The 115343-nt window shown below is 63.8% G+C and carries 93 protein-coding genes and 1 pseudogene (1 of these 94 running past the window's edge); 62 read left to right on the forward strand and 32 right to left on the reverse strand.

The window, feature by feature from the left end:
* The first annotated feature begins 106 nt into the window (after positions 1-106).
* From pqqC to pqqE, 3 genes are read left to right on the forward strand one after another with little or no spacing between them, the layout of a single operon-like run.
* Complete coding sequence (gene pqqC, locus SB786_RS20350) at positions 107-826, forward strand: pyrroloquinoline-quinone synthase PqqC (protein WP_410729035.1); 720 nt, start codon at positions 107-109, stop codon at positions 824-826.
* A complete protein-coding gene (gene pqqD / locus SB786_RS20355) occupies positions 823-1104 on the forward strand; it encodes a pyrroloquinoline quinone biosynthesis peptide chaperone PqqD (RefSeq protein ID WP_012372245.1) in 282 nt (93 codons plus the stop codon). The genes pqqC and pqqD overlap by 4 nt, the downstream gene beginning before the upstream one ends.
* 1 nt (position 1105) lies before the next feature.
* The gene (pqqE, locus tag SB786_RS20360; protein WP_410729036.1) at positions 1106-2230 is read left to right on the forward strand and encodes a pyrroloquinoline quinone biosynthesis protein PqqE; all 1125 of its coding nucleotides are present in this window, start codon (positions 1106-1108) and stop codon (positions 2228-2230) included.
* Between the two features lie 28 nt (positions 2231-2258).
* On the opposite strand, the gene SB786_RS20365 is transcribed toward pqqE, so the two are convergent.
* Complete coding sequence (locus SB786_RS20365) at positions 2259-3335, reverse strand: DNA topoisomerase IB (protein WP_410729037.1); 1077 nt, start codon at positions 3333-3335, stop codon at positions 2259-2261.
* Between the two features lie 512 nt (positions 3336-3847).
* Between SB786_RS20365 and SB786_RS20370 the strand changes: the two genes are divergently transcribed.
* From SB786_RS20370 to yjfF, 4 genes are all read left to right on the forward strand, one after another.
* Positions 3848-4810 (forward strand): ABC transporter substrate-binding protein, encoded by a 963-nt coding sequence (locus SB786_RS20370; RefSeq protein ID WP_410729038.1) that lies wholly within the window; start codon positions 3848-3850, stop codon positions 4808-4810.
* A 176-nt stretch (positions 4811-4986) separates the two neighbouring features.
* Positions 4987-6501, forward strand: coding sequence for a sugar ABC transporter ATP-binding protein (locus SB786_RS20375; RefSeq protein ID WP_410729039.1), 1515 nt, complete (start codon positions 4987-4989; stop codon positions 6499-6501).
* A complete protein-coding gene (locus SB786_RS20380; protein WP_410729040.1) occupies positions 6498-7538 on the forward strand; it encodes an ABC transporter permease in 1041 nt (346 codons plus the stop codon). The genes SB786_RS20375 and SB786_RS20380 overlap by 4 nt, the downstream gene beginning before the upstream one ends.
* On the forward strand, positions 7535-8623 hold the full coding sequence (gene yjfF, locus SB786_RS20385) for a galactofuranose ABC transporter, permease protein YjfF (RefSeq protein ID WP_410729041.1): 1089 nt from the start codon (positions 7535-7537) through the stop codon (positions 8621-8623). The genes SB786_RS20380 and yjfF overlap by 4 nt, the downstream gene beginning before the upstream one ends.
* A gap of 96 nt (positions 8624-8719) precedes the next feature.
* On the opposite strand, the gene SB786_RS20390 is transcribed toward yjfF, so the two are convergent.
* From SB786_RS20390 to SB786_RS20400, 3 genes are read right to left on the reverse strand one after another with little or no spacing between them, the layout of a single operon-like run.
* The gene (locus tag SB786_RS20390) at positions 8720-11053 is read right to left on the reverse strand and encodes a sensor histidine kinase (protein WP_410729042.1); all 2334 of its coding nucleotides are present in this window, start codon (positions 11051-11053) and stop codon (positions 8720-8722) included.
* On the reverse strand, positions 11046-11879 hold the full coding sequence (locus SB786_RS20395) for a response regulator (RefSeq protein WP_410729043.1): 834 nt from the start codon (positions 11877-11879) through the stop codon (positions 11046-11048). Before SB786_RS20395 ends, SB786_RS20390 begins: the two co-directional genes overlap by 8 nt.
* Positions 11880-11926: 47 nt before the next feature.
* The gene (locus SB786_RS20400) at positions 11927-12199 is read right to left on the reverse strand and encodes a hypothetical protein (protein WP_410729044.1); all 273 of its coding nucleotides are present in this window, start codon (positions 12197-12199) and stop codon (positions 11927-11929) included.
* 1156 nt (positions 12200-13355) lie between these two features.
* On the opposite strand from SB786_RS20400, the gene SB786_RS20405 reads away from it, so the two are divergent.
* Both SB786_RS20405 and SB786_RS20410 read left to right on the forward strand, forming a co-directional pair.
* Positions 13356-17429: a YadA-like family protein gene (locus tag SB786_RS20405; protein WP_410729045.1), complete on the forward strand. Its 4074-nt coding sequence runs from the start codon at positions 13356-13358 to the stop codon at positions 17427-17429.
* A gap of 125 nt (positions 17430-17554) precedes the next feature.
* The gene (locus tag SB786_RS20410) at positions 17555-18217 is read left to right on the forward strand and encodes an OmpA family protein (protein ID WP_410729046.1); all 663 of its coding nucleotides are present in this window, start codon (positions 17555-17557) and stop codon (positions 18215-18217) included.
* 208 nt (positions 18218-18425) lie between these two features.
* Here SB786_RS20410 and SB786_RS20415 read toward each other — a convergent pair whose 3' ends face one another.
* Positions 18426-18614, reverse strand: coding sequence for a hypothetical protein (locus tag SB786_RS20415; protein ID WP_006756519.1), 189 nt, complete (start codon positions 18612-18614; stop codon positions 18426-18428).
* Positions 18615-18677: 63 nt separating this feature from the next.
* Here SB786_RS20415 and SB786_RS20420 point away from each other — a divergent pair, with 63 nt between their 5' ends.
* The 10 genes from SB786_RS20420 (at position 18678) to SB786_RS20465 (ending at position 28146) form a co-directional block, all read left to right on the forward strand.
* Entirely contained in the window at positions 18678-18920 is a 243-nt protein-coding gene (locus tag SB786_RS20420; protein WP_410729047.1) for a DUF3820 family protein, read from the forward strand.
* Positions 18921-18969: 49 nt separating this feature from the next.
* On the forward strand, positions 18970-19479 hold the full coding sequence (locus SB786_RS20425; RefSeq protein WP_410729048.1) for a DUF1269 domain-containing protein: 510 nt from the start codon (positions 18970-18972) through the stop codon (positions 19477-19479).
* Between the two features lie 266 nt (positions 19480-19745).
* Positions 19746-20261 carry a hypothetical protein gene (locus tag SB786_RS20430; protein ID WP_410729049.1) on the forward strand — a complete coding sequence of 172 codons (516 nt, stop codon included), beginning with the start codon at positions 19746-19748 and terminating at the stop codon, positions 20259-20261.
* Between the two features lie 332 nt (positions 20262-20593).
* Entirely contained in the window at positions 20594-21742 is a 1149-nt protein-coding gene (locus SB786_RS20435) for a c-type cytochrome (RefSeq protein ID WP_410729050.1), read from the forward strand.
* Positions 21743-21755: 13 nt separating this feature from the next.
* Entirely contained in the window at positions 21756-23516 is a 1761-nt protein-coding gene (gene ctaD / locus SB786_RS20440; RefSeq protein WP_410729051.1) for a cytochrome c oxidase subunit I, read from the forward strand.
* On the forward strand, positions 23513-24124 hold the full coding sequence (locus tag SB786_RS20445) for a cytochrome c oxidase subunit 3 (RefSeq protein ID WP_410729052.1): 612 nt from the start codon (positions 23513-23515) through the stop codon (positions 24122-24124). Before ctaD ends, SB786_RS20445 begins: the two co-directional genes overlap by 4 nt.
* The gene (locus tag SB786_RS20450; protein WP_410729053.1) at positions 24121-24843 is read left to right on the forward strand and encodes a heme-copper oxidase subunit III family protein; all 723 of its coding nucleotides are present in this window, start codon (positions 24121-24123) and stop codon (positions 24841-24843) included. Before SB786_RS20445 ends, SB786_RS20450 begins: the two co-directional genes overlap by 4 nt.
* 8 nt (positions 24844-24851) lie before the next feature.
* Complete coding sequence (locus SB786_RS20455; protein WP_006756511.1) at positions 24852-25193, forward strand: cytochrome C oxidase subunit IV family protein; 342 nt, start codon at positions 24852-24854, stop codon at positions 25191-25193.
* 41 nt (positions 25194-25234) lie between these two features.
* Positions 25235-25549 carry a high-potential iron-sulfur protein gene (locus SB786_RS20460; protein ID WP_410729054.1) on the forward strand — a complete coding sequence of 105 codons (315 nt, stop codon included), beginning with the start codon at positions 25235-25237 and terminating at the stop codon, positions 25547-25549.
* Between the two features lie 1586 nt (positions 25550-27135).
* Complete coding sequence (locus tag SB786_RS20465; RefSeq protein ID WP_410729055.1) at positions 27136-28146, forward strand: GlxA family transcriptional regulator; 1011 nt, start codon at positions 27136-27138, stop codon at positions 28144-28146.
* A 70-nt stretch (positions 28147-28216) separates the two neighbouring features.
* On the opposite strand, the gene SB786_RS20470 is transcribed toward SB786_RS20465, so the two are convergent.
* A complete protein-coding gene (locus SB786_RS20470) occupies positions 28217-28678 on the reverse strand; it encodes a GDP-mannose mannosyl hydrolase (RefSeq protein ID WP_410729056.1) in 462 nt (153 codons plus the stop codon).
* An 818-nt stretch (positions 28679-29496) separates the two neighbouring features.
* Between SB786_RS20470 and SB786_RS20475 the strand changes: the two genes are divergently transcribed.
* The 16 genes from SB786_RS20475 to SB786_RS20550 all read left to right on the forward strand — a co-directional run bounded on the left by SB786_RS20475 (position 29497) and on the right by SB786_RS20550 (position 49138).
* Positions 29497-29754, forward strand: coding sequence for a hypothetical protein (locus tag SB786_RS20475; protein ID WP_410729057.1), 258 nt, complete (start codon positions 29497-29499; stop codon positions 29752-29754).
* 171 nt (positions 29755-29925) lie between these two features.
* On the forward strand, positions 29926-30108 hold the full coding sequence (locus SB786_RS20480) for a hypothetical protein (protein ID WP_410729058.1): 183 nt from the start codon (positions 29926-29928) through the stop codon (positions 30106-30108).
* Between the two features lie 182 nt (positions 30109-30290).
* On the forward strand, positions 30291-31256 hold the full coding sequence (locus SB786_RS20485; protein WP_410729059.1) for a GlxA family transcriptional regulator: 966 nt from the start codon (positions 30291-30293) through the stop codon (positions 31254-31256).
* Between the two features lie 90 nt (positions 31257-31346).
* Positions 31347-32864, forward strand: a complete 1518-nt coding sequence (locus SB786_RS20490) for a mannose-1-phosphate guanylyltransferase/mannose-6-phosphate isomerase (protein ID WP_410729060.1) — start codon at positions 31347-31349, stop codon at positions 32862-32864.
* 45 nt (positions 32865-32909) lie between these two features.
* A complete protein-coding gene (locus tag SB786_RS20495) occupies positions 32910-34289 on the forward strand; it encodes an undecaprenyl-phosphate glucose phosphotransferase (RefSeq protein ID WP_410729061.1) in 1380 nt (459 codons plus the stop codon).
* Between the two features lie 111 nt (positions 34290-34400).
* Positions 34401-35570, forward strand: a complete 1170-nt coding sequence (locus SB786_RS20500; protein ID WP_410729159.1) for a polysaccharide biosynthesis/export family protein — start codon at positions 34401-34403, stop codon at positions 35568-35570.
* A 120-nt stretch (positions 35571-35690) separates the two neighbouring features.
* Positions 35691-36809 (forward strand): GDP-mannose 4,6-dehydratase, encoded by a 1119-nt coding sequence (gene gmd, locus SB786_RS20505; RefSeq protein ID WP_410729062.1) that lies wholly within the window; start codon positions 35691-35693, stop codon positions 36807-36809.
* Between the two features lie 5 nt (positions 36810-36814).
* On the forward strand, positions 36815-37786 hold the full coding sequence (locus SB786_RS20510) for a GDP-L-fucose synthase family protein (protein WP_410729063.1): 972 nt from the start codon (positions 36815-36817) through the stop codon (positions 37784-37786).
* Between the two features lie 135 nt (positions 37787-37921).
* On the forward strand, positions 37922-38404 hold the full coding sequence (locus SB786_RS20515) for a low molecular weight protein-tyrosine-phosphatase (RefSeq protein ID WP_410729064.1): 483 nt from the start codon (positions 37922-37924) through the stop codon (positions 38402-38404).
* An 80-nt stretch (positions 38405-38484) separates the two neighbouring features.
* The gene (locus SB786_RS20520) at positions 38485-40719 is read left to right on the forward strand and encodes a polysaccharide biosynthesis tyrosine autokinase (protein WP_410729065.1); all 2235 of its coding nucleotides are present in this window, start codon (positions 38485-38487) and stop codon (positions 40717-40719) included.
* 28 nt (positions 40720-40747) lie between these two features.
* Positions 40748-42085: a lipopolysaccharide biosynthesis protein gene (locus SB786_RS20525; protein WP_410729066.1), complete on the forward strand. Its 1338-nt coding sequence runs from the start codon at positions 40748-40750 to the stop codon at positions 42083-42085.
* Positions 42060-43208, forward strand: coding sequence for a glycosyltransferase (locus SB786_RS20530; protein ID WP_410729067.1), 1149 nt, complete (start codon positions 42060-42062; stop codon positions 43206-43208). The genes SB786_RS20525 and SB786_RS20530 overlap by 26 nt, the downstream gene beginning before the upstream one ends.
* The gene (locus tag SB786_RS20535; RefSeq protein WP_410729068.1) at positions 43199-44434 is read left to right on the forward strand and encodes a polysaccharide pyruvyl transferase family protein; all 1236 of its coding nucleotides are present in this window, start codon (positions 43199-43201) and stop codon (positions 44432-44434) included. Before SB786_RS20530 ends, SB786_RS20535 begins: the two co-directional genes overlap by 10 nt.
* Complete coding sequence (locus SB786_RS20540) at positions 44431-45642, forward strand: glycosyltransferase (protein ID WP_410729069.1); 1212 nt, start codon at positions 44431-44433, stop codon at positions 45640-45642. The genes SB786_RS20535 and SB786_RS20540 overlap by 4 nt, the downstream gene beginning before the upstream one ends.
* 24 nt (positions 45643-45666) lie before the next feature.
* The gene (locus tag SB786_RS20545) at positions 45667-47028 is read left to right on the forward strand and encodes an O-antigen polymerase (protein ID WP_410729070.1); all 1362 of its coding nucleotides are present in this window, start codon (positions 45667-45669) and stop codon (positions 47026-47028) included.
* A gap of 88 nt (positions 47029-47116) precedes the next feature.
* The gene (locus SB786_RS20550) at positions 47117-49138 is read left to right on the forward strand and encodes a hypothetical protein (RefSeq protein ID WP_410729071.1); all 2022 of its coding nucleotides are present in this window, start codon (positions 47117-47119) and stop codon (positions 49136-49138) included.
* A 533-nt stretch (positions 49139-49671) separates the two neighbouring features.
* Here the strand turns inward: SB786_RS20550 and SB786_RS20555 are convergent.
* Entirely contained in the window at positions 49672-50820 is a 1149-nt protein-coding gene (locus SB786_RS20555) for a glycosyltransferase family 4 protein (protein WP_410729072.1), read from the reverse strand.
* 473 nt (positions 50821-51293) lie between these two features.
* Here SB786_RS20555 and SB786_RS20560 point away from each other — a divergent pair, with 473 nt between their 5' ends.
* On the forward strand, positions 51294-51641 hold the full coding sequence (locus SB786_RS20560; protein WP_410729073.1) for a putative colanic acid biosynthesis acetyltransferase: 348 nt from the start codon (positions 51294-51296) through the stop codon (positions 51639-51641).
* Between the two features lie 14 nt (positions 51642-51655).
* On the forward strand, positions 51656-52468 hold the full coding sequence (locus SB786_RS20565) for a glycosyltransferase family 2 protein (protein ID WP_410729074.1): 813 nt from the start codon (positions 51656-51658) through the stop codon (positions 52466-52468).
* 101 nt (positions 52469-52569) lie between these two features.
* On the opposite strand, the gene SB786_RS20570 is transcribed toward SB786_RS20565, so the two are convergent.
* The 3 genes from SB786_RS20570 to galU form a co-directional block, all read right to left on the reverse strand.
* Entirely contained in the window at positions 52570-53805 is a 1236-nt protein-coding gene (locus SB786_RS20570; protein WP_410729075.1) for a glycosyltransferase WbuB, read from the reverse strand.
* A 195-nt stretch (positions 53806-54000) separates the two neighbouring features.
* The gene (locus SB786_RS20575) at positions 54001-54579 is read right to left on the reverse strand and encodes a phosphatase PAP2 family protein (RefSeq protein ID WP_410729076.1); all 579 of its coding nucleotides are present in this window, start codon (positions 54577-54579) and stop codon (positions 54001-54003) included.
* A 101-nt stretch (positions 54580-54680) separates the two neighbouring features.
* On the reverse strand, positions 54681-55565 hold the full coding sequence (gene galU / locus SB786_RS20580; RefSeq protein WP_410729077.1) for a UTP--glucose-1-phosphate uridylyltransferase GalU: 885 nt from the start codon (positions 55563-55565) through the stop codon (positions 54681-54683).
* Positions 55566-55997: 432 nt separating this feature from the next.
* Here galU and SB786_RS20585 point away from each other — a divergent pair, with 432 nt between their 5' ends.
* The 4 genes from SB786_RS20585 (at position 55998) to SB786_RS20600 (ending at position 60396) form a co-directional block, all read left to right on the forward strand.
* A complete protein-coding gene (locus SB786_RS20585; RefSeq protein ID WP_410729078.1) occupies positions 55998-56231 on the forward strand; it encodes a flagellar transcriptional regulator FlhD in 234 nt (77 codons plus the stop codon).
* Positions 56232-56527: 296 nt separating this feature from the next.
* Positions 56528-57442: a LysR substrate-binding domain-containing protein gene (locus tag SB786_RS20590; protein WP_410729079.1), complete on the forward strand. Its 915-nt coding sequence runs from the start codon at positions 56528-56530 to the stop codon at positions 57440-57442.
* Between the two features lie 183 nt (positions 57443-57625).
* Complete coding sequence (locus tag SB786_RS20595; protein WP_410729080.1) at positions 57626-58897, forward strand: dicarboxylate/amino acid:cation symporter; 1272 nt, start codon at positions 57626-57628, stop codon at positions 58895-58897.
* Complete coding sequence (locus SB786_RS20600) at positions 58897-60396, forward strand: amino acid racemase (RefSeq protein WP_410729160.1); 1500 nt, start codon at positions 58897-58899, stop codon at positions 60394-60396. Before SB786_RS20595 ends, SB786_RS20600 begins: the two co-directional genes overlap by 1 nt.
* Here SB786_RS20600 and SB786_RS20605 read toward each other — a convergent pair.
* Both SB786_RS20605 and SB786_RS20610 read right to left on the reverse strand, forming a co-directional pair.
* Positions 60384-60854 (reverse strand): MaoC family dehydratase, encoded by a 471-nt coding sequence (locus tag SB786_RS20605; protein WP_410729081.1) that lies wholly within the window; start codon positions 60852-60854, stop codon positions 60384-60386. The two genes, SB786_RS20600 and SB786_RS20605, sit on opposite strands and share 13 nt — an antisense overlap.
* A 60-nt stretch (positions 60855-60914) precedes the next feature.
* Positions 60915-61979: a carboxymuconolactone decarboxylase family protein gene (locus tag SB786_RS20610; RefSeq protein WP_410729082.1), complete on the reverse strand. Its 1065-nt coding sequence runs from the start codon at positions 61977-61979 to the stop codon at positions 60915-60917.
* A gap of 253 nt (positions 61980-62232) precedes the next feature.
* Here SB786_RS20610 and SB786_RS20615 point away from each other — a divergent pair, with 253 nt between their 5' ends.
* From SB786_RS20615 to SB786_RS20635, 5 genes are all read left to right on the forward strand, one after another.
* A complete protein-coding gene (locus SB786_RS20615) occupies positions 62233-62991 on the forward strand; it encodes an SDR family NAD(P)-dependent oxidoreductase (protein ID WP_410729083.1) in 759 nt (252 codons plus the stop codon).
* A 74-nt stretch (positions 62992-63065) separates the two neighbouring features.
* Complete coding sequence (gene ccrA / locus SB786_RS20620) at positions 63066-64343, forward strand: crotonyl-CoA carboxylase/reductase (RefSeq protein ID WP_410729084.1); 1278 nt, start codon at positions 63066-63068, stop codon at positions 64341-64343.
* A gap of 32 nt (positions 64344-64375) precedes the next feature.
* Positions 64376-68272, forward strand: a complete 3897-nt coding sequence (locus tag SB786_RS20625) for a type I polyketide synthase (RefSeq protein ID WP_410729161.1) — start codon at positions 64376-64378, stop codon at positions 68270-68272.
* A gap of 86 nt (positions 68273-68358) precedes the next feature.
* The gene (locus SB786_RS20630) at positions 68359-68688 is read left to right on the forward strand and encodes an acyl carrier protein (RefSeq protein ID WP_410729085.1); all 330 of its coding nucleotides are present in this window, start codon (positions 68359-68361) and stop codon (positions 68686-68688) included.
* A gap of 69 nt (positions 68689-68757) precedes the next feature.
* Complete coding sequence (locus tag SB786_RS20635) at positions 68758-69750, forward strand: beta-ketoacyl-ACP synthase III (RefSeq protein WP_410729086.1); 993 nt, start codon at positions 68758-68760, stop codon at positions 69748-69750.
* 253 nt (positions 69751-70003) lie between these two features.
* Here the strand turns inward: SB786_RS20635 and SB786_RS20640 are convergent, their stop codons facing one another.
* Positions 70004-70804, reverse strand: a complete 801-nt coding sequence (locus tag SB786_RS20640) for an EAL domain-containing protein (protein WP_410729087.1) — start codon at positions 70802-70804, stop codon at positions 70004-70006.
* Positions 70805-71412: 608 nt separating this feature from the next.
* Here SB786_RS20640 and SB786_RS20645 point away from each other — a divergent pair.
* Positions 71413-73614 (forward strand): ATP-binding protein, encoded by a 2202-nt coding sequence (locus SB786_RS20645; RefSeq protein ID WP_410729088.1) that lies wholly within the window; start codon positions 71413-71415, stop codon positions 73612-73614.
* Positions 73615-73684: 70 nt separating this feature from the next.
* Here the strand turns inward: SB786_RS20645 and SB786_RS20650 are convergent, their stop codons facing one another.
* From SB786_RS20650 to SB786_RS20665, 4 genes are all read right to left on the reverse strand, one after another.
* Positions 73685-74503, reverse strand: coding sequence for an NYN domain-containing protein (locus SB786_RS20650; RefSeq protein WP_410729089.1), 819 nt, complete (start codon positions 74501-74503; stop codon positions 73685-73687).
* A gap of 97 nt (positions 74504-74600) precedes the next feature.
* A complete protein-coding gene (locus SB786_RS20655; protein ID WP_410729090.1) occupies positions 74601-75395 on the reverse strand; it encodes an OmpA family protein in 795 nt (264 codons plus the stop codon).
* 110 nt (positions 75396-75505) lie between these two features.
* Entirely contained in the window at positions 75506-79276 is a 3771-nt protein-coding gene (locus tag SB786_RS20660; RefSeq protein ID WP_410729091.1) for a YadA-like family protein, read from the reverse strand.
* A gap of 846 nt (positions 79277-80122) precedes the next feature.
* Positions 80123-80860, reverse strand: a complete 738-nt coding sequence (locus SB786_RS20665; RefSeq protein ID WP_410729092.1) for a response regulator transcription factor — start codon at positions 80858-80860, stop codon at positions 80123-80125.
* A gap of 471 nt (positions 80861-81331) precedes the next feature.
* On the opposite strand from SB786_RS20665, the gene uvrA reads away from it, so the two are divergent.
* A complete protein-coding gene (gene uvrA, locus SB786_RS20670) occupies positions 81332-87235 on the forward strand; it encodes an excinuclease ABC subunit UvrA (RefSeq protein ID WP_410729093.1) in 5904 nt (1967 codons plus the stop codon).
* Between the two features lie 80 nt (positions 87236-87315).
* Here uvrA and SB786_RS20675 read toward each other — a convergent pair whose 3' ends face one another.
* From SB786_RS20675 to SB786_RS20685, 3 genes are all read right to left on the reverse strand, one after another.
* On the reverse strand, positions 87316-88257 hold the full coding sequence (locus SB786_RS20675; protein ID WP_410729094.1) for an amino acid ABC transporter substrate-binding protein: 942 nt from the start codon (positions 88255-88257) through the stop codon (positions 87316-87318).
* A gap of 13 nt (positions 88258-88270) precedes the next feature.
* Positions 88271-89578, reverse strand: a complete 1308-nt coding sequence (locus SB786_RS20680) for a dicarboxylate/amino acid:cation symporter (protein WP_105832175.1) — start codon at positions 89576-89578, stop codon at positions 88271-88273.
* A 319-nt stretch (positions 89579-89897) separates the two neighbouring features.
* Positions 89898-90815: a LysR family transcriptional regulator gene (locus SB786_RS20685; RefSeq protein WP_410729095.1), complete on the reverse strand. Its 918-nt coding sequence runs from the start codon at positions 90813-90815 to the stop codon at positions 89898-89900.
* A gap of 175 nt (positions 90816-90990) precedes the next feature.
* Here SB786_RS20685 and gltP point away from each other — a divergent pair, with 175 nt between their 5' ends.
* The 5 genes from gltP (at position 90991) to SB786_RS20710 (ending at position 96389) form a co-directional block, all read left to right on the forward strand.
* Positions 90991-92319, forward strand: a complete 1329-nt coding sequence (gene gltP, locus SB786_RS20690; protein ID WP_410729096.1) for a glutamate/aspartate:proton symporter GltP — start codon at positions 90991-90993, stop codon at positions 92317-92319.
* 53 nt (positions 92320-92372) lie between these two features.
* Positions 92373-93650, forward strand: coding sequence for an aminotransferase class V-fold PLP-dependent enzyme (locus SB786_RS20695; RefSeq protein ID WP_410729097.1), 1278 nt, complete (start codon positions 92373-92375; stop codon positions 93648-93650).
* Positions 93651-93825: 175 nt separating this feature from the next.
* On the forward strand, positions 93826-94575 hold the full coding sequence (locus tag SB786_RS20700; RefSeq protein WP_410729098.1) for an electron transfer flavoprotein subunit beta/FixA family protein: 750 nt from the start codon (positions 93826-93828) through the stop codon (positions 94573-94575).
* A gap of 16 nt (positions 94576-94591) precedes the next feature.
* Complete coding sequence (locus SB786_RS20705; RefSeq protein ID WP_410729099.1) at positions 94592-95524, forward strand: electron transfer flavoprotein subunit alpha/FixB family protein; 933 nt, start codon at positions 94592-94594, stop codon at positions 95522-95524.
* Complete coding sequence (locus SB786_RS20710) at positions 95514-96389, forward strand: HpcH/HpaI aldolase/citrate lyase family protein (RefSeq protein WP_410729100.1); 876 nt, start codon at positions 95514-95516, stop codon at positions 96387-96389. The genes SB786_RS20705 and SB786_RS20710 overlap by 11 nt, the downstream gene beginning before the upstream one ends.
* Before the next feature lie 67 nt (positions 96390-96456).
* Here the strand turns inward: SB786_RS20710 and SB786_RS20715 are convergent, their stop codons facing one another.
* Complete coding sequence (locus tag SB786_RS20715; RefSeq protein WP_410729102.1) at positions 96457-97371, reverse strand: LysR family transcriptional regulator; 915 nt, start codon at positions 97369-97371, stop codon at positions 96457-96459.
* Positions 97372-97497: 126 nt separating this feature from the next.
* On the opposite strand from SB786_RS20715, the gene SB786_RS20720 reads away from it, so the two are divergent.
* Positions 97498-97896, forward strand: coding sequence for a RidA family protein (locus SB786_RS20720; protein WP_410729103.1), 399 nt, complete (start codon positions 97498-97500; stop codon positions 97894-97896).
* A gap of 78 nt (positions 97897-97974) precedes the next feature.
* Positions 97975-98922 carry a GlxA family transcriptional regulator gene (locus SB786_RS20725; protein ID WP_410729104.1) on the forward strand — a complete coding sequence of 316 codons (948 nt, stop codon included), beginning with the start codon at positions 97975-97977 and terminating at the stop codon, positions 98920-98922.
* Positions 98923-98988: 66 nt separating this feature from the next.
* On the opposite strand, the gene SB786_RS20730 is transcribed toward SB786_RS20725, so the two are convergent.
* The 3 genes from SB786_RS20730 to SB786_RS20740 form a co-directional block, all read right to left on the reverse strand.
* On the reverse strand, positions 98989-99471 hold the full coding sequence (locus SB786_RS20730; protein WP_410729106.1) for a YybH family protein: 483 nt from the start codon (positions 99469-99471) through the stop codon (positions 98989-98991).
* A gap of 98 nt (positions 99472-99569) precedes the next feature.
* Positions 99570-100424 carry a DJ-1/PfpI family protein gene (locus SB786_RS20735; RefSeq protein WP_410729108.1) on the reverse strand — a complete coding sequence of 285 codons (855 nt, stop codon included), beginning with the start codon at positions 100422-100424 and terminating at the stop codon, positions 99570-99572.
* A gap of 102 nt (positions 100425-100526) precedes the next feature.
* Positions 100527-101273: an SDR family oxidoreductase gene (locus SB786_RS20740; RefSeq protein WP_410729162.1), complete on the reverse strand. Its 747-nt coding sequence runs from the start codon at positions 101271-101273 to the stop codon at positions 100527-100529.
* Between the two features lie 407 nt (positions 101274-101680).
* On the opposite strand from SB786_RS20740, the gene SB786_RS20745 reads away from it, so the two are divergent.
* The 4 genes and pseudogenes from SB786_RS20745 to SB786_RS20760 all read left to right on the forward strand — a co-directional run.
* A complete protein-coding gene (locus SB786_RS20745) occupies positions 101681-102721 on the forward strand; it encodes a lipase family protein (protein ID WP_410729109.1) in 1041 nt (346 codons plus the stop codon).
* A 203-nt stretch (positions 102722-102924) separates the two neighbouring features.
* Positions 102925-103152 carry a CopG family transcriptional regulator gene (locus SB786_RS20750; protein ID WP_410729110.1) on the forward strand — a complete coding sequence of 76 codons (228 nt, stop codon included), beginning with the start codon at positions 102925-102927 and terminating at the stop codon, positions 103150-103152.
* The gene (locus SB786_RS20755) at positions 103152-103583 is read left to right on the forward strand and encodes a TA system VapC family ribonuclease toxin (RefSeq protein WP_410729111.1); all 432 of its coding nucleotides are present in this window, start codon (positions 103152-103154) and stop codon (positions 103581-103583) included. Before SB786_RS20750 ends, SB786_RS20755 begins: the two co-directional genes overlap by 1 nt.
* Positions 103574-103693, forward strand: a pseudogene (locus SB786_RS20760) (IS630 family transposase); the annotation flags it as partial. The gene SB786_RS20755 and the pseudogene SB786_RS20760, both read left to right, overlap by 10 nt.
* 232 nt (positions 103694-103925) lie before the next feature.
* On the opposite strand, the gene SB786_RS20765 reads toward SB786_RS20760, so the two are convergent.
* Complete coding sequence (locus tag SB786_RS20765; RefSeq protein ID WP_410729112.1) at positions 103926-104054, reverse strand: hypothetical protein; 129 nt, start codon at positions 104052-104054, stop codon at positions 103926-103928.
* On the opposite strand from SB786_RS20765, the gene SB786_RS20770 reads away from it, so the two are divergent.
* Positions 104053-105498 carry a DEAD/DEAH box helicase gene (locus tag SB786_RS20770; protein ID WP_410729113.1) on the forward strand — a complete coding sequence of 482 codons (1446 nt, stop codon included), beginning with the start codon at positions 104053-104055 and terminating at the stop codon, positions 105496-105498. The genes SB786_RS20765 and SB786_RS20770 overlap by 2 nt on opposite strands.
* A gap of 262 nt (positions 105499-105760) precedes the next feature.
* Here the strand turns inward: SB786_RS20770 and SB786_RS20775 are convergent, their stop codons facing one another.
* The 5 genes from SB786_RS20775 to SB786_RS20795 all read right to left on the reverse strand — a co-directional run bounded on the left by SB786_RS20775 (position 105761) and on the right by SB786_RS20795 (position 111577).
* A complete protein-coding gene (locus SB786_RS20775; protein WP_410729114.1) occupies positions 105761-106693 on the reverse strand; it encodes a hypothetical protein in 933 nt (310 codons plus the stop codon).
* 157 nt (positions 106694-106850) lie between these two features.
* Positions 106851-108236: an MFS transporter gene (locus SB786_RS20780; RefSeq protein ID WP_410729115.1), complete on the reverse strand. Its 1386-nt coding sequence runs from the start codon at positions 108234-108236 to the stop codon at positions 106851-106853.
* A 102-nt stretch (positions 108237-108338) separates the two neighbouring features.
* A complete protein-coding gene (locus SB786_RS20785) occupies positions 108339-109517 on the reverse strand; it encodes a CaiB/BaiF CoA transferase family protein (RefSeq protein WP_410729116.1) in 1179 nt (392 codons plus the stop codon).
* A 14-nt stretch (positions 109518-109531) separates the two neighbouring features.
* Positions 109532-110689 (reverse strand): acyl-CoA dehydrogenase family protein, encoded by a 1158-nt coding sequence (locus SB786_RS20790; RefSeq protein WP_410729117.1) that lies wholly within the window; start codon positions 110687-110689, stop codon positions 109532-109534.
* A 30-nt stretch (positions 110690-110719) separates the two neighbouring features.
* A complete protein-coding gene (locus SB786_RS20795) occupies positions 110720-111577 on the reverse strand; it encodes a MaoC family dehydratase N-terminal domain-containing protein (protein ID WP_410729118.1) in 858 nt (285 codons plus the stop codon).
* 127 nt (positions 111578-111704) lie between these two features.
* Here SB786_RS20795 and SB786_RS20800 point away from each other — a divergent pair, with 127 nt between their 5' ends.
* Positions 111705-112655 carry a LysR substrate-binding domain-containing protein gene (locus SB786_RS20800; protein WP_410729119.1) on the forward strand — a complete coding sequence of 317 codons (951 nt, stop codon included), beginning with the start codon at positions 111705-111707 and terminating at the stop codon, positions 112653-112655.
* A gap of 342 nt (positions 112656-112997) precedes the next feature.
* Here the strand turns inward: SB786_RS20800 and SB786_RS20805 are convergent, their stop codons facing one another.
* Both SB786_RS20805 and SB786_RS20810 read right to left on the reverse strand, forming a co-directional pair.
* Positions 112998-113732 (reverse strand): ABC transporter substrate-binding protein, encoded by a 735-nt coding sequence (locus tag SB786_RS20805; RefSeq protein ID WP_410729120.1) that lies wholly within the window; start codon positions 113730-113732, stop codon positions 112998-113000.
* Positions 113733-113835: 103 nt separating this feature from the next.
* The gene (locus SB786_RS20810; RefSeq protein ID WP_410729121.1) at positions 113836-114129 is read right to left on the reverse strand and encodes an antibiotic biosynthesis monooxygenase family protein; all 294 of its coding nucleotides are present in this window, start codon (positions 114127-114129) and stop codon (positions 113836-113838) included.
* Positions 114130-114367: 238 nt separating this feature from the next.
* On the opposite strand from SB786_RS20810, the gene SB786_RS20815 reads away from it, so the two are divergent.
* On the forward strand, positions 114368-115343 hold the 5' portion of the coding sequence (locus SB786_RS20815) for an HD domain-containing phosphohydrolase (RefSeq protein WP_410729122.1). 434 nt of this gene lie beyond the right edge of the window; only the first 976 of its 1410 coding nucleotides appear in the window; its start codon is at positions 114368-114370; the stop codon falls past the right edge of the window.

The raw sequence follows: 115343 nt of genomic DNA on the forward strand, positions 1-115343 counted from the left end.
TAGACAAGAATCATGCCGGTGATCCTAACCCGTGGAAGAAGCTGCCTGTCAACAGCACTCCTTTCCTTCCCGCCATCGATGGCGGGGTTTCTCGGAGCAAATTCTGATGAACGCACCGATTCCCGCCGCGGCGCTGCACGCGACGCCCTGGAGTGCGCAGGAGTTCGAGGCGCGCCTGCGCGCGCTCGAATCGCGCTACCACATCCATCATCCGTTCAACCGGCGCCTGAATGCCGGCGCATGCTCGCCGGCGCAGATCCGCGGCTGGGTCGCGAACCGCTTCTACTACCAGATCAGCATTCCGCTGAAGGATGCGGCGATCCTGTCCAATTGCCCGGACCGCGATACGCGCCGGCTGTGGGTCGAGCGGATTCTCGATCACGATGGTCACGGCGGCCAGGAAGGCGGGATCGAGGCATGGGCGCGGCTCGGCGAAGCGGTCGGCATCGAGCGCGCGGAACTGTGGTCGCTCGCGCACGTGCTGCCCGGCGTGCGGTTCGCGGTCGACGCGTACGTCAATTTCGCGCGGCATGCGCCGTGGCAGGAAGCCGTGTGCTCATCGCTGACCGAGATGTTCGCGCCGCAGATCCATCTCGACCGGCTCGCGGGCTGGCCGTCACACTATCCATGGATCGAGGCGGACGGGCTGCAGTATTTCCGCAGTCGCGTGCCGCTCGCGCAGCGCGACGTCGAGCACGGGCTCGCGGTGACGCTGAACCATTTCACGACACCGGACGCGCAACGGCGCGCGCTCGACATCCTGTCGTTCAAGCTGGATGTGCTGTGGTCGATGCTCGACGCGATTGAAAAGGCGTACCCCGCATGAACTCCAACGACGTCGTCAGCGGCGTGCCGCTGCGCCCCTCGCTGAGGGGCATGTACCGCCTGCAGTGGGAGGCGGCCCAGGATGCGTATGTGCTCCTGTATCCGGAAGGCATGGTCCGGCTCAATCCGAGCGCGGGCGAGATCCTCGCGCGCTGCGACGGCACGCGCGAGCTCGACGACATCATCGACGAACTCGAGCGGCTGTTCAGCACGTCGGACCTCGCGTCGGACGTCTATCGCTTCCTCGATCATGCGCGACTGCGCGGCTGGCTCGACTGACATGGACACGACACTCGCTCCGACCCGGCCGTCCACGCCGCTGTGGCTGCTGGCCGAACTCACGTACCGCTGTCCGCTGCACTGCGCGTTCTGCTATAACCCGGTCGATTTCGCGACGCACGGCGCCGAACTCGATACCGACGCATGGCGCACGGTGATCAGCGACGCGCGCGCGCTCGGCGCCGCGCAGATCGGCTTTTCCGGCGGAGAGCCGCTGCAGCGCGACGACCTGGAGGTGCTGGTCCAGCATGCGCGGTCGCTGGGTTTCTATACCAACCTGATCACGTCGGGCGTGGGCCTGAACGCCACGCGCATCGACCGGCTCAAGGCGGCCGGGCTCGATCATATCCAGCTGTCGCTGCAGGATTCGACGCGCGAGCTGAACGATTTCCTGACCAGCACGCGCACCTTCGACCTCAAGCGCGACGTCGGACGGCTGATCAAGGCGCACGGCTATCCGATGGTGCTGAACTGCGTGCTGCACCGGTACAACCTGCCGCACGTCGGCCAGATCATCGAGATGGCGCTCGACCTCGGCGCGGATTTTCTCGAGCTCGCGAATACGCAGTACTACGGCTGGGCGATGCTGAATCGCGACCAGCTGATGCCGACCGCCGAACAGCTGCGCGAAGCCGAGGAAACGGTCAACCGCTACCGCAAGCTCGTCGGCGAGCGATGCAAGATCCTGTTCGTCGTGCCCGACTACTTCGAGCAGCGGCCGAAGGCCTGCATGAACGGCTGGGGCTCGGTATTCCTCGGCGTCGCACCGGACGGTACCGCGTTGCCGTGCCACGCCGCGCGCGGGTTGCCCGGCCTCGTGCTGCCGAACGTGCGCGACCGGTCGCTGAAGGAGATCTGGTACGACAGCGACGCGTTCAACGCGTTTCGCGGCGACGGCTGGATGCGCGACCCGTGCCGCACCTGCGACGAGCGCCATGTGGATCATGGCGGATGCCGGTGCCAGGCGTACATGCTGGCGGGCGATCCGGCGGAGGCCGATCCGGTCTGCGCGAAGTCCGCGCATCATGGCCGGGTCGAGCAGGCCGTGCAATTCGCGCGGCGGGCGGAGCGGCAGGACGAGCGTCCGCTGATCTTTCGCAGTGTGGCCAATTCGATCGGGCGCTGAGCGGGACGGGATTCGTGATCGGCGTGCGTCACTTGCTCGACCGTTTCGCCGATTGCCGCGCGGCCTGCTCGAGCAACGCCGCGAACGCCGCTTCGTCCGCACGCAGCCCTCTCGGCGTGCGGCGCACCTCCAACGTCGCGAGCAACCCGGCCTCGAACGTATCGAGCACCACCGGATGGATGTAGCAGCGCCGGCACACGGCCGGCGTGTTGCGCAAGATGTCGGCGACGGTCCGCACCGTTTCGACGATCTGCTTGCGTGCATCCGTGACGCCCTGATGCGGGACGCGCCTCAGCAGCGCAAGCGCCTGAACGCTGCCCGCCCACGTCCGGTAATCCTTCGCGGTGAACTCCGCGCCCGCGGCATCGCGCAGATAGTCGTTCACGTCGGACGAGCCGACGGAATGACGTACGCCGTCGTCGTCCAGATACTGGAACAGCTCGTGCCCCGGCAGATCCGCGCAGCGCCGCACGATCCGGCCGATGCGTGGGTCCTCGACGGTCACGTCGTGTTCGATGCCGCTCTTGCCGGTGAAGCGCAGGCGCACCTGTCCCGGCCGGATCGTCACGTGGCGCTTGCGCAGCGTCGTCAGCCCATACGACGCGTTCTCGCGCGCATACTCGGCGTTGCCGATCCGCGCGAGCGTCGTGTCGAGCAGCCGCACGATCGTCGCGACGATCTTGTCGCGCGGCATCCCGGGTAGCGCGAGATCGCGGTCGACACGCGCACGGATGCGCGGCAGCGCGCGGGCGAATGCCGCCATCCGCGCGTACTTGTTCGCGTCGCGCGTCTCGCGCCACAGCGGGTGATAACGATATTGCTTGCGGCCACGTGCATCGCGGCCGGTCGCCTGCAAATGGCCGTTTCGGTCCATGCAGATCCAGACGTCGGTGTACGCGGGCGGAATCGCGAGCGCATTGATGCGGGCGATTTCGTCGGCGTCGCGGATCCGTACACCGTCCTTCGTGTAGTACGCGAAACCGTTGCGCAGCCGCCGACGCGTGTAGCCGGGGCGGCGATCGTCGACGTGGCGCAGCGGCGCGACCGAACTCGCGACGGCGGCTGCAAGGGCTTCGGCGGCACCGCGGGGCGTACGCGTCTTCATGCTGCGATGCGCCAATCGATCGGAACATCCAAGCGCAGCGGGCTGCGTTCATGCATGGCGGGCATTGTTGTTCTCCTCGTTGCAGGCGGGCCGCCCGCGATGCGCGAGCGGTCCTGCCAGCGCGGCAGCAAGATTCGTGCGCCGGCGACGGATTTGCGGCCGAGCCGACTTCGCGGGTTCCGCGTTGCCTGCACGACGACCGCCGCCGCGATCGCCAAAACGCAGCGGACGCCGGTCCAGGCCGCGCCCCGCCCACCCCCGGATGCAGCGGCACCTCACCCCCTTAGGTGTTTATACGTATGCCGATACCGATATCGCTTCAATCCAAGATTTCATTGGAAGGTTATCGGACTTGTTCCTAGACTGATCCGGGGCATGCATACCGGGTTGGCGCGCAAGCGCCGGCCGGCCAGCCCCGCACCGCATCCGCGCCACGCAGAATCAGAACAGCGCAGCACAGCACCGCGCAAGGCCGGCGCAGCGGCATACAACGACACCATCGGAGACGGACCATGACATTCATCAGGAAGCTGGCGGTCGGCGCGATCGTCGCCGCGGCGACGGTGCTGGCCACCGGCGCGCACGCGCAGCAAAAACCGATCACGCTCGGGTTCTCGCAGGTCGGCGCGGAGAGCGCGTGGCGCACGGCGAACACCGTGTCGGTGAAGAGCGCGGCGAAGGACGCCGGCATCAACCTGAAATTCTCGGACGCGCAGCAGAAGCAGGAGAACCAGATCCGCGCGATCCGCTCGTTCATCGCGCAGAAGGTCGACGTGATCGCGTTCTCGCCGGTCGTCGAGTCGGGCTGGGAGCCGGTGCTGAACGAAGCGAAGGCCGCGCATATCCCGGTGATCCTGACCGATCGCGGCGTCGACGTGAAGGATCCGTCGCTGTACGTGACGATGATCGGCTCCGACTTCCTGGAGGAAGGGCGGCGCGCCGGCCACTGGATGGAAGAGCGCTACAAGAACGACGCGGGCCCGATCAACATCGTCGAGCTGCAGGGCACGGTCGGCTCCGCGCCGGCCAACGATCGCCGCGCGGGCCTGCTGGAGGTGATCAAGAGCAATCCGAAGTTCAAGGTGATCGCGTCGCAAAGCGGCGACTTCACGCTCGCCGGCGGCAAGCAGGTGATGGAAGCGTTCGCGAAGACCTACGGCAAGCAGATCAACGTCGTCTATGCGCACAACGACGACATGGCGCTGGGCGCGATCCAGGCGATGGAAGAAGCCGGCATCAAGCCCGGCAAGGACGTGAGCGTCGTGTCGTTCGATGCGACCAAGGGCGGCTTCCAGGCGATGGTCGCCGGCAAGATCAACGTCGACGTCGAATGCAGCCCGCTGCTCGGCCCGCAGCTGATGACGGCGGTGAAGGACGTGGTCGCCGGCAAGCCGCTGCCGAAGCGCATCGTCACGAACGAGACGGTGTTCCCGATGAACGTCGCGGCGCAGGTGCTGCCGACCCGCAAGTACTGAGCGCCCCCAAACCTGTCGCTTCGCGACAGGCCCCCCGACGGGGGCAATCCCCCAAGGGGACTTCGTACCGGGCGGAAAACTTGGGGCGGCCCGGTGTTTTCTTGAGAGTCCCGACGGACGCGGGCGGCGGCGCGGGCCGCCGCCGTCCGGCAACCGCTTCGAAGCGAGGGCGTTCCATGACGAATCCGCCGGTGGTCGAGATGATCGGCATCGACAAGGCATTTCCCGGTGTCCACGCGCTGCAGCGTGTGAACTTCCGGCTGTTTCCGGGCGAGATCCATGCGCTGATGGGCCAGAACGGCGCGGGCAAGTCGACGCTGATCAACGTGCTGACCGGCGTGCATGCGCACGACGCGGGCGAGATTCACGTCGGCGGGGCGCCGGTGCGCTTCGCCGCGCCGCGCGAGGCCGAGGCGGCCGGGATCCAGACGCTGTACCAGGAAGTGAACCTGTGCGCGAACCTGTCGGTCGCCGAGAACATCTTCGCGGGCCGGCAGCCGAGGCGGCGTGGCGCGATCGACTGGAAGACGATCCATGCGCGTGCACGCGACGCGCTCGCCGAACTCGACCTGTCGCTCGACGTCACGCGCTCGCTCGACGCGTATCCGATTGCGGTGCAGCAGATGGTCGCGATCGCGCGGGCCGTGTCGGTCGACGCGCGCGTGCTGATTCTCGACGAGCCGACGTCGAGCCTCGACGACGGCGAGGTCGCGCGGCTCTTCGACGTACTGCGCCGGCTGAAGGCGTCGGGCATCGCGATCCTGTTCGTCACGCATTTCCTCGAACAGACCTATGCGGTGTCCGACCGGATCACGGTGATGCGCAACGGCGAGCGCGAAGGCGAGTATCTCGCGCGCGACCTGCCGGTCGACAGCCTGGTCGCGAAGATGACCGGCCGCGCGCCGATGTCCGGCACGCTGCAGGCGGGCGCCGCGGCCGTGCAGCGCGATGCCGGCGCGGCCGCGCCGTTCCTGTCGATGCAGCAGGTCGGCCGGCGCGGGATGATGAGCCCGCTCGATCTCGACGTGCGGCCCGGCGAAATCGTCGGGCTGGCCGGGCTGCTCGGCTCGGGGCGCACGGAAACCGCGCGGCTCGCATTTGCCGCGGAGCGCACCGACACCGGTGCGATCGAGATCGACGGCGCGCGCACGCGGCTCGCGTCGCCGCACGACGCGGTGCGCAACGGGATCGCGTATTGCCCGGAGGATCGCAAGAAGGAGGGAATCGTCGCCGCGCTGTCGATCCGCGAGAACATCGTGCTCGCGCTGCAGGCGCGGCGCGGCTGGTGGCGGCTGATCAGCCGCGCGCGCCAGCGCGAGCTCGCCGATACCTACATCGCGCGGCTCGGCATCAAGGCGCGCGACGCGGAGCAGCCGATCGGGCTGCTGTCGGGCGGCAACCAGCAGAAGGTGCTGCTCGCGCGCTGGCTCGCGACGGAACCGAAGCTGCTGATTCTCGACGAGCCGACCCGCGGCATCGACGTCGCCGCGAAATTCGACATCATGGAGCGCGTGCTCGCGCTGTGCGCGCAGGGGCTCGCCATCCTGTTCATCTCGTCGGAGATCAGCGAGGTGGTGCGCGTGAGCCACCGGATCGCGGTGCTGCGCGACCGGCGCAAGGTCGCCGAACTGAGCGGCGCCGACGCGTCGGAGGAACACGTGTACCAACTGATCGCGGGAGGCCGGTCATGATGCGGCTACACACGTTGCTTCGCCATCCGCTCGTGTGGCCGGTGCTGACGCTCGCGCTGCTGCTCGCGCTCGACGTCGCGCATCGGCCGGGCTTCCTGTCGATCGCGCTGCTCGACGGCCACCTGTTCGGCGCGCCGATCGACATCCTCAACCGCGCGGCGCCGCTCGTGATCGTGTCGCTCGGGATGACGCTCGTGATCGCGACGCGCGGGATCGACATCTCGGTCGGTGCGATCGTCGCGATCGCCGGCGCGGCCGCGGCGATCGTGCTCGACGGCGATCCGTCGCGGCTCGGCATGGCGCTGGCCGCCGCACTCGGCGTCGGGGTGCTCGCCGGCGCGTGGAACGGCGTGCTCGTCGCGTTCGTCGGGATGCAGCCGATCATCGCGACGCTGATCCTGATGGTCGCCGGACGCGGCATCGCGCAGTTGCTGACCGGCGGGCAGATCATCCCGATCGGTGCGCCCGGCTACCTGGAGATCGGCGGCGGCTATCTCGCGGCCGTGCCGTGCTCGGTGTGGATCGCGATCGCGACGATCGCGGCGACCGCGCTGCTGGTGAACCGCACCGCGCTCGGCCTGTTCATCCGCGCGATCGGCGTGAATCCGGTCGCGACGCGGCTCGTGGGGCTGCGCGCCGGCGCGGTCGTGTTCGGCGTGTATCTGTGTTCCGGCGTGATGTCGGCGCTCGCGGGCATCCTCGCCAGCTCGAACGTGCGCAGCGCCGACGGCAACAACGCGGGGCTGCTGCTCGAGCTCGACGCGATCCTCGCGGTCACGCTCGGCGGCACGTCGCTGCTCGGCGGCCGTTTCAGCCTTGCCGGCTCGGTGCTCGGCGCGCTGATCATCCAGACGCTCACCTACACGACCTATTCGATCGGCGTGCCGCCGGAGGCGACGCTCGTCGTGAAGGCGATCGTCGTGATCGTCGTGACGCTGATCCAGTCGGACGCGGCGCGCGCGCTGGTGATCCGGCACGCGTCGCGGCTGCTGCCTTCCGCGCGTTCGCGCGCCACCACCGGAGCCACGCCCCGATGAACCGATTCCTCGCCCGGCTCGCCGACCCGCGCACGCTGCCGATCGTCGTGACGATCGTGCTGTTCGCCGCGCTGTTCGGCTTCGGATCCGTGATGTACACAGGCTTCTTCTCGATGCAGGTGTTGACCGGGCTGCTCGTCGACAACGCGTTTCTGCTGATCGTCGCGATCGGGATGACGTTCGTGATCGTGTCGGGCGGCATCGACCTGTCGGTCGGCTCGGTCGTTGCGCTGACAACGATCTTCTGCGCGGTCGGCGCCGAGCGGCTGCACTGGCCTGTGTGGGCGATCGTGCCGCTCGTGCTCGTGTTCGGCGCGCTGTACGGCGCGGCGATGGGCGCGCTGATCCATTACTTCCGGCTGCAGCCGTTCATCGTCACGCTGGCCGGGATGTTTCTTGCGCGCGGCGCGTGCTTCCTGATCACGACGCAATCGATCACGATCAACGAGCCCACGTTCCATGCGCTGGCGGGCATCAGCGTGCCGATCGGCGGCGGGACGCTGAGCGCGGGCGCGCTGATCGCGCTCGCGACGCTGGCCGCGGCGCTCTACGTCGCGCATTTCACGCGCTTCGGCCGCAACGTCTATGCGATCGGCGGCAACGAGCGCTCGGCGCTGCTGATGGGGCTGCCGGTCGCGCGCACGAAAGTCGGCGTGTATGCGCTGAGCGGCTTCTGTTCGGCGCTCGGCGGCGTGGTGTTCACGCTGTACGTGCTGTCCGGCTACGGGCTGCAGGCGCAGGGGATGGAGCTCGACGCAATCGCCGCGACGGTGATCGGCGGCACGCTGCTCACGGGCGGCGTGGGCTACGTGATCGGGTCGGTGTTCGGCGTCGGCATCCTCGGCACGATCCAGGTGCTGATCACGTTCGACGGCACGCTGAGCTCGTGGTGGACGCGGATCGTGATCGGCGCGCTGCTGTGCGTGTTCTGCCTGCTGCAGCGGGTGATCGAGCGGCATGCGGCGCGGCGGCGTACCGGCGGCACCGGGCTCGATCCGAAACGCCGCAAGCGCGAGGCCGCGCAGGTCAGGGCCGCCGCGGCGGGCGACGACGCGGCGCTGGTGTCGACGATGCGGCGGTTGTAACGACCGTCGCGTTCGTCTGCACGCACCTGCGATGGCGTGAGCGGCCCGCTGTCGCTGGCTTCATAAAGCGGCGCGACAGCAGCACGCCGCTGGCTATCACGCAGGCCTTGCCATGTCCGGCTCCGCATCGAACGACGCATCGACGATGCCCATCCGTTTCAGCGACTCGGCCAGCCGCTCGATCGCGTGCAGATCGAGCGCGTCGAGACGCTCGCGCATCGCCTGCACGAACGCGGCATGGCGCGGCGCGTGCGCATGTTGGCCGAGCCATTCCTCGATATCGGTGAGGCGGCCTTCGCTGGCGAGCACGGCCAACTCGTCGAGCGCACCCGGCGACGGGCAGCGCATCGCATGCGCGTCGCTCACCGGTTCGTCGGGTTCGACCGGCTCGGCCGGCCGCATCAGCGCCGACGCCGGGATCAGCGCATGCCCGATCGCCGGTGCGACGATCTGGAACGTGAACGACGTGCCGACGCCCGGCTGGCTCGACACGGAGAGTTCGCCGTTCATCGCGCCGACGATCCGCTGCGCGATGAACAGGCCGAGCCCGGTTCCGCCGTTCACCGCCTGAACCTGCTGGTAGGCGCGGAAGATGTCGGTCGTCTTGCCGATGTCGATCCCGATCCCGGTATCGGCGACCTCGAACACGATGCGCCACGCATGCTCCTGCGGATACGCGCCGACCGACAGCGTGACCGTGCCGTCGCGCGTGAACTTCGACGCATTCGACAGCAGGTTGAGCAGCACCTGTTGCAGCCGGATGCCGTCGATCGACAGCTTGCGCGGCAGCGGCGTCAGCGGCCGGTAGTCGAACCGGTTGTCCTGCTGCGAGCACAGCGCGAGCGCATAGTCGCCGATGTCGTTCAGCAGGCCGGGCAGATCGGTCGCGTCCGGCGAGATGCCGAGCGGCTGCAGCTCGGCCTTCGTGTATTGCAGCAACTCGTCGATCAGCGTGAGCTGGTAGCGGATGCTGCGGTCGATCGAGCGGATCAGCCGCGCCTGGCTGCGGGTCGCGCTCTGCAGCAGCAGCTTCGCGTAGCCGTTGATCGTCGACAGCGGCGCGCGCAGGTCATGGCTCACGTAGCCGAGCGTCTCGATCTTCTGCTGCATGTGCGTCCTCGCCTGGTGCAGCGCGTCGTTGAGCGCGACCGTGCGTTTCGCGACCTCGTCGCGCAGGCGATCCTGTTCGGTGAGCTGCCATTGCTCGAGCCGCTTCCGCGCCTCGGTGCGTTGACGGCCGACGTGGTGGACCCACGCGGCCAGCACCAGCAGGTGCGTGGCGAGCCCAATGATCGCGACCACCGGATTCGGATGGACGTCGGATTTCAGCCAGAGCAGCCAGGCCGGTATCGCATCGCGTCCGTCGAGCACGCGCACCAGCATGTTGAAGCTCGCGAACGCGACGGCGAGCAGCATCACGCGGCCGCTCGGCGTGCGCCGGATCGCGAAGGTCAGCGCGAGCCCGATGTTCACGACCGCCATCACGGTGTTCAACCGCAGGCAGAACCACGTGAAGGTGAGCAGGTCGCCGTACGCCGCGCCGGCCATGCCGATGCATTCGAGCGCGAAGAAGGCCATGTAGACGGCACGCATCGGCATGCTGGCCTTCTCGCGGTGCGCGACCATCAGGATGAATGCGATGAAGCAGGCGAGCGACAGATAGACGAAGATCACCTCGCCGCGTGCCGACCATTCGTACGCGCCGGGCCACAGATACATCACGGTATAGCCGCGGTACGTCGCTTCGAACAACGTCGTGCTCAGGGCCAGCACGGCCAGCACGACGAACACGCCGCTGCGCGAAAAGAATCCGATCAGCAGCGCGCACCAGACGAGTGCGAGCAGGCCGCCGAAGAAGCCGAAGTTCCACATCGCGGCGCGCAGTTCGTGCGCGTGCCATGCAGTGGGGGTGAACACGGACGGCGCGAGCCGCATTTCCTTGCGCGACGTGATGCGGATCAGCACAGGCAACCGTTCACCCGGGCGCAGCGTCGTGTCGAGCGTCGGGTATCGGGAAGCGGGATGGTCCGCGTCGTGGCGGTCGGCCGGGAAGCGCCCGGCGAGCGTCCACGCGCCGCCGCGCTCGACATAGAAGTCCGCGTGGTCGAGACGCGCGTCGCGGATCGCCAGCACCAGCGGGCGCTCGACGCTGTCGTGATTGACCAGCGTCGCGCCGACCCACCAGGCCGAGCGGGAAAACTCGACGTTGAACGACGGGCGCGCCGCGGACGCGGACACGCCGCGTGGCGCAGCCGCGAGTTGCGCGGCGATCTGGTCGACGGACATCGCGGCACCCGGATCCTCGACGATCGACACCGCGTCCAGTTGCGCGGGGTTTTCGGTCGCTTCGGCGCGGTGGGTCGCGCACGCGATCAGCGCCATCGCGAGCAGCAGGAAGGTGTGCCAGCCCGACGCGCGGCGCCTAGGCATCACGCGGGTGATCATGCGACGCGGGCAGGGCGTCGACCGCCGGACGCTGGCGCCGCCAGTCGGACGGCGTGATGCCGAACCGTTCGCGAAACGCCGTCGCGAAATTGCCCGGCGTCGAGAAGCCGATTTCCTCGGCGATGTCGCCGATCCCCATCGACGTCTCGGCGAGAAAGTGCTTCGCGGCGCGCAGCCGTGTGTCGCGCAGGTATTCGAACACGGTCTGGCCGAGATGATCGCGGAACACACGCGACAGCCGCTTTTCGTGCGTGCCGACCTGCCGCGCGAGTTCCTCGAGCGTCGGCGGATTGCGCAATTCGCGCAGCAGGACGTCGCTCGCCGCGCGCACCAGCGCGGCATCCGGATGGTCGGGAAGCTCGGGCAGGTGCGCGAACGGCTGGCTGCGCCGCGCGCGCTTCAGGTGATTGCGGATCCGCGCAATGACCTCGACCGGTTCGAACGGCTTCACGATGTAGTCGAGCGCACCGGTTTCGAGCCCCGCGATGCGATCCTCGAGATCGGCGGCGGCGGTCAGGATGATGACGGGTATGTTCTGCGTCGACGGCGTCGATGCCAGCAGGCGGCACGCGGCGAAGCCGTCCATGCGCGGCATCCGGACATCCATCAGGATCAGGTCGGGCGCGACGGCCTGCGCGCGGTGATAGGCCTGCAGGCCGTCGAATGCGACACTGATCCGGCATCGCGCCGAACGCAGGATCTCGGTCAAGAGCCGCAGGTCGTTCGGTCGGTCGTCTACGACAAGAATGTGTGCGCCAACGAGATCCGGCGTGGCGCGCAGCGACGCCGGACTGGACGAGCGGGATGACATGGTTGCGAACGCGTTGGGGAGGTAGGCCGGGGTCGGAATCGATGCATCTATGTGCACGATTGTTGCAAAAAATTATATGACGACAATAGCGCCTGCGGTGGGGTTTCCGTGCGCCGCGTGTGGGCATGTTTGACAGTGCGCGCAACCTTCATCGCAGCGCGGCCGCACCGGAAAAACGGGCTGGGAAAAAGTGCCGAACCGGATATTAAATGCCGGTCGTTATTGCCGATTTCAATTGGCATAAATGAAATTGGCCCGAATGATGAATCGAGTTGAAATGTGTCGTGCAGGCGGCCGATTTCCGGGTGGATCGCGTTCATCAATTCCGTGTCACCGTGATTAAATGTTTATCAATCTCTGGTTAAAAAATGCTTTCGCGTTTAAGTCGCCATGGATGCCGGAATGTATGAATGTAAATATCGTCCGGCCGGGAAAACACATTGTCCGCTCGGGAAAAGGTTCGAGCGCCGGAGTCCCGGCACACTAGGCCCGAGGCGGCTGGATCGGTTGTTCGGCAGAACGGCGTTCCACGCGAATTTCATTTGTCGCGGCGGCATGTTTGAGTGCGCAATATTCAATGTGACATTGAGTGCTGACAATCTCAAATTCCGGGATTCCGGTGCTGCGACGAGAGTCGGCACGAGGGCAATGCAAGCTTCCCACCCTTCGAATGGGTTGATATAAGAGATGAAGGGAAAGGCGTAGAACCTGTTGAGAGTGTGACATACAAGGCAACAAGAAATAGTCAAAGAAAGTCAGTCGATTAATTAGATGTAGGGGTCGTCCGGCCAATCGTCGTTTTTTCCGGAAATCCGGAATCTCCGGCGCGCGCCTGGATGGAAAGGGTGAGTGGTTCGCGTCGGTCGCCGGGCAGTTCGGTCCTGCAGGCGGCGCTCGCGCGGGCGCGCTCTCGAATCAGGCGGCACGGAAAACATGAATATGAAAGGCAGGGCAGATCACAGCACCGGTTCGCCCGAACCGGCGGCGGCTGTCAGCGTCCGCGGTCCGGCGGCGCATGCTTCATTCCCCGGGGCCGCACGACGTCCTCCTCCCCCTGAATGACACAGGACGGGCCGCCCGGCGGATTCGGCGCGGCTTTTGTCCACCGACGCTTCCTCATGAAACTCGAGTTCGCCGCCCACGGGCTGGCGCGACGGCGTGCGCACGCGCTTTTCCGCGCTGCGCCGCCCGGCATGCCGCCGCCCGATCGGCGAGCTCGACTTCCATGATTCGATAACCCGCGATCGTTGCCGTGCATCGTGTCGTCCGACACCGGCGGCGTGCGGTCGTGTGATCGCGACGTGTGATCGCGACGTGTGTCGCGCGTGTCGTGCAGAGCCGTTCAGCAGTTCAGTTAGGTATACGAAGCAAGTAGCGTGGCGTCGCGAGACGGGAGATAACGAAGGTGGAGACGGTCAGCTCCCGGCCGCGTTCGCTGTTGCGTCATCCAGCACATGTGAACCGAGGGAAAACAAGATGAACAAGTCGTTCAAGTCGATCTGGAACGAAGCACTGGGGGCGTGGGTTGCAGCGTCCGAGCTCGATCGCGCGCGCGGCAAGCGCGTGGCGTCGTCGAGGCGTGCGGGCGAGCATGCGGCAGACGCGGGCGCCGTCGCGGGTATCGCGACGAAGCCGGCGCTCTCGCCCAGGCGGCTCGTCGTGATGATGGCGGCCGCGTATCTCGGGCTGTTCCAGGCCGGTGCGCATGCGCAGTATTCGGCCGGTGGCGGCTCCGCGACGGGCGGCACCAGTTCGATCGCGGTCGGCAACGGTTCGCTTGCGACGCAGACGAATTCGACCGCGTTCGGCAACCTGTCGACGGCGGCGGGCGTGTCGTCCACGGCGATCGGCCCGGGTGCGCATGCGATGGCCGATGGCGGGACGGCCATCGGCATCAACGCGCAGGCGACCGGTGTCAACAGCGCGGCGCTGGGCGTGCAGGCGATCGGTTCGGGGGCTTACGCGGTTGCGATCGGCAATCTGTCGAACGCGACGCAAAGCGGTGCGGTGGCGATCGGTAGCGGTGCGACCGCGAACGGCCTCGCCGCGATCGGGCTCGGCAACAACGCGACCGCATCGGGCCAGTACGGGGCAGCGCTCGGCCTGGGCTCGGTCGCTGCGGGCGCGCAAAGCTTGTCGCTCGGCTTCATGTCCAATGCGACGAACACGGGCGCCGTTGCGGTCGGCAACCAGTCGACGGGTTCGGGGGCGGCGGCCGTTGCCGTGGGCAGCGGCGCGCTGGCTTCCGGAAACTCGGCGGTGGCGATGGGCGTCAACAGCGGTGCGAAGGGTACGTCGTCGATCGCCATCGGCTGGGGCGGCACCGCCGGCGTGCCGGGCTCGGGCACGCAGTCTCTCGGCACCAGTTCGATTGCGATGGGCTCGGGGACGACGGCCGGCGCGGACAACGCGCTCGCGTTCGGCCTGAACGCCAATGCATCGGGCCTCAGTTCGGTCGCGATGGGCGTGCAGTCGAGCGCGACGCAGCAGTATGCCGTTGCGCTCGGCAACCTCGCGCTCGCGACCGGTATCTCGGCGAGTGCACTCGGGCCGGGTGCGACGGCGTCCGCATTGAATTCGACGGCGATCGGCATCAACAGCGTGGCGGCGGCGACGTCGACCGTCGCGATCGGCGACAGCAACTCGGTCGCCGCGACCGCAGGTGCCGGCTCGATCGCCGGCGGCAACCTGTCGAAGGTCCTGGGCGGCACCGGCGCCGTCGCGCTCGGCTTTGGCCAGACCGTCAGCGGCAACGGCGCGGTCGCCATCGGCGACCCGAGCACCGCGATCGGCACGGGCGCGGTCACGGCCGGCTCGAACAACACCGCGAACGGCGACGGCGCGGTGGCGATCGGCAACTCGAACAATGCGCAAGGCATCGGCTCCGTCGCGCTCGGCAATACGTCGACGGCGGCAGCGGCGGGTACGGTGGCGTTCGGCGCGTCAGCCGTGGCGAACAATGCAAACGACGTCGCGCTCGGCTCCGGTTCGGTGACGGCCGCGCCGAACCCGACCGCGTCCGCGACGATCGGCGGCGTCACGTACAGCTTCAAGGGTATCAATCCGACGAGCGTCGTCAGCGTGGGCAACGTTGGCACCGAGCGCCAGATCACCAACGTCGCGGCCGGGCGCATCAGTCCGACGAGCACGGATGCGATCAACGGCTCGCAGCTCGATGCGACGAACCAGGCGGTGACTTCGCTGTCGACGTCGACATTGTCGAGCATCACGTCGTTGTCGACTTCGACGTCCACCGGCATCGGTTCGTTGTCGACCGGCCTGAGCTCGACCAACAGTTCGGTGACGTCGCTGTCGACGTCCACGTCGACGGGGCTGTCGTCGGCCAATAGCGCGATCACGTCGCTGTCCACGTCGACGTCGACCGGCATCAGCTCGCTGTCCACGGGCCTGAGCTCGACCAACAGCGCGGTGACGTCGCTGTCCACGTCGACGTCCACCGGCATCAGCTCGTTGTCGACCGGCCTGAGTTCGACGAACAGCGCGATAACGTCGCTGTCCACGTCGACGTCCACCGGCATCGGTTCGCTGTCCACCGGCTTGAGCTCGACCAACAGCGCGGTCACGTCGCTGTCGACGTCGACGTCCACGGGCATCGGCTCGTTGTCAACCGGCCTGAGTTCGACGAACAGCACGGTCACGTCGTTGTCGACGTCGACGTCCACCGGCATCGGCTCGCTGTCCACCGGCCTGAGCGCGACGAACAGCAACCTCACCTCGCTGTCGACCGCCACGTCGACGGGCATCGGCTCGCTGTCGACGGGCCTCAGCTCGATCGTGAACAACAACACCAATCTCGGCAACAGCACGGCCGGCGCGATCGGCGGCGGCTCGACCTACGACCCGACGACCGGCGCGATTTCGGCGCCATCGTACGTCACGTACAACAGCGACGGCTCGACCACGATCAACAACAACGTCGGCTCCGTGGTCGACAACATCAACGCGCACGGCATCAAGTATTTCCATGCGAACTCGACCGCGCCGGACAGCCAGGCGCTTGGCGTCGACAGCGTGGCGATCGGGCCGAACGCGATCTCGCGCGTGGACGGCAGCATCGCGCTCGGTTCGGGCTCGGTGGCCGATCGCGCGACGACGCCGTCGTCGGGCATCATCCGTAACGGCACCGCGGCGATCCCGTTCAACACGACGGACCAGACGCTGCTCGGCGCCGTGTCGGTCGGCGACGCGACGAACCGGACGTATCGCCAGATCACCAACGTCGCGGACGGCACCGGGCAGCAGGACGCGGTGACGGTACGGCAGCTGACGGGCGCGTTGCAGTCGTTCGCGGTCACGGGCCAGAAGTACTTCCACGCGAATTCGACGGCCGGCGACTCGCTCGCGGTCGGCGCGGAATCGGTCGCGGTCGGGCCGACGACGGTCGTGAACGGCGACAACGGCGTGGGCATCGGCAACGGCGCGATCGTCGACCAGACCGCACCCGGCGGCGTTGCGATCGGGCAGGCCGCGAGTTCCGCGCAAGCCGACGCGATCGCGCTCGGCAGCGGTGCGTCGGCCCTCGGCGCGCAGTCGGTCGCGCAGGGTGCCAATGCGTCGGCGGTCAGCGTGGGCAGCGTCGCGCTCGGCTCGGGTGCGCACAGCACCGCCACCGATGCGCTCGCGCTCGGCGCCGGCGCATCGGCGACGTTCGCGAACAGCGTCGCGCTGGGCGCGGGTTCGCTGACCACGGTCGGCGCGCTGACGAACTATGTCGCGTACGGCCTGAGCAGCCCGCAGTCGTCGGCCGGTGAAGTCAATATCGGCAACCGGCAGATCACCGGCCTCGCTGCGGGCAAGAACGGCACGGACGCGGTGAACGTGTCGCAGCTCGACTCGGTCGCGAATCAGTTGACGACGCTGATCGACCAACGCACGACCAATCTCGGCGGGCAGTACACGACGAACCCGCCCGGCGGCAATGTGCCGCCGGGGGCAAGCGGTTCGAATTCGTCGGCGGGCGGTTCGGGGGCGGTCGCATCGGGCTCGAACAGCACGGCGGTCGGCAACGCGTCGACGGCGTCCGGCAACGGCTCGACCGCGATCGGCGTCGGCTCGACCGCATCGGGCAACAACTCGACGGCGATCGGCGCGGGCAGCAACGACGGCGGCCGCTCGAACGTCGTTGCGGTCGGCTCCGCGGATTCGGCGCGGCAGGTGGTGAACGTCGCGGCGGGTACGCAGGGCACCGATGCGGTGAACGTGAACCAGTTGAATGCGGTCTCGAACCAGTTCACGCAGTCGTTGAACACGGTCAACAACCAGATCTCGCAGATGCAGCAGCAGATCCAGCAGACCGATTCGATGGCGCGTGAGGGGATTGCCGCGACGGCCGCGTTGGCGTCGATCCCGCACATGGACCGCGACTCGAACTTCGCGATGGGCGTCGGTACGGCGACGTTCCAGGGTCAGAAGGCCATGGCCGTCGGCGTGCAGGCGCGCCTCACGGAGAACCTGAAGGCGACGCTGAACGGCGGCTTCGCCGGCAGCCAGCGCGTCGTCGGCGCGGGCATGCTGTATCAGTGGAAGTAATCGCGCGCGGCGGTCCGTTCCGGCACGCGCTGCCGGCGCGGACCGCGTCGAACGCAACCGCACGCGGATGCGGCCGCGCCAACGCGCCGCACGCGCTGCGCCCATCGCATTTTCGGAGTAATCAAGTGAAAAACATCCATCTTGCCCTGCTGGCGTCCGTCGTTTCCCTCGCTGCCTGTTCGAGCGCGTCGGGGCCGACCTACAACGCATACGAATTGCAGCCCCGTGACGGCATCCGCACCTTCCGCGTCGATTGTCACGGCATCCTGTCGAGCGCGAAGACCTGCATGAAGGTCGCGACGCGCATGTGCGGCAACGAGGCCGTGCGCGTGGTCGATGCCACGACGCCGTATCGGGACGGCGCCGATCCGCACTCGATGGTGTTCCAGTGCGGCGCGGCACCCGCGCCGGTCGCCGCGGCCGCAGCGCCCGCGCCCGCCGCGCTCGAGAAGGTGAGCCTGACCGGCGATGCCTATTTCGCGACCGACTCCGCCGTGCTGACGTCGGCCGCCACCGCCGCGCTCGACAAGCTGCTGAACCAGCAAGGCGATCGGCATTTCGCGCGCGTGGCAGTGGACGGTTATACCGACGCGGCCGGCTCGGATGCGCACAACCAGTCGCTGTCGAAGCGTCGGGCCGATGCGGTCGCGGCGTATCTGCGGGAACACGGACTGAAGGCGGATTCGTTTGCCGCAACGGGGCATGGAGAAGCCAATCCGGCGGCATCGAACGATACCGTCGAAGGGCGCGCGCGCAATCGCCGGGTGGAAATCTCGCTGCAGAAGTAAGACGTGGCGACCGGGTCGCCGCACGCGTGGCCGTCGAAACCGGACGGCTCGCTTGCGGCGGCGGTGCCTGGCGCGGACGCAGGACGTCGACGAAGGCAATGCGTCACGCGGTGCGTGCGCGCGGTTGCCGTCGTCGTCGCATGGGCGACGCCGCCGCCTGGCGATGTGCGTCCGGCACGCGGGTCATTCGCCCGCACCAATCAGCCGATCAGTGCCGGATCACGCAGACGGCCACGATTTCGTATCCGGGGTCGGCATGCGTATTTGCCGCCTTTTCGGCTTCCTCATACGAACCGAAGGAGGTGGCATTTTCAATCGCCGGTGCCATGCCGATATCGCCGTCCTCGGCAGTGCAGAGGAACTGCTCGCCGGTCTTCACGACGTACACGGACATCATGATTCCCTCCAGGGTTTGCAGGGGGAAATACCAGTCTAGCAGGCAGACGTGCACAATACCGGCATGCGAGCCCCCGACCTTGAATGCCTTGTCACCGTTACCATGCCCTTCGGAAAATACAAGGGCCGACTCCTTGCCGACCTGCCCGGCCCTTACCTGAACTGGCTGGCCCGCGAAGGATTCCCGCGCGGCGAACTCGGCCGACAGCTCGCGCTGATGCACGAGATCGACCATAACGGTCTGAGGGAACTGCGGGCGCCCCTGCGCAAACCCGGCTATCCAGCCGCCGATGCTGACATAAAATAACAAAAGGCTCTGTCGCGGATAAACCGCTGGCAAAAAGAGGGGTGCCAACATGAGACGCCTTTATTTTCTCGTACCCGATACGCAGATGGCGAAGGCGATCGTCGATGACTTGCTGCGCGCTCGCATCATCTGGCGCCATATCCATGTTCTCGCCGATCACAGCGTCACACTCGATCAGTTGCCCGAAGCATCTCTGCTGCAAAGCAGCGATGTCGTGCACGCGCTCGAGCGCGGCGTCGCACTCGGCGGCGCGACAGGCGCGTTGATCGGTCTCGTCGCGCTGGTATTCCCTCCCGCGGAGCTCGTGATCGCGGGCGGCGCCGTCGTCGCATTGACGGTCGCGGGCGCAGGCTTCGGCGCGTGGACGGCCGCGATGATCGGCATTGCCGAACCGAATGGGCGACTCGCGCGCTTTCGCGAGGCCATCCGGGAAGGCCAGATCCTGATCATGGCCGACGTTCCACCGCTGCGAGAGGAGGAAATCGCACAGATGGTGGCCCAGCATTTTCCCCAGGCGGATCTGGAAGGCGGCGAGCCCACCACGCCGATCTTCCCCTGACACGCGAAAACCGGCACACGCGAACATCTGCGCTCATCGACGCGATTCGTCGGACGCGTGTTCGCGTTGCCGCGACCGTGGGCTGCATTGCGGTGCGTTTCGACGTGGCCGCCCGTGGCGTTGCCGAATCGCGGGGGAACGTGTCGCGGTGCATTGCGCCGGCTGCGGGTCCGGCGCTTCCGAATCGCACACGGAACATACTTTTTGACGCGAAGGGCGCGTTCTGAACCTGAGTGCTGAAGCTGAACCGTCAGCAAGGAGGTCATATGGAACTGCACATGCAATCGCACCATTGGGAACGGCGCACGCCGGACTGGGTATCCGCTGCCGTGGCCGGCCTGGCGGGCGGTGCGCTGGTGATCGCGCTGGAATTCTTCTGGTCGACGCTGGTGCTCCATGAAAGCCCGTGGCGACCGACCCACAAGATCGCGGCGATGGTGATGGGCCGCGGTGCGCTCAGCCAGTTGTCGCAATTCAGCCTCGAAATCGTCGCGATGGCGCTGCTGCTGCACTACGTGCTCGGCGCGATCATGGGAATGATGCTCGCCGCGATCATGGCGCCTTTCCGGTTCGATTCGAGCGTGGGCATGGAGGCGGTGATCGGGCTGGCCTTCGGACTCGTCGCGTATGCATGGAACTTTTATGTGATGACGGCCGTGTTCCCGTGGTTCATCTCGGAGCGCGGTTCCGGCCCCTTGCTGGCGAACCTGCTGTTCGGCGTGGTTGCGGCCGTCGCCTATGGCCAATTGGAGCGATGGCGCAGGCCGAGCAGGATGGACTGACGCGCCGGCGCTGAACCTCCATCGGCCCCGGTAGACGGCCGCGTCGGCAATCCCTGCCAGAGGCGGCCGTTTTTGCATGGCGTCGCAGCATGCGACGGCGCCGTTCGCGCGGTTCGTGCGCGGCATGCGCTTGCGTGTTTCGCCGCCTTGCACGATGCAGGGCAGAGGACTACCTTTTCTTAAGAGCCGTCGTGGGCAACGCGTCGCGAAGCGGTCCCGGCCCAGGTGCCGGCGCGGACGATACGACGAATGCGAAACGCGCCGACGCGGCGCGACGACGCCAGCAGCGTCGTGTCGACGGCTCGAGTGCGTGACACGCAGCGAGGCGGCCTATGGCCCTTGCGATTGCTCTGGTCCTGATCATCGCAGTGGCGGTGGGGTTTCACTTTGCCAGTCCGTGGTGGATCACGCCGATCGCATCGAACTGGGTGCGCATGGACGACATGCTGACGATCACGCTCGTCATCACCGGCGCGTTCTTCATCGCGATCAACCTGTTCATGGTGGTCGCACTGCTGCGCTACCGCCATCGCAGCGGTCGTCGCGCGGCCTACGAGCCGCACAACAAGCGGCTCGAATGGTGGCTGATCGGCTTGACCTCGGTCGGCGTGGCCGCATTGCTGGCACCGGGGCTCTTCGTCTATGCGGACTACGTACGACCGCCGCCCAAGGTGCTGCAGATGGAAGTGCTCGGCCAGCAATGGCAATGGCGCTTTCGCTTTGCCGGCCCCGCCGGCAAGCTGGGCACAACGGACGTGCGCTACATCAGCGACGCCAACCCGTTCGGCCTGAACCCCGGCGACCCGAACGGCCGCGACAACTATCTGATCGACACGCCCGAGGTGCACTTGCCGCTCAATCGGCCGGTGCAGGTGCTGACACGGTCGCGCGACGTGCTGCACGACTTCTACGTGCCGCCGTTCCGCGCGCGGATGAACATGGTGCCCGGCATGGTGACCACCTTCTGGTTCACGCCGACCAAGGCCGGGCGTTACGACATCCTGTGCGCGCAGCTCTGCGGCATCGGGCACGCGAACATGCGCGGCGTGGTGGTGGTGGAAGACGAAGCCTCGTTCTCGCGCTGGCTCGCGCGCCAGCCCACGTTCGCGCAGCGGCAGCAGGCGAACGTGCAGGCCGCACCGGCCGCCGCGGGCGGCAGCGCTCAGGCGCTGGCCGACCAGGGCAAGGCGCTCGCGGCGGCCAAGGGCTGCATCGCCTGCCATACCGTGGACGGCACGCCACGCGTGGGCCCCACGTGGAAGGGCCTCTACGGCAAGACCGAAACGATGGCCGACGGCAGTACCGCGAAGGTGGACGACGCCTATCTGCGCGCGTTCATCAGCAACCCGACCGCCCGCGTCGTGAAGGGTTTCTCGCCGATCATGCCGCACTTCGACCTGAGCGATCAGGAACTGGCCGCACTGGTGGCCTATATCAAGGCGCAAGGCGGGCCGGACGCCAGCAGCGCGGCGCAGCGCTAGCGGAGCACACCTCATGACCTACGCGCATTCCGATCACGTCCCGCACAGCTTCTGGACCCGCTACGTGTGGAGCCAGGACCACAAGGTCATCGCCGTGCAGTATGCGCTGACGGCGATCGCCATCGGCCTCGTCGGCCTGGTGTTGTCGAACCTGATGCGGCTGCAGCTCGGCTTCCCGGGCAAGTTCGCGTTCATCGACGCGAACCACTACTACCAGTTCGTCACGATGCACGGAATGATCATGGTGATCTACCTGCTGACGGCGCTGTTTCTCGGCGGCTTCGGCAACTACCTGATCCCGTTGATGCTGGGCGCGCGCGACATGGTGTTCCCGTTTCTCAACATGCTGAGCTACTGGGTCTACCTGCTGGCCGTGCTGGTGCTGACGGCGAGTTTCTTCGTGCCGGGCGGGCCGACCGGCGCGGGATGGACGCTGTATCCGCCGCAGGCCATCCTGCCGGGCACGCCGGGCGTGGAATGGGGCATCGTGCTGATGCTGGTGTCGCTCGCGATCTTCATCGTCGCGGCGACGATGGGCGGCTTGAACTACGTCACCACCACGCTGCAGGCGCGCACGCGCGGCATGACGCTGATGCGCATGCCGCTCACGGTGTGGGGCATCTTCACCGCGACCATCATGGCGCTGCTGGCGTTTCCGGCGCTGTTCGTGTCGGCGGTGATGATGCTGTTCGACAAGACGCTCGGCACCAGCTTCTTCGTGCCGGCCGTGGTGTCGATGGGGCAGGCGCTCAACCATGCCGGCGGCAGCCCGCTGCTGTTCCAGCACCTGTTCTGGTTCTTCGGGCATCCGGAGGTCTACATCGTCGCGCTGCCGGCGTTCGGCATCGCGTCGGACCTCATCAGCACGCACGCGCGCAAGAGCATCTTCGGCTACCGGATGATGGTGTGGGCGATCGTCATGATCGGCGCGCTGAGCTTCGTGGTCTGGGCCCACCACATGTTCATCGCCGGCATGAATCCGTACTTCGGCTTCTTCTTCGCCACCACCACGCTGATCATCGCCGTGCCGACCGCGCTGAAGGTCTACAACTGGGTGCTGACGCTGTGGCGCGGCGATATCCACCTGACCGTGCCGATGCTGTTCGCGATCGGCTTCATCAGCACCTTCGTCCTCGGTGGGCTGACCGGGCTCTTTCTCGGCAACGTGAGCGTGGACATTCCGCTGTCGAACACGTACTTCGTGGTCGCGCACTTCCATATGGTGATGGCCGTGTCGCCGATCCTGGTGGTGTTCGGCGGCCTCTACCACTGGTATCCGCTGGTGACGGGCCGCATGCTGAACGACACGCTCGGGCGCCTGCACTTCTGGTTCACGTTCGTCGGCACCTATGCGATCTACTTCCCGATGCACTATCTCGGCGTCCTCGGCATGCCGCGACGCTATTACGCGTATGAAGGCTACAGCTTCATTCCGCATTCGGCGCAGACGCTCAACGCCTTCATCACCGTCGTTGCGCTGATCGTCGGGGTGGCGCAGCTGCTGTTCCTGTTCAACCTCGCGTGGAGCCTCGTGCGCGGCAAGCGGGCCGACGGCAATCCGTGGCGGGCCACCACGCTGGAATGGCAGACGCCGCAAACGCCGCCGGCGCACGGCAACTGGGGCGCCGCGCTCCCGGTGGTCTATCGCTGGGCATACGAATACAGTCCGCCGGGGCAGACCGAAGACTTCGTCCCGCAAAACCGGCCGCCCGCGACGGCGCCCGAGCCTGCGCCGGCCCGGCCGACGCTTCACTCCGGCGAGGCACACGAATGACCACGCTACCGCGCCCCTTCGTTCCCGACGCGCAACCGGTCGTGCCCAATGCGGGCCGCACGGGCCTGATCGTCTTCATGGCGGTGGCTACGACCTTGTTTTCGCTGCTGCTGCTCGCCTACGGGATGCGCATGCGCGAGCCGGACTGGCAACCGATCCCGCATCCGGTGCTGCTGTGGTGGAACACCGGTGCGCTGGTGCTGGCCAGCATCGCGATGCAGCGTGCCCGGCGGATGACCTTGCACCGCGCGGCGTGGCTGGTATCCGGCGGGTTGCTGGCGGCGCTGTTCGTGATCGGGCAACTGACCGCCTGGCGCATGCTGTCCGCCGCCGGGCAGACCGTCACCGTCAATCCTTCCAACAGCTTCCTGTACCTGCTCACCGGCCTGCACGGGTTGCATGTGCTGGGCGGGCTGGCGGCCTGGGTCGTCACGATCGCGCTTCTGCGGCGAGCGGACCCGTTCCGGGTCCAGCGCGCCATTGCGCTGTGCGCGACCTACTGGCATTTCCTGCTGGCTGTCTGGCTCGTGCTGCTGGCGGCGATGTGGTGGATGACCCCCGCGATCGTCGCCGCCATCTGCGGGCCGCTGTATGGAGCCGCGCCATGACCGTGCCCACGCTCCCCACCGGATCATCCGTCGGCGAATCGGCCGACATTGCCCCCGCCGATGCCGGGCCTGACGGCTGGCGCGGCATCGTCACCGACTGGGCGGGCGACCGCGAAGCCTTCAAGGTGCCGTGGGGCAAGGCGATGATGTGGATCTTCCTGCTGTCGGACACCTTCGTCTTCAGCAGTTTCCTGATCGGCTACATGTCGGTGCGCATCTCGACCACGGCGCCGTGGCCCGACACGTCCAAGGTATTCGGGCTCACGGTGGGCGGCGTGGACGTGCCGTTGCTGCTGATCGCGATCATGACGTTCATCCTGATCAGCAGCAGCGGCACGATGGCGATGGCCGTCAACTTCGGCTACCGGCGCAACGCCAGGCGCGTCGCCGCGCTGTTGCTGGCGACCGCGCTGCTCGGCGCGGCCTTCGTTTCGATGCAGGCACTCGAATGGACCAAGCTGATCGTCCATGAAGGTATCCGCCCGTGGGGCAACCCGCTGGGGGCGGCGCAGTTCGGCGCGTGCTTCTTCACGATCACCGGCTTCCACGGCTTTCACGTGACGTGCGGCGTGATCTACCTGCTGCTGATCGCACGCAAGGTGCTGCAACCGGGGTTCACCGAGCACGGCAACTTCCAGATCGTCGAGATTGCCGGCCTGTACTGGCACTTCGTCGACCTGGTGTGGGTGTTCATCTTCGCGCTGTTCTATTTGTGGTGAGGCAGGCCATGGACCACACCGACTCCGCCGATCGACCCGACGCCGCGCACGGCCAGCAGCATCCGATCGGCGTCTACCTGAAAATCTGGGGCCTGCTGTTCGTTCTGAGCACGTTGTCGTACCTGGTGGACTACTTCCACGTGCAGGGCGTGCTGCGCTGGGTGCTGATCGTCGTGCTGATGATCGCCAAGGCCGGGCTGATCGTGTCGATCTTCATGCACATGATGTGGGAACGGCTGGCGCTGGTGTACGCGATCCTGGTGCCGCCGCTGTGCCTGCTGGTGCTCATGGTGCTGATGGCCGCCGAAGCGCATCACACGTTCGGCATGCGGGCACTCTTCTTTCACTGATCCCACGGCATCCGTTCACGCAAACCTGAAGGGAGACGCTCATGAAATTTTCACGCCGACGTTTCATTACAGCCACCACCGTGCTGGCTTCCGCGCTGGCCGTCGGCCGTCGCGGGGCGGCGGCGGAGGCCGTTGCCGTGCAGGAGTCCGATGCAAACGCGCAGGCCCTCGGCTACAAGACGGACGCGAGCCGGGTCGACCGTACGAAGTTCCCGAAATTTCAACCGGGCGAGACGTGTTCGAACTGCCAGTTCTATCAGGGCAAGGCCGGTGCCGCGATGGCGCCGTGCGCCATTTTCGGCGGCAAGCAGGTCAATGCAAAAGGCTGGTGCAGCGCCTATGCGAAAAAGGCGTAGCGAGCAGGGCGGCGTGACGGCCGCGCTCACGTCAGCCGCCATCGCCGTGCTCGACAAGCTGCTGAACCAGCAAGGCGACAGGTATTTCGCTCGCGTCGATCCCGACGAGCAGCGCTGCCGATGCCTAAATCAACGAAAGCGAATTGCGTCGAGATAGTTGCCATGTGAAATTCAAGGCGAACAGTGCCTCTAAAAACCGTGATGGCCGCGTTTCAGCATGTTTCGAAGAGATAGAATTGGCGAGTCAGCAACGGTGCGATGCACCGCTGGGTCTCGTCTGCGAGGGCAATGCAATCAATTTGCATCTCGACTTCGCCGTGGAATTCTAGTATTCCAAATCGATCAAACATGGAGTGCTGACCTGATTGGTGGCCGCCCCCTACGATCGATGTCATCCGGAAAGTTGTGCAGTTTAAAGCTGCATGTTATTCCCGAAAATTTATTGGATGTGGGTGTCTAAAACGAAGCAACAACTGGTCGGAAATTCGAAAGGGGGCGTCGTGGTCGACGTCGTGCTACCACACATTCAACTCCTGGAGCGCAGTCGTTCGGGATGAGCACAACCATGCATCAGCCATCAATGCGAATGTGTGTGACAGAGTTCCTTCCTAGTTTGTATTGCTTATTGAATTGGCCGGCGACGTCAGGGCAGGTTTTGCCGGATGAGTCGTTTCGTTCTCATCCGCTGCAAACGATTCTGTCTTCCACACGCCGACATCTGAAGTTCGTGCCGTCGGACCTGCGATATCACCTGTTTTGGCACCGTGACGCTCGTCATCGGCAGCCCGATACGCGCGTGCGGCCCGTCAGCGAACACGTGTGTTGCGCAGGTATCTTGCAGCGGCAGAGGCCCCGTTTCAGCTCGTAGTGCGCTTCGTACGATTGAAGAAGTTGTCTATACCACGTTCGCCTCGTGGCCTGTCCGCATAGGTCAAAACGGAGCGTTTTGGCGACGGGTGGCGCGTGATGCGACACGGCACGTCGTGTTCGATATTACAGTTCATTACAGCGCTCAACGCCGGCACATGTTGATCTGATAAAAAGTGATATCCCGGCGAATACGTTATCTTGAATCGTGCACATGAAAACCGAAACGATGATCTCAAATGTTGAAACTGTGATATTTCAGCAATGATTTATATCGCGCTCTTATGTGGCTCTGTTAGCAAGCAGGATTCCATGGCGCAGACTGCGTTTCCCACACTGTTCGTGTTGCTCCGGTTGTCGGACTCCTCAGCCACGAGCGCTCCGCGCCGGATTTCAATGAAATCGTTTTTATGATGAATTGGACGCGCACGTGTGTTCTGACACGGTATTGCGGCTTACATTACAAAAATATTACGTCAATGATCCAGGTCAAATGAGAGGGGCGTTGCACTTCCCGCGCACACCATTTTCCTGATTATGAACAAATAATTGGTGTCACATCGCCTTCTTGACTGATTCCGTCAACAATGAGGCGAGATCGGACACTGACGGAACGGCCGTCGATTTAGCCGCATATGATGCGCTGCAGAAAATGCAAAAAATTGTTAAGGGCCGAGATGATGCTAACAGTGCCGAATGTAACCACAACGGGGTCGAGAGTGAGCGGTGATCGGGGAAGAAGCATCGGTCATCGACGGGACAGCGTAATCATCCTGTTGCTCGACGGGTTTTCAATTATGCGAATGGGCCGTCTGGCCGCGGTATTCGAACTCGCAAATCAGCTCGAACGTATCGACGCGACGTTTGCCGATCGTTACGAATTGCGGCTCTATTCCATTCATGGTGGCGCTGTTCGTTCGTCGTCGGGTGTGCAGATCTGGACGGAAACGCCTCGACCGCTGGATGCGAGCAATGTGCAAGCAATGTTCGTGCTCGGTGGACAGGGTCGGGCGAGCGGTCTCGACGATCGGTTTATCGGCTGGTTGCAGCATGCCCATCAGCGCGCTCGCGTGGTGAAGGGCGATAGCGGTGGTGCCGAAATGCTGACCGGGATTCGCCTGAACCAGAAAAGTCCGGAAGTCGTGCCGCACGCTATGCAAGCGACGCTGGCCGCCTGCGGTACGGGTGATTCGGCGCCGTCCGGCGATGACGACGAAGGCATGTTCTCCGCCGCGTTGTCGATTGTCGTGCGCGACGCGGGCCACGAAATCGCGCAGGAGATCGTCGCATGCATGATGCCCGGGGCGAACAGAAAATTTGCGAGCGTCCTGTTTGGAGTGCAGGAAGCCCGAGCCAGCGAATTGATTCGCGAGGCCGCTCATCAACTGAGGAGCCATAGCGCGAATCGCATCTCGATCGCAAATGCAGCTCAGGCAGCTGCGATGAGCGAGCGGAATTTCCTGCGGCGCTTCAAGAACGAAATTGGCGTTACGCCAACCGAGTTCGTGCTGCGGGTACGCCTCGAAAAGGCGTGTTCCATGCTGGTCGAGACGGATTTGCCCGCCGACAAGGTCGCACGGCGCGTCGGCCTCGGCAGCGGGGACCGGCTGGCCAAGCTCTTCCGCCAGCATCTTTCGATGTCGCCGACGGAGTATCGCGCGGCCGCTCGCGACGGCATGTTCGCGTCGGCGGACGGTTCGGCGTGGCGGAACGGTACGTCGTCTCGATGAAATATTCGCCGCCATGACGACCGGCGTTGGATCGCCGATTCGTGTGCGGGGCCCCGGCGCAGGTTCGATTTCAGGCAAATGCGTCGAAGTAGGTACGGGTATTCGGATGAATCGTTTGGTCGGCGATGATCTCGCCGGCGGTCGCCCACCGGTATGCCGTGTGCTGGGCATTCGGCAGCGACATAAGGTCGAACTTGCCGCGGAGCCTGTATCCCATCACGACATAATGCGTCGAGATGCCTGGCTTGCCGCCGAAGTTGTCTTCGTAGAGGTGTTCATAGATGCCGATAAGTTCGGCATCGCCCCGTTCCAGCCCGCCGCATCCGAGTTCGTCTTGCGCGATACGATTAAACGCGTCATCGAGACGTTCGTTCTTTCGGATCCGGCCACCCGGCACGAACCAGAAACCCTGCGCGGGACGATTGACGCGGTGACCGAGCAGGTAGGCGCCATCGCCATTCGAGATGATCAGGTCGATCGCAACGAGCGGGGTTGCGTCGACGACGCGCAAGAAAGTGTCCAGCGGAAGCATGGCTGATCGGCTCCAGGAAATCCGTCGAAGTGCACGCACATCGTTCTCCACTCGAATGCAACTCGATTACCGGAATGACGTGCCGGCTATGCCGATGCTCGAGCGGCGGATGTCCGTCTGCATGCATCTCATCATGGCCGGCCGAGATTGCGCTCGTCGGCCAAAATATCGAAGCAATCCGCCAATCGCGTCGAGCGACTCGGGCGCGACGGCGCAATGCCTGTCGAGAAGCGCATGCGCGCGCATCGATACATTTTCATTCGGCCATGATCGTGGTCGGGTCCGCCATTTCGTTTCGAGACAGCCGATTCGACGTTAGTCTTTGGTCTGGCCTTTCGAGGAGGCGCGTTCACCCCGGAACTCTCCTCGGAATTTTTCCTGCGCGCCGTATGGCGCGCAGGCCTTTTTATTCATTACGGGTCGAGCTAAACGCGCTGTGATTGTAGTCGCCGTCGCTCGCATCCTGGAACCACAAGACGAGACGTGTCGTCCCGAATCGCGAGTAGTGAAGTAGTGCGAACAGTCTCGCGGGACGAACGTTCACCGCTCGGGAAGCCATGCCGAGTGCGGTGGATCGACCGCGCGTCTCGCATCATCGCCTGAGAACAATCTGAAACCGCCCCGGTATCGCCGCGCACGTCGCTTCCGTGACGCGCGCGGCGACGCGCATTACCGGTCGAAAGCATGTGTTAACCGATTGGCGGAATCGTCGGAACAATTGTCATGTCGGACATGCTGCATTGCAATGTACGCTAGGGGGATAGTACCGAGCGTGGTTTGATGCGCGAGACCATTGCCGACACTGGAGCATGGCCCATATGAACGTCGTTCTTCTGATCTTCTCGAGGATCTGCTTCGTGTGGATCCTCTTCTACCTCGTCTTCAGCGCCGCGTCGGGTCTTTGGGCCGGCGCACGACATGGTCAGGGGCTACTGTTGCTCGAATTTCAGTCGCGTCGAGCTCGTGGCTCGCGTGAGGTGGCGCGAGCGCGAATCCTGAAGAGAATGGTGCTTTCCGTGATGTTTGCGCTTCCCGCAGGCATTGCGTCGCTCATTGCGAGCGCGGTGATGTCGTAGACGATCGCATTCACAGATCCATGCCCGGGCTCGATGCAAGTGCCGGACGGATAGCCGGGCCTTGCGCGACACGCCAGAAACGAGGGCAACCGGCCGCTGCATCGCCGCATCAGCATGTTTCGCCGGATATCGGAATGGCGGATCCAGGCTAGTCGGCTTCGCACGAGGCTCGTGGCCGAATACGTCGCATCGACGCTGATCGCATTGTGCCGCCATGTTGCCGGACGGGCGGCGACCAGTGGTGCATGCGGTGTCGCCGCGGTCGTTCTGTCGTCTCCGTCGCATATCACCCGCCTGCAGCGCGATCGCTGCCGCTCCTCCATCGTCATCCTTAATTTCGTTGCGGCGAGCTAGTCGGAAACCGCCAGGATTTGGCCGATCAGGGAAATCCCGCAGACTAATCCGACGACTGTTTGTTCGATTCGGCCAGCGTTTAAACGCCACTCGACGCCCTCGGTATGATGCGTTGCAACGGAGAAAAAACATCGATCAAAGACCGGCAAAAGTTGATTGTACTGAATGCCCGAGAGCACGCTATGACGCACATGGTTGTCGATCATTCGAGTGATGGGGCGGCAGCGGATGTTGGAGAGAAGCGGTTACGCAGGAATCGAAATATCGGCGTTGTCATTTTCGATGGATTCTCTTTGTTTGCAGCTGGCGCGGTGTTTGAGGTATTCGAAGTAGCAAACGAAATCTATTCGCCGCGAGCAAACGGGCGTCCGCTGTATGACATTCGGTTCTATTCGTCGAAAGGCGGAAACATCGTCTGGTCGTCGGCCATCAGCGTGCGGACATCTGCATGCGATATGGGATCGGCGAATGCGTTCGACGCGTTGTTCGTTGCGGGCGGAGAAGGTGCGCGGCGCGCCGCGCGCGACGCCCGAATGATTGACTGGTTGCGGATCGTACTGCCGAAGACGGGCATGGTCGAATCGATCGGCGAAGGCAGGATATTGATCGATGCCGCGCGAACGGGTTTGCACGCGGCCGATGTGGTGGACGTGATGCGCGATGGCTACGAGCCGGCGAGAGCAGCACTGGCGCTCGTCGAGCGCGACCTGGGCGGCGATGCAGTGCGCGGGATCGCAGCGCGGCTCGCGATGAATGACGCGCTCGCTCCGGCCGAACAGGATGGCGATGCGCGAAATGGCGTACCCGCTGACCGGGTCCGAGCGGCGCAGGCTTGGTTGCGAAAGAACAGTGAACGAGCCATATCCGTCAGCGATGCAGTGCGTGTTGCTGCCATGAGTGAACGGAATTTCCTGCGTCATTTCAAGCAGGAAATCGGAATGACGCCGTCGGAATTCCTGCTGCAGGTTCGCCTGGAGCGCACGGTGCAGCTATTGACGGAAACCGATTTGCCGATCGGCACGATCGCACGGCGATGCGGGTGGGGGAATGGTGATCGCCTGGCCAAGATTTTCCGGCGGCACCTGGATGTGACGCCGTCGGAATACCGATCCCGCGCACGTTCGAGCGAGACAGAGCCGGAGTTGTAGAAAAAAGCTGGATCGGCCTCGAGAAAGACGCAGTGCTTTTTGCGGTTTTTCAGATCGAATTCATTGCCTGAGAGAATAGGAGTGCAGAACATGTCGACGTCAATCGATATAGCACGAAGCGAAACAGGACAGATCGGATCGGATCGTGAAAGCGCGGCTGACGTGAAGGTCCGCGTGGCGCCGGTTGTTCTCGCAGGCGGATCGGGGTCGCGCTTGTGGCCCATGTCGCGCGAGCAGTATCCGAAGCAGCTGATCGGCGTATTGGGCGTGGACTCCTTGCTCCAGGCAACGGTCCAGCGCATGGTGGGTTTTTCGATCGGGGAAGGCGACGTATCGGCGCCCATCGTCGTTTGCGGCGAAGAGCATCGATTCGTTACAGCCGAGCAGCTGCGGGCCAGCGGACTCGATGCCCGCATCATCGTCGAGCCGACCCGGCGCGATACGGCGCCTGCGCTGACCCTTGCGGCCGCCGCTGCCTGTGCGGACGGGCAAGACGCGATCGTCGTTGCAATGCCGGCCGATCACGCTATTGCCGATAGGGCTGCGTTTCATCGCGCGATCGAACTGGCGGTGGACCATGCGCGGCGCGGCGCGATCGCGACGCTTGGCGTGCCGCCGACTCGGCCCGATTCGGGTTTCGGTTACATCAAGATCGGCGAAGCGCTCGGCGCGGGCGCCCATCGGATCGAGCGATTCGTCGAGAAACCGGCCGCCGAACTCGCCGCACAGTACGTCGACGCGGGTTCGTACTGGTGGAACAGCGGCATTTTCGTCGTGCGTGCGAGCGTTTGGCTCGACACGTTGCGCGCGCTTCAGCCTGACATGCACGCAGCCTGCATGACGGCACACGTGCAAGGTACCCACGATGGTCCGTTCTTCCGGCCGAATGACGATGCCTTTCGTCAGTCGCCGTCGGATTCGATCGATTACGCGGTGATGGAACGTCTTGCGTCCGAGGCGATTTCGGCGGACGGCGTGGTCGTGCCGCTCGATGCGGGCTGGTCCGATCTTGGCTCGTGGGATGCGGTCTGGGAAGCGCTCGACAAGGATGCGGACGGCAACGTCGGGCGCGGCAAGGTCGTGTTCGAAGGTGCGACGTCGAGCTTCGTGCATTCGGAAGGGCGACTCGTCGCATGCGTGGGCATGACCAATGCCATCGTCGTCGAGACCGCGGACGCGGTGCTCGTGGCCGACCGCTCGCGCGTGCAGGACGTGAAGGGCCTGGTGAGCCGGATCCGCGCACAGCAGGCGCCGGAAGCCGACGCGCACCGCAAGGTGCGACGCCCGTGGGGCTATTACGACTCGATCGATCACGGGGCGCGATTCCAGGTCAAGCGAATCGTCGTGCATCCGGGCGGGCGATTGTCGCTCCAGTTGCACCACCACCGCGCCGAGCACTGGATCGTCGTGAGCGGGACCGCGCTCGTCACGCGTGGCGACGAGCAATTCATGCTCGGCGAAAACGAGTCCACATTCATTCCGCTTGGCGTGACGCATCGGCTCGAGAACCCGGGCAAGTTGCCGCTCGAGCTCATCGAAGTGCAGTCGGGATCGTATCTCGGCGAGGACGACATCGTGCGATTCGACGATACGTACGGGCGAGCGTGATGTTCCGGATCGTTTGTGATCGCTGGCGTCAGACGGGAGATTGAAATGTTCGGTCTACAAGGAATGATGGCTCGACTCGTGGATATCGCATTGATCGTCGCCGGCTCGCTGTTTGCGTCGCAATTTCGATACCAGGCGGTTTCAGTAGGGCACGTCGACAGCGCACTCGTCACATTCGCGATTGCGTTCACGCTGGTGTTGTTTCCGGTGTTCGGCGTGTACGAATCGTGGCGTGGCCGGTCGATGTTGAGGCTGAGCGGGAGGATTTCGCTCGCGTGGCTCGTCGTTCAGGCGTGCGGCATCGTGTTGATGTTCTCGCTTCATCGCTCGGACGTGATTTCCAGGCTGTGGTTCGTGTACTGGACCGCGATGACGGGCGGTGCGCTGATCGCATCGCGAATCGGCACGCATCTCTTTCTGCGCAGTGTCCGGTATGCAGGCATCAACCTGCGCAGTGTTGCGGTGGTAGGGCACGCGCAGCATTGCCAGCAGGTGGTTCGAAACATCGAGGAGTCGCCGGCCAGCGGATTTCGCCCGGCGGCCGTATTCGACCTGCGCCCGATCACCGCAAGTGCTTCGCATCGCGTGCCCGTATTCACGGAGCTCGATGAATTCGCGCAGTTTGTCCGTGAGAGCGGTGTCCGGGAAATCTGGCTTGCGCTGCCTTTGTCGGAGGAAGCGACCGTTCTGCGGTTCGTCAATGCGTTCGGCGACGATCTCGTGAATATCCGCTTTATTCCTGATGTGCGCAGCGTCGCGCTGTTCGACGGCGCGTTGATCGACCTCATCGGCGCGCCGGCGATCAATCTCGTGGCGTCTCCTATGCCGCGCCATGCGATGTGGCAGAAGGAAGTGTTCGACCGCCTGTTCGCGGCAGTCGCGCTGATCGCGCTGTTGCCGCTGATGGTGGCGATTGCCGTCGCGGTGAAGTTGTCGTCGCGTGGGCCGGTGTTCTTCAAGCAATACCGCAAGGGTGCCGACGGGCGCAAATTCCAGATCCTCAAGTTCCGCACGATGCGCGTGCACGCCGAACAGGCAGGCGTGATCACGCAGGCGACGAAGAGCGACTCGCGCATCACACGGGTCGGACGTTTTCTCAGGCGGACCAGTCTCGACGAGCTGCCGCAGTTCCTTAACGTGCTGCGCGGCGAGATGTCGGTGGTCGGGCCGCGGCCGCATGCGATCGAGCACGATCGGCTTTATCAGAAAGTCGTCGATGGATACATCCATCGTTATCGGATCAAGCCCGGGATTACCGGATGGGCCCAGGTGAACGGGTATCGCGGGGAAACCGATCGGCTCGAGAAGATGCAGAAGCGCGTCGAGTACGACCTCTATTACCTGCGGAACTGGTCGTTTGCGCTGGATATGCGAATCGTGCTGGCGACGGTGGCGAAGGGGTTGGTGAATTCCAATGCTTATTGAGCTGATATCGCGGAGTTCGCACGTCCAGATGGTTTCGAAATTTTCAACGCGCGTTGCTCAACGACGTGCGTCCAGGGCAAACGGATGAAACTTGCGGAAATTGCTTTGATGATGACGCTGGCATGCAGTGAGCGTGAGCGGTACCGGTATCCGACTGCCCGCATGCCGGTGACGCTACTGGTCGCATCATGCGCAGCGCTGTCGGCTTGCACCTTCGCACCCGGAATGCGCATGCAGGCGCCTGCGTCGATTCCCGTCAGCGTGGCCGACAATCAGCATCCGGCCGCGCGGGCGGACGTACCCATCACCGAAATCACGGTCGATTTGATCAGACGGACCGGAGCGCAGCGTCAGGTGGCGGGTACACCGGAATATGCCGCACTTTTTTCGAAGCCTGCGCCGTACGTCATCGGTCCGGGTGATGTCTTGCAAATCACTGTGTGGGATCACCCGGAATTGGTCGAATCTCAAGGGCCTCAGATCTCCACACCGAACTCGCGGCCATTCGATCCCGCACCGGGTCACCTGGTGGATCAGAACGGTGACCTTCAGTTTCCGTATGTCGGAAAAGTGCACGTCGCCTCCCTTCAACCCAATGAAGTCCAGAAGAAGCTGACGGTCGCGCTTTCGAGCGTGTTTCGCAATCCTCAGGTAACCGTACGAGTGGCCTCGTTCCGGTCGAAGCAGATCTACGTGGATGGCGAAGTGCACACGCCTGGGGCGGTTCCCGTCAACGATGTCCCGATGACGTTGTACGAAGCCGTTACGCGCGCCGGCGGCTTCAGTGCTACGGCCGACCAGAGCCGAATGGTGCTCGTCCGCGGCGTGAAATCCTATCCGATAAACCTTACGGCAATGCTCGCCCGCGGGGAGAACCCGGCGCAAATCGTGCTGAGTAATGGCGATCTGCTGCGCGTGCTGCCGCGCGATCAGAACGGCGTGTACGTGATGGGCGAAGTCAACAAGCCAATGACCGCCCTGCCGATGCGGGACGGGTCCCTTTCGCTCAGCGACGCGATTTCGCAGGCGGGAAGCATCAATGTCAGTACGGCTGACGCCGCGCAAATGTATGTGATTCGTGGGGCGTTGAATGCCGAGCCGCATGTTTTTCATCTCGACGCGCGTTCGCCTGTTGCGATGGTGCTGGCCAATCAGTTTCAGCTTCAGCCGAATGACGTCGTCTATGTAGATGGCAACGGTCTGGTTCGCCTGAGCCGGGTGCTCAGTTTGCTGTTACCGGCGGTGAACGCTGGATTGACGGCTGGGGTGCTGACGAAGTAATCGACACGGAGCTGAACGGATGCCACAGGCGTTCGCGGAATCTCATCGAGAGAGCGGTTTTGAAATTCAGCAGGGCTTTCGCAAGCCCCCGGCGGCGAATAATTGATGTGGAGGGAAGACATGACACGCAAGATTGCGCTAATCACCGGTGTGACGGGACAAGACGGATCGTATCTGGCGGAGCTTCTGCTGGAGAAGGGTTACGAGGTGCACGGTATCAAACGCCGCGCGTCGCTGTTCAATACCGATCGTATCGACCATCTTTACCAGGATCCGCATGTATCGGATCGTCGATTCGTGCTGCATCACGGCGATCTGACGGATTCAACGAGTATCGCGCGCATCGTCCAGCGCGTGCAGCCCGACGAAATCTATAACCTCGCCGCACAAAGCCACGTCGCGGTGTCGTTCGAGGAACCCGAATATACGGCGAACGCGGACGGTATCGGAGCGCTGCGCGTGCTCGAGGCGATTCGCATCCTTTCCCTCGAGGAAAAGACCCGCTTTTATCAGGCTTCGACATCGGAGCTTTACGGGCTCGTTCAGGAGATTCCGCAGCGGGAGACGACACCGTTCTATCCACGCAGCCCGTACGCCGTTGCCAAGCTTTACGCGTACTGGATCACCGTCAACTATCGGGAAGCGTATGGCATCTATGCATGCAACGGCATTCTTTTCAATCACGAATCCCCGGTTCGCGGTGAAACCTTCGTGACGAGGAAGATTACGCGGGCACTGTCGCGAATCGCGGTGGGCCTGCAGGATTGCCTGTATCTCGGCAATCTTTCCGCCCTGCGCGACTGGGGGCATGCGCGCGACTACGTCGAGATGCAATGGCTGATGCTCCAGCAGGAACAAGCGGAAGACTTCGTCATTGCGACTGGTATTCAGCACAGTGTTCGGAAGTTCGTCGAATGCGCGGCGCTCGAATTGGGAATCGTTCTTCGCTTCGAAGGATCGGGTGTCGACGAACTCGCGGTCGTGGAAGCGATCTCGAATGCCGAGATCAAGCTCAATCCGGGCGACGTGATCGTGCGTGTCGATCCGCGCTACTTCCGTCCGACGGAAGTCGAAACATTGCTCGGCGACGCAACGAACGCGCGAGAAAAACTCGGTTGGACGCCAAAAATTTCGTTCGAAGACCTTGTCAGGGAAATGGTCCGTGCCGACTACCAGGCGGCAAAGCGCGACGCATTGATAAAACTGGCCGGTTTCACGGCATTTGCATACAACGAGTAAGAAAAATGGGCGAACACATCAAAGTATTTGTCGCCGGCCACAATGGGATGGTCGGACGTGCGATCGTACGCCGGCTGTCGGCGATGAAATCCTGCACGGTCATCACTCGCACGCGAGCGGAACTCGATCTCACCGACGGCGATGCGGTCGAATCCTTCTTCCAGCGCGAGGCGATCGACCACGTATATCTGGCGGCAGCCAAGGTCGGCGGAATCCACGCCAATTCGGTGTATCCGGCCGATTTCATCTACGACAATCTCATGATTGAAGCGAACGTCATTCACCATGCGTATCGCGCAGCCGTCGACAGGCTCATGTTCTTCGGCTCGTCATGCATATATCCGAAATTCTCCGAGCAGCCGATCGTGGAACATGCTCTGCTTTCCGGACATCTCGAGCCGACAAATGAACCCTACGCGATTGCCAAGATAGCTGGGTTGAAGATGTGCGAGAGCTACAACCGGCAGTACGGCACCGATTTTCGCAGCGTCATGCCGACCAACCTGTACGGTCCTGGTGATAACTATCACTCGGAAAACAGTCATGTCGTGCCAGCGCTCATCCGCAGGATGCATGAAGCCAAGATGGGCGGCTGCGCATCGGTTACGGTTTGGGGAAGCGGGAAACCGATGCGTGAGTTGCTCTACGTGGACGATCTCGCGGCTGCCGCGGTGGCCATCATGCAGGTCCCGGCAGACCAGTGGAGGCGGAACAGGCGTCCACCGGCGGCGCATATCAACGTAGGCACCGGCGTGGACCTGTCGATCGCCGAACTCGCACGGACCATCGCAAAGGTCGTGGGATTCGACGGCGAGATCGTCTTCGACACGTCGAAGCCGGATGGCACGCCGAGGAAACTGCTCGATGTTGGGCAGTTGCATTCGCTCGGGATATGCGCAACGACCGCCCTTGAAGAGGGGCTATCGGTCGCGTATGCGGATTATCGGGCGAGATACGCCGAATCTGCGACGTTGTAGAGCGTGGCCTGCGGGCCGGGATGGCGAATGCTACGCGTGAAATCAGCGACTCCGGCTGCGGCGGGGCGTTTCGATAGAGGTGACGCGTCGGCCGTGGGCGTCCGGCGTTGCGCGGGACGATACCGGGAAAATTCGATGATTCGGTCCATTTTGGTTGTCTGTATTGGAAACATATGTCGCAGTCCGATGGCAGAGGCCATGCTGGCAAGCGAGCTCCCGGGTTGCATCGTGCAATCCGCGGGAGTGGGTGCGCTGGTAGGGGAGCAGGCGGACCCGGTCGCCAGAGAACTGATGCGGGCGAGAGGATTCGACATCGAAGGTCACCGTGCAAGGCAATTGCTACGCTCGCATTGCATGCACGCCGATCTGGTACTCGTGATGGACATGGAGCAGAAACGTCATGTCGAAAGATTGAATCCGCTGTCGAGAGGGCGCGTGTTTCGCCTGGGTGAATTCGGGGATACCGATATCCACGACCCGTTCAGGCGCGGTCGGGAGGCGTTCTCGATCGCACTCGATGCGATCGAAAAAGGCGTGAGCGAGTGGTCGGAGAGGATCGCGGCTACCTGCACGCGCATCACGGAACCGGATGCACTGCAGACGCGCATGCTCGACTAGAAACACCGGCAGACCGTTGAACGGATTGAAAGGCCCCGATTCGGACAAGTTTCAGCAACTCACCTATTTGAACCACGCACATGCAAGAAGCAGATGAATTCCTGTCCAGGCAACGCAGTTCCTCCCCCGACGAAAGCACGAGTCTCGGGGAGCACTTGGCTGCACTGCTGGAATATAGGAACGTAATTCTCGCGTTCGCGCTCGGTGCAGCGTTGCTGGGCGCCGTGTACGCGTTGATCACGAAGCCTACCTACGAGTCGAACATCCTGGTTCAGGTCGAAGAGAACGGCAATTCGATCGGATCCGCCCTCGGCGATCTGGCGAGCATGTTCGAACTGAAGACGGCCGCCACGACCGAGATCGAGATCCTGAGGTCGCGGATGATTCTCGGTCCTACCGTGGATGCAGTGCACCTGGATATCGACGCGAAGCCAACCTATTTCCCGCTGTTCGGCCGTTTCCTCGCGTCGCGCGTGCCGGTGCCCGTCGATGGATCGCCGCGCCTGAACCTGCCGTCCTTCGCGTGGGGTACAGAGGCGATCGAAGTCACGAAGATGGAAGTGCCGTCGCAGTATAACGGCGGTATCTGGACGCTGACCGTACTGCCGAACGGCAAATATAGTCTCCGTTCGCCCGACGACGAAGCGGTGATCGACAATTGCGACGTCGGCAAGGAATGCCATGCGTCGGTTCGGGGCGGTGTAGTCGTGGTGACCGTCGACCGTTTGGTCGGCCGGCCGGGGACGCGATTTCAGTTGGTTCATTCGAAGCGTCTCGATGTCATCAACCGGCTTCAGAAGTCACTCAACATCTCGGAGCAAGGGAAGGATTCCGGCATCATCAGTACGGTTTGGCGCAGCGATGACCCGCACAAGACCCAGGCGGTGCTGAACGAGATCGCTCGACTGTATGTCAAGCAGAACGTCGACAGGAAATCGGCGGAGGCCGACAACATGATTCGGTTCCTGGACCGTCAGTTGCCAGGGCTGAAAGACAACCTGACGAAGGCGGAAACGAAGTACAACAACTACCGGACGAAAAATACCATCGTCGATCTGCCCGTCGAGGCGCAGACCTTGCTGAATCAGATCGTGCAGGCGGAGGTTCAGAAAAGCCAGCTCGTGCTGCAACGCGATCAGCTGCTTCAGCGCTTCACGCCGCAGCATCCGAACGTCGACGCCGTCAACCGGCAGCTCGATACCGTCAACGCGCAGATCGCCGGCTTCAATCAGCGATTGAAGGCGATTCCGGCAAATGAGCAGGATGCCGTTGGCCTCGCGCGGGACGCAATGGTCGCTCAGGAAATCTATACGACCCTGCTCAACAATGTCGAGCAGTTGCGCGTACTGAAGGCGGGGAAGACCGGGAACGTCCGTTTGCTCGACGGCGCCGAGCTCATCACGGTGCCGGTATGGCCGCGTCCCGGCCTGATCATCCTGGTTGCGACGACGCTGGGTGTATTCGTCGGGCTGGTCACCGCCTTTGCGTTCAAGGCGCTGCGTAGCGGCATCGAGGATCCGGCGGAAGTCGAAGACAAGTTCGGGCTTCCCGTCTATGCGACGATTCCGCATAGCGATCAACAATCGACGTTCGGGCGAATCGAGCGGTCGGGTGGAAGCGATACGCCGTTGCTGGCCAAGGCTGCACCGAACGACCTTGCTGTCGAGGCCATCCGTAGTTTGCGCACCGCGCTGCAGTTCGCGCAATTCGACGCCAGAAACAATATCGTTATGCTAACCGGTCCCGCGCCGGGCGTCGGCAAATCGTTCATCGCCATCAACCTTGCCGCGCTGATGGCGAGTACAGGAAAGAAAGTCCTGCTGATCGACGGCGATCTCCGTCGCGGTTATCTGCACCGCTACGTTGGCGCGGTGCGCGGGCGCGGATTGACGGAGTTGATCAGATCAGGCGGCGATGCCGGTGAATTCATTCAGCGCGACACGCTCGTCAACGGGCTTGACTTCATGCCGACCGGCGAATTGCCGCCGAACGCGGCCGAACTGCTGCTGCATCCAAACTTCGACAAGGTGTTGAATCAGCTGGCGTCTCGATACGACAACGTGATTATCGATACCCCGCCGGTGCTGGCCGTCACGGATCCCGCCATCGTCGGGCGCTATGCAGGTGTGACGTTGCTGGTGTTGCGCTTCGGCGCGAACCCGCCTCGAGAAGTGGAAATGGCGATCAAGCAGCTGCGCCAGGGAGGCGGGACGTTGAAAGGCGTGATCTTCAACGATCTGCCACTGAACACCGGAGGCTACGCATACGGGAAATACAAGTATGCGTACCAGTACGAATACGCACCGCGGCAATGACATCAAGACTGGGCATGGACGATACACCATGCCTGGTTATCTGCTCGAACCTACCATGTCGGCACAACGCATCATCAAGGCATTCCTCGCTCACGGTCTCGGTCAGGCCGTCAGTGTTTTCGCACAGATCGTATCCGTTCCGCTGTTTCTGTCGGTGTGGGGCGCGGCGAAATACGGAGAATGGATTCTCATCTCGACGATTCCCACCTACCTCGCGTTGAGTGATCTGGGCTTGTCGACTGTTGCGGCGAACGAGATGGACCAGCGGGCCGCAGTCGGAGATCACGACCGACTTCAGGCGATTTACCGGACGCTCGCGGCGACAGTCGCAATGTTCGTGCTTACGGTGCTCATCGTGTCGGGTGCGGCGTGGTGGGTCTTGGGTACTGCCGCCCATGTATTCCGGTACATGTCTGCCGACGAGGTCAGATTCGTCGCGTTGATCCTGATTGGAGACGTATGCCTGAGCGTGATGTATGGTCCCCAGACAGCCGCGTTGCGAAGTGCCAATTGCTATGCGCTGTCCGTCGGCATTCTGAATGCGACGCGCTTTGTCGCGCTGGCGTTCGGGTTGATCGCGCTGATGGTGTTCAAGACACCGATAGCGGTCGCGACCGCCATGCTCGTCGCCCGCATTGCCGGCTTCGCCGCGCAGCAGATCGTGAAAAAGCGCTATTGCCCCTGGGCCACGCTGTTTCCATTGACGATCGACTGGGTGTGGCTCAGGAAATCGCTGGTTCCGTCGCTGGCATTCCTCGGATTCCCGCTCAGCAACGGCCTGAACTTTCAGGGAATTCTGTGGGTGATAGGAACTGCGCTCGGCCCCGCGCAGGTGACGGCGTTTTCAACGATGAGAACGTTGACTCGCGTCGCAGTGCAAATGATGAACCTGTTGTCCAACTCGGTCTGGTCGGAAGTGTCGAAGCTTTCCGCCGTCGGCAGAAAGGGCGACGTGACACGCATCAAGCGCAGATTGACGATTGTCACGCTGGCAGTCGCAGGCGCGATCGGTATTGGAATGAGCGTATACGGGGAGCGCTTCTATGCGGCGTGGACGGGAAAGCACGTCGTTTTCGATTCGACGTTGTTCGACGTCCTGTTGCTGTCGATGGTCGCGAACTCGCTGTGGCAATCGGCTTCCATATTCGTCATTGCGATCAATCGCCATATCCGATTTGCATTCGCTTATCTGGCTGCCGCCAGTGTTGCGATAGTCGTTGGATTGTTCGCCGTTCGCCACGGGGGGCTGGTATCCGTCGCGATCTGTCTGCTGGGGCTCGACGTATTCCTGGTTCTCTTCGGTGAATACGAGGTATTTCAAGAGTATCGCGAGAAGGATTATGAAGGTTCTGTTCTTGATCGGTAGCGTCGGCGATTACCATACCGCGCGCTTGAGCGATGCGGGGCGCCGTCTTGCCCAGGAAAACGTCGAATTTCGCGCGCTGGTGATGAATCGCAGATCGACGGACTACCTGCATCGCGACGCGCAGCGCTCCGGGTGCGATGCGTCGGGAAACGGCTGGCGGTATGTGATGAAGGAAGGCTCGCGACGCGCGAAGCCGATATTTCTGGCGTGCCTGTTTAGGGAAATCGTTCGGGAGAAGCCGGACATGATCGTAACCATCGGATACAACTTCCCGTATTCGGTCGTCGGGCTGATCTACCGATGGTTGACGCGCCGCACGAGAATCGTGTTTTGTGCGGACAGCAAGTTCGACGACGGCGTGCGCCAGCCAGGCCGCGAGTTGGTCAAGTCACGGCTCGCATGCCTTTATGACGGAGCGATCGTAGCAGGGCGCCGGCAGAGCCTTTACTTCCAGTTCTTGGGCATCCCGGCGGAACACGTCCACGTCGGCTATGACGTGGTCGACAACGGACGGTTCATGACGGCTGCCGCAGCTGCCCGCGTTCGGGCGCCCGAGCTTCGCATGCAGATGGGATTGCCGGAAAAGTACATCGTTTGCGTGTCGCGGCTGATCGCACGCAAGCGTGTCGACAAGGTCATCGACGCGTATGCCCGTTCGCGGGCAAGGACGATCGGTGTTTCACTGCTCATCATCGGCGCGGGCGGGCTCGAGCAATCGCTGCGAGCACGTTGCGACCGCCTCGGCATCGCGGACGACGTCGTATTCAAAGGGCTGGTACCCAATCAGGACATGCCGGTGTTTCTGTCGCTCGCCAATTTCATGATGCTTTTGAGTGACTATGACCAATGGGGCTTGTGTCTGAACGAGGCGCTCGCGTGCGGGACACCCGTATTGTGCAGCGACCGCTGCGGGGCCGCACACGAACTGGTCCGGCATGGCGAAAACGGGTTCGTCACCGATGGAACGGATGCAGACATCGACCGTGGCGTCGCGACACTGCTGGACGACGAAAAGCTGTCGGCGATCAGGTGCAACTTTCCGTGGAATCTGGATGACTGGGATTTGCAGCGGTTTTCCGAAAATGTGTTGAACTTCGCGAACAGGTTCTCGAAATGCAAGTGAATCATGTCGTTGTGGCCAACGTCTTTGGCGCGGTGAACAAAGGCGATGCGGCGCTCATCGAAGTGTGTATCGACGAGATCCTCGAAGCCTATCCGAACGCGTCGCTCAGCGGCATCGCCTATCAGCCGTCGACGCAACGAGCCCATCTACCTTGGGTGACATGGCACGAGCGGCTCGGGAACTGCGTATCGAAGAGCGTGTGGCGCCGTCGTCTGTGCAATGTAGTGCGCCAGTGCATCACGATCTGCTATGTATCGTTGCGAAGGCCGTGGCTGCTCGGCCGTCTGATTCCGGTCGAGCAAAGGCGCGCCATCGATGCGCTCGGGAAAGCCGACATCGTCGTCAGTTGTCCGGGCGGGTATCTCGAAGATTCCAATCCGTCGTACTACGCCAACCTGATACAGATCTGGACCGCTTCGAGATTCGGCGCCACCGTGGTTCTGGCGCCGCAGAGCGTCGGTCCGATCCGCTCCAGGCGCGGCCGATGGTTTGCTGCGAAGGTGCTCGCGAAAGCGTCCCTCATCTGCGTGCGGGAAAGCGAGTCGTACCATTTTGTCGTCGAGACGCTTGCGTTGCCGGCGGCGCGTGTGGCCAGGACGGGCGACCTTGCCTTCTGGCATGCCACGACGCCGGCAGCGACGTCGTCGATGAAGGCGGAACTCGGACTCGAACCGAACGAGCCTTATATCGCGGTCTCGGTGATCGAATGGGCGTTTCCGCTTGCCCTCGACCAGGCGGATGCGAAGGAAAGGTACGTGCGCAACATATGCGAGCTGCTGGATGTCCTGCACGACACACTGGGCGTCCGTATCGTCATCGTCAACCAGGTCGCGGCTGATCTTCCGATAGGCCGCCAGATTGCGGCCCGATGTCCCGGGTTTGTCATCCTGGATGAGAAGGATCGACCGGTGTCGGACGTCAGGAGCATCATTGCCGGTGCATCGGTGTTTCTGGGGAGCCGTTTTCATTCGTGCATTTTCGGCCTGCTGGCAGGGCGGCCGCTGGTTGCGCTCTCCTACCTGCCCAAAACGAGCGGCATCATGACGGACCTCGGCCTGAGCGCCCGCGTTCACGACATCGACGGGTTCGATGTCGATGAGGTGGCGAGGATGATGATCGCAGACTATCGGGCGCCCTCCAGGGGGCAGGAGGAGATCGACCGCGCGGTCGAGCGCTACCGCCGCCTATATCCGCGATTTTCGGATCTCCTGCGGGAGGCAGCATGACTCGAACAGCCGACATCCATCGCGAGCCGGATCTGGGCCACCGCGTCGGATTCGTGACGGCGTCCGCGTCCAGAACCGGCGGTGGCCTGTTTGACGCGGTACGAGGCCTTGCACTCGCACTCCCGGCGAACGGGTTCGTACCGCGTGTATTCGCCCTGAACGATGCGAACACCGATAGCGATCTTCCGCAATGGCGCGGGACGCAGGTGACGACCTGCGATGCGGTCGGTCCTGCGATGCTCGGCTACTCGCCGGCTTTGCGTACTTCGCTGCTGGCATCCGATGCGCACATCGTCCATACGCACGGAATCTGGATGCATCCGTCGGCGGATGTCGTCGCGTGGCATCGGCATCAACGCAAGCCTTACGTCATCTCGCCGCACGGGATGCTCGATCGATGGATACTCAATCGTTCGAAGCTGAAGAAGTGGCTTGCGCTCGCAGCCTATGAACGTAGTCATCTGAATCGCGCGGCGTGCTTTCATGCACTCAATCGTGAAGAGGCGGACGCGATCCGCGCAATCGGTCTGAAACAACCGATCGCCGTCGTGCATAACGGCGTGGCGATTCCGGAACTGGACAGTCCCGGGTTGCCATCCTGGTGGAGCGGCGAACTGGCATCCAAGCGGCTGCTGCTGTACTTCGGACGGCTGCATCCCAAAAAGGGCGTCGAGAATCTACTGACGGCCTGGAAAGATCGCGTCATTGCGGATTCGATCAATGCCCGCTGGAATCTGATTGTCGGCGGTTGGGGGGATCCCCCCTATATCAGTCAATTGCGCGGCATGGTCAGAGAGGGCGTGAACGGTGACGGTGTCCATTTCGTTGGTCCGCAATTCGACCACGACAAGGCAAAAACTTACGCGGCTTGCGATTGTGTGATCCTGCCGTCGTTCAGCGAAGGATTGCCGATGGTGCCGCTCGAGGCATGGTCGTTCCGAAAGCCGGTCGCGCTTACGCGCGAATGCAATTTACCGATCGGGTTTTCCCGACACGCCGCATTCGAGATCCTCAATTCGGTCGAGGGATTGCGGGATTTTCTTGACGACCTGCATGGCATCGACAATGCACGGCTCATGGCGATGGGCAATGGCGGGAGAGCACTGGTCGAAGCTTCTTTCACGTGGAAGGCCGTTGCGACACAGATGGCCGACGTCTATGGCTGGCTGATGGGGTTTCGTGAGAAGCCGCCTTGCATCATCGAATGAGTATCCGACCGGCGAAGAGATGACATGGATATCATAGGCTATATCGCGGTAATCAATCTATTGTGCTGGGGAATGTGCTTCGCGTTCGTCATGGCAATGCGCATGCCAATCTATCACCCGATTTTCCTGTATTTGATCTATCACTTCCTGGGATATGTCATTCGCCCGATCAATATCTATCTGATCGGCAAATCTCTCCTATGGAACACCATCGGGTTGACGCCGTCAGACGGGACGCTCTGGCTGACCTGTCTCAACATCAACTGTGCGCTGCTCGCGGCAGTCATCCTGCCTGCACTCGTCGAACCCCGCAATCTTCGGCAACTCAGGATCCCTCCGACCCGCCTTGTCATTGCCGACAAGGTTCGATTTTTCCTCGCCCTGATCGTTCTCGTTGCGCTCGGATTGTATTCAACGCATGTCGCGTACGGAACGGCCGGTATCGATTCGGTCCAATCGTTTGAAGTACAGGTAGATGCGAACGGCGGGCAGCGCCTGGTTGGCGTGTCAGGCTACCTGATGGCGTTTGCGGAATTCATTCCAGCGGCGTTGCTGATCCTGATCCTCGCTTATGGCGTGACGCCGCCCATGGTCGCCGGGATCGGCGCATTCGTTCTGCTACGCATACTCGTCGGCGCACAGCGGCTGTCGTTCGTCATTGTCGTGCTGAGTGCATTGACCATCGGTTTGATGCGGCGCGGTCGCCGCAGCTTCGCGATGAAGACGATCATCATCGGAATATGCCTGATCCTCGTGTTCGACATCGTCGGATCGGACCGCCTCGCGGCCCGGAAGATATTGACCGGTGACACGAGTATTTCGGAGATCGTGGATCGATACCAGAAGTCCAGGGCGGTCGGCGCCGGAACGAGCGACTTCCAGGAGTTCGACGTGTCGTCGGCGATTTACGAACTTGTACCGGAGAGAACAGGGTTCAACTGGGGAACGCAGTACCTGCGGCTGCTCGTATGGCCGATTCCCCGGGCGATATGGCCTGACAAGCCGACGACGACGCAAAGGGTCAACCTTCTAAAATACGGAAATTTCTTTGCGCTGACTTGGTCGTTGCATGCGGACTTGTATTCGATATTTGGATTCCCGTCGCTGGTCGGCGGCATGTTCCTGGTTGGCCTGTTCCTGTACCGTTTTCATCATCGTGTCACTTATACGGCGAGTCCGAAACTATTCGCGTCGTACTGGATTTTCAATGGCTATATCTCGACGCTGTTTCGCGATGGTGGCGTGCCGATGGCGTATTTTTTCGGGTTCTCTTTCGTTGCCGTCTATATTTTGGTGACGGCTGGAAGGATCAGGATGGCGCGAATCCGGATTCCGGAGACGGATGCGGAAAAGGTACTTCCGAGCACGGTCGGCTCGGTGACATGACGCGAACGGATTGTTACGAATCGGGAGAAACGTCGCGCAGGCGAGCATTTCGAGGCATGGCTACGATTCAAATACCGGAGCGAACATCGTGAAGCAATCCAGGCGGGCGTTCCTGAAGCTGATGGCGTCCACCGCGGCTGCGGAAGCGGTTTTACCTGATGCCAGCGCGTCGGAGCGTCGTCCTGGGGCATCGGTCCGTGAAGTGATCGATGCTGCTGCATACGGAGTATCGGCAGGCGCGTCCGCGGAACAGAACTCCAGGGCCCTGCTGAAGATTCGCGAGAAGATGCGAGGGGCAGACACCGCATTCGATCTTGTCCTACCGGACGGGAGGCTGAATATCGTAACCGGCAGGTGGCTGCAAGGTGTCGCGGACGTGCATGTAAGAGGCGGAAGAGGTACGCAGTTGTGCAACGTCGGAACGTCGCAATCCACAACCGAACGCGTACCGCTTATCATCAACCAGGACTATTTTCTTGATAACGCCGGTTCGATACCCGGCTTCGGTGAATTCGTGAATGGCGACCGTATCGGGTCGGTGGCCGTGGGCACATCGCACGTTCGCCTGTCGAGCGCAGGCGCCGCGTCGAAATATCGCGCGGGAATGCCGGTATTGGTCTATGGATTCAATCAGGACTCGCAGGGCTATCCGCCTTCGATTCGATATTTCGAGCGGAACACGATCGCGAAAGTCGGTGCCGACATACTCGAGTTTGCGGTGCCGCTGCGGAATGCCTACGACGCGCGTTGGGCCGATATCGTGCAGAACGGTGAGGCCGCCGGCGCGACCGGCGCCGCGCGCGTTCTGAGTCTGGATCGGGCCGGCTTTCGCGTCGCCAAGCGTGTCGTGCTTGACGACCTGGAATTCCTGTCGTCGCGCGATAGTCGCGACGGTGATGTCAATTCCCTCGACGGAAGCCTGTATGCGTTTTCTGCCGACGTGATCGTATGCAACCGCGTTCGGGTCAACGGTTATTTCTATCCGTCCGCCAGTGGAACCATCGTCGTCAACGACTCGTATATCCGCTTCGTCGAGAACGACAAACTGGTCGACAGTATCGAATACAACCGATGCCAGATCGGTTTTTTTTCGAACGGCCCAGCGGTGAACCGGATCGTTGTAAACAATTCAACGATAGAAGAACCGATTCCGATCGTCAGTTGCCGCAACCTCGAGTTCAATGACGTCACGTTTGTTGGAGCACGACGGCCGGCCAGCGCGTTCGTTACGCTGAGTTTCTCCACGCCGATGGAGTCGGTCGTGTTCAATCGACCCAGGCTGGTCCCCTCTCACGGCGTCACCCTACCGCTGACAACGGGAGGAGGAGTCGTCAAAATCAAGGTGACCGGCACGAAAGCTGGTGTGCTGTATACCGATTTTTCCGGCATCAACGACCCGGTGCCGCGTGCGTTGACAGTCGGCTCGGTGCTTCGAAACGAAAGTGGTCAACCGCAATTCGATGTGACGGGGATATGGCTCGAGAACGGGCGCACGGCGATAGGTGTCAGGGCACGAGACACCGCGATAACGGCGCGTGTCAATCAGGTCTTCATGGCAAACATTTGCAAGCGTTTGACGATCGTCGATCCGGTCGTCGTCGGGCCACGATCCGATGTAGAAGCCCGTTTTTCGAGCCCGCGAAGCACCTCGGATGCGTCGTTCGATGTTGCCGTTCAACTGAACGCGGACGATGCGCGCATTCGCGACGCTCACCACGATGATGACACGATCGACGTCGGATTCCAGTTCGGCGACGGCGCTCGTCAAGGTCCATTCGATCTTACGATTCATCGGTGGCCACGTGAGCTGGCCGTCGAAGTCGGCGACTCGCATACGATGGCGACAGGCGATTCCGGCGCCACACTGATCCTGACCGGCCTGGATTACACCGGCCACCCGGTTTGGCGAGGGGTCATCGACATGGGGGCGTCAGGCAGGCGGGCGATCAGTGAGCACCAGGTGCTGGGGATGTCGCGCGACCAGTTGTCCCCGTTGCCGAATGTCCGAATCGTGAGATTGAGAGGCGTATGCAACTCCGGAGGTTCGGCCTCCGCCAAATACGTAAATATCAAAATTCTGCTGACCGACGAGGTGAATCGAGATGAATGAGCCGAGGGTTTTTTTCAACGGACGAAAAATTGCACCGCTGCTGTGCGCTGCGTCGATCGCAGCGGCGTCGGCGGCACCGACCGCGTCGCTTGCAACGTGTGTGTTGCCAGGGTGTCACGGCCAGCCGGGAGCCGGCACCGCCGCACGGGCAAGCGGAATGTATGGCGAGCCGGGGCGGAGCTCGTTGAAAAGCTATTCGGGAAATTATCGGCAATCCATATCGAATTCGAGCGAGTTGAGGACATTCGCGACGGAGGCCGTCGTTGCGAAGAATCCGTACGCAGTTGACGTGGAGCGGATGGGATACGCTCGCGGCAGCATGTACTCGGGAATGGGCGCCAGTTCGATATCGAGACTAGGGCGTGAACACGCCCCGGGTTCCGCCCAGCGTGCGGATATCGGGAAGTCCGTCATCGATGTGCTTCCGGGCGTGCAGGGGCGGTCGGTCGGGATTCCTGGCGCTTCGCGGATCAGCCGATAAATGGTACCGGGGAGAACGGTTACATGCCGGGAGGCACATCGCTCGCCGTGATCTAACGGAGGCAGTCGACATAGATCTGCTGCAATTTGTCGACATACTGAGTCCAGTTGTGCGTACTGGCGGCCGCGACGATCGCCTGGCGGGAGAATTCCACGATCTTGTCGGGCGAACTGATCATCTCGCCGATGGCATCGGCTAGCTGTTCGACGGAGCCGGACGGGACGATCTTGCCGCTGCGATCGTGCTCGATGATCTCGGCGGCCCCGGATTCTCGCGTCGCGACGATCGGCAGACCGGTCGCGAGCGCTTCGCATAGAACAACGGCGAGCCCTTCTTCAAGCGACGGAAGTACGAAGAGATCCGCCGCGTTGTAGTAGTCGTTGAGTTGCGAATTTTCCACGCGAGGAATGTGTGTGAAGAGGTGCCGGTACGGAGCGAGCAGGGGTTCGACCATCGGATCGATCTGCCCGATCAATGTAACATGCACACGTTTGTCGCCGAGCTGCTTTACAGCTTCCAGAAGGTAGATCTGGCCCTTGCGCAGGCTGATCTGTCCGACGCACAGGATACCGAAGCGATTCGTGTCTTTTCCGCGCTTTTCCAACGGGTGAAACCTCTTCACATTGGCCGCATACGGAATCACTTTGATGATGCTCGCGGGAACCCCGTGCTGAATGAACGATTCCCGTACGATCGATGATGGCGCCAGGACGTAGTCATACAGCTTGACTTCCTCGATCAGCCGCCGTTGTTGCCGGTTGATCCGCTGAATATGCGGCAGTCTCCGCCTGTCTTCTTCTTCCGAAAGGAGCCGATCGCGATAGAGCGGATGCGTGTTGACGACCTCCCCGAGCACGATTGAACCTTCACGCTTTGCCTTTGCGACGATGTGTCGTGAAGTGCCGTGTGCCATGACGTGCAGAAGCGGTGTCGGTCGCCAGTTGATGCGCACGCCGATCTGCCATAGATCGTGGTATGCCGGAAAAAGCCGATCGCTCAGCCGGCCCTTCAACAGCTTCGCGTGAGCCCGAACCGCATATTCCTTCGCCCAGATATTGACTGCGCGGCCATGTGCCAGCGAGAACGGGGAGGAACGCACTCTGTGAGAATAGTAGAACGTGTCCAGGATTCCGAGTTCGTCGAGCCGATCGATATAGTTGTGAAAGTGAAACCGGCCGCACACTGCCACGCTAACCTTCATGATTCGGCTCTCGGGAAAATTGAAGAAAATTGAAACGAAATTCGATCGATTCGATGATAGCCCGCAGCCCGTGAGGGCCGAGGTCTATGTGCGTTAACAACTAGATTTTGGCGGATTGATGCGACTTGAGCGGGTACGCGGGGCGGTAGACTTACGGCTCGGCATATTCGTATCGGTCGCCGTTGGCTGCCTCGGAGAGCCGACGTGATTTGTTCCCGTGCCGGTCGGCGCGGATTCGCCCTCGCACACTTCTCGATCGTATGATTATTGACGGTAATGATCCTTTCACAGAGCCGTCGTTCAACTTTTCGAATCGACTGCGTCGCGCTGTTTGGGGCGCGGTTTACGTCTTGCTATTCAAATTCAGTCCCAGGCCGCTGCATGGATGGCGCTCGCTATTGCTCAGGTCGTTCGGAGCAAAACTGGGCCCTCATGTTCACGTGTACCCGCACGTCCGGATCTGGGCGCCATGGATGCTGGAAATCGGTTCGCATGTCGGCATAGCGGATGGCGTGATCCTCTACAACATGGCCAATATCAAGATCGGAAGCTACGTCGTGATTTCACAAGGTGCCCACTTGTGTGCGGGTTCGCACGATATCCACTCCCGCAATTTTCAGCTCGTGACACGTCCCATTACAGTGGGCGATCACGCGTGGATCTGCGCCGAGGCCTTCCTTATGCCGGGGGCCGTCGTACCCGAGGGCGCAGTGGTGGGCGCGAGGGCTGTCGTGTCGCGGCCGCTCGAAGAACAGTGGGCGGTGTATGCCGGTATGCCCGCCCGTCGAATCAACTTGCGCGTGCGCAGAGGGGCGGAATGACTTACGGATTCTCGGTGCTGATCCTGACGAAGAACGAGGAAGCGGACCTGCCGGGGTGTCTGACGAGCATCGACGGAGTGGACGACATCTGGGTCCTTGACTCGATGAGCGAAGATGGCACCGTGCAAATCGCGAATGCATTCGGTGCGCGCGTTGTGGCGCGGGAATTCGATGGTTTCGCCGCGCAACGCAACCATGCGTTACGGAATTTCGATTTCAAGCATGAGTGGCTGCTGATTCTGGATGCTGACGAGCGACCCGCTCCGGAACTGCTGGATGAACTTCGCCGCTTTGTTGCCGATGCTCCCGATGAAATCGGCGCAGCTCGGATGCGCCGTAGAGACTACTTCCTGGGTCAATGGTTGAAGCATGCGCAAATCTCGCCATACTTTATCCGACTCGTGCGTCCGTCGCGTGTGCATTACGAACGGGAGGTCAACGAGGTTCTGATCGTCGAGGGCGATATTCACGAACTGGCTGGACCACTGGATCACTTTCCGTTCTCGAAGGGCATGGCTCACTGGATCGGCAAGCACAACGTCTATTCGTCGATGGAAGCCGGCGAGCTGCTTCGCCGACGGCAGGCCGATTTCTCGGTCATCAAGGCAATGTTCGATCGCGACTTCAATGTTCGACGGTTTCATCAGAAGGCGCTGTTCTACAGGATGCCGTGTCGGCCTTTGTTCAAGTTTTTCTACATGATAGTTATCCGTCGGTCGTTTCTCGACGGGCGTGCCGGATGGCATTACACGTTCTTGCAATGTGTTTATGAATATCTGATATCGGTGAAAGCCGTCGAGCTTCAGCGGCCCGAAGGACGCCGTTGAGCATATTGCCGCGCGCGACCCCGAAGACGGGCGCCGAGAGCGACTGGTGGCCGACCGACCGGGGCGGTGGTATGAACGAAGCCGCCGTTATCGGCTACGCGTCAAGTATCGGACGACATTCGATGCAATGCGGACAACCTGGCCTCGAATTCGCGCAACACCGCTTCACGCGACAGCACGGCCTCGGCGAAATTCCGTCCGGCGAGCCCCAGACTCATCCGTTGCCGTGCATCGCCAGCAAGCGCATCGATCGCGTTTGCCAGGGCTGCCGGGTCTCCGGGCGATACCAGTACTCCGCGCCGGGACACCACGTCGTGGAGTTCCGTACCGGGGTTGGCCATCGCGATGACTGCGCGGCCGCTAGCGAACATACCGGTCAACTTCGAAGGCATGACGAGGTCCGCGGCGTCGGCTCGTTGGGGGAGTACGTGTATGTCCGCCAGATTCAGCAGCTCGTTGAGACGGCTGGCGGGCTGCAGATTCATGAATCTGCAGTTTCGCAACTTGCTGCAACGTGCGATGAGGCCATCACGTGCCGGGCCGTTGCCGCAGAAGACGAACACGAGGTTGTCGCGTGACGCGAGTCGTTGTGCGGCATCCGCCAATACGTCGAGCCCCTGCTTCGCGCCCATGTTGCCGGAATAAAGTACGACGGTAGCGTCGAGAGAAATATTGAGCACGGCACGCAACTCGCTCGGGCGCCCGAGCGGATAGATCGAGTAGATGTCGGCCCAGTTCGCGAAATGCACAAGTTTGCCAGCAGGAATTCCCTTATGCATCGCTCGTTCGATCATCTTCGCAGAGATCGTCGAGACGGTATCGAAGCGCTTCATGAGCATCCGTTCGAATCCGAGCGCAGCGCGCCGAATCAACGAGCCGTCGAGCATGCCGAGATTGAATGCAGCATCGATTTCGTAATCTTGAATGTGAAGCCAGGCATGTGCACCGCTCAGCTTGGCCGTGAGCCATCCGCCCGGCGCGTTCAGCAAGCTCGGCGCGATGCAGATGATTGCGTCCGGACGCCACAGCACATGGCGCAGCATGAGCGGAAAACTCGTCAGTGCAAAGCTTGCGAGATGCACGATGCGCAGCACGCCGCGCGGCCGGCGTGGGACCCATAGCGGCGCTCGCCACAGTCTGACGCCGTTGCGGTACTCGGTCGCGTACCGCCCCGAGCGATACCCGTTTGCGACGCGCCATTCGGGGTAATACGGCGGCGCACAGACGACGCGTACCGCGTGACCTTTTGTGACGAGCGTTTCGGCCATTTCCGCGGTGTACTTGCCGATGCCGGTCAGTTCGGGCGCATAGTTGATACCGTAGATGAGGATTTTCATCGGCTTGCAGCGTAATTCCAGGGGAAATGGTGCGGTGCGCAATGGAAGCATTGTGCGGATTGCCAGCTGCGCCTATCCGACAGAATGTGGGCGTGTCCCGCCAGGCGGCATATATCATCCAGAATGAGCACCCGGCGACCCGATGCCACGGCGGCCCGCCTTGTTCCCGACATTGGTGTGAAAGCGTTCAGGCACTCATCGAAATGCCGTGCACAGGAACGGCGAGTATGTATCGATTGCGGCCTGGATGGGCGAGCAGTATCCGTATGCGATGCTCGAGACCGCAAGCATCGATGCGGCCGCTGGCGACCGCCGCCAGGGAAGTAGCACGGGTGCGGCTTTCCATCGCAGCAGCGTGGCCATGACCAGCATGCCGATGAGCCAGCCGGCGGTCACCTCCGACACGGTGTGCGCATGATCGAACACGCGTGCGGTCGCGACGGCCGCAGCCAGTGCCGAGCCGGGTAGCAACGCCGTATGGGCACGAACATGCCAGCCGTCGTGCAGCGCGAGCAGGAAGGCCATCGGCCATACCGATGCGGCGAGCATCGTGTGACCGCTGATCACACGAAAATGGATTGTATGGATCTCGATGCCGCAGCCCGCATACAGAATCTTGGTCATTCCGACCGCCAGCATTCCGCAGCCGAGCAGCATCAACCACGATACGGCAATCCGCCAGCCGTGCATCGACGTCGCGAGCCATGCGCTGCAAACCGCCGCAAGCGGGACGGTCAGTGCCGCGTCGCCGAGGCGGCTAATCGATGTCCACATGCCAGACGGCGCCCATTCGTGCGAGCGAAACGCGAGCCGTCATGTGCGGAAACGATTGCACCGGCAATGCAGCGTAGGCCGGTCGTCGTCTCGTGTTCATGTCATGCGACCAGTGCTTCGGAGAGACGCGCGACCAGATACTGCTCGAAGTCCGCGGCGACTTCCGGATGCCGCAGCGCGAACTCGACTGTCGCCTTCAGATATCCGAGCTTGCTGCCGCAATCGAAGCGCGTGCCATCGTACCGATATGCGAGAACCTGCTCGTCGGAGAGCAGCGACTGGATCGCGTCGGTAAGTTGCAACTCACCGCCGGCGCCAGGCCGCAGCGCGCGAAGATGCTCGAAGATCTTCGGCTTCAGCACATAGCGGCCGACCACACCGAAGTGCGAAGGCGCTTTCTCGGGCTCGGGCTTCTCGATTATCCCGGACAGCTTGAAGAGATCCTCCTCCCACCGTTTGCCGTCGATCACTCCGTACGACTTCGTATCTTGCGGCGCGATTTCCTCGACGCCGATCACCGACGCATGATAGTGGTTGAAAACCTCGAGCATCTGCCGTAGCACGGGCGTCGGACCGTCGAGCAAGTCGTCGGCAAGGACCACTGCGAACGGATTGTCACCGACCAGTTTTTCGGCACACAGGACCGCGTGACCGAGCCCGAGTGCTTCGGCCTGGCGGACATAGAAGCAATCGACGTGACTGGGCTTGATGCTGCGTACTAGCGACAGTAGCTTTTCCTTGCCCCGTGCTTCCAGTTCGGCCTCGATCTCGTACGACTTGTCGAAGTGATCCTCGATCGCGCGCTTGCTGCGCCCGGTCACGAAGATCATCTCGGTGATGCCGGCCTGGATGGCTTCCTCGACCGCATACTGAATCAACGGCTTGTCCACGACAGGCAGCATCTCCTTCGGACTTGCCTTGGTGGCAGGCAGGAATCGGGTGCCGAGGCCGGCGACCGGAAATACGGCTTTCGTCACTTTCAACATGGGGTGGCTTCCATCTGATCGAAAAGAGTGGCAGGCGGTGGCGAACGTATGCTGTGAGGGCGGGTGTGTATGGACTCGCGATAAGTGAAGCGTCGGCAGGCACCGGACTGTCTTGCGTGCAATCAGGTCAATCCTAGGGGTGCCCGAAAAGCATGCCGCGACTGAATCTAGGGCGAATCCGACAGTCTCCTTGCATGTGCGTCGGTATTCGGTGGTGGCGGGCTGCCGCCGGCATCGTCGCGGACGCACGCTGCCGGCGGTCGGCGAACCAGAAACCAGGTTTCCGATAGATGGCGGATCGCGTCTAGTTTTTGTCGGAGCGCATGTATTCCCATGACGTAAAGTCGGCCATCAAGACGCGCGATGCCGACGCAGACCCGCATCCCTTGTGAGCCGGGCATTGCGCGTGGCACTGTCGGATCAGGAGCGACCATGGCCGAAGAGGATGACATCTTCGACGCGATTACGGAATTCAACCGTTCGTATCTGACGCTCGCACAGCGATTGCTGCGAGCGGATCGCGAAGCGGCGAAACAACAGCTGGGCATGTCGGACGAGACTGCTTCGATCGTCGCCGCATTGACGCCGGCACAGATCGAGGTGCTCGCCGAGCGCCGCGAACTGTTCTGCGAATTTCGTACGGAATCTTCCCCAGGCCGGGCCTGATACGTCGACCTTTCCATCGTTTCCTGTTACGTCGCGCACGAACGCGACCTGATATCGGGTCGCAGGTTCGCGCGAGCGATCGCGTTCCGCGGCCCCCGGGGCCACTCCCGGCCAATTGTCCGTTATGTCTTGTGGAAGACGGGCCATTCGCTCGTGAAGGCGAAGCTGCGCGAGACCGCCAACGCCAACGGGCCACCGGCGATCGAACACATACAATGTGAGCGTCCGTCGGCCTGCGCTTCGCCATGACCTGGGTGACGCGCGGGCCGCTCCGCCCGCGACCCGCCAAGGCCATCATGGAAATCAAATGGATCGAGGACTTCCTCGCGCTCGCTCAATATCAAAGCTTTTCCCGCGCGGCTGAATTTCGCAACGTCACGCAGTCGGGCTTCAGCCGTCGCATCCAGTCGCTCGAACAGTGGATCGGCGCGGAGTTGATCGACCGCAGCAGCTTTCCGCCGGTGCTGACGCCGGCGGGCCGGCTGTTTCGCGAGACGGCCGAAGACGTGCTCAGCCGCCTGTTCGATACGCGGGCCATCATCCGCACCGAGCAACGGATTGCCGGCAAGAGCCTGCAGATCGCCGCCGGCCACACGATCGCGCTGAGTTTCCTGCCGGGCTGGCTCAAGGCGCTCGCCCCGCATTTCGGCGAAGTGCGGGCGCGCGTCATTCCGACCAATGTCCATGACTCGATCCTGATGCTCGTCAACGGCAACTGCGAGCTGATGTTTGCCTATCACCATCCCGAGCTGCCGCTCCATCTCGACCCGGCGAAGTACGCGCACCTGACGGTCGGCCTCGACACGTTGATGCCGGCATGCCGGCCGAACCGGCGCTCGGCGCCCGCGTTTCGCCTGCCCGGAACGAAGCAGAACCCGCTGCCGCTGATCTCCTATACGGAAACCAGCTACTTCGGCCGCTGTCTCGCGCTGCTGCTCGGCCGTGCCCCCGATACGCCGGCCCTGCAGCTGCACTACGAGTCGGACATGGCCGAGGTGCTGAAGAAACTCGTGATGGAAGGCGAGGGCGTCGCGTGGCTGCCCCGCAGCGCAATCGCCGCCGAGCTGGCAGCCGGCGAACTCGTCCCGGCGGGGCCCGCGACGTGGAACCTGGAAGTCGAGCTGCGCGTGTATCGCGACGTGTCCAACCGCAGTGAATTCCTCGACACGCTGTGGCAGCACCTGCGCGCGGCGCCTTCGCAGCTCGGCTGAGTCGGGGTTTTCCCGCCTTATGCGGGACTCGCATACCGCCATGTTGCACCGGCATCACGGTTTTATCGACCGTCCCTACCATTCGTTCCAACGGCAATCGTGACGCGTGACCGGCGTCGCGCGGCCTTCTTCGCAGCGCTCGTCCGCCTCCGGCGGCGGGGTGCCACCCAAGGACGAATGGACATGAAAAATCGCCTTACCTTCAGCATTGCAGTCGGCATGATCCTCGGTGTCGTCGCCGGCTATGCGTGTCACACCAGCATCACGGACCCGGCCACGCTCAAGACGATCGCCGGCTATTTCTCGATCGTCACCGACATCTTCCTGCGCCTGATCAAGATGATCATCGCGCCGCTGGTGTTCGTCACGCTCGTGTCCGGCCTGGCCGGCATGGACAGCGGCGACGACGTCGGCCGCATCGGCCTGCGCTCGATCGGGTGGTTCATTTGCGCGTCGCTGATTTCGTTGAGCCTGGGCCTCGTCATGGCCAATGCGCTGCAGCCGGGCGCCGGCCTCAACCTTGCGGCATCCGCCGGCGAGGTCGACACCGGGCTGAATACCGCCGCGCTGAACGCGCGGGACGTGATCACGCACGCGTTCCCGACCAGCCTGCTCGACGCGATGGCGCGCAACGACATCCTGCAGATCCTGGTGTTCTCGGTCTTTCTTGGCATCGGGCTGAGCGCGCTGAAGCACGACAAGCGGGTCGGCGTCGTGATCCAGTCGATCGACGGCATGGTGCCGGTGATGCTGCGCCTGACGAACTACGTGATGCGCGCGGCGCCCCTCGGCGTATTCGGTGCGATCGCCGCATCGGTCACGCTGCGCGGGCTCGACGTGATCTATACGTACGGCAAGCTGATCGGCGCGTTCTACCTCGGCTTGCTCGTCCTCTGGACGCTGCTGATCGGCGCCGGCTACGTGTTTCTCGGGCGACGCGTCGGCAGCCTGCTGAAGGCCGTGCGCGAACCCGCGCTGATCGCATTCTCGACCGCGAGCAGCGAAGCCGCGTATCCGCGCCTGACCGAGCAGCTCGAGCAGTTCGGCGTGGACAAGAAGGTGGTGGGCTTCACGCTGCCGCTCGGTTACGCGTTCAACCTGGACGGTTCGATGATGTATCAGGCGTTTGCCGCCATCTTTATCGCGCAGGCGTTCGGCGTGCACATGCCGGTGTCGGAGCAGGTGTTCATGTTGCTGGTGCTGATGTTGAGCAGCAAGGGGATGGCGAGCGTGCCGCGCGGCTCCGTGGTCGTGGTCGCGGCGGTCGCGCCGATGTTCCATCTGCCGGTGGCGGGCGTCGCGATGATTCTGGCGATCGACCAGATTCTCGACATGGGCCGCACGATGACGAACGTGATCGGCAACAGCGTGGCGACGGCGGTGATCGCGAAGTGGGAGAGCCGGCGCGCGGCGAAGTCGCAAGCCGCCGTATTCGATCAGCCGGAGAACGCGTGATGCACACGGATGGCGTAACTGCCCGGCGCAAGTTCGGCGTGGTCGGCGGCCTCGGGCCGCTGGGCAGTGCCGACGTGTTCTTCAAGATGGTGAAGGCGACGCCCGCGTCGTCCGACGACGAGCACGTCGAGGTGATCTTCGAGCAATACCCGTTCAAGGGCTCGGGGTCGGGCAGTGCGGCGACGATCGAACGCAAGCTGTACGTGTTCGACATGATCCGGGCGTTCGAGAAGCGTGGCGTGACGACGGTCGTGCTGCCGTGCTTTCTGAGCCACACGTTCATCGACGAGCTGAAGGCGAACACGAGCCTGCCGATCGTGGATATCGTCGAAGCGGTTCGTCATCACGTGCGGCGCAAATACCCGGACGCGACGCGCATCGGCGTGCTGGCTTCCGATTACGTGCGCGACAAGCGTCTTTTCGAAGCGTATTTCCCGGCGCCGCAATTCGAAGTGGTCCATCCGCGGCCGCGCGACGGGATCGAGCTCGTGACGGAGGCCATCTACGGCGCCGACGGCATCAAGCGCGGCAATCTTCGAGGCCGTCCGGTCGAACTACTGCGCCGCGCATGCGAGGACCTTGCCGATCAGCGCGTGCAGGTCATCGTCGCGGGGCTGACCGAGATCGCGCTGGTGGCCGATGAAATCGGCCCGCAGCGCGTGCCGCTCGTGGATTCGAACCTCGCGTATGCGCAGTACGCGGTGAGCGGGCAAGTGGGTACGCGCGCCGCGACGTTCAAGATCGGCGTGGTCGGCGGCGTCGGCCCGGCCGCGACGGTCGATTTTCTGGACAAGATCGTGCGCAACACGCCGGCGTCGCGCGATCAGGACCATATCAAGCTGCTGGTCGAACAGAATCCCCAGATTCCCGATCGAACCGAGAACCTGGTTGGCGGCGGCACGGATCCGACGATCTCCCTGTACGCGACCTGCAAGAAACTCGAGGACGGCGATGCCGACGTCATCGCGATTCCGTGCAACACCGCGCATGCGTTCGTCGAGCGGATTCAGCCTTGGCTCGGCATTCCGATCGTCAACATGCTGACGGTCACGGTCGCCCACCTGCGCGACACCTATCCGGCGCTGCGGGAGGTCGGTGTGCTGGCCACGTCCGGCACGATCGAAAGCGGGGTCTACCAGAAGGCGCTGGAATCGCAGGGACTCCGCCAAGTGGCGCCGGGGCCGGCGTTGCAGGCGCGCGTGATGGAAGCGATCTACGGCACGCACGGTGTCAAGGCCGGCTTCACGACCGGACGGTGCGAGGAAGATATCGGCGCGGCGATCGACGCGTTGATGGACGAAGGCGTGAGCGTGATCGTGCTCGGCTGTACCGAACTGCCGATCCTGCTGCCGGGTGGCGAATATGTCGCGCGCAACGGGCGCCGGGCGACACTCGTCGATCCGACCGACGTGCTTGCGCGCACGTGCATTGGCTATGCGATGTCCTTCGCGAGCCGGACGGCGACTGAACGACTGGAGAGCGATCGTCAACTCTCCTGACCTTGCAGGTTTTCCGCTTCCTTGCTGCGCACCGCCGCGGTCGTGGGCATGACGACCGCGGTACCTTCCACCACGATGAGCCCGTTCACTTCGCATCGGGTTTCCAGCACGACGCGCCGCCGGTTCGCGACGATTTCCTTGACGGTCACGGTCGCACTAACCGTTTCGCCAAGCTTCACCGGGCGCCGGAATTGCAAATCCTGCGACAGATAGATCGAGCCGGGGCCGGGCAGGCGCATGGCAATGGCCGCCGATATTACCGACGCCGACAACATGCCGTGCGCGATGCGGCCGCCGAATCGTGTGCGACTTGCGTAGGCCTCGTCGAGGTGCACGGGATTCCGGTCCCCGGAGGCGCTCGCGAACAGGAAGATGTCGCGCTCGGATAACGTCTTCGTGAAGCTCGCGCTCATGCCGGGTATCAAGTCTTCGAGGTCGTATCCGCCTTCGTCGTTCATCGTCTGCTCCTGTGTCGTTCGTACTGCGTGGCGTTGACGGGCATCGCGCGCCGTCATCTGTCATGCCGCGGCGTTCTCCTGCCTTGAAGCAGCGTGCAAATCTGTCGATGCGAACAACCGGTTTGCCTCCGCCAGTGCGGATTGCGTGGCGAGCACGCCCGCGTAGGGCAGTGCGCCGGTGATTGCGTCGACGATCTCGTGCCGCGACGCACCCAGCAAGCGCGCGTCGCGTATATGCATGACGAGCGCTTCGGTATCCGCATTTCGAGCGAGGCAGGTCAGACAGGCGATGGCCGTCAGGTGCCGCGCCTTCGCGAGTTCGACCGAACCGACGCTCGAGGTCGACGCACCTGGCTCACCGAGGTGCCGAGCGAATTCGGGCGAAATGTCGGCGGCGCACACCGGCGCTGCGCGCGCACCGCGATCACGATCCGGCGTGGCTTGTGTCGCGGATCCGTTCGCCTGCTCCGCGGCACCGAATACGTCGAGCGCGATGCGCGATACGGGGAGCACGAGTGGCCAGCCGATATAGCCGGTGAGCTGAATCAGTACTTCGGTCAGTTCGCGGCGCGTCCAGCCGACATGCAGGCAAGCATTCAAGTGCTGCCGTACGGCCGCGTGCTGATTTTCGAGCGCGATGACGATCGCAAGCGTTGCGAGTTCGCGCTCCTTCGGTGTCAGTGCTTCGAGATATCGTTGCTGCAGCTCACGCGTGCCTGCGATCGCCGATTCGTAGGGTTCGAACGGTTCGAACGGATTCGCGGCATGACCGATATCGATGCCACGCTCGCGCAGCACCGTCACGACGTGTCGCACGCCGGCCATTGCCACCGGCACCCCCGCGTACTCGAGCGTCTGCAGGACCGTGGCGAGCACGGCGCCCGGCGCCCAGCCCGTGTTCAACATGCCGGCTGCATGGTACTTGAGCGTGGAATCGGCATTGCCCATCGTGGTCAGGACCGCGACGGTCACGAGTTCGCGATGCTTCAGCGACAGATTGGGCCGCGCGATGATATCCGCATAAGCGCCCTCGATCAGCAACCGCTTGAATTCGGGGTCGAGCGAATCGAGGGCAGCGCTGAGGTCCGTGAAGCCCTGGCTGCCGATTGCGTGAATGACGGACATGCCAAGTTCATGCCTGGATATCGTTTTTGCGTGCATGGTGCACCAGCTTGGCTAATGCCGAAAATGTCGATGGTTCCGATGATATTCGTCCGCCCGGGAAGTAATTCTGAACTTTTATGAACTGTCATGGATGGACGTTTTTTGACGTTTAGAATCCAGTCCAATACGAGAAGGCGAACGTTTTCACCCGTGCCGAATGAATCGTTCGATGGCGTCAGCGGATCGGTCATATCAACGTAACCGGGAGAGCGCAGTGCTGAAGCTTCAAGACAAGGTGGCCCTCGTCACGGGAGGGAGTTCGGGCATCGGCCGAACCACGGCGCTGTTGTTTGCACGGAAAGGCGCCCGCGTCGCGATTGCATCGCGCCGTATCGACGAAGGCCTGGCCGTCGTCGAGGAAATTCGTAGCGCCGATGGCGACGCCGTTTTTGTGAAAGCCGATGTTTCCAGGGCCGAGGATTGCGCAAATTCGGTCGCGCAGGCCGTAAAGCAATTCGGCAGGCTGGATATCGCTTTCAATAACGCGGGCGTTGAAGCGTTCGGCAACGCCGTGGCCGATACCGACGAGGCGACCTGGGATTTCGTCGTGGACATCAATCTGAAAGGGGTGTTCCTTGCGATGAAATATGAAATTCCGGAAATGCTGAAAACCGGTGGTGGATCGATCATCAATATGTCATCGACCTATGGCCTGGTGGCGTCGGCATTCGGAGGCTGCGCGTATCACGCTTCGAAGGCAGGCATTCTCGGATTGACGAAAGCGGCCGCGCTCGAATACGCGAAGCAGAAAATTCGCGTCAATGCGATTTGCCCGGCATTCGTCGCAACGGCGATGGTCGAAAAATTCCTCGACGAAACCCATATGACCGACCAGATCAAGAGCTTTCATCCGATCGGCCGCCTGGGTACCGAAGAGGAGATCGCGCAGGCCGTCGTGTTCCTCGCGAGCGATGCGTCGTCGTTCATGACAGGCACCGCGCTTTCCGTCGACGGCGGCATGACCGCGGCTTGACGCGCACGTCGTCTTCACGCATGTCGTAGCGCGAGCGCTACGTTTGAGCAATCAGATTTCGTACGGGTATAAATATGGATTCCGAACTGATGGAAGTGGTGGAGAAAACGACGAGTGAGCAACCGGAACTGTTCGAGATCGGTTGTTCCATTCCGTTGGGCCTCGTGCCGAGAAGGATGCATGCGTGGACGATTCGCCGGGAGAACCACGGAGAGCCGCAGCACGCATTCACGAAGGAAATCGTCGATGTGCCGACGCTCGGCCCGAACGACGTGCTGATTCTCGTCATGGCTGCCGGCGTCAACTACAACGGCGTGTGGGCTGCCCTCGGCCAGCCGTTTTCCGTGCTCGACCTGCATGACGATCCCTATCACATCACGGGCTCGGACGCGGCCGGCATCGTATGGGCCGTCGGCGCGAACGTGAAGAAATGGAAGGTGGGCGACGAGGTCGTCGCGCATTGCTCGCAGGTCGATGGCGACGACGAGGAATGCAACGGCGGCGATCCGATGCTGTCTCCATCACAGCGCATCTGGGGCTACGAAACATCCCACGGTTCGTTCGCACAATTCGCACGCGTACAGTCCACGCAGCTGATGCCGCGCCCGAAGCACCTCACGTGGGCCGCAAGCGCCTGCTACACGCTCACGCTCGCCACCGCGTATCGGATGCTGTTCGGCCACAAGCCACATGTGCTTTCGCCGGGACAATCGGTGCTCGTATGGGGGGCGGCGGGCGGCTTGGGAACGATGGCGATTCAGCTTGCGGCGCTGGCCGGCGCGCGTCCGGTCGCCGTGATCTCCGACGATTCGAAGGCTGAATTCGTCAAGCGCCTTGGCGCGGTGGGCGTGATCAACCGCTCGCATTTTTCATGCTGGGGCGCGCCGCCGCCCGTCGATGCAACGGACGAATACGCGGCCTATGTCGACGCCGTGAAGAAGTTCGGAAAGTCGATCTGGGACGCACTCGGCGAAAGGCGCGATGTCGACATGGTATTCGAACATCCGGGCCGAAATACCTTCGCGCCGTCCTGCTACGTCGTGAAGCGCGGCGGCATGGTCGTCTTCTGCGCCGCGACGAGCGGCTACGACCTGACCTGCGATGCGCGCTACGTCTGGATGCGGCAAAAGCGTATCCAGGGCAGCCACTTCGCGAGTCTCAAGGAAGCCGCGCAGGCGAACCGGCTCGTGATGAGCGGCAAGATCGATCCGTGCCTGTCGGAAGTGTTTCCCTGGAACCGCCTGCCGGACGCGCACGCGAAGATTCGCGCGAATCAGCACCTGCCGGGCAACATGGCCGTGCTGGTGCAGGCCAGCAGTCGCGTCGATCTCGACGCGGCGCGTCGCCACTAGCCATGAAGCATTCTTCTTGTAGCGAGAACGGTATGGACAGGTCAACTAAACACGCGGAACGGATCGCCATCATCGGCATGTCGTGCCGCTTTCCGGGTGGCGCGTCCTGTGCGTCGAGCTATTGGGCGCTTCTGAATTCCGGGCGTACGGCGATTCGGGAAACCCCGCGCGAGCGGTTCGATATCGACGCGTTCTACTCGCCTGATCCCGCTGAACCCGGCACCACCTATTCACGCGTGGCCGGCTACGTCGACGATCCGTTCTGCTTCGACCGCGGGCTGTTCCGCACGTCGGCGGCCGAAGCGATCGAGATGGATCCGCAACAGCGCTGGATGCTGGAACTGGCCTGGGAAGCGCTCGAGAACGCGGGGTTTGCGCCGGGTCAATTGCGCGGCAAGAACGTCGGCGTCTTCATGACGACCGGCGAAGCCGATTATGGCCGGCGTACCGTGTGGTCCGGCGATCCCGGAAAAATCACCACATATTCGAAGCTCGGCAACCTGCGCGCGATGGCGCCCGGGCGCGTGGCGCACATCCTCGGCTTGAGCGGGCCGGCGATCTTCGTCGACACGACCTGCTCGTCGTCGCTCGTCGCGATCCATCTTGCCGCACAGAGCCTGCAGGCCGGCGAGTGCGACGTGGCGATCGCCGGCGGCGTGAACCTGATCCTGGGGCCGGAGGAAACGATCGGCGTCGCGCGACTTCAGGCGATGTCCGTGTCCGGGCAGTGCCGGCCGTTCGATGCGAATGCCGACGGCTACATTCGCGGCGAAGGCGGCGGCGCGCTCGTCATGAAGCGGCTGGGCGACGCACGCGCGCACGGCGATCGTATCGACGCGGTGCTGGTCGGTTCCGCCGTCAACAGCGACGGCGCGAGCAACGGCCTCACCGCGCCCAACGGCGCGGCGCAGGAAGCCGTGATTCGTCGCGCGATGGCACGGGCGGGCGTTCGCCCGGAAGCGGTCGCCTACGTGGAAGCGCATGGCACGGGCACGGCACTCGGCGATCCGATCGAGCTCTCCGCGCTGCGCAACGTGTATGCGCGCGCCGTCACGCGCGACAAGCCGATTCTCGTCGGCTCCGTGAAGTCCCAACTGGGACATCTGGAGGGCGCCGCGGGCATGGCGGGTTTCATCAAGGCGATGCTGATTCTGCGTCATCGCCACGTACCCGCACAGGTGAATTTCGCGACGCCGAATCCGCGCTTTCACTGGGAAGGCGCGCAACTCGAGATTCCGCGCGACGGCATGCCGCTGGGCGAGGGCAATGCGCTCGTCGGCGTGAGTGGCTTCGGCATCACTGGCACCAACGTCCATATGATTCTTGCCGAGCCGGACGCGGTGCCGGATACCGCCGCGCAGGTCGCTCGCGAACGCGTGCTGACGCTGTCGGGACGCTCGCCGCAAGCGCGCCGGCGTGCCGCGTCCGCATGGCGCGCGTGGCTCGCTGACACCCACGCGCCGATGCGCGATGCGTGCCACACGGCCAGCGTGCGGCGCGATCACTTCGATCATCGCGTCGCGCTGGTCGGAACGACGCAAGCGGATTTCGTTGCCGCGCTCGATGCCTTTCTGGCCGACGACCCGACGGGACAATGGCATGCCGGCGAGCACCCGCGCAAGCCGCGTCTCGCGTTTCTCGTACCCGGTCAAGGGGCATGGCAGCCCGGTGTCGGGCGCAATCTCTACGAGGAAAACGGCCTGTTCCGCAAACACGCGGATGCGTGCCTGGGCCAGCTCGACGCCGATACGGCACGCGACGTGCTCGATGCGATCGTCGGCCGGACCGCCGACGCGGTGCGCCATCATCCCGGGCAACTCGCACATTTCGTCGTGTGCTATGCGCTCGCGCGTACGTGGATGGATCTCGGCGTGCAGCCCGATCTGCTGATCGGACATTCGTTGGGTGAGCATGTGGCCGCCGTGATCGGCGGCGTGATGTCGCTCGCCGAGGGGTTGAAGGCCGTCGACGCGCGCGGCCACCTTTTCGACACGGCGACGCCGGCGGGCGCGATGCTCGCGGTCGCCGCGAGCGTGGATGAACTCGCCGCACGCTTCGCGTTCGGCACGGATTTGTTCGTGGCAGGCATCAACGGGCCGGAGCAAACCGTCGTGAGCGGCACGCAGGCGGCGATCACGCTGGTCCAGGACGCGATGGTCGCGGCCGGCAAGCGCGTGTCGTTGCTCAAGACCTACGGCACGCCGGGTCATTCGCCGATGCTGCGTTCGATGCGCGAAGCGTTCCGGCAGGCGCTCGAACCGCTGACGCTGGCGGCGCCCGCGATCCCGATCGTCTCCACACTCACGGGCGCGTTCGCGACGGAGGCGATCGCGAGTGTCGAGCATTGGCTGGATCTCGTGGAGCAGCCGGTGCGCTTTCATGAAGCGTTGCTCGCGGCGTCCGACGGCAAGACGATCTTCGTCGAAGTGGGGCCCGGCGCGGCGCTGTCGAAGCTCGCGCGGGCGGCCGCGGGCGGCGACTGGCAATGTGCGGTGTCATCGCTTGCCGATGGGCCGGAGGGCGATGAAGAAACGGAGTCGACCGGCTTCGCGCATGCATGCGCACGCCTCTACGGCATCGGGCAGAAAATCGCGTGGCGCAAGCTGTACGGCAACGCGCCGCGGCCCGCCGAAGCGCCTGGCTATCCGTTCGATCGCGATCGCTTCGAATTGCCGTTCCCGGGCCATGTGCTTGCTGCTTCCGGGCATGGCAGCACGCAGCATCGGCGCGACATCGCGTCGGGCGAGGTGCCGCGGCAACAGGTTCCGCACGTGGCGGACATCGGCACCGAGACCGCGAGCGCCACCGCCCACGCTGCCGTTGAACAGGTGCTCGCGACACTACGCACCATCGCGGCGGCAGTCACGCCCGATAGCGTCACGCTGGTCGACGATCTTTCACTCGTCAGTCAGGGCCTCGATTCGTTGGCGTTGACGGAATTGCGCGTGCGCCTGCATCAGCACTTCGGCAAAATGCCGCCGATCTCCATGCTTGCACGCGGTGCGTCGCTGGCGACGCTGGCTCGGTGGTTCGGCGCATCGCCCGGCACTACACCGATTCAGGAAACCGAATCGAGCGACACGCAGCAAGCCGCCGATGCACCGGGCGACCACGGGCTGATCGTCACGCTGCGCAATGGCGCGGGGCCGCTCGTCGCACTGGTGCATCCGGTTGGCGGCAACGTGCTCTGTTATCAGGATCTGGCCAATGGCTGGCCGGGCGATCCAACCGTTGTCGCGATTCGCCATCCTTACGCGGACCAGGACCGACCGCCGACGTATCTGTCGATCGCGCAATTGGCGTCGCGCTATCGCGCGGCGTTGCTTGCAGCACATGGCACGCTGCCCGATGTGCTCGGCGGCTGGTCGTTCGGCGGAATCGTTGCGCATGAAATGGCGGCGCAGTGGGAAGCGGAGGGCATGATCGCGCCGCCGCTGGTGATCGTCGACAGTCCGCTCCATGAAGGTGAATTCGCAACGCGGCTGCGCGAGCTTGCCAGCGATTTCGTCGCGGAGGACGCCACGCAGGTCGTCGAAGCGTGGCTCACCGACCCACGCTTCGACGCGAAGCTCGATCACGACTTCAACCTGGCCGACGTGCGGCGCCGCGCGCATCCCGCCACGTTCGCCCACATCTCGCGGCTGCACGCCGCAAGTGCGGTGGCGCTCGCGCGTCACCAGCCGCAACAGGTTCGCGCGCGGATCGACTACGCGCTCGCCAATCGCAACGCGGGCGGCATGTCCGGCACGCAGGTGACGCAGTATCTGCGGCGGCTCACGTGCGCCAGCATCGCGGTGAGCGTGTTCGACGACGATCACAACTCCATCGTGCGTCAACCCTCCGCGCGCCGCGTCGCGGCTTTCCTCGGCGGCAGTCCGGACGCCACGCGTGCCGGGTTCGAACCGCTTGCGCAGGTGACGCCCGCATAGGCTGGCGTGTTTCGATTCAGCCGTACAACGCACGGCGCTTCGTGCCGTGCCTTTCTTCATCAAACCGACTTCAGGAAATCAATGCCATGAGCGAACAACTTCAAGCCGCAACGTTGAACGGGTCCGCGGTGACCGCCCAGACCATTCTCGGCTGGATCCAGGAATGGGCCGAGGCGAGCAATCTGCAGGTGCCGACCGATCTCGAGCAGACTTTCGCCGATGCCGGCTTCGATTCCATGCATTCCGTGGAACTCGCGTTTTTTCTCGAAGAGCGGCTCAAGATCAAGATCGACGATACGGTGCTCTACGATTACCCGACGTTCATCGCGTTGGCGGAGCATCTCGTGTCGCTCACGCCGACGGACACAGCCGCGGATACGGAAACGGGCGAAGGGGCAAGCGCAGGAAACTGGTAACTCGCGTGCGCCGGTTCAGCCCCTGTTGGCCGCCGGCGCGCCTCATCGATCTTCACCGGAGTACGGAAGATGGCGGAAATCACCGGCGCGGGGAACTGGACCTCGCGCGTCGTCGGCTGCGGCTCGGCACTGCCCGAGCGGCGTGTGACGAATCATGACATCGCGCGCATGGTCGATACCACGGACGAATGGATCACGCAGCGCACCGGCATCAAGGAGCGCCGTATCGCGGCGGACGGCGAGCACACGTCCGATCTCGCGATCGGCGCGGCCACCGCCGCGCTGAAGCAAGCCGGCATCAGCGGAGCCGATGTCGATCTAATCGTGCTCGCCACCTGCACGCCCGATCGCACGATGCCCGCAACCGCCGTGCGCGTCCAGGAGGCAATCGGCATGCAGGGCGGTGTGGCGTTCGACGTGCAGGCCGTTTGCTCGGGCTTCGTATTCGCGCTTTCGGTCGCGGACAACATGATCCGGCTGGGTCAGGCCCGCACCGCGATCGTGATCGGCGCGGAAACGATGTCGCGCATCGTGGACTGGCAGGATCGAAATACCTGCGTGCTGTTCGGCGACGGCGCCGGAGCGGTGGTGCTGCGCGGTGAGCGAACCGACGGCGACAAGCCGCGCGGTGTGCTCTCCACGCACCTGCATTCCGACGGCCGGCATCACGACAAGATTCATACGGACGGCGGCGTCTCGTCGACGCAAAGCGCCGGCAAGATGCATCTGGAAGGGCGCGATGTATTCCTGCATGCCGTGGTCAATCTCGCCGAGGCTTCGCAGGAAGCGCTCGCGGCACACGGCCTGACCCAGGACGATCTCGACTGGGTCGTGCCGCATCAGGCGAACCAGCGCATCGTGCAGACGCTCGGCGTGAAGTTGAACCTGCCGATGGAGAAGGTCGTGCTCACCGTCGGCAAACACGGCAACACGTCGGCGGCGTCGATTCCGCTCGCGCTCAGTGAGGCGGTGTCCGATGGACGCATCAAGGAGAACGACCTCGTTCTGATGCCGGCGATGGGGTCGGGCTTTACGTGGGGATCGGCATTGATCCGCTGGTAGGGCGCCGAACGTACGGGAAAGTGACAAATGTTCACTTTGCGCACTGGAGGCGCTGTTCTATGCTGGCCGCATTCCGTATGCAGCGGTTCACCAGACAAAGGCCCGAACGGAGTGCACATGGCAGATTCACTTCAGGAAGGCGCGCTGTTTGGTGGCCGGCATCGAGCCCGGCACACCGGGTGGCCGGAACCTGCGCGCCATGCCGCAACACGCGGCTGAACAGGCGAAGCGGATACCTCGGCTCGATGACCGTCTACGGATGCGTTCTGCACTGGCTGTCCGCGACGAAAGCTTCGACATCCGCCTCGCAAAGCGGCTCGCCGAGGTAGAAGCCCTGACCTTCGACGCCGGGCAACGCGCGCGCCCATTCGAACTGTTCCGCGGTCTCGATGCCCGTCATCACGATCTGCTTGCCATGACCTTTTGCAAGCTGCACCAGCGTTTCGACGACGCGCATGGATTCGCTGTTCTGCACCACATCGCGGATCAACGACCGATCGAACTTGACGATGTCCACCGGCAATTGTTGCAGCAGCGTCAGCGAGTTGAAGCCGGCGCCGAAGTCGTCGAGCGCAACCCGCACGCCGACAGCCTGCACCGCATGAATGGCTTCCACCAGCCAATCGAGCTCGGCGGGCGGAACGACATCGGTCAATTCGATCTGGAATCGGTTCGGATCGAGGTCGAGCGATTCGAGAAGCGCGGACAGTTGACCAGGAAAGTCCGCATGCCCCAATTCCAGCGAGGACAAGTTGATGGACAGCGACAACGCGTCATATCCGGGCGCCATCCACCGCGCGAGCATGCGCGTCGCCCGGTGGGTGAGCAGATCCGTGAAGCGGCCGGCCAGGAACGAATCCTCGACCACGCTGATGAACGAGGCTGGCCCCAGGACGCCGCGCTGCGGATGTCGCCAGCGGATCAGGTATTCGAAGCCGCAAAGGCGGAATTCCTGCAACGCGAACTTGGGTTGGAGCAGGAAAAAGAACTCATCCTCGTGAAGCCCCCGTTCGGCGTCGTCGAGTGGATGGTTCGTCAATAAGGTAGCTTTCATGAATATTCCGGAATGCCGGATCGGGAGGGCTGCTGCTTTTTTTGGATCACTCGATTCTATGGACGGGATCCTGAATTTTCAACTTCGAAAAACAAACAAATGTAAATTTGTTTTGTCATCCTGAATGTTTGATGGGTGGCGTATGTCGCCGGATTTCGAGCCGGGTATGGGTTCGATAGTTGCCTTGCATTGCAGGGAATGAAAACGTTTCAACGTTGAGGCGAGCATGTGATCTGTATTTTTTGAGATGAAAATAGGTGATGAATGCAGGGGCGTGCTGTGACGTGCAGGATGGGTTGAATGATTGAATCGTGCGGATATCTTCAATGCGAATTTTAAATGCAATATACGACTTCAATTTTTAATTTAAATGGTGTATAATCATTGTAATTATTTATTGATTTATATGTGAGTTTTGTCGGTTCTAAATCTGCCGATAAAGGGGTTTTGGGGGCGAAGTGTCGTGAATACGTGGCTGTACGAAATTGCAATTTATTAGAATGGATGTTTCATAAAGTATTGATAATTCGTCGGGGAAGATCTCGGAATTTGATGGCGTCATTTCGAGTGTCGTTTAGTGCGATATCGTGAAACATCATCGAATTGACATGGTTGGACGAATTTTTTTATCGAGATTGTGCCGCGCGCGTGACAAGCGCGAGAACTTGGCAGACGATCCCCGCTTCGATCTTGCCGGAGAGTGGGTGTGCATGACATTCACACTGATGCTCGTGTGTCTGGTGTTGACGACGACCCATCTGTTGCATCGCGTCGACCGCGCCTTTTTCGATCTTGCGTCGCAATCTGCCCATGGCAGTGCGGGCAAATCGCTGATCGTCATCGTCGTCGACGATCGTACGATCGAGCATCTGGGCGGCTGGCCGTTCAGTCGCGAAACGCGCGAGCGGATGATGGACCGGCTCGCCGGCAGCGGCGTCGCCGCGATCGGTATCGACCTGACGAGCTTGCGTGAGGCAACGCGCGGCCGTGCGGCCAACAAGGCCGTTGGCGAGACCATCGGCCGAGACAACGGACGCATGGCGCCTCCGCTGCCCGAGGCAGGCATCAATACTCGCGCAAAGGGCTGTGTGGAGGCTGCGTCGTTTCAATGTCCTCGCCCCTATGTGCTCTATTCGTATATCAACGTCCTGGACGGACGCGTGCCGCCGAGCAACCTGAGCGGTCGGTCCGTCCTGATTCGGTCGTCGATCGAAGCTGCCGGCGGGTCGTCGGTGTCGTCTTCGGGCGGCGTGCCGACGCTCGCGAACGTTTTCGCGGCTGGCGATGAAATCGCGGCGCCCGCGACGGCCGCGCTCCCGCGCGAGACCGGTTTCGCGGTCGAACTGCTGTTCAACGAACTGGTTGTGTGCGCGATTTGCGCGCTTCTCTATCGGCTGAGTCCGCGCGCGGGCGTGGTCGCGTCGATCGGCCTGACGACCGCGATCGCGGCGGGCGCGTTCGCGCTGTTTCGGTTTGGCGACCGCATTCTGCCGCCCACCACAGGCATGCTTATCTGCGTGCTCGCCTGTGTGCTGTGGTCGTGGCGACGTCTGGAAGCGCTGTTGCGCTTCATCGTTCGGCTGGCGGATCGATTGACGATCGAGCCTTCGCTGCACGCGGAGCCCGCCGTCGTTCCGCATTGCATGGACCCGGTCTGGCGAGAACTGAGCAGGGCGGGCGCACTGGACGCGCAGGTTCGCAGGTATCGCGCGCTGATCGACGCATGGGTCGACAGCCTGCCGGAAGCGACACTGATTGCGTCGGCATCGGGAGTCGTTCTGCTGGCGAACGAGCGGGTTGCGGCGTTGTGCGGGGAGCCCGATGGGAATCCGGGGTCGCGGCATTCGCCGGCCGGGCGCTCGGTCTCCGATGTACTGTTTCAGATCACGGCGTCACATCGGGCCAATGAATTCGCCGCACAGGCGCTGACATGGCTCAATCACTCGCCGCACGGCGACGATGTGTCGGCGCAGACGAAATCGCAGCTCGACCAGGGCGTCGAGATTGCCAATGCGCGCGGCGGCCTCTCGCTGCTGATCAAGTGCGCGCCGATCCGGCCGTCCGCCTTCGGCGAGCGTGCGCTGGTCTTCCATGTGGCGGACGTGTCGTCCGTACGGCTCGCCGAGCGGCAGCGCGACATGGTCCTGCGTTTCCTGTCGCACGACATGCGGTCTCCGCAGGCGTCGATCCTTGCGCTCGCTTCGCAGATAAAGCGCGATCCGTCGCGGTATACCCCGCAACGGTTTGCCGAGCTGATTTCGCAGTACGCGACGCGGGCGCTCAACCTGTCCGACGATTTTCTGTTTCTCGCCAAGGCCGAAAGCTTGCCGCCGAAGCTCGCCGCAGTGGATCCTGCGCTGGTGTTGGGCGATGCGGTCGACGATCTGCTGCCGCAGGCGAGTGCGAAATCCACGATCGTCAACCTGATGGCGGAGCCGGGGCTGAGCACGATCGCCGACGTGCAGCTGCTGCGGCGGGCGTTCGTCAATCTGATCGGCAATGCGATCAAGTTCGGCCGCGAAGCCTCGACGGTCGACGTGGAGCTGTCCGCCACGGAACGGCATGTGAAGATCGCCGTGACCGATTACGGGACGGGCATATCGGAGCGAGACCAGGAAAAGCTGTTTCGGGAATTCACGCAGCTGGACGGGGCCTCGCCGTTGTCCGGGCACGGCCTCGGTCTGGCATTCGTCAAGACCGTCGTGGATTCGCTCGGCGGCAAGCTGCAGGTGCGATCGAAGCTCGGAGAAGGGACGACCTTCTTCATGTTCCTGTCGAGGCATGATCACGACGCGGCGCTGGGAAACTGACCTCGGCGCCGACATCCGCGCTTCGCCGCTCGGATGACGATGTCACGCGGCTCGCCGAGCGGGGCCCGCGCTACGCGCCGGAAACGACCTGAATCCGGCGCGCTTCCGGTGCACCGTTCTGCTTCGCCGGCGTTGCCAGTTCGAATTCGAGCACCGTGTTTCTCGACGGCAAACGATGGAGTATCGAGGGATCCTGAACACTGCTGCTGCGGAAATAGGCCGGGCTGGTCTCGGCAGCCGCGAGCAGCGGTGTATCGGGCAGTGAAGGCCAGAACGCGATGAAGCCATACCCGTCGTCCGGCTCGAACCGGTTGCACACGCCACGCACGCGCGAGCCCACTTGACCCCATGCGGGCAGGCCGGGGGCCGAATCTCGAACCGGCAGAAGGCCGGGGACGAGATAGCCGCTGATGAACTGATCGGCCGCTTCCCGCAGCTCGAGGGGGACGTTATCGAAACCCAGGAGTTCGACCCGACATCCTTTTTTCTGCAGGGCGCGGACGACTTCGACGAAATCTCCGTCGCTGGTCGCGATCAGGATGGTGTCCAGGCGGTCCGATTCCGACAGCGCATCGATCGCCATCCCGAGATCCGAATTGGACTTGACGGTTTCCGTTCCGTCTTCGTCCGCGTAGTGCCTGAGCGGCTTGATCGTGACGCGAAATCCCTTGTCGCGCAGCGCCGCCTGGTAGCCCTTGATGCGTGCATCGTAGTCGGGCGAGCGCGCCGCGCGGCGTTCGTCGAAGCTCAGATACGCATGCAGCCGCTGGATCGTGGCCCCGGCACGACCGGCGAGCGCGCGCAATACCTCGTACCGCATCAGATGGCCGCCGTTCGCGTCCATGCTGCTTCCGTCCACATAAACCCCGACCCGTCTCATCATCGTCATCCGGAGGTGCGCTATCCGTTCCACCCGTCGGCTCGGCCGGTCGCGCCATGCACGCCACGCGGGCGAAGCGTGCGTGGCGCGACCGGCTCGCCGCGTTTCAGTTGCGGCCGCTTACGCTGATCGACACCCGGCGATCGGGCTGCAGGCATGCGATCACGGCGCGGCTTTGACCCGCCGGACAATGCGTGACCGGCTGACTCGATCCCACGCCTTCCGCGTCGATGATGCTGCTGTTCAGCCCGTGCGAGATCAGATAACCGCGCACGGTTTGCGCACGCGCTCGCGACAATGGTTCGTTCACCGTGCCCGGGCCGAGACGATCCGTGTGTCCGACGACGACGATGCGCGTGATCCCCTTATGCCGCTTGATCCGCTCGATGGCGTCGTCGAGCTGCGCCTTGCCGGCCGGCAGCATCGAATCGAGGCTCGATTTTCCGAATGCGAACAGCGCGTCGCTCTGGAGCGTGAATTGCTCGAGCGTCGACACCGGCGGCTCGGCCGCGGCCACCGGCGCGGCCGACGACGCGCGTACGAAGTCGGCGCATGCGGGTTCGCGCCAGTAGGTATCGGTGACCTTCATGTGCTGGTCGTAGCGCACCTGATACTGGCAGCTGACGACCTCGTTGCCGCGACGGAAGTCGAACAGATAGTTCCACACATGGCTGCCGACGAACCACTCGTTGAAATGCGGCGGCCCGAGCAGGTCGTACATCTGATCCTTGTTCAGACCAGGCGCGACGTTACGAAGATTGTCCACGTTCACGAACGTGCCGCCCTTCGGGCTGGCCGACTGCGGATCCGGGAATTTGGGCGGACCGCTGACGGCGCAGCCTTCGAGGGTTGCAACGGAAAGCAGGCTGATAGACAGCGCAAGTGCCCATTGGATTTTCATGATCTATATCTCTCATCGTATTGGGAGCAGCGCATCCGACAGCCGTGCAACGCGCGATGGAGGCGTTGCACGGCCGCGGACGAGCCCGGTTGGATATCGGGTTCTCGCGATCACCACTGATAGCCCGCACCGATCACGGCACCGTAGTCGTTGCGCGTGTTGGTCGTGATGGCGGCCTTGTAGATCCAGTGATTGTTTTCCGAGATCGTGGAGATGCCGATGGCCTGCCCGGACTGGCTTCGATAGACGCTGCCGGCGATGGCGACCATGCTCTTGCCCGGTCCGGAAGGTTGGGGCAGCCCCGCGACAGCCATTGCGCTGGCGGTTCCCGCATCCGCGTCTCGCCGCAGGCCTTGAATCTTCGCGTCGGTATACGCGTTCGCGTTGCCGACCGCGGCATTCAACTGCTGGACGTTGACGCCATCGGTGGGCGCCGTGCCTGCCGCGACGTTCGTGAGCTGCCGCGGCGAGTTGGCCGTACCGATCGACACGACGTTGTTTCGTCCGCCGTCGTTGCTGCCTGAACCGATCGCGACCGAGCCGTTGCCCGACGACGTCGAGCCTGCGCCGATCGTGGTCGAGCCGGTGCCCGACGCGGTCGAGCCGTTGCCCACCGCGGTGCTGTTCGAGCCGGACGCGACCGCGCCGTTGCCGCCGGCCGACGAATTCGAGCCGGTCGACGCGGGGGGCGTCGAAGAGCCAGGCGTCGACGGGAAACCGCCGCTGCCGTTGGTATTGCTGATGTTCTGGATCAGCGTCGTCAGGTTCTGGTTGACGGCGTCGAGCTGGCTGACGTTGACCGCATCGGTGCCGGCCGATCCGGCGGCGACGCCGGTGATCTTGCGGTTACCGATGTTGACCTCGCCGGCCGACGACTGCGGGCTGCTCAGGCCGTAGGCAATGTAGTTCGACTGCGCGCCGACCGTCGTGACCGATCCGGCGCCGATCGCGATGCTGTTCGCGACGTTCGCACTGGCGCCGGAACCGAGCGCGAGGGCATCGGCGGCGCTGCTGTTCGCGCCGGAGCCGATCGCGATGCCGCCCGACGAAGTCGCGACGGCGTTGGCGCCTTGCGCGATCGACTGTGGCCCGGTCGCATTCGCGCCGCTGCCCAGTGCGATCGCATCGGCCTGCCCCGAATTCGCCGCCTGACCGATCGCTACGCCGCCAGGCGCCGTCTGCTGGACGATCGCGCCATTGCCGATCCCCACGCCGTTGTCGCCGTTGACGACGGTCGTCGGCCCCACCGCGATCGACTCCGCACCCACGGCGAGCGAATCGGCCGCGGTCGAATTGGCATGGAAGTACATCGTCGGCGTCACGGCGAACGATTGCAGCGCGCCGGTCAACTGCCTGACCGTCACCGCGTCGTGCGCGTTCGTGCCGTCGGCGACATTGATGAGCTGCCGGTATGTGTTCCCCGATGCACTGCCGAACGACACCGCGCCGAGCAGCGTCGCGTCGGATGTGTTGAACGGCACCGTGTGGCTGCCGGCCGGGATGGTACCGCTGCCCGCCGCGATGGCGCGGTCCGACACGGAGCCTGAGCCGATCGCTACACCGCCGACGATCGAAGCGGTCGTCTGCGCGCCGAGCGCCATGCCGTTCGCGGCGGTCGATTGCGCGCCGCTGCCGGCTGCGAAGCTGTCAGCCGCGCTGGCGACTGCCTGAGGGCCGACGGCAATGCTGTCCGTACCCGTTGCCTGGCTATCGGCCAGCGTCGAGTTTGCATGGAAGTATTTGATCCCCGCGCCGTTGCTGATGTTCGAAATCGCCGTCGTGTTGGCCGTCACCTGCTCATTCGTCGCGAACAACTGCGAGCCGTTCACGGCGTCGGTGCTGGCGCCGCTCAACTGGCCGGCGGCGACGTTCTGGATCTGCCGCTCGGCGCCCGGCGCGCCGACGCTCACCACGCCGGTCGGCGCCGTGCCCGCGAAGGTGTAGGCGACGCCGCCGATCGTCGCGCCGGGCGTGGGCGTCGCCGCGGTGGTCGTTGCGTTTGCACCGAGTGCCACCGAATTCGCGACGGTAGCCTGCGCGTTGCCGCCGATCGCCACCGCATCGGCGCCGGTTGCCGACGAGTCGGGGGCCGTCGAGTTCGCGTGGAAATACTTGATCCCCGCGCCGTTGTTGATGTTCGAGATCGCCGTCGTGTTGGCGGTCACCTGCTGGTTGGTCGCGAACAACTGCGAGCCGTTCACGGCGTCGGTGCTGGCGCCGCTCAACTGGCCGGCGGCGACGTTCTGGATCTGTCGCTCGGCGCCCGGGGCGCCGACGCTCACCACGCCGGTCGGCGCCGTGCCCGCGAAGTTGTAGGTCACGCCGCCGATCACTGCGCTGGATGTCGGCGTCGCCGTGGTCGTCGTCGAGCCCGCACCGAGTGCCACGCTGTTGGCGACGCTGGAAATCGCGCCGGAGCCGAGCGCGACGCCGTTGGTCGCGGCGGCCTGCACGACGGCGCTGTCGCCGATCGCGACCGCGCCGGCGACATTGGCTTGCGACGCGTTGCCGAGAGCCACGGACCCTTGTCCGGTCGCGACGTTCGTATTGCCCAGCGCGATCGCGCCGTTGCCGTTCGCGGTGTTGTTGGCGCCCATTGCCACCGCGCCGTTGCCGATCGCGGTGTTCGGATCGCCGATCGCCACCGCGCCATTGCCGTTCGCGGTCTGGCCTTCGCCGAGCGCGACGGCGCCCGTGCCGCCGGCCACTTGCGAGTTGTGGCCACCCGCGATCGAACCGGTGCCCGCGGCAGCGGCGACCGTGCTGGTGTCGCCGAATGCGACGGTCGATGCGGCGAGCGCCTGCGAAGTCGGGCCGACTGCAACGGCCGATACGCCGGACGCGTTGGAGAGGTTACCGATCGCGATCGAACTCGTTCCGCTCGCCGTCGCTTGACTGCCAAATGCCTGCGCACCGGTATTGCTGGCGAGCGCGTTGAAGCCGATGGAGACCGCCCGGTCGCCCGTGGCCTGGGTGCCGGAACCGGGGACGCCGGCCGTGCCGCCCGGGCCGAGCGCGATCGCGTTGACGCCCGACACACCGCTGTTGACGCCGATGGCGATGCCGGACGCGCCGCTGGCCGATGCGCCCGATCCCAATGCGAGACCGGCGTCGGCGGTGTTGGTGGTGATCGCATCGAAACCCATCGCGATCGAGTAGCTGCCGGCTGCTGTCGACATTGTCGCCAACGCGGTCGAATGATCGCCCGATGCGGTACTGCCGGCGCCGAGCGCCGTCGCGGAATTGTTGGAGGCTACCGATGCGTTGCCGAGCGAAATCGATGAAATGCCGCTGGCGGCTGCGTTCAATCCGCCGGCTAGAGTGTTGTCAGCGCTCGCTCGGGCACCCGCGCCCAACGCCGTGCTGCCGACGCCTGACGCCGTCGAGAAATCGCCCAATGCGTTGGCGTTTTCAGCGGTCGCGGCTGCGGACGCACCGAGCGCGGAAGCGTTGGTGCCGGTCGCCAGTGCCAGATGTCCTATCGCGCTCGCACCGACGCCGCTCGCCGTGGTGTTGCCGCCGATGGCGGTCGAACTGCTGTTGGTTGCCGTCGCCGCTTGGCCGAATGCGCTGGTTCCTGTGCCGGACGCGACCGTGTTGGTGCCGACCGCTGTTGCGGCCGTGCCGGTGGCACTTGAGCCAGGACCGGCTTGATACTGCGCAGCTGCCTGTTCGGGCATTGCGATTGCGCCGAACAATAGCGGGATGATCGCCGCGGCGCATTTTGTTATGCGTAGTTCCGGGCGACGTGTAACGCCACGTCTGTCAATCGCGCCTGCCGACGACCCCGTCTGACCTTTTCCCTCGGCCGTGTCGATTTCCGACACAGCGACAAGCGCCCCGCGCGCCTTGCTCCATATGACTTTGTGCACTCTGTTCATTTGATGCTCCGTGTGAAATGAAGACGCTCTATCAGAGTAGATTTCGTAGTAGTACGAAGTTGAATGGGTAAATGGAAATCAAGTCACGATCGATCTGATCGAGACTCGGGCGCCACGGATCCCCGTGACTTGTACGGATTCGCAGGCCGGATATGCGGGGCGACCGGATGCATTGTCGAAGGCGACCGATTGTTTTGGCGGGGTTTGCATCTTTTATCTCGATATAGATACGCCACGGCCGGCGATAAATCGCCGTTGCTTTATAAAATACTCAACGCTGTATATGCTTCTTCGAAGCAATCAAGTTGCCAGACGTGCAGAGCGTGGCGACGCCGCGAGGCGATCGCGTCAATCGCTCGGTGCTCGTGTTTGCGTGACTCGCTCCTGTCAAATTGTTTATGACGTATTGATGTTGTTGGAACTGAAAAAGTTATTGATTTGGCTTACCGAATGTTAGGAGAGGGCCTGCAATTTAAAAAGTAAACATTTGTCACTCTGGATTAAATGTGGAACTGCGACGACATTGATACGGGAAGGCGAATTTCATGGGCCGCATGTGCTATGAGGGAATGCGGCCTCGCGTGGAAACTGCACGCGAGCAGACCGTAGGATCAGGCGCTGGCGAGTCCGGAATCACCACGGATTCAGGAATAAAAGAAGGCGTGCAAAATATTGATGGGAGAGTGGGCCGCGGAATTGCCGCGGCAGGATACCGGACGTACGGGCTGCGGATAGCGATCTGTGCGGCCCCGGCCGCACGCGCCGCCGGTTCTCCCGTTCAGTCGGAATCATCGCGCCGAAGCCGATGTGATGCTGTTCACGCCGTTTTCCACGTGCGACGAAAACTCACGCGCGACTTTCCATCATCACTTCGGCGCTGCAATGCAGCTCGGCTGTCGCCTTGGTCTGATCCAGTCTATAGCCCAACGTATAAATGGCGGACAGGCGCAAGCCATTCTCGATGCCGAGCTTCAGTTTTTGCCGGATTCGGTAGATGTGTGTATCGAGAGAGCGCGATTCCGTTCCCAGTTCTCGTCCCCAGGCCGTCGTTGCGAGCTGTTCGCGAGACATGATCTTGCCGATGTTGTTGAACAGGCACGCAACGAGCTGGAATTCCTTCGTTGTCAATTCGATCGTGGTGCCGCGCAGCTTCACGGCACGATGCACGGGGTCCAGCAGATACTCGCCGGCCCGAATCGGCTCATCGCGCTTCACGTTCCGCGCGACGCGGCGCAGCAACGCATTGACCCGCGCAGCCAATTCCTCCGCGCGGAACGGTTTGCTCAGGTAGTCGTCGGCGCCGGCTTCCAGCGCTCTGACGACATCGAGCTCCTGGACGCGGCTGGTCAGGAACAGAACGCCGTATTCGACATCGGCGCGCGTACGAATCCAGTTCAGCACTTCGATGCCTGTCAGACACGGCAAGTGCCAGTCGAGGACGACCGCGTCGACCGACTCGGATCGCAGGTAACGCAACGCCTGCTCTCCATCGACGACGACCTTGATCGTGTGGCAGAACGGAGCGAGTGCGTTCTGCACTTCCTCCGCCTGAACGGGATCGTCCTCCACAACCAAAATGCGCATTCGTGCCCCCGAATATCGTGGTTGGCCTTCTCGATTTGACATCGCAAAACATGGCGTTGCGGGCCCGCAAACGTTTGCCTTTCAAGGCGTGCGGAACAACCGGTTAGGGAATATAAATCATCGCCAATGAACGCGATTGTGACATTTTGTGAATTCGTCGTATGAATGTTGACGCCGGTAAAAAGCGCCGGAACGCGGGCATTTTCCGGGGAATTCTTACTTGCCCGCGCGACGCTTCGATAAGCAGAACGACGGTTTCGGGCCAACGCGACACACGGATGTCGCAATCGTGCGAACGTTCCCGGCACGATGCAGCCTTGGTTGGAAAACTGTATGAATATACAGTATAGTATCCGTCGAACTCGAGCGGCGCGGGCACGACCCGTGCGGCACGTGCGCCGCGTCTGCGGGCATCGGCCGCAGCGTTCCGGCACCGTGATTCCGGCTAACTCATTCAGACGGGCAGGCAAATTGTCATCCAGCAATCTGATCCGCATTCGCGGAGCACGTCAGCACAACCTCAAGAACCTCGATCTCGATCTGCGCACCGGCGAAATGACGGTCGTCACCGGCCCGTCGGGCTCCGGCAAGTCGAGCCTCGTATTCGACACGCTGTACGCGGAAGGCCAGCGGCGCTACGTCGAGACCTTCAGCGCGTATGCGCGGCAGTTCCTCGACCGGATGGACCGCCCGCAGGTCGAGCGCGTCGACGGCGTGCCGCCCGCGATCGCGATCGACCAGACCAACCCGGTGCGCAGTTCGCGCTCGACGGTCGGCACGATGACCGAGCTCAACGATCACCTGAAGCTGCTGTACGCGCGCGCCGCCGAGCTGTTCGACCGCCAGACCGCGCGGCAGGTGCGGCATGACACGCCCGAGACGATCTACGCGGAACTCGTCGAGCGCACGCGCGCCGACGATCCGCGCGTCGTCGTCACGTTCCCGGTCGAGCTGCCGGAAAGCGCGTCCGAGGACGAAGTCGCGCAGTGGCTGTCCGCGAGCGGCTACACGCGCGTGCAGGCGCAGCGCGAAGTCGCGTCGCCCACCGGCCCGCGCAAGCTGCTCGACGTGGTGGCCGATCGCTTTCGCGTCCAGCAGGCCGACAAGGTGCGCGTGGTCGAGGCGATCGAGGCGTCGCTCAAGCGCGGCGGCGGCCGCGTGAACGTCTACGTGCTGGCGCCGGACGCGGACAACGCGCTCGCCGCAACCGTCGAGCCGCTGGTGTGGCGCTTCTCCACCGGGCTGCACGATCCCGACAGCGACCTGCGCTACGCGGAGCCGCAGGCGGCGTTGTTCTCGTTCAACTCGGCCTACGGCGCATGCGAAACCTGCCGCGGCTTCGGCCGCGTGATCGGCGTCGATCTCGGCCTCGTGATCCCCGACGCGCGCAAGACGCTGCGCGGCGGCGCGATCAAGCCGATGCAGACGCCCGCCTGGAAGGAATGCCAGGACGACCTGATGCGCTACGCGGCGAAAGCCGGCATCCCGCGCGACACGCCGTGGTCCGACCTGACGGACGCCCAGCGCGCATGGGTGATCGACGGCTCGCCGGACTGGAACGGCAAGTGGCAGAGCCAGTGGTACGGCGTCAAACGCTTCTTCGGCTATCTCGAATCGAAGGCGTACAAGATGCATATCCGCGTGCTGCTGTCGAAGTACCGCAGCTACACGCCGTGCGACGTGTGCGGCGGCGCGCGCCTGAAAACGGAATCGCTGCAGTGGCGGCTCGGCTCGAAGGCGAACGCCGACGCGGTGCTCGCGCCCGCCGATCGCTTCCTGCCGCGCGGCGTCGACTGGACGCGCGCGCAGCTCGAGGCGCTGCCGGGGCTGACGGTGCACGACCTGATGCTGCTGCCGATCGAGCGTATTCGCCGCTTCTTCGACGACGTGAGCCTGCCGAGCGCGCTGCTCGACGACGCGCTGAAGCTGCTGCTCGCCGAGGTGCGCACGCGCCTGAAATACCTGTGCGATGTGGGCCTCGGCTACCTGACGCTCGACCGGCAGAGCCGCACGCTGTCCGGCGGCGAGGTCCAGCGGATCAACCTGACCACGGCGCTCGGCACGTCGCTCACGAAAACCCTGTTCGTGCTCGACGAGCCGAGCATCGGGCTGCATCCGCGCGACCTCACGCGAATCGTCGAGGCGATGCAGCGGCTGCGCGACGCGGGCAATACGCTGGTCGTCGTCGAGCACGATCCGTCGGTGATGCTCGCGGCCGACCGGCTGATCGACATGGGCCCGGGGCCCGGCGAGCGCGGCGGCACGATCGTCTACGACGGCACGCCGGGCGACATCCGTTCCGCACACACGCTGACGGGCGAGTATCTGGGCGGCCGCAAGCATGTCGCGCATGCGTCGAACTGGGCGCGCCGCCCGGTGGACGCGAACACGCCGCGCATCGTGCTCGAAGGCGCGACCGAGCACAACCTGCGCGACGTGACGGTCGAGATTCCGCTGCAGCGGCTCGTGTGCGTGACGGGCGTATCGGGTTCCGGCAAGTCGACGCTGCTGCAGGACGTGCTCTATCCGGCGATGGCGCGCCACCACGGCAAGGCGACCGAGTCGCCGGGCGCGTTCCGCGAGCTGACGGGCGCCGACCAGGTCGGTGACGTCGTGTTCGTCGATCAGTCGCCGATCGGCAAGACCACGCGGTCGAATCCGGCCAGCTATGTCGGCGCGTTCGACGAGATCCGCAAGCTGTTCGCGAAGGCGCCGCTCGCGCTGCAACGCGGCTACGGCGCGGGCACGTTCAGCTTCAACTCGGGCGACGGCCGTTGCCCGACTTGCGGCGGCTCGGGCTTCGAGCACATCGAGATGCAGTTCCTGAGCGACGTCTACCTGCGTTGCCCGGACTGCGACGGCAGCCGCTACCGCGCCGAGATTCTCGAAGTGCGCATCGAGCGCGACGGCCGTGCGCTGAACATCGCCGACGTGCTCGACCTGACCGTCAGCGAGGCGACCGCGTTCTTCGCGACCGACGCCGAGGTGCTGCGCGTGCTGCAGCCGATCGTCGACGTCGGTCTCGAATACGTGAAGCTCGGCCAGCCGGTGCCGACGTTGTCCGGCGGCGAAGCGCAACGGCTGAAGCTGGCCGGCTTCCTCGCCGAATCGGCGGCGGCCGCCGGCGGGCGCCGCGTCGCCAGCGAGGAGGCGCGCGTCGCGCGGGCGAAGCTGTTCATGTTCGACGAGCCGACCACCGGGCTGCACTTCGACGACATCGCGAAGCTGATGCAGGCGTTCGGCAAGCTGCTCGCGGCCGGCCATTCGCTGATCGTGATCGAGCATAATCTCGACGTGATCCGCGCGGCCGACTGGCTGATCGATCTCGGCCCGGAAGGCGGCGACGGCGGCGGTCGCGTGCTGTGCGCGGGCACGCCCGACGACGTGAAGGCCTGCGCGGAATCGCATACCGGCGTCGCGCTGCTGCAGTACGACCGCGCGATGGATGGCGAAACGGCGTTGGCCGACGAAGGCGTGCCGCTGCAGGCCGTGCTGAACGCCGCACGCGAGCGGCGCGCGATCGAGGGCGAGGACGTCGTGCGGATCGTCAATGCACGCGAGCACAACCTGAAGGCGCTCGACGTCGACATCCCGCATGGCAAGTTCAACGTGATCACCGGCGTGTCGGGTTCCGGCAAGTCGACGCTCGCGTTCGACATCCTGTTCCACGAGGGCCAGCGCCGCTACCTCGAATCGCTGAATGCGTATGCGCGCTCGATCGTGCAGCCGGCCGGGCGGCCGGAAGTCGACGCGGTGTACGGCATTCCGCCGACGGTGGCGATCGAGCAGCGCCTGTCGCGCGGCGGCCGCAAGAGCACGGTCGCGACCACGTCCGAGGTCTGGCACTTCCTGCGGCTGCTGTATGTGAAGCTCGGCCTCCAGCATTGCATCCACGACGGCACGCCGGTCACGTCGCAAACCGTCGAGTCGATCGCCGCGCAGCTGCTGCGCGACCATCGCGGCGAGCACGTCGGGCTGCTCGCGCCGCTCGTCGTCAACCGCAAGGGCGTGTATACCGATCTCGCGAAATGGGCGAAGGCGCGCGGCAGCACGCATCTGCGCGTGGACGGCGAGTTCGTGCCGGTCGATCCGTGGCCGAAGCTCGACCGCTTCCGCGAGCACACGATCGAGCTGCCGGTGGCCGATATCGTCGTGTCGCCGGACGACGAAGCCGAATTGCGGCGGGTGCTCGACGAGACGCTCGAACTCGGCAAGGGCGTGATGCACCTGCTCGCGCCGCTCGACGGGCTGCACCACGCGGTGCAGAACGGTCATTCGACCGCGCGCGTCGGCGAGGTCAAGGTGCTGTCGGTCAAGCGCGCGTGCCCGGTGTGCGGCACGAGCTATCCGGAGCTCGATCCGCGGATGTTCTCGTACAACAGCAAGCATGGCTGGTGCACGACCTGCGTGGGCACCGGCGTCACGCTCACGCGCGAGCAGCGCGCGGCGTACGACGACACGGTGCGCGCCGGGGATGATCGCGGCCGCGAGCAGACGCTGCCGTCGGACGAGCAGGAACCGGAAGGCGTCGGCAACGAGCCGTGCCCGGATTGCGGCGGCACGCGCCTGAACCCGTCCGCACGCGCGGTCACGTTCGACGCGCATCCGATCGTCGAGGTCGCGCAATGGACGGTGTCCGATACGCGCCGCTGGATCGACGCGCTGGAACTGACCGGCCGCGACGCGCAGATCGCGCGCGACATCGTCAGCGAGATCGGCAGCCGCCTCGCGTTTCTCGAGGAGGTCGGGCTCGGCTACCTGAGCCTCGATCGCGCGGCGCCGAGCCTGTCGGGCGGCGAAGCCCAACGCATCCGGCTCGCCGCGCAGCTCGGCAGCAACCTGCAGGGCGTGTGCTACGTGCTCGACGAGCCGACGATCGGCCTGCATCCGCGCGACAACCGGATCCTGCTGGACGCGCTGCGCAAGCTTGGCGACAAGGGCAACACGCTCGTCGTCGTCGAGCATGACGAGGACACGATTCGCCGTGCCGATCACATCATCGACGTCGGCCCGGGCGCCGGCAAGCGCGGCGGCACGCTGGTCGCCGAGGGCGCGGTCGCCGATCTGGCCGCGCAGCCGGATTCGGTGACGGGGCGCCTGCTCGCGCAGCCGATGACGCACCCGCTGCAACCGCGCCGCGCGGTGAGCCTGGCGGGCAAGAAGGGCGCGCCGGCGGTGCCGGAGGCCTGGCTGACCGTGCACGACGCGACGCTGCACAACCTGCGCGACGTCACCGTCGGCATTCCGCTCGCGCGGCTCGTCGCGGTGACGGGCGTGAGCGGTTCGGGCAAGTCGACGCTCGCGCGCGACGTGCTGATGACGAACCTGCTCGACGCGGTCGGCCGCTCGGTGCTGTCGTCGCCGGCCACGCGGCGCGCGCGCAAGGCCGCGCAGCAAGGCGCGCCGGCCGCCAACCGCCGCTCGAGCGTGCTCGCGCGCAGCGCGCCGCGGCCGTCGCTGAACGTCACGCATGCGTGGCAGGGCTGCGCGTCGCTGAGCGGCTGGGAGCGGATCGACCGCGTGCTCGAGGTCGACCAGACGCCGATCGGCAAGACGCCGCGCTCGTGTCCGGCCACCTATATCGGCGTGTGGGACACGATCCGCAAGCTGTTCGCCGATACGCTCGAAGCGCGGGCGCGCGGCTACACGGCGTCGCGTTTCTCGTTCAACACCGGCGACGGGCGCTGCCCCGCCTGCGAAGGGCAGGGCGTGCGCACGATCGGGATGAGCTTCCTGCCCGACGTGAAGGTGCCGTGCGACGTGTGCCACGGGCAGCGCTTCAATCCGGAGACGCTCGCGGTCACGTGGCGCGGCCGGAACATCGGCGACGTGCTGACGATGGAGATCGACGAAGCGGTGGAGTTCTTCGCACCGATTTCGAACATCGCGCATCCGCTGCAGCTGATGAAGGACGTCGGTCTCGGCTACCTGACGCTCGGCCAGCCGTCGCCAACATTGTCGGGCGGCGAGGCGCAGCGCATCAAGCTCGTCACCGAGCTCACGAAAGTGCGCGACGACATCACGCGACGCGGCCAGAAGGCGCCGCACACGCTGTACGTGCTCGACGAGCCGACGGTCGGGCTGCACATGGCCGACGTCGCGAAACTGATCCGCGTGCTGCACCGGCTGGTCGACGGTGGGCATAGCGTCGTCGTGATCGAGCACGATCTCGACGTGATCGCGGAAGCCGACTGGATCATCGATCTCGGTCCGGAAGGCGGCGTGGGCGGCGGCACGATCGTCGCGGCGGCACCGCCGGAAGGGCTCGCGCAGGTGAGCGCGAGCCATACGGGGCAGGCGTTGAAGCCCGTGCTGGCGCGAACGGCTGCGGATGGCGGTGAAGCGGAGCGGCAGGACGAAGCGCGGGTCGGTTAAACGCAATGCGTGCGGTGAGCGGCCCCGGTGTCTGGCAAGACACCGGGGCCGTTCTCATTTCGTCATGCGAGCCGCCGCACTCATTGGCTCTTGACGCCGATCGCGTCGATGATGGTCTTCAGTTGCTGGCTCATCGGCAGGTTCAGACTCACGCCCGACGGAAGCGGACGCAGGAACCAGCGCTTGTACTGACGCGTGATCTCGCCGTCGACGGCCAACTCCTCGAACGTGCTCTTCACGACCTGCGCGAACTGCGGATCGTCCTTGCGGAACATGATTCCGTATGGGTCGTATGATAGGTAATCGCCCACCACGTCGTACTGGCCGCCCTTGCCCGCATTCTCGGCAATCAGCCCGTACAGCAGCACGTCGTCCGTCGCGAACGCGTCGGCGCGGCCGCTCGCGACGAGCGCGAAGCCCTGCGCATGGTCCGGCACCACCTGCAACTGGATCCCGAGCTTGAACCGTGCGTCCAGATCGCGCAGCGCCTTCTCGTTGGTCGTGCCGGCCGTCACCGCGACCTTCTTGCCGGCGAGATCGCGGAATGAGCGGATCGGCGCGCCTCGCTTCACCATCACCTTCGTGCCGGCCACGAAGATGATCGGCGAGAACGCCACGCGCTGCTGGCGCTCCAGGTTGCTCGTCGTGGAGCCGCACTCCAGATCGACGTTGCCGCTGACCACCGCGTCGATGCGGTTGTCGGACGTGACCGGCACCCAGCGGATCGTCAGGCTCTTGTTGACCGCATCTTCGATCGACGACACGAGCGCCTTGCAGAGCTCGATCGAATAGCCGATCGGCTGGTTGCGCGCATTCAGGTACGAGAACGGTATCGACGCGTCGCGGTAGCCGAGCGCGATCGTGCCGCTGCTGCGCACCTTCGCGAGCGTGCCGGTCAGTTGGGCCGGCGCGAGCGGCTCGGCGCGCGGCGGCGGTGCGGGCGCATCGTCAGCACGTGCGGTTGCGCCCACGGCAAGCAGGGCTGCGAGCGCGAGCGCGCGCCAGAATCGCTGCATCTTCATCGCCGGGCCTCCGTCAGACGTCCGCCGGATGCGCGATCGTGCCTTCCTGCTCCGCCTCGATGCGCGCCAGGTTGGCCTCGGCTTCCGCCTCCGACATGAGCTGGCCCTCCCATTTCGCGACCACGGCGCTCGCGATCGAGTTGCCCACCGCGTTGGTGGCCGAGCGGCCCATGTCGAGGAACGTGTCGACGCCGAGGATCAGCAGCAGCCCGGCCTCCGGCAGCCCGAACTGGTGCAGCGTGGCGGCGATCACGACGAGCGATGCGCGCGGCACGCCGGCCATGCCCTTCGACGTGAGCATCAGCACCAGCAGCATCGTGATCTGCGTGCCGAGCGACAGGTGGACGTTGTACGCCTGCGCGATGAACAGCGACGCGAACGTGCAGTACATCATCGAGCCGTCGAGGTTGAACGAATAGCCCATCGGCATCACGAAGCTCGAAATCTTGCGCCGCACGCCGAACCGGTCGAGCGCATCGAGGATCTTCGGGTACGCGGCTTCGGAGCTGGCGGTCGCGAACGACAGCATGAACGCTTCCTTGATCAGCGCCAGCAGCTTGAACACGCGTCGCCCGAGGAACGCCATCCCCGCACAGACGAGCAGCGCCCACAGCAGGAACAGGCTGAGGTAGAAGTCGCCCATGAAGACCGCGAACTTCAGCAACACCGACAGCCCGTTGACCGCGACGGTCGCGGCCATCGCGGCCAGCACCGCGAGCGGCGCGAGCTTCATCACGTAGCCGGTGATCTTGAGCATCACGTGCGACAGCTGGTCGATCGCGGCCACGAGGATCTTGCCGCGCTCGCCGAGCGCGGCGAGCGCCACGCCGAAGAACATCGAGAACACGACGATCTGCAGGATTTCGTTGTTGCTCATCGCCTCGGCGAACGACTTCGGCACCATGTGGCCGACGAAATCCTTCAGCGTGAACTTGGAGGTCGCGAGGTTCGCCGATGCGCCGATGTCCGGCAGCGGCAAGCCGAGGTTGTCGCCGGGGCGGAGCAGGTTCGCCATGAACAGGCCGAGCAGCAGCGAGATCAGCGACGCGGTGACGAACCAGCCGAACGCCTTCACGAACACGCGCCCGACCGATGCCGCGTCGCCCATGTGCGCGATGCCGACGACCAGCGTGGAGAACACGAGCGGCCCGATCACCATCTTGATCAGGCGCAGGAACACGTCGGACACGAGCGAGATGTAACCGGCGATTTCGGTGGTGGCTTTCTTGTCGGGAAAGCTCGTGTAGATCATGTAGCCGATCACGATGCCCGCCACCATCGCGACCAGGATCCAGACGGCTGCAGCATTCTTTTTCTGCATCGTGAGCCTCCCATGCACCGGTTCGGCAACCGGGGATGGAAGGACAATACAGGACACAAAAGGCGATGAACAGTGCAACCGGGGTCGGGGTTTGCGCTAGCGCGGGGTCGCGACGGATGGCCGCGCAGAGAGGGCGCCGGTAGCGCCTCGATGTTCGGTGGCGGCGCAACCCGGTGCTCTATTTGTGCAGCGCAGCGCGGGGCCGTTTGACCGCGCCGTGATCGCCGTGATCGCCGTGAGCGGGCGCCGGAGCCTCCCCATGAGGTCGCGAGTCCTGCGGGCATGCATCGCATGATGGCCGGCGGCGGGACGTCGTACCTTAGTCATGCGCGCCAGGGTCCAGCAGGCTCGTGCTGAAATCGCACGCCTGCGCCGCGAGCCGAACAATATCGGCGGTCAGCGAATGCGCGCGCTCGGCCCGGTGCAGCGCGACATAGCGAACCGGCGGCAGCGCCGGCCGCGTGCGCACGATGTCCAGCGCTTCGCACGCGACCAGATGCGCGACGCACGCCTTTGGCAGATAGCTGACACCGAGCCCCGACAGTGTCAGGCCGATCTGTGCGATCAGGCTATTGCTCGTCAGCACGCGCTGCATCGCGACGCCATGTTCCTGCAGAAAGCGCGTGTACAGATGCCCCGTGCCCGACAGCGTGCCTTGCAGGATCAGCGGAAACCGCGCGACGTCCGTCAACGAAATGGCCGTCTTGCGCTTCGGCATGAACCCGGGCGCGCACATCCACGCATTGTCGACCTCACCGACCACCGTCGCCGCGAACGACTCCGCCGCATGAATCTGCGGGACGACGATCAGGTCGATCGTGTCGGCCGCCAGGCGCTCGCGCAACGTGGCGGTGAGGTCCACCTCGGCCTCGACGTGCACCCGCGGATAGGCGGTCTGGATCGCCGCGATCAGGCGCGGCAGCCAGGTCAGTGCGGTCAGTTCGGTCACGCCGATCCGGACATGCCGCACCAGCGCTTCCTTCGAACTCATCCGCTCGACGACGCGGTCGCGTTGCTCGAGCAATTCCTTCGCATGGTCGAACAGTTCGGCGCCCTTGTCGGTAAGCCGGGCGCTGCGATGCGCGCGGTCGAACACGGTCAGGTCGAACGCACGTTCGAGCTCCTGGATCCGTTTCGAGACGGCCGATTGCGTCGTGTTGAGGCGCGTGGCCGCCGCGTCGAAAGAGCCGAGCTGCACGATCCAGTACAGCGCTTCCATCTGCTTGAACGTGAGCATCGCATCGCCCTCATTAGATGAGAAAAAGCGATATTTTTACATATCAAAAAATCGCTTTTTTTACATATATCGGCTGTTTAAGGTTCTGCCATTGCATTGCTTGCCGAGTGCGTTCGCCAGAAAGCGCGTCGCGTCGCCGCCAGCGTTCAATCGAACCCCTTTACTTGGAGACAGCATGGACACCGTCATCGAATCCCCGCCCGTGGGCGACGCGGCGCACAAGCCGCGCATCGGCCTTGCATGGCAGATCGTCATCGGGCTCGTCATCGGCATCGCGACCGGGTTCGTGTTGAACCGGTTCCCGTCATTGCGCGACACGGCCGTGTCCGGGTTGCTGCAGCCGGCCGGCGACATCTTCATCAAGCTGGTGCGGATGATCGTCGTGCCGATCGTGTTCACGAGCATGGTGATTGGCATCGCCGGCGTGGGCGACGGCAAGTCGCTCGGCCGCATCGGCATCAAGACGCTCCTCTATTTCGAGGTGATCACGACGATCGCGATCGTCCTCGGGCTCGTGATCGGCAACGTGCTGCAGCCGGGCGTCGGCACCGACATGTCGCAACTCGGGCACACGGACATCTCCCGCTACCAGCAAGCGACGCAACAGGTGCAGCAGGCGCACCACGGGCTGATGGCGCTGGTGCTCGGCATCATCCCGGACAACATCGTCGCATCGATGGCGAAGGGCGACCTGCTGCCGGTGATCTTCTTCTCGCTGCTGTTCGGGCTCGGGTTGCAATCGGTGCCGGACGAACATCGCAAGCCGGTGATCGCGATGCTCAAGGGCGTTGCCGACACCATGTTCAAGGTGACGAACATGGTGATGCGCTATGCGCCCGTCGGCGTGTGCGCGCTGATCGCGGTGACGGTCGCGAGCTTCGGCTTCGGGTCGCTGCTGCCGTTGCTGAAGCTGGTCGCGGTGACTTACTTCGCAATCCTGCTGTTTGCGATCGCCGTGCTCGGCGTGACCGCGCGGCTGTTCGGGTTCCGCATCCTGACGCTGCTGCGCGTGATCAAGGACGAGCTGATCATCGCGTTTTCGACCTGCAGTTCGGCGACCGTGCTGCCGCAACTGATGAAGAAAATGGAGGACTACGGCGTGCCGAAGAGCATCACGACGTTCGTGGTGCCGACCGGCTACACATTCAACCTCGACGGCGCATCGATCTATCTCGGCATCGGCACGCTGTTCGTCGCGCAGCTCTACGGCGTGCATCTCGACTGGCAGCAGCAGATCCTGCTGACGCTGACCATGGTCGTCACGTCGAAGGGAGCCGCGGGCGTGCCGGGCTTCATGTTCGTGATCATGCTCGCGACGCTCGCGAGCGCCGGGCTGCCGCTCGAAGGGCTGGCGTTCATCGCCGGTGTCGACCGAATCATGGACATGGGCCGCACCGCGCTGAACGTCGTCGGCAACGCGCTCGCGCCGCTCGTCATCGCGAAATGGGAAGGCCAGTACGACGCCGCAAAGGGCCGCGCATACCTGGAATCGCTGCGCGGGTGAACGCCGCCATGCCTGGATCGCACAACATTCCGAAGCAAACAGGAGCATCGAAGATGAGCAGTACCCGTGGAGCATTTTTTCCCGACGCATTGATGGAGCAGATCAAGGCGCGCTTTCATCACGTCGATCACGATCTCGACGGTCGCGCGCGGTTGTTCTTCGACAACGCGGGCGGATCGTTCCGGCTCAAGGCCGCGGTCGACGCGTATGCGCGGATCGATGCGCTGCCCGATTGCCCGGAGCGCATCCATGAGCGTGCGCTCGACCTTCAAGCAATCCAGTCGCGCGGCGAGGACGACGTTCGAACGATCCTGAACGCGCAGGGCGGCACGGTATACGCGTCGCTGACGGCATCGGGCGCGATGTTCGACATGGTGCGCGCGATCATGGAAAACGTGCCGGGCACCAATGCGGTGACAACCGTTCTCGAGCATCCGTCGTCCTACGACGCGATGACGTACTACGCGGAACGTACCGGCAAGACGCTGCGCATCGCGCCGAGCAATCCGGAGACCGGCGGCGTGGACGTCGACGCGATCGTGTCGCTGATCGACGCCGATACCGCGCTGCTCAGCGTGATGTTCGCGTCGAATATCTCAGGCGCGAAATTCGACATCGAGGCGATCGTCGCGCGTGCGCGGGAGAAGAAGCCCGGCCTGTTCATCGTCGTCGACGCGGTTCAGCATGCGCCGCACGGCATCATCGACCTGCAGCGTACGCCGGTCGACGGGATCAATTTCGCGCCGTACAAGTTCTTCGGGTGCCGCGGCTCGGGCATTTCGTGGCTGTCGCCGCGTGCGGCCGCGTTGCCGCATCACCGGCTCGCCGCGAAGGAGAGCGGCGTTTGGGAACTGGGCAGCCCGGCGCCCGCGCAGTTCGCGGTCGTGACGTCGATTGTCGATTACGTCACGTGGATCGGCAGGTATTTCGTCGATTCGGACGATCGGCGCACGCTGTTCGTCGAGGGCATGCACCGGATCGAACTGCATGAGCGCGCGCTGCTGGCCGCGTTGCTCGACGGGTGCGGCGGTAGCCGCGGGTTGCGCTCGATCGACGGCGTCGAGGTCTACTGGGATCACGACGACCTGACGACGCGCGACCTGATCGTCGGGATCGGCTTCGCGCACCTCGAACCGACGCAAGCGGTGCGGGAATACGAGAAGCACGGCGTGATCGTCTATGAACGCGTCGCGTCGAGCCTGTATTCGGGCCGGATGTTGAAATCGTTCAAGCTCGGCGGCGCGGTGCGGATCTCACCGCTCCATTGTCATGCGCCTGACGATATCGCGCGATTCCTGGCGATCACCGGGACGCTGGCGGCGAACCGCTGATTGACGACACGGCCCGGATCTTCCGGGCCGTGTCGCATCCGGCGCCAGAAAACGGCCGCGCAATAGGTTCGGGCTATGACCGGCAGAGCGAATCGATAGTTGTCGTCATGCGGGATTGCGCGTGTAATGGCTCGCGTTACCGGATGAGCCCAATGACCCGATGGAGGAGCAGCGCGTGAAGATCGTAGTGGCGGTGAAACGGGTGGTCGATTACAACGTGAAGGTCCGCGTGAAGTCGGACAACACGGGCGTCGACATCGCGAACGTGAAGATGTCGATGAACCCGTTCGACGAAATCGCGGTGGAAGAAGCGGTGCGCCTGAAGGAAGCGGGCGTGGCGACCGAAGTGATCGCGGTGTCGGTGGGCGTCACGCAAGCGCAGGAAACGCTGCGCACGGCGCTGGCGATCGGCGCGGATCGAGCAATCCTCGTCGAATCGAACGACAGCGTCGAGCCGCTGGCCGTCGCGAAGATCCTGAAGGCGCTGGTCGACAAGGAACAGCCGCAGCTGGTGATCCTCGGCAAGCAGGCAATCGACGACGATTCGAATCAGACGGGCCAGATGCTGGCCGCGCTGGCAGGCCTCCCGCAAGCGACGTTCGCGTCGAAGGTGACGGTGGCCGACGGCAAGGCCACCGTTGCGCGTGAAGTCGACGGCGGCGCGGAAACGCTGTCGCTTCAACTGCCGGCGGTCGTGACCACCGACCTGCGCCTGAACGAGCCGCGCTACGTGACGCTGCTGAACATCATGAAGGCGAAGAAGAAGCCGCTGGAAAACGTGAAGCCGGAAGACCTGGGCGTGGACGTCGCGCCGCGTCTGAAGACGCTGAAGGTGGTGGAGCCGCCGAAGCGCGCGGCCGGCGTGAAGGTGCCGGACGTGAAGACGCTGGTCGAGAAGCTGAAGACCGAAGCCAAGGTGCTGTAAGAGGGAGCGGAAAGAAATGACGATTCTGGTGATTGCAGAACACGACAACGCGTCGATCAAGGCCGCGACACTGAACACGGTGGCGGCGGCGGCGAAGATCGGCGGCGACATCCACGTGCTGGTCGCGGGCCACAACGCCCAAGCGGCGGCAGATGCTGCAGCGAAGATCGCAGGTGTGTCGAAGGTGCTGCTGGCCGACGCGCCGCAGCTCGAAGCGGGCCTGGCGGAAAACGTCGAGGCGACCGCGCTGAACATCGCGAAGGACTACTCGCACATCCTCGCGCCGGCCACCGCCTACGGCAAGAACATCGCGCCGCGCATCGCCGCGAAGCTGGACGTCGCGCAAATCTCCGACATCACGGCGGTCGATTCGGCCGACACGTTCGAGCGCCCGATCTATGCGGGCAACGCGATCGCGACGGTGCAGTCGAGCGACCCGATCAAGGTCATCACGGTGCGTGCGACCGGTTTCGATCCGGTGGCGGCGGAAGGCGGCAGCGCGTCGGTCGAGAAGATCGAAGCGGCAGCCGATGCAGGCAAGTCGCAATTCGTGAGCCGTGAAGTGACGAAGCTGGACCGTCCGGAACTCACCAGCGCGAACATCATCGTGTCGGGCGGCCGCGGTCTGGGTAGCGGCGAGAATTACACGAAGGTGCTGGAGCCGCTGGCCGACAAGCTGTCGGCGGCACTCGGCGCATCGCGCGCGGCAGTCGACGCCGGCTACGTGCCGAACGACTACCAGGTCGGCCAGACCGGCAAGATCGTCGCGCCGCAGCTGTACATCGCGGTCGGCATCTCGGGTGCGATCCAGCATCTGGCGGGCATGAAGGATTCGAAGGTGATCGTCGCGATCAACAAGGACCCCGAAGCGCCGATTTTCAGCGTGGCCGACTACGGCCTCGTCGGCGATCTGTTCACGCTCGTGCCGGAGGTGGTCGATGCCGTCTGATGCCTCGGTGCGCGCGAGCGTCGGACGCTCGGCGCCTGCCCAGTCATACCTGTTCGTGCCGGGGAACAAGCCCGAGCGGTTCGACAAGGCGCTCGCCAGCGGCGCCGACGCGGTCATCATCGATCTCGAGGATGCTGTCGAACCGGACGCGAAAGCGGCGGCGCGCGACGCGATCGTACGGTGGGTTTCGCCCGAGCATCCGGTGCTCGTGCGGATCAACGCGCGGAACACGCCGTGGTTCGAGGCCGACGCCGCGCTTGGCGCGTTGAAGGGCGTGGCGGGTATCGTGCTGCCGAAGGCCGCGCGTGCGGACGATGTGTGCGCGGCCGTCGCGCTTGCGCGCAGGCGTGTGCCCCTCTATCCGTTGATCGAAAGCGCGCACGGCATGTGGAACGCGCTCGACGTCGCGAAAGCGCCGTACGTCGCGCGGCTGATGTTCGGCACGCTCGATTTCATCGCGGACATGGGCATGTCGGACGATGGGGTTTCGCTCAATCACTTTCGGTCGCAACTGACGTTGATTTCGCGGGTGGCCGGAATCGAGTCGCCGGTCGACGGCGTGACGCCGGACATTCACGACGGGGAGCGCATCGCGCGTGACGCGCTCAACGGGAAGCAACTAGGGTTCGGCGCGAAGCTGTGCATTCACCCGAAACAGATCGCATTCGTGCACAAGTGCTTTCGGCCGAGCGAGGATGAGGTGCGCTGGGCGCGGCAGGTGCTCGATGCGATGCGCGAGTCGAAGGGCGGCGTGGTGACGGTCGACGGGAAGATGGTCGATCGGCCCGTGTTGCTGCGTGCGACGCGGATCGACGAGCTGGCGTCATCCGCTGGCGCGGCAGCGAAAGGGGCGGCCCGCGCATGATCGGACGCGGATGCCGCCGCCACCCGCACGAACGGCGCGGTCGCGCATGACGCACGGAACGTGCGCATTACGGCTCCCCAGGAGCAGGGGCGCTCATCAGCTCGACGACCCAGTCGATGAACGCCCGCAGTTTTGCACTGACGTGGCGGTTCGGCGGATACGCGATGTATAACGGCATCGGATCGAGTTGCCAGTCTTCGAACAACGTGACGAGTTCGCCGCGCTCGAGATGCGCTTTCGCCATATATCGCGGCAGCCACATGATGCCGAGGCCCGCCACGCCGGCCGCGAGATAGGCATTGCCGTCATCGACGGCGAGCGCGTAACGGCCTTGCACCGCGACGGTCTCGCCGTGGCGATGCATGACGAGCGGATAGAGTTTGCCCGCGCGTCCCCACGAGAATCCGACGATGCGGTGATGCGAGTTTTCGAGTTCCGCCGGATGCGAAGGCGTGCCTGCGAGTGCGAGATAGCCGGGCGACGCAACGATGCCGAGCGGCAGGTCCGCCACGCGCCGGGCGACCATCGACTGATCGTTCGGCTCGCCGCCGCGCACGACGCAATCCACGTTCTCGCCGATGATGTCGACGGCACGGTCGCTCACGCCCATGTCGAGCTGAATGTCCGGATAGCGGGCGAGGAATGCCGGCAGCGCGGGGATCAGGATCAGGCGCGCGAACGGGCTTGGCACGTCCACGCGCAGGCGGCCTCGTGGCACCGCCGATGCGCTCGACAGGCTCGTTTCGGCGTCGTCCATATCGGCGAGCAGCCGGGTCACGCGTTCGTAGTACGCGATGCCGTCCGGCGTGACGTTGATCCTGCGCGTCGTCCGGTTCAGCAGCCGGACCCGCAAGCGCGCCTCGAGCTGCTGGACCAGCTGCGTGACCGTGGTCTTGCTCATATGCAGCGTCTCGGCTGCCTTCGTGAAGCTGCCCGCCTCGACGACCCGGACGAAAGCGCGCATCGCATCGAAGCGATCCATGGGTGTATGCCTCGCATTTGAATTGTTTGCATTTTACAAACGGTCATGGACAGGGATGGCCGTTTATCGCGCGGGTGTCGGTCGGTAAAGTGGGCCGATCGAAACCAGTGATCAATGGAGGTGAAGATGGGCAAGCGCGATGTGGTGTTTGCGCCGGGACGTCGGGCGCTGTATGAGCGCAACCGGTACTCTCCGGCCGTACGGGCGGGCGGGTTGCTGTTCGTCTCCGGTCAGGTGGGCAGTCGTGATGACGGGACGCCCGAGCCGGATCTGCAGGAACAGGTGCGGCTCGCTTTTCGAAACCTGAATGCGATCCTGCACGCGGCCGGATGCACGTTCGACGATGTGGTCGACGTCACGGTGTTCATGGTCGATCCGCAATCGACCTTCGAGCGCGTCTGGCAGGTCGTGCCGGAGTTCTGGGGCGACGCGCCGCATCCGGCGCTCACCGCGGTCGGCGTGACCTGGCTGTACGGCTTCGACTTCGAGATCAAGGTCGTGGCGAAGCTTCCCGTCGCCGTGTGACGGCGTCCGCCTGCCGAATGACGCAATTCGAGGGTTCCCGGTAAAATAGGCCTCTCCTGGGTTTTCGGTAACGCTGTCATGCATCGAATCGGATTCTTCGTTTGCCGCGGCTACGATGCGCTTGATCTGGGCGGCCCACTGGCGGCTTTCAATCAGGTGGCCACGGCCGCGGGCCATACGCCGTACGATCTTCATGTCATCTCGCAGTCCGGCGGCCCGGTTCATGGCAATACGGGCCTGTCGATCGAGACGAAGCCGATCGGAAGGCGCGCGTTCGACACCGTCGTTTTCGTGGGCGGCGATATCGAGCCGATGCAGACATCGGAAAATATCGCCGCCGCCAGAAAATTGGCCGCCAAGGCATCGCGGGTGGCGAGCGTGTGTACGGGCGCGTTTCTGCTCGCGGAAACGGGCTTGCTGGACGGCTTGAGAGCCGCGACGCACTGGCGATACGCCGCGCTATTGCAGGCGCGCTTCCCTCACACCCGGGTCGACGGCGACAGCATCTACGTGGTGGACGGGCGCGTCTGGACGTCGGCGGGCATCGCGTCCGGAATAGACCTGGCGCTCGGCATGATTGAACGAGATATGAGCGCGGCGACTGCGCGCGCTGTCTCCAGGCTGTTGGTCGTTCCGTATCGTCGACCGGGAGGGCAGTCGCAATTCTCGGCCATGTCGCAGATGGAGCCGGAATCGGATCGCATCCGCATCGCGCTGAATTTCGCCAGGGAGCATCTGGCTGAAGCCTTGCCTGTCGAACGGCTTGCCGATGCCGCAAGATTGAGCTTGCGACAGTTCGGCCGCGCCTTTCGCCGGGAAACCGGAGAAACGCCCGCCAAGGCAGTCGAGCGTCTGCGCGTCGAAGCCGCGAGGCTGCGCCTGCAAAGCGGCAGCGAACCGATCGAACAGATCGCGTTGGCGGTGGGATTCACCGATCCGGAACGGATGCGACGGGCCTTCATCAAACTGCACGGGCATCCACCGCAAGCGATTCGACGCGAGAGCAGATCGAACGGCGCGCGCTGATCGACCGCCGGCCGATCGGCGCGCGGCGTGGTCAACGCCCGTCTGACGGGCGATTTCGCCGGCCGCTCAATGGTCGGCGGTTTTGACCGGAGGGTAGTCGTTCCACATGTCGCGATGCAGCTTCCACTCGCCGGCCTGCTTCACAAAGACGAGGATCTGCTTGGCGCGGATCTGGAGCTTTCCATCGTGATCGCGCACTTCCGCATCCGACACCTCCGTCACCATCCGGTCGTCACCGTAGAACTCGTAATGGCTGAACGATACGGTGCCCGGTTTTGATCCGGCATAGCCCTTGGTGAGGTAGTCGGCGATCGCGCGGCTTCCGGTGACTTTGTCGCCTCCGGGCGGCAAGAGGGTGCCGTCGTCGGTGTAGAGGCGGCCGATCGCCTCATAGTCCCCGCGCGCAAAAGCATTCGCCCATCGTGCGTTTTCGGCCTTGATGGCCGCTTCGGGCGGACGTTGCGCGCCGCCGGCCGTGGCCGGCGCCGTGAATGCGAAAAAGGAGACGCAGGCTGCCAGAGCAGCGGTACAAAGACGGATCTGTTGCATCGTGTGATTCCCGTACGGGTTTGAATGGAAAGGGCGGCGCCAAATGGGCCGGTGGAGCGGGCAGGGGCCGCGGCCTGCCCCTGTTGCAGACAAGCGTTTCAGCGAACGCCGGGGATTCGTGCGAGCCCCCTGGATGCGCCGGGCAGCTTCTTGTCGACCATCGCGATGACTTCGGGCCGTGCGTCCCTTGGATGACCGGAGTGGAACGGCGGAGCGGGGTCGTATTCGATCGCGAGTTGCGTGAATTCGGCGGCCTGTCGACCGCGCAGTTTCGCTGCCACGCGAAGGGCGAAGTCGATGCCTGCCGTCACGCCGCCGCCGCTCATGAACCGGCCGTTGTCGTCTTCGACGAAGCGCTCGGGCACGGGAATCGCGCCATATTCGGACAGCTTGTTGACGAAGGCCCAGTGGCAGGCGCTTCGCTTGCCGTTGAGCACGCCGGTTGCGGCGAGCACGAGCGATCCGTTGCATACCGACGTAACGTGCTTGGCGCTCTCCGCCAGACGCCGGATCTGCGCCTGATACGCCGGTCGCATCGGCGCCGACAGATCGGACCCGCCGGGGACCAGGATCACATCGGTCCGCTCGATATCGGCCAGTCGTTCGGTGTTGCCATACACGACGCCAAATTCGAGCGTCACGTTGCCTCCATCGAGGCTCGCGTAGCGAACGTTCGTATTGGGTAGCCGGTGGAAAATCTCGCTGGGGCCGGCGAAGTCGAGAAGCGTACCGCCGTCGTAATTGACGATCAGAATGTTGAGGGGCGCAGTTGGGGCAAGCAATCCCTCGCTGCCTGCTGGTGCGGGAACGGTCGTGGCATGCCCGAGCAACGCGCTGCCGCCCAGGACGGCGCCGAGGGTGGCGGCGCTTCCAAGCTTGAGCACATCGCGGCGCGAGCGGCCTGCTCGGGTGAGTGGCTTTACGAAAGTATTGTTATCGCTACTGTCGGTCAAGATGAATTCTCCTTACACTTCGGCCGCTCGGCGACTGCCACCGGGCTCGGCCGGTTTGAATAAGCGCCACGACGAACCGCGTGGCGGACGTGAACCGCAGGCTTAAAGCTGCGACGCACCGCCATCGACGACCAGTTCGGTGCCGACGACGTAGGAGGATTCGTCGCTGGCGAGATAGAGGGCCGCGTAGGCAATGTCCTCGGCCTTGCCCAACTGGCCCACCGGAATCGTCGCGGCGAACTCGGCGCGACGGTCGCGAACCCATTCGTCGGACATGCCCCATCTGGTGATCAACGGCGTGTTCATCACGCCGGGCGCGATCGCGTTGAAGCGGATTTTCCGGTCGAGAAACTCGTAGGACCAGCTGCGGGCGAGCGATCGCACGGCGGCCTTCGCAGCGGCGGTCAACGAGATGCCGTGCTTGCCGGTCTGCGCAACGAACGACGTGTTGAGGATCACTGAGGAACATTCCCGCAGGTACGGCAGCGCCGCTTGAAGCGTGAACACCACGCCCTTGACGTTGACGTCCATGATCTCGTCGTAGAGTTTGTCGTCGATGTCGTCGACCGCGGACGGGAAAGCCCAGCCGGCGTTGGCGAACACGACATCCAGCCCGCCGAATTGCTCTTGTACGTCGGCAGCAATCGCTCGCATGTCCTGGATCGAACGCACGTCGCCCTTGAGAACGAGCGCGTGCTCGCCAAGCTCGGCCTTCACCCGCTCGAATACGGAATCGTCGCGACCCGTAACCGCTACTCGCGCGCCTTCCGCAATGAACAGCTTCGCGGTTGCAAGACCGATGCCGCTGGTTCCGCCCGTGATCAACGCGGACTTGTTCTTGAGCCTCATGTTCCATTCCTTTCCATGTCGTGATTGATCCGGGCGAACGCTCGAAACGCAATCGCGTTCGTGCGCGTTTCCCGGCGTGATCTTCGATGCGAAGTATGGAATGTGACGCGCATGGCGCAAAGGTCGTATAACCCTCAAAAAGCGCCATACAATCCGCACGTCACCCGGAAGCGCGAGTCGTCCCGCGCGGCCGTGACAGGCCGACGGTACCTGCCAATCTCGACAGGTTGTTCCGCCGTACCGCGTGCGCCATGATTTGCGTGCTCATTGCGAGCCTGCCCGCTTGCGTTCCGTGCAATCAAGGTATCGCGCGTTGCGCGTCCGATTCCGACCCGCATCGGCGCAAGCGGCCGCGAATCGGCTTGTTCGCAATGACGACCTTCCGCAGCGCGACGACGAGGCGAACCATGACATCCAGCAGACTCGAGCAAATGCAGGCCAATCTCACGTTGGCCTATGTTCTCAACAACGCAGCAACCGACAGGGCCGGGACGCAAATCAAGCATCCGACTGCGTCGCAGGTCAAAAAAATCATCGTGGATCGCCTGAACGGATCGAAGATGACCCGGAACGATCGGTTCGAAATTGCCTGGGGGCCGGCGATCGTATTGGATCCGAATGGCGAAGCTGCCAATGTCACCGTCGTCGTGCAATTGGCCGGTACCGACGAATATACGGTGGTGACGAGCGGCACCAATTTCGCGTCCCCGCTTGATGTTCTGAGCGATTTTTCCTATGACACCCTCGAGCCGTTCAGCGCGTATGTGCCGAACTGCCCGTCGGACGCACGCATATCGGCGGGTACGAACGGAGCGTTGTACCAGGTACTGAAGACGCCGGATGAAAGTCATCAGACGCTGGTCCAATTCCTGAGCACCGTGCCACCGTCATCGGTAGTTAACGTTGTCGGGCATAGCCTTGGAGGAGCGCTGGCATCCGCGATCGTGTTGTACCTGAAGAATCAGAGCGGCTTGCAGTCTCTGACGTACCACTGCCAGACGTTTGCCGCGCCGACGGCAGGCAACGATGTGTTCGCCGGCTATTTCGACGAGCAGATGCGAGGCAATGCGGTACGCATATTCACGACGCGGGATATCGTGCCGATGGCATGGAATGCGGACAGCCTCCAGGAGGTGAAAAAGGTCTACAGCGACGTTCCTCACCATGACACCCCTGAGAACGTGAAGATTGCGGTCGATCTGCTCAGCGTTGCTACAGCGTCGCTGAAGTACAAGCAATGGGGAACGTCAGATCCATCAGGGCCCGTGGCGACGGCGATGGAGTACCAGCTCGACGCCGACGTCAATAAAGCCATTCTGGATTTCCAGGCGCAGGTTGGCTATCAGCATATCGACGGATACATTGCCTGCCTGGGTATGGCCCGCAGCGACATCGACATCCCCCCGCCGGCACAGGTCAACCCCAAGGTCGGTAAAACGCCCGTGTGAAGCAGTGCGAAGCGAAACCCGTAAGAACATTGGCACGCAGTGTGAAAACCCGCTTCGGCGGGTTTTTTCATGGTCGGTTTCTGCGTGGCCGCAATGGCCGGAGTCGCCGTCGGCGCGTCTACCACAACATTGATGCGCGATGCTTGATGCTTGATGTCGTCGGAGTATAATGGGTGATGTTTGATGCTTAACGGGAGGGTCACATGCGCACTACTATCGACATCGATGACGACGTCCTCGCCTTCGCACGGGAGCGCGCGAAGCCCGGCACGAGTATCGGCAAGGTTATTTCCGAGCTCGCCCGCGCAGCATTGCAGCGCACGACGACCAACCAGGCGAGTCGCAACGGGCTTCCGCTGATGCCGACCTCCGCGACGGCTCGTCCGGTCACGCTCGATGTGGTTAATCAACTTCGCGACGATTCACTTTGATGATCTACCTGCTCGACGTCAACGTTCTCATTGCGTTGTTGGATCCTGCGCATGTTCAGCACGAGCCCGCTCATGCATGGTTTGGCCGGGCAGGTCATTCTGCGTGGTCTACCTGCCCGGTGACCGAGAATGGCGTGCTTCGGATTATCGGCAATCCGAAATACCCGAACACGATGGGATCGCCGGCCTCCGTTGCCTCGCTCGTCGTGCAACTTCGGTCCCACGCCGGGCATAATTTCTGGCCGGACGATGTGACCTTGCTGGACGAAAAGCACGTCGACGCCACTCGCTTGCTGTCGTCCGCGCAACTGACCGATACATACCTGCTCGCACTGGCTCGCGCGCACAAGGGCAAGCTGGCGACCTTCGATCGGCGCCTGGTTGTCGACGCTGTGCCGCACGGTGCCAAGCATCTTGAACTGATTTCCTGACCTCCCACTACAACGAAAACTGCAAGCCGTTCGCCTGGACCGCGTCAGCCAACTTCATCCTCGAAAAGCGATATCGACTGGGTTCGCGAATCGGCGGAACAGGATACTAGCTGGAGCAAAACAGCCAGCCCGTGCGTCGAGCCGCGGCCCATGCGCAGCTGCAATGCGAGCTCCTCCGCTTTCTGTCGGGGCATCGGCAGTAGCAGGGTCCGCGAGCTTCGCGTGAGGGAAGGCCGGTGCCGGCGTGATGAAGGTGCGCGTCGGTGCGAAATGGCGATCTCTCGTCAAGCCTCGCGCGTCGTATCGAACCAGGATCGGCGACGCCAGCTCCATCCGTTCGCGTTAAAGCGACGACGCACCGCCACACATGACGATCTGCTGCCCGGTGAACGCGCTCGCATCCGCGCTCAACAGGAAGCCGGTCAGCGCGCCAACCGCTAGAATTGCGGTTTTAGCCCGGAACACGTCCATGTCTTTTGCCTCGCTCGGTCTGATTGACCCCTTGCTGCGTAATCTGCAGGACCTCAATTACCAGACACCTACGCCGGTGCAGGTCAAGGCGATTCCCGCGGTGCTCGGCGGCAAGGACGTCATGGCTGGCGCGCAGACCGGCACGGGCAAGACGGCGGGTTTCGCGCTGCCGCTGTTGCAGCGGCTCGTGCAGCAGGGGCCGGCCGTGTCGAGCAACCGGGCGCGGGTTCTGGTGCTGGTGCCGACGCGTGAACTGGCCGAGCAGGTGCTGCAAAGCTTTGTCGCTTACGGTAAGGGCCTCGACTTGCGATTTCTGGCCGCCTACGGCGGCGTGAGCATCAACCCGCAGATGATGAAGTTGCGCAAAGGCGTCGACGTGCTGGTTGCCACGCCGGGCCGTCTGCTGGACCTCAACCGCCAGAATGCCGTGCAGTTCGATCAGGTCGAAACGCTGGTGCTGGACGAGGCCGACCGCATGCTCGATCTGGGCTTCGCGCGCGAACTCAATGCGGTCTTTGCCGCGCTGCCCGTTCAGCGCCAGACCCTGCTGTTCTCCGCGACGTTTACGGACGATATCCGCGCGATGGCGGCGAGCATTCTGCGCAGCCCGGTCAATATCAGCGTCAGCCCGCCCAATGTCACGGCCAGCAAGATCAAGCAGTGGGTCGTGACGGTCGACAAGCGGAACAAGCCGGACCTGTTCATGCACCTGGTGGCCGAGAACAACTGGGACCACGCGCTGGTGTTCGTCAAGACCCGCAATGGCGTGGAGTATCTGGCGGCCATGCTGGACGAGGCGGGCTATGCGGTCGACACGATCCACGGCGACAAACCGCAACCCGCGCGGCTGCGTGCGCTCGAACGCTTCAAGACGGGCGAAGTGCAGATGCTGGTCGCCACCGATGTGGCTGCGCGCGGGCTGGATATCGATGACTTGCCGCTCGTGATCAACGTCGATCTGCCGATCGTGGCGCAGGATTATGTGCACCGGATCGGGCGTACCGGGCGCGCGGGCGCCAGTGGCGTGGCGGTGTCGCTCGTGTGTGCGGATGAAGCCCCGCAACTGGCCGCGATCGAGGCGCTGATCGGGCAGACGCTGCGCCGTGAAGAGGAGCCGGGGTTTGAAGCGGAACACCGCGTGCCGGAAACCAGCGCGACGGGGCAGATCGTTAAGAAGCCTAAAAAGCCGAAGAAGCCTAAAGTGCCGCAAAGTGGCGCGGCCGCCATGCCGGTGGCGGGGAAAAAGCCGCGGCCGCAAGGCGGTGACGGCAAGCGTAAGGCTGCGGGGCAGGGTGCCGGGGGCGCGGGCAAGGGCGCAAGCGTGTTGAACGGTAGCCCGTTCAGCGTGCAAAAGCCGCGCGGCAAAGGCAAACCCGCCGGCAAGGCAGTTGCGGGAGCGCGTAAGCCGGCTGGGAAGCCTGCGGGTGGTCGCGGTAAACGCTAACGCTGATCCGCTGGGCGACTGACGCCAGCCCTTGAAAGGACGGGCGATTTGAGGCCCGCAGGCGGGTGGCGCGGCTTTGCCGCACATCAGGTCGGCGGGCAAGGGCGCACTGAATCCAGGATCGCTAACAACCTGGTGGCCGAACGGACGTCGAAATCGTACGTAGCGAGCGTCACGGCGATGTGCCCGCTTTTCACAGGAAGGCCGTCATCCGCTCGGCTCGTCGCGAACGTTCCGGTTGTCCGCTGGCGTTCGCCGCCTGCTATTCCGTCTGCTGGCGGCGGTATTCGTCCTGTTTCATCCGCATGTACTGCTGCCGGTCGATTTCATGTAGCTGCCGCGCATATTGCTCGCTGGAGCTGAACCACGTGCTCAGGCGTTGCTCCAGCTGCTTGTCGGGCGGGCTCAATAGTGCGGCGAGATAGGCATCGATGGCCAGGTAGTAGCGCATGGTGTTGCGCTCCACGAGGCCTCGCACCCCATCGACGTATTCCGCCTGTGCCGCGGACGGACTTGCGACGTTGGTGAAGCCGACCTTGCCGCGGTCAAACGTCGCCAGAAAGCTTTTCATCGCAAGGTGCCCGACCAGGCCGTAGCTGAATGCATAGGTCAGATGCAGGAACGTGCGGTCGCCACCGAGCTGCACCGCTTCCAGGACAATCTGATAATCCCGGGTGTTCAACGGTCCGCTGTCGGCGTGAAGTTTGACCTTGAAGTATCCCGGGGCCCGGGCCGCCGCGTCGTAACGGAAATACAGGCGGTAAGTGGCCTGGAGTTCCGCGGCGGCTTCCCGTTTGCTGATATTCAGGGTCAGCGTGTTGTCGCTATTGGTGCCGGAGGCACGGCAGTACTTGACATTCGGATGCAGGATCAACAGCTCGCACCAGTTCGCCAGGCCGTGCGACCGGTAATCCAGGACGTCGCTGACGGTCGCGAACGGGTAGTCCACTTCGGCATATATTTCGCCCGTGGCCGTGGAGAACGATTCCTGCGAATCAAGATACAGCCGCCGATGAAACGCGTTGCGGTCGAGTTGCGGTTTCAGATTCTGGTATTGGGCGCGCAAGGTGGCGGCGTCGTCGGAGGGTTGAGCCGACAGCCCTACGCACGCCAGGCAACATGCCGCCAGAACGGTCAACGTGCACGCGTTTCTGCGTACCGCCGCGCTGGCTGGGTTTCGGTCACGCTTGCTCATCAACGTGCTCCGGCTGACGACACTCCGATGGGCGGCCCATCGCACCTCTACACCTCGATCGCGGTCGCGGCTTGCCCGCGCGGCGCGCAAGCGGCTATCGACGCCGACCGATTCCTGCTAATACTATGGCGCGCGTCGTGGAGATGGCATTAGGATTTCAGCCGATCACCCGCGGCGCGACCGCCGCGCCATCCGCGTCGCTCGTCCCCGGTGCGACTTCCTCCAGCGCCTGCCGCCCCGTTTCGACCCGCAGCAACCCGATCGCGACACACAGCACGCCGAGTGTCGCGCTGACCATCGCGATCACGCCTGACACGCCGAACGCCTGATAAAGCGCGAGCGCCAGCGCCGGCGTCCCGATCGACGACATCCGCCCGCACATCCCCGCGACCCCCGTGCCACGCAGCCGCACCTCGGTCGGAAACAGCTCCGGAATATAGCCAAACAACCCAAGCGTCGTGATCGTATAGATCGCACTGACGAGACAGAACCCGACCAGAATGATCGCCGTGGTATCGCGCAGCGACACGTACACCCAGCCCAGCGCGATGCTCAGAAGCGAAGCGATCACGATCCCCCTCGCACGGCCGATCCGGTCCGCGATCAGATACCCGATCAACCCGCCGACCGGCGATCCGATCGACATCAGGAACACGAACCCGAGCGACTTGACGACCGACAACCCCTGCGTGACGAAAAACGTCGGCAGCCATGCAATGAAGCCATAGAGTCCGACGTTCACGCCGATCGCGGTCAACGCGGCGACCGCCATACGCCCACGCATCCCCTTCGAAAACAGCACGCCGAGCGGCACCTTCCCGACGTGCAGATCAATGGTGCGCCGCACCGGCGGCAGCGTCCCGACCTGCTTGCTCACCTCCTGCTCGATCGCGGCAAGCGTCGCCTCCGCCTCGTCGAGCCGCCCGACGGATTCGAGCCAGCGCGGCGATTCCGGCATCCGCTTGCGCATGAACCACACGACCAGCGCGCCGATACCGGCCAGCGCGAACATATAGCGCCAGCCGAGATGCGGAATGATCCAGTACCCCGCGGCCAGCGCGGCGAACAGCCCGCTGTTGGTAATGATCGCAAGCAGCGACACCCACTTCCCGCGCGTGTCGGGCGGCACGAACTCGGCGAGCGTCCCGGCCGCGACGACCAGTTCCGCCCCGAGCCCGATCCCCATGATGAACCGCAGCACGATCAACCACTCGATGTCAGGCGCAAAACACGCGGCGATCGACGCGAGCCCGAACACCGCGAGATTGAGCTGATACGAATACCGCCGCCCGAGCCGGTCACCGACATACCCCGCGACGAACGCGCCGATCATCATCCCGACGAACGTCGACGACACGAACATCGCGCCATGCCGCAGATCGGTGAAGCCGTCCTTGACCATCGACGCGACCGAGCCGTTGGCGAGATAGATATCGAACGCGTCGAGGAACGCGCCGCCGGCGATCAGCCCGAGGATCTTCCAGTGGAACCTTGAAACAGGCAGCCGGTCGAGCCGGCCGGCGGCATTGACGGTGTTCGCCATGATGTCTCCAGATGTGTGGCGCTCTCGCGTCTGCTGACCAGACGCGGAGACGCTTCGATAGTGGGATGAGGGGCGCGCCGCGATCAGCGCGGAAAGGCCCGGTCAGACGGCGCCGGATGCATGCAACGTGTGAATCTGTTCATCGGCATAGCCGAGCTCGCGCAATACGGCGTCGGTATGCTGTCCGAGCGCCGGCACGGGATCCATGCGCGGCTCGTCGCTCGGCGCGATGCCGGGCGGCAGCAGCGCGGGGACCTCGCCGGCGGGCGTGTCGACCCGCGTCCAGCGGTGTCGGGCGGCGAGCTGTTCATGTGTCCACACGCGATGCATGTCGTTCATCCGCGCGTTCGCGATGCCGGCCTGCTCGAGCCGGTCGATCACGTCGGCGGCGGTCAGCGTCGAGAACGCGCGGACGATGACGGATACCAGGTCGTCACGATTCGCGACGCGGCGGCTGTTCGACCCGAAGCGCTCGTCGGCCGCGAGCTCGGGCATGCGGAGCACGGTCTCGCAGAAGCGTTTCCATTCGCGCTCGTTCTGCAGGCCCAGCATCACGGTGTGGCCGTCACCGGCCTTGAACGGACCGTACGGAAAGATCGTCGCGTGCGACGCGCCGGCTTGCCGCGGCGGCGGCTGGCCGTCGATCGCGTAGTAGAGCGGATAGCTCATCCACTCGACCATGCTTTCGAGCATCGACACGTCGATGTGCCGGCCGCATCCGGTGCGGCCGCGCTCGATCAGCGCGGCGAGGATGTTCGTATACGCATACATGCCCGCCGCGATATCGGCGATCGAGCAGCCGGCCTTGGCCGGCTCGCCGTCGGAACCGGTAATGCTCAGGAATCCGGATTCACTCTGGATCAGCAGGTCGTACGCCTTCTTGTCGCGAAACGGCCCGTCGAGCCCATAGCCGGAGATGTCGCAGACGATCAGCCGCGGATAGCGCTCGCGCAGCGTGTGATAGTCGAGCCCCAGGCGCTGCGTCGCGCCGGGGGCGAGGTTCTGCACGAACACGTCGGCATCCGCGAACAGCTTGTGCACGACGTCGAGCGCGGCGGGCTGCTTGACGTCGAGCGTGATGCTTTCCTTCGAGCGGTTGGTCCACACGAAGTGCGACGCGAGGCCCGACACGCGTTCGTCGTAGCCGCGCGCGAAATCGCCGACGCCCGGCCGTTCGACCTTGATCACGCGCGCGCCGAGATCCGCGAGCTGACGCGTGCAGAACGGCGCGGCGATCGCATGCTCGAACGTGACGACCTTGATTCCTTCCAGTGGACGCATGCTCGTCACTCCCGTCAAAACGACCGCGGCAGGCCGAGGATGTGCTCCGCGACATACGACAGGATCAGGTTCGTCGAGATCGGCGCGACCTGGTACAGGCGCGTTTCGCGGAACTTGCGCTCGACGTCGTATTCGCACGCGAAGCCGAAGCCGCCATGGAACTGCAGGCACGCGTTCGCGGCTTCCCACGACGCGTCGGCCGCGAGCAGCTTCGCCATGTTCGCCTGCGCGCCGCACGGTTCGTGCGCGTCGAACCGGCGCGCGGCCTCGAAGCGCATCAGGCTCGCGGCCTCGACGTTGATGAACGCGCGGGCGATCGGAAACTGCACGCCCTGGTTCTGGCCGATCGGGCGGCCGAACACGACGCGATCCTTCACGTACTGCGACACCTTGTCGACGAACCAGTAGCCGTCGCCGATGCATTCGGCGGCGATCAGCGCGCGCTCGGCATTGAGCCCGTCGAGGATGTACCTGAAGCCCTGGCCTTCGTCGCCGATCAGGTTCTCGACGGGGATGTCGAGGTTGTCGAAGAACAGCTCGTTCGTCTCGTGGTTGACCATGTTCGGAATCGGGCGCACGGTCATCCCGTTGCCGATCGCGTGATGCAGATCGACGATGAAGATCGACATCCCCTCCGATTTCTTCTGCACGTCCGACAGCGGCGTCGTGCGCGCGAGCAGGATCATCAGGTCGGAGTGCTGCACGCGCGAGATCCACACCTTCTGGCCGTTGATCACGTAGCGGTCGCCCTTGCGCACGGCGGTCGTCTTGATCCTGGTGGTGTCGGTGCCGGTGGTCGGCTCGGTCACGCCCATCGACTGCAGGCGCAGCTCGCCGCTCGCGATCTTCGGCAGATAGCGCTGCTTCTGTTCGGCCGAACCGTGGCGCAGCAGCGTGCCCATGTTGTACATCTGGCCGTGGCACGCGCCGGAGTTGCCGCCCGCGCGGTTGATTTCCTCCATGATCACCGACGCCTCGGTCAGGCCGAGGCCGGAGCCGCCGTATTCCTGCGGAATCAGCGCGGCGAGCCAGCCGGCTTTCGTCAGCGCATCGACGAACGCTTCGGGATAGCCGCGCGCTTCGTCGATCTTGCGGAAATATTCAGCGGGAAACTCGCCGCACAGGTCGCGAACGGCTTCGCGAATGTCTTGGTACGCATCGGTAGGGTTCATGGGTCGTATCGGGGAAAGCGTCGGAATGGGTCAGGCGAGGGTCGCGCTCGCGGACATGGTCAGCCAGCCGTCGTGGTCGTTCGCCCACAGCTCGACGGTCTTGCCATCGTCGGCGAGGCGGCCGCACACGCTGAAGGGGTGGCCGAGAAAGGTCGGCCGCACCGCGCGATACGCGTATTCGCCGATCGTCGCGCCGGGCAGCGAGCGCGTGACGAGGTCGAGCAGCAGCGTCGAGATCAGCGGGCCGTGCACGACGAGATCCGGATAGCCTTCGACGTCGCGCACGTAGGTGCGGTCGTAATGAATGCGATGGCCGTTGAAGGTCAGCGCGGAATAGCGGAACAGCATCACTTCGTCCGGCGTGATGTCGCGCCGCCATTGCGCAAGGTCGGGCGCGGCCTTCGGCGGGGGGGCGGCGGCGCCGGGCGCGGGCGCGCCGCGATAGACGATGTCGTGTTCCTCGCGGATCGCGACTTCGCCCGCGGATTCGATCACGTGCTCGACGGTCACGAAGCCGAGCGTGCCGCTGCGGCCTTCCTTGCGCTCGATCGACAGTACACGCGAGGTGCGCGTCGCGATCGCGCCGATCGGCAGCGGGAGTTCGAACGTCAGCCGGCCGCCGGCCCACATGCGGCGCGGCAGCCCGAGGTCCGGCAGGAAGCCGCCCTTGCGCGGATGGCCGTCGGGGCCGAGCTCGGCCTGCTGCGCGATCGACCAGAAATACAGCCAGTGCCACGCGGGCGGCAACGCATCGCCGGCGGCGGGAACGATCGGGTGGTCGAGCGTGGCCGCGAGTGCGACCGCACGTTCGGCGCTGATCAGGTCGGTCGCGACCTGCTGGACATCGTCACTGGCATTCGACCGGGGAGCCTTCACTGTCACCTCCATCGCCGGGCGGCCGGCGCTTCTGACTTGGCATGAAGTGACTGTAGGTGAAGCGCGGGCGCGGCGGAAATACCGTTTGGATGTGCCGGTCATAGGGGTATCCTATGACTTTCACGTCGACCGAACCGCCATGGACATCCGCCAGCTCCGCTACTTCGTCAGCATCGTGGAATACGGGAGCCTCGGGAAAGCGGCCGAAAAACTCTTCGTCGCGCAGCCGTCGCTGAGCCAGCAGATCGCGAAGCTCGAAGGCGACCTCGGCGTCGCGCTGCTGGTGCGCAGCCCGCAGGGCGTGAAGCCGACGGCGGCCGGGCAGGCGCTGTACCGCCATGCGCGGCTCGTGCTGCGGCAGATGGAGCAACTGCGCCAGGAAGTGCGGGAAGGCGCGGGCAGCGAGTCGGGCACGGTCGCGGTGGGGTTTCCTACCACCATGACGTCGATCCTCGCGGTGCCGCTGTTCGAACGGATCCGCGCGCGTTATCCGGGCATCCGGCTGCAGTACATCGAGACCATGAGCGGCTTCATCAACGAGCTGCTGGCGAACGGGCGGCTCGACCTCGCGATCCTGTTCCGCGAGTCGAACACCACCGGCATTACCGCGATGCCGCTGTTCGACGAGGTGCTGTATCTGCTCGGCGAGCCGGGCGGCGCGGTGCCGTCGCGCGCGCGAACCTGTCCCCTCGCGTCGCTCGCCGGCGTGCCGCTCGTCGCGCCGGGCGTGGAGAACGGGCTGCGCCTGTTGCTCGAGCGCACGTTCGCGCGCGAAGAGGTGCCGCTGAACATCGTCGCGGATATCGATTCGCTGCCGACGATGATATCGCTCGCGCACGCGGGCCTCGCGTGCACGATCCTGCCCGCGTCCGCGCTGGCGTCGCGCGAGCCGTCCAGCCGGCCGAAGATGCGCCGGATCGTCGAACCGGAGATTCGCCGGCCCGCGAGCCTGTGCTGGTCGAACACGTCCCCCGTCAATTCCGCCGCGCTGGCCGTGCGGCACGCGATCGTCGAGCTGATCGGCGAACTGGCCGCAAGCGGCGCGTGGACGGGCATCACGCTGCGCGCGAGCGATGCCACGCCGTCGTGACGGGTGGGGTGCGCGGGCTTGGTTCGCGGGCGCATGCGCAACTTGTCCGCTCGGCGTTCGCGGATCGATGCCAGCGTGTTGTCGGCCAGGCACCGTTGAGCTATCTGACGACCTGGCGTCTGGATCGGGCGGCGGAGCTGTCGCGCTACAGCCGCGCGCCGGTAGCCGATATCGCGAACCGCGACGGCTAACCTTCCGAGGCGGCGTTCAGCCGCGCGTTTCGCGGACGGTACGAGATGTCGCCGATGCAGTGGCGGCGAGCCAATACCGACCAGGTCCGCGTGATGCTTGCGATGGACGGCGCCGATGTACGGTGAGACACCCGCGCCATGGTCGCGTCCATCACGCCAGCGGCGCGACCGACGCGCCCGTGATCCCGTGGCGCTTCAACGCATCCGCGACGAAGCCCGACGCCTTCATCTCCTCGACGAACGCGCGGAGCAACGCAGCGGCCGCCTCGCCGCGGCTCTTCGGTACGCCCATTGCCTGGCGGATCACCATGAAGCGCTCGTCGAGCAGGCGCAGGCCTGGCGTCTTCGCCGCATCGGCTTCGAGTTGCTGCTTCACGCCCGCCGCGACTTCGAGCTGCTGTTCGACGAAGGTCGGCACGACGTCCCGCGACGTCGGCGCGCGCACGATCTGCGCGGCTTTCAGCTCGCGCGTGAGGAACAGGTCGTACGCGCTGCCGTTGCCGACCGCCACGCGGTTGTGCGGCTGGTCGACGTCCGCATTGCCGCGGATCGGCGAATCGTCGCGCACGAGATAGAAGCCTTCGATCAGCACGTAGGGCGCGGTGAACGCGACCGTTTCTCCGCGCAGCGGATCGACCGCGAAGAAGCCGAAATCGGCGCGCTCGTCGGTCAGTGCCTGCACCGACTTGCCGGCGGTGTCGAACACCACGAGTTCGAGCTCGGCCGACAGCCGCTCGGCGAACGCGCGCGCGAGGTCGATCGATACGCCGAATGGCTCGCCGGTTGCCGCGTCGCGATTCGCGAGGATCGGGTTGCCGAGATTGATCGACGCGCGCAGCTTGCCGGTCGGCGTGAACGCGGAGAGGACGGAAGGGTCGACGGTCATGAAAGCCTCGCGGGAATCGGATGCGCCGGTCGCACGGGCGCTCGGGGTTCGAGAATGGCACCGATGCGCGAGCGCGCATCGAGCGTATGCAGCAGGTGTGCGATTACTTGACCGCCACTTCCGTGTGCACGACGTGCGGCGGGCTCTTGAAGAACGGCCCGGCCAACTGCCGCCACGCCTGGAAGTCGTCCGATTGCCGGAAATGCACCATGTGATCGTCCACGGTGTCCCACTTGACGACGAGCAGGTAGCCGCCGCTGCGCTCGATCACGCGGTGCAGCTCGGCGCCGCCGCAGCCGCGCGCACGCGCGAACAGCGGGAGTGCCTGGCGAACCGCCGCTTCGAATGGCTCGGCCCGCGACGGGTCGATTTCGAGCGATGCCATTTCCAGAATCATGAATGCTCCATACGGGTTGAAAGATGCGAACTGATCGGATGCGACGCGCGCCGCGCACCGCGCATCCGGCAACGATACCGGAAGTCGGCATCGCGAGGGCTGGATGCGGTTTTGGCGAACGAGCCGCCCTGGCACGGGCGATCCCTCCGTGCACGGGATCAGCGTTTTCCCCGATGTGGAAGCGGCCGCACAGGCCGATGTCACAGAGGTAGTGAAGACAATTGATCCGAGGCCAATTATGACGACATCCGCGATGAACGGAGCGAACGATGCACTACCCGAAACGATCGCCGAAGCCGCATCCGGCGACACCGCCGCCGCTGCGTCGATCCTGCTGGTCGACGATGAACCGAGCGTGCTGTCCGCGCTCAAGCGCGTGTTGCGGCCCGCGCGCTACGGCGTCCTGACGGCCGACAGCGGCGAAGCGGCGCTCGAGATCCTCGCGTCGACCGAAGTCGACCTGATCGTGTCCGACATGCGCATGCCGAACATGAGCGGCGCGGCGTTTCTGTCGCGCGCCCGCTCGTTGTACCCGGACACGATGCGTATCCTGCTGACCGGCTATTCCGACATCGCGTCGATCGTGGAGGCCGTCAACGAAGGCGGCGTGTACCGCTATCTGAACAAGCCGTGGGACGACCACGATCTGCTGATGACGCTCGAGCAGGCGCTCGAGCAGCGGCGCTTGCGGGCCGAAGCCGCGCGGCTGGCCGCACTGACCGAAGCGCAGAACGAAACGCTGCGCCGCTTCAATACGGAACTCGAAACGCAGGTGCGCGCGCGCACCGAGGAGCTCGCGCAAACCGTGATGTTTCTCGAAGCGGCGCAGGCCGACCTGAAAAGCAGTTTCACCGCGATGGTCCAGGTGTGCGCGAGCATGATCGAACTGCGCTGCGGGACCGCCGGCGGGCATGCGATGCGCGTCGGCGAGATCGCGCGGCATCTCGCGCTGTCGGCCGGGATGAGCAACCTGCACGCGCAGGACGTCTATTTCGCGGGACTGCTGCATGGGATCGGCAAGCTGTCGCTGCCCGACGAACTGCTGCATAAGCCGCTCGTGAAGATGACGACGGACGAACACAGCCTGTTCCAGCAGCATCCGCTGCGCGCGCAGATGGTGCTCACGCCGGTCGCGCAATTGCACAAGGTCGCGTCGATCGTGCTGCACCAGTACGAGCGATACAACGGGCGCGGCACACCGGACGGCCTGACGG

Origin of the sequence: Burkholderia sp. SIMBA_062 (genome assembly GCF_046534765.1) — a bacterium.
Lineage (GTDB): Bacteria > Pseudomonadota > Gammaproteobacteria > Burkholderiales > Burkholderiaceae > Burkholderia > Burkholderia ambifaria.

Bases quoted from the DNA above. Each gene is read 5' to 3' on its own strand.
- SB786_RS20660 (WP_410729091.1), bottom strand. From the start codon at position 79,276: ATGAACAGAGTGCACAAAGTCATATGGAGCAAGGCGCGCGGGGCGCTT.
- SB786_RS20495 (WP_410729061.1), top strand. From the start codon at position 32,910: ATGTTCGGTCTACAAGGAATGATGGCTCGACTCGTGGATATCGCATTG.
- pqqE (WP_410729036.1), top strand. From the start codon at position 1,106: ATGGACACGACACTCGCTCCGACCCGGCCGTCCACGCCGCTGTGGCTG.
- SB786_RS20720 (WP_410729103.1), top strand. From the start codon at position 97,498: ATGGGCAAGCGCGATGTGGTGTTTGCGCCGGGACGTCGGGCGCTGTAT.
- SB786_RS20710 (WP_410729100.1), top strand. From the start codon at position 95,514: ATGCCGTCTGATGCCTCGGTGCGCGCGAGCGTCGGACGCTCGGCGCCT.
- SB786_RS20635 (WP_410729086.1), top strand. From the start codon at position 68,758: ATGGCGGAAATCACCGGCGCGGGGAACTGGACCTCGCGCGTCGTCGGC.
- pqqC (WP_410729035.1), top strand. From the start codon at position 107: ATGAACGCACCGATTCCCGCCGCGGCGCTGCACGCGACGCCCTGGAGT.
- SB786_RS20575 (WP_410729076.1), bottom strand. From the start codon at position 54,579: ATGTGGACATCGATTAGCCGCCTCGGCGACGCGGCACTGACCGTCCCG.
- SB786_RS20560 (WP_410729073.1), top strand. From the start codon at position 51,294: ATGCTGGAAATCGGTTCGCATGTCGGCATAGCGGATGGCGTGATCCTC.
- SB786_RS20705 (WP_410729099.1), top strand. From the start codon at position 94,592: ATGACGATTCTGGTGATTGCAGAACACGACAACGCGTCGATCAAGGCC.
- SB786_RS20525 (WP_410729066.1), top strand. From the start codon at position 40,748: ATGCCTGGTTATCTGCTCGAACCTACCATGTCGGCACAACGCATCATC.
- SB786_RS20665 (WP_410729092.1), bottom strand. From the start codon at position 80,860: ATGCGCATTTTGGTTGTGGAGGACGATCCCGTTCAGGCGGAGGAAGTG.
- SB786_RS20610 (WP_410729082.1), bottom strand. From the start codon at position 61,979: ATGTCCGTCATTCACGCAATCGGCAGCCAGGGCTTCACGGACCTCAGC.
- SB786_RS20420 (WP_410729047.1), top strand. From the start codon at position 18,678: ATGCGAGCCCCCGACCTTGAATGCCTTGTCACCGTTACCATGCCCTTC.
- SB786_RS20370 (WP_410729038.1), top strand. From the start codon at position 3,848: ATGACATTCATCAGGAAGCTGGCGGTCGGCGCGATCGTCGCCGCGGCG.
- SB786_RS20520 (WP_410729065.1), top strand. From the start codon at position 38,485: ATGCAAGAAGCAGATGAATTCCTGTCCAGGCAACGCAGTTCCTCCCCC.
- SB786_RS20600 (WP_410729160.1), top strand. From the start codon at position 58,897: ATGCACACGGATGGCGTAACTGCCCGGCGCAAGTTCGGCGTGGTCGGC.
- SB786_RS20685 (WP_410729095.1), bottom strand. From the start codon at position 90,815: ATGCTCACGTTCAAGCAGATGGAAGCGCTGTACTGGATCGTGCAGCTC.
- SB786_RS20745 (WP_410729109.1), top strand. From the start codon at position 101,681: ATGACATCCAGCAGACTCGAGCAAATGCAGGCCAATCTCACGTTGGCC.
- SB786_RS20445 (WP_410729052.1), top strand. From the start codon at position 23,513: ATGACCACGCTACCGCGCCCCTTCGTTCCCGACGCGCAACCGGTCGTG.
- SB786_RS20470 (WP_410729056.1), bottom strand. From the start codon at position 28,678: ATGCTTCCGCTGGACACTTTCTTGCGCGTCGTCGACGCAACCCCGCTC.
- SB786_RS20375 (WP_410729039.1), top strand. From the start codon at position 4,987: ATGACGAATCCGCCGGTGGTCGAGATGATCGGCATCGACAAGGCATTT.
- SB786_RS20775 (WP_410729114.1), bottom strand. From the start codon at position 106,693: ATGAGCAAGCGTGACCGAAACCCAGCCAGCGCGGCGGTACGCAGAAAC.
- SB786_RS20405 (WP_410729045.1), top strand. From the start codon at position 13,356: ATGAACAAGTCGTTCAAGTCGATCTGGAACGAAGCACTGGGGGCGTGG.
- SB786_RS20725 (WP_410729104.1), top strand. From the start codon at position 97,975: ATGCATCGAATCGGATTCTTCGTTTGCCGCGGCTACGATGCGCTTGAT.
- SB786_RS20650 (WP_410729089.1), bottom strand. From the start codon at position 74,503: ATGACGATGATGAGACGGGTCGGGGTTTATGTGGACGGAAGCAGCATG.
- SB786_RS20540 (WP_410729069.1), top strand. From the start codon at position 44,431: ATGACTCGAACAGCCGACATCCATCGCGAGCCGGATCTGGGCCACCGC.
- SB786_RS20715 (WP_410729102.1), bottom strand. From the start codon at position 97,371: ATGGATCGCTTCGATGCGATGCGCGCTTTCGTCCGGGTCGTCGAGGCG.
- SB786_RS20675 (WP_410729094.1), bottom strand. From the start codon at position 88,257: ATGAAGATGCAGCGATTCTGGCGCGCGCTCGCGCTCGCAGCCCTGCTT.
- SB786_RS20500 (WP_410729159.1), top strand. From the start codon at position 34,401: ATGACGCTGGCATGCAGTGAGCGTGAGCGGTACCGGTATCCGACTGCC.
- SB786_RS20585 (WP_410729078.1), top strand. From the start codon at position 55,998: ATGGCCGAAGAGGATGACATCTTCGACGCGATTACGGAATTCAACCGT.
- SB786_RS20395 (WP_410729043.1), bottom strand. From the start codon at position 11,879: ATGTCATCCCGCTCGTCCAGTCCGGCGTCGCTGCGCGCCACGCCGGAT.
- pqqD (WP_012372245.1), top strand. From the start codon at position 823: ATGAACTCCAACGACGTCGTCAGCGGCGTGCCGCTGCGCCCCTCGCTG.
- SB786_RS20515 (WP_410729064.1), top strand. From the start codon at position 37,922: ATGATTCGGTCCATTTTGGTTGTCTGTATTGGAAACATATGTCGCAGT.
- SB786_RS20800 (WP_410729119.1), top strand. From the start codon at position 111,705: ATGGACATCCGCCAGCTCCGCTACTTCGTCAGCATCGTGGAATACGGG.
- ctaD (WP_410729051.1), top strand. From the start codon at position 21,756: ATGACCTACGCGCATTCCGATCACGTCCCGCACAGCTTCTGGACCCGC.
- SB786_RS20730 (WP_410729106.1), bottom strand. From the start codon at position 99,471: ATGCAACAGATCCGTCTTTGTACCGCTGCTCTGGCAGCCTGCGTCTCC.
- SB786_RS20390 (WP_410729042.1), bottom strand. From the start codon at position 11,053: ATGCCTAGGCGCCGCGCGTCGGGCTGGCACACCTTCCTGCTGCTCGCG.
- SB786_RS20810 (WP_410729121.1), bottom strand. From the start codon at position 114,129: ATGATTCTGGAAATGGCATCGCTCGAAATCGACCCGTCGCGGGCCGAG.
- SB786_RS20605 (WP_410729081.1), bottom strand. From the start codon at position 60,854: ATGAACGACGAAGGCGGATACGACCTCGAAGACTTGATACCCGGCATG.
- SB786_RS20770 (WP_410729113.1), top strand. From the start codon at position 104,053: ATGTCTTTTGCCTCGCTCGGTCTGATTGACCCCTTGCTGCGTAATCTG.
- SB786_RS20435 (WP_410729050.1), top strand. From the start codon at position 20,594: ATGGCCCTTGCGATTGCTCTGGTCCTGATCATCGCAGTGGCGGTGGGG.
- SB786_RS20380 (WP_410729040.1), top strand. From the start codon at position 6,498: ATGATGCGGCTACACACGTTGCTTCGCCATCCGCTCGTGTGGCCGGTG.
- SB786_RS20545 (WP_410729070.1), top strand. From the start codon at position 45,667: ATGGATATCATAGGCTATATCGCGGTAATCAATCTATTGTGCTGGGGA.
- SB786_RS20530 (WP_410729067.1), top strand. From the start codon at position 42,060: ATGAAGGTTCTGTTCTTGATCGGTAGCGTCGGCGATTACCATACCGCG.
- SB786_RS20640 (WP_410729087.1), bottom strand. From the start codon at position 70,804: ATGAAAGCTACCTTATTGACGAACCATCCACTCGACGACGCCGAACGG.
- SB786_RS20425 (WP_410729048.1), top strand. From the start codon at position 18,970: ATGAGACGCCTTTATTTTCTCGTACCCGATACGCAGATGGCGAAGGCG.
- SB786_RS20415 (WP_006756519.1), bottom strand. From the start codon at position 18,614: ATGATGTCCGTGTACGTCGTGAAGACCGGCGAGCAGTTCCTCTGCACT.
- SB786_RS20365 (WP_410729037.1), bottom strand. From the start codon at position 3,335: ATGAAGACGCGTACGCCCCGCGGTGCCGCCGAAGCCCTTGCAGCCGCC.
- SB786_RS20795 (WP_410729118.1), bottom strand. From the start codon at position 111,577: ATGGAGGTGACAGTGAAGGCTCCCCGGTCGAATGCCAGTGACGATGTC.
- SB786_RS20455 (WP_006756511.1), top strand. From the start codon at position 24,852: ATGGACCACACCGACTCCGCCGATCGACCCGACGCCGCGCACGGCCAG.
- SB786_RS20490 (WP_410729060.1), top strand. From the start codon at position 31,347: ATGTCGACGTCAATCGATATAGCACGAAGCGAAACAGGACAGATCGGA.
- ccrA (WP_410729084.1), top strand. From the start codon at position 63,066: ATGGATTCCGAACTGATGGAAGTGGTGGAGAAAACGACGAGTGAGCAA.
- SB786_RS20625 (WP_410729161.1), top strand. From the start codon at position 64,376: ATGGACAGGTCAACTAAACACGCGGAACGGATCGCCATCATCGGCATG.
- SB786_RS20590 (WP_410729079.1), top strand. From the start codon at position 56,528: ATGGAAATCAAATGGATCGAGGACTTCCTCGCGCTCGCTCAATATCAA.
- SB786_RS20655 (WP_410729090.1), bottom strand. From the start codon at position 75,395: ATGAAAATCCAATGGGCACTTGCGCTGTCTATCAGCCTGCTTTCCGTT.
- SB786_RS20695 (WP_410729097.1), top strand. From the start codon at position 92,373: ATGAGCAGTACCCGTGGAGCATTTTTTCCCGACGCATTGATGGAGCAG.
- SB786_RS20595 (WP_410729080.1), top strand. From the start codon at position 57,626: ATGAAAAATCGCCTTACCTTCAGCATTGCAGTCGGCATGATCCTCGGT.
- SB786_RS20630 (WP_410729085.1), top strand. From the start codon at position 68,359: ATGAGCGAACAACTTCAAGCCGCAACGTTGAACGGGTCCGCGGTGACC.
- SB786_RS20645 (WP_410729088.1), top strand. From the start codon at position 71,413: ATGGTTGGACGAATTTTTTTATCGAGATTGTGCCGCGCGCGTGACAAG.
- SB786_RS20510 (WP_410729063.1), top strand. From the start codon at position 36,815: ATGGGCGAACACATCAAAGTATTTGTCGCCGGCCACAATGGGATGGTC.
- SB786_RS20430 (WP_410729049.1), top strand. From the start codon at position 19,746: ATGGAACTGCACATGCAATCGCACCATTGGGAACGGCGCACGCCGGAC.
- SB786_RS20740 (WP_410729162.1), bottom strand. From the start codon at position 101,273: ATGAGGCTCAAGAACAAGTCCGCGTTGATCACGGGCGGAACCAGCGGC.
- SB786_RS20805 (WP_410729120.1), bottom strand. From the start codon at position 113,732: ATGACCGTCGACCCTTCCGTCCTCTCCGCGTTCACGCCGACCGGCAAG.
- galU (WP_410729077.1), bottom strand. From the start codon at position 55,565: ATGTTGAAAGTGACGAAAGCCGTATTTCCGGTCGCCGGCCTCGGCACC.
- gltP (WP_410729096.1), top strand. From the start codon at position 90,991: ATGGACACCGTCATCGAATCCCCGCCCGTGGGCGACGCGGCGCACAAG.
- gmd (WP_410729062.1), top strand. From the start codon at position 35,691: ATGACACGCAAGATTGCGCTAATCACCGGTGTGACGGGACAAGACGGA.
- SB786_RS20785 (WP_410729116.1), bottom strand. From the start codon at position 109,517: ATGCGTCCACTGGAAGGAATCAAGGTCGTCACGTTCGAGCATGCGATC.
- SB786_RS20790 (WP_410729117.1), bottom strand. From the start codon at position 110,689: ATGAACCCTACCGATGCGTACCAAGACATTCGCGAAGCCGTTCGCGAC.
- SB786_RS20750 (WP_410729110.1), top strand. From the start codon at position 102,925: ATGCGCACTACTATCGACATCGATGACGACGTCCTCGCCTTCGCACGG.
- yjfF (WP_410729041.1), top strand. From the start codon at position 7,535: ATGAACCGATTCCTCGCCCGGCTCGCCGACCCGCGCACGCTGCCGATC.
- SB786_RS20535 (WP_410729068.1), top strand. From the start codon at position 43,199: ATGCAAGTGAATCATGTCGTTGTGGCCAACGTCTTTGGCGCGGTGAAC.
- SB786_RS20780 (WP_410729115.1), bottom strand. From the start codon at position 108,236: ATGGCGAACACCGTCAATGCCGCCGGCCGGCTCGACCGGCTGCCTGTT.
- SB786_RS20460 (WP_410729054.1), top strand. From the start codon at position 25,235: ATGAAATTTTCACGCCGACGTTTCATTACAGCCACCACCGTGCTGGCT.
- SB786_RS20485 (WP_410729059.1), top strand. From the start codon at position 30,291: ATGACGCACATGGTTGTCGATCATTCGAGTGATGGGGCGGCAGCGGAT.
- SB786_RS20475 (WP_410729057.1), top strand. From the start codon at position 29,497: ATGAACGTCGTTCTTCTGATCTTCTCGAGGATCTGCTTCGTGTGGATC.
- SB786_RS20570 (WP_410729075.1), bottom strand. From the start codon at position 53,805: ATGAAAATCCTCATCTACGGTATCAACTATGCGCCCGAACTGACCGGC.
- SB786_RS20450 (WP_410729053.1), top strand. From the start codon at position 24,121: ATGACCGTGCCCACGCTCCCCACCGGATCATCCGTCGGCGAATCGGCC.
- SB786_RS20555 (WP_410729072.1), bottom strand. From the start codon at position 50,820: ATGAAGGTTAGCGTGGCAGTGTGCGGCCGGTTTCACTTTCACAACTAT.
- SB786_RS20680 (WP_105832175.1), bottom strand. From the start codon at position 89,578: ATGCAGAAAAAGAATGCTGCAGCCGTCTGGATCCTGGTCGCGATGGTG.
- SB786_RS20765 (WP_410729112.1), bottom strand. From the start codon at position 104,054: ATGGACGTGTTCCGGGCTAAAACCGCAATTCTAGCGGTTGGCGCGCTG.
- SB786_RS20755 (WP_410729111.1), top strand. From the start codon at position 103,152: ATGATCTACCTGCTCGACGTCAACGTTCTCATTGCGTTGTTGGATCCT.
- SB786_RS20400 (WP_410729044.1), bottom strand. From the start codon at position 12,199: ATGAACGCGATCCACCCGGAAATCGGCCGCCTGCACGACACATTTCAA.